At 69.8% G+C, this 114,681-nt stretch carries 99 protein-coding genes, 3 tRNA genes and 1 riboswitch (1 of these 103 only partly in view); of the genes, 54 read left to right on the top strand and 48 right to left on the bottom strand.

The window, feature by feature from the left end; genetic code table 11:
- On the bottom strand, positions 1-1,639 hold the 5' portion of the coding sequence (gene aceB, locus ABD093_RS03575; RefSeq protein ID WP_343922495.1) for a malate synthase A. 56 nt of this gene lie to the left of the window's left edge; 1,639 of the gene's 1,695 nt are visible here — the first part of the coding sequence; the start codon lies at positions 1,637-1,639; its stop codon lies beyond the left edge, outside the window.
- Positions 1,640-1,715: 76 nt separating this feature from the next.
- Positions 1,716-3,032, bottom strand: coding sequence for an isocitrate lyase (aceA, locus tag ABD093_RS03570; RefSeq protein ID WP_343922494.1), 1,317 nt, complete (start codon positions 3,030-3,032; stop codon positions 1,716-1,718).
- A gap of 171 nt (positions 3,033-3,203) precedes the next feature.
- On the opposite strand from aceA, the gene ABD093_RS03565 reads away from it, so the two are divergent.
- A complete protein-coding gene (locus ABD093_RS03565; protein WP_343922492.1) occupies positions 3,204-4,688 on the top strand; it encodes a helix-turn-helix domain-containing protein in 1,485 nt (494 codons plus the stop codon).
- Between the two features lie 27 nt (positions 4,689-4,715).
- Here ABD093_RS03565 and ABD093_RS03560 read toward each other — a convergent pair whose 3' ends face one another.
- Complete coding sequence (locus ABD093_RS03560; protein WP_343922490.1) at positions 4,716-5,210, bottom strand: flavodoxin domain-containing protein; 495 nt, start codon at positions 5,208-5,210, stop codon at positions 4,716-4,718.
- Between the two features lie 226 nt (positions 5,211-5,436).
- On the opposite strand from ABD093_RS03560, the gene ABD093_RS03555 reads away from it, so the two are divergent.
- Complete coding sequence (locus tag ABD093_RS03555) at positions 5,437-5,982, top strand: AMIN-like domain-containing (lipo)protein (protein ID WP_343922488.1); 546 nt, start codon at positions 5,437-5,439, stop codon at positions 5,980-5,982.
- 85 nt (positions 5,983-6,067) lie between these two features.
- Here ABD093_RS03555 and ABD093_RS03550 read toward each other — a convergent pair whose 3' ends face one another.
- The 3 genes from ABD093_RS03550 to soxR form a co-directional block, all read right to left on the bottom strand.
- On the bottom strand, positions 6,068-7,465 hold the full coding sequence (locus tag ABD093_RS03550) for an APC family permease (RefSeq protein WP_343922486.1): 1,398 nt from the start codon (positions 7,463-7,465) through the stop codon (positions 6,068-6,070).
- Positions 7,466-7,867: 402 nt separating this feature from the next.
- Positions 7,868-8,497, bottom strand: coding sequence for a superoxide dismutase (locus ABD093_RS03545; RefSeq protein ID WP_343922484.1), 630 nt, complete (start codon positions 8,495-8,497; stop codon positions 7,868-7,870).
- A gap of 70 nt (positions 8,498-8,567) precedes the next feature.
- Positions 8,568-9,056, bottom strand: coding sequence for a redox-sensitive transcriptional activator SoxR (gene soxR, locus ABD093_RS03540; protein WP_343922482.1), 489 nt, complete (start codon positions 9,054-9,056; stop codon positions 8,568-8,570).
- 78 nt (positions 9,057-9,134) lie between these two features.
- On the opposite strand from soxR, the gene fdxA reads away from it, so the two are divergent.
- From fdxA to ABD093_RS03520, 4 genes are read left to right on the top strand one after another with little or no spacing between them, the layout of a single operon-like run.
- Entirely contained in the window at positions 9,135-9,464 is a 330-nt protein-coding gene (gene fdxA / locus ABD093_RS03535) for a ferredoxin (RefSeq protein ID WP_343922480.1), read from the top strand.
- A 52-nt stretch (positions 9,465-9,516) separates the two neighbouring features.
- A complete protein-coding gene (locus ABD093_RS03530; protein ID WP_343922478.1) occupies positions 9,517-9,957 on the top strand; it encodes a MerR family transcriptional regulator in 441 nt (146 codons plus the stop codon).
- Positions 9,947-10,225 carry a hypothetical protein gene (locus ABD093_RS03525; RefSeq protein WP_343922476.1) on the top strand — a complete coding sequence of 93 codons (279 nt, stop codon included), beginning with the start codon at positions 9,947-9,949 and terminating at the stop codon, positions 10,223-10,225. Before ABD093_RS03530 ends, ABD093_RS03525 begins: the two co-directional genes overlap by 11 nt.
- Before the next feature lie 17 nt (positions 10,226-10,242).
- The gene (locus ABD093_RS03520; protein WP_343922475.1) at positions 10,243-11,151 is read left to right on the top strand and encodes a TolB family protein; all 909 of its coding nucleotides are present in this window, start codon (positions 10,243-10,245) and stop codon (positions 11,149-11,151) included.
- Here the strand turns inward: ABD093_RS03520 and ABD093_RS03515 are convergent.
- On the bottom strand, positions 11,121-11,756 hold the full coding sequence (locus tag ABD093_RS03515) for a TetR/AcrR family transcriptional regulator (protein ID WP_343922473.1): 636 nt from the start codon (positions 11,754-11,756) through the stop codon (positions 11,121-11,123). The genes ABD093_RS03520 and ABD093_RS03515 overlap by 31 nt on opposite strands.
- A gap of 151 nt (positions 11,757-11,907) precedes the next feature.
- Between ABD093_RS03515 and ABD093_RS03510 the strand changes: the two genes are divergently transcribed.
- The 3 genes from ABD093_RS03510 to ABD093_RS03500 all read left to right on the top strand — a co-directional run bounded on the left by ABD093_RS03510 (position 11,908) and on the right by ABD093_RS03500 (position 13,127).
- Positions 11,908-12,198 (top strand): DUF4287 domain-containing protein, encoded by a 291-nt coding sequence (locus ABD093_RS03510; protein ID WP_343922600.1) that lies wholly within the window; start codon positions 11,908-11,910, stop codon positions 12,196-12,198.
- 103 nt (positions 12,199-12,301) lie between these two features.
- A complete protein-coding gene (locus tag ABD093_RS03505; RefSeq protein WP_343922472.1) occupies positions 12,302-12,688 on the top strand; it encodes a YciI family protein in 387 nt (128 codons plus the stop codon).
- Between the two features lie 109 nt (positions 12,689-12,797).
- Entirely contained in the window at positions 12,798-13,127 is a 330-nt protein-coding gene (locus tag ABD093_RS03500; RefSeq protein WP_343922470.1) for a nuclear transport factor 2 family protein, read from the top strand.
- Positions 13,128-13,208: 81 nt separating this feature from the next.
- On the opposite strand, the gene ABD093_RS03495 is transcribed toward ABD093_RS03500, so the two are convergent.
- From ABD093_RS03495 to ABD093_RS03465, 7 genes are all read right to left on the bottom strand, one after another.
- Complete coding sequence (locus tag ABD093_RS03495; RefSeq protein WP_343922468.1) at positions 13,209-13,751, bottom strand: HAD family hydrolase; 543 nt, start codon at positions 13,749-13,751, stop codon at positions 13,209-13,211.
- A 13-nt stretch (positions 13,752-13,764) separates the two neighbouring features.
- Positions 13,765-15,270, bottom strand: a complete 1,506-nt coding sequence (locus ABD093_RS03490; protein ID WP_343922466.1) for a PepSY-associated TM helix domain-containing protein — start codon at positions 15,268-15,270, stop codon at positions 13,765-13,767.
- Between the two features lie 9 nt (positions 15,271-15,279).
- Positions 15,280-16,017 carry a class F sortase gene (locus ABD093_RS03485; protein WP_343922464.1) on the bottom strand — a complete coding sequence of 246 codons (738 nt, stop codon included), beginning with the start codon at positions 16,015-16,017 and terminating at the stop codon, positions 15,280-15,282.
- A gap of 1 nt (position 16,018) precedes the next feature.
- A complete protein-coding gene (locus ABD093_RS03480) occupies positions 16,019-16,792 on the bottom strand; it encodes a CHRD domain-containing protein (protein WP_343922462.1) in 774 nt (257 codons plus the stop codon).
- Positions 16,793-17,240: 448 nt separating this feature from the next.
- Positions 17,241-17,313: transfer RNA gene (locus ABD093_RS03475), tRNA-Ala, on the bottom strand.
- A 34-nt stretch (positions 17,314-17,347) separates the two neighbouring features.
- Positions 17,348-17,497 carry a DLW-39 family protein gene (locus ABD093_RS03470; RefSeq protein ID WP_193117682.1) on the bottom strand — a complete coding sequence of 50 codons (150 nt, stop codon included), beginning with the start codon at positions 17,495-17,497 and terminating at the stop codon, positions 17,348-17,350.
- 21 nt (positions 17,498-17,518) lie between these two features.
- Positions 17,519-17,592: transfer RNA gene (locus ABD093_RS03465), tRNA-Ile, on the bottom strand.
- Between the two features lie 208 nt (positions 17,593-17,800).
- Between ABD093_RS03465 and ABD093_RS03460 the strand changes: the two genes are divergently transcribed.
- From ABD093_RS03460 to ABD093_RS03445, 4 genes are all read left to right on the top strand, one after another.
- On the top strand, positions 17,801-18,505 hold the full coding sequence (locus ABD093_RS03460; RefSeq protein WP_343922459.1) for a fasciclin domain-containing protein: 705 nt from the start codon (positions 17,801-17,803) through the stop codon (positions 18,503-18,505).
- A gap of 88 nt (positions 18,506-18,593) precedes the next feature.
- Entirely contained in the window at positions 18,594-19,232 is a 639-nt protein-coding gene (gene sigK, locus ABD093_RS03455) for an ECF RNA polymerase sigma factor SigK (protein WP_193117683.1), read from the top strand.
- Positions 19,229-20,152, top strand: a complete 924-nt coding sequence (locus tag ABD093_RS03450) for an anti-sigma factor (protein ID WP_343922457.1) — start codon at positions 19,229-19,231, stop codon at positions 20,150-20,152. The genes sigK and ABD093_RS03450 overlap by 4 nt, the downstream gene beginning before the upstream one ends.
- Complete coding sequence (locus tag ABD093_RS03445) at positions 20,152-21,759, top strand: molybdopterin-dependent oxidoreductase (protein WP_343922455.1); 1,608 nt, start codon at positions 20,152-20,154, stop codon at positions 21,757-21,759. Before ABD093_RS03450 ends, ABD093_RS03445 begins: the two co-directional genes overlap by 1 nt.
- 24 nt (positions 21,760-21,783) lie before the next feature.
- On the opposite strand, the gene ABD093_RS03440 is transcribed toward ABD093_RS03445, so the two are convergent.
- Both ABD093_RS03440 and ABD093_RS03435 read right to left on the bottom strand, forming a co-directional pair.
- A complete protein-coding gene (locus ABD093_RS03440; protein WP_343922453.1) occupies positions 21,784-23,160 on the bottom strand; it encodes a cryptochrome/photolyase family protein in 1,377 nt (458 codons plus the stop codon).
- Between the two features lie 91 nt (positions 23,161-23,251).
- Positions 23,252-24,043: a hypothetical protein gene (locus ABD093_RS03435; RefSeq protein WP_343922451.1), complete on the bottom strand. Its 792-nt coding sequence runs from the start codon at positions 24,041-24,043 to the stop codon at positions 23,252-23,254.
- Between the two features lie 155 nt (positions 24,044-24,198).
- Here ABD093_RS03435 and ABD093_RS03430 point away from each other — a divergent pair, with 155 nt between their 5' ends.
- Positions 24,199-24,678 carry an aminoacyl-tRNA deacylase gene (locus tag ABD093_RS03430; protein ID WP_343922449.1) on the top strand — a complete coding sequence of 160 codons (480 nt, stop codon included), beginning with the start codon at positions 24,199-24,201 and terminating at the stop codon, positions 24,676-24,678.
- Between the two features lie 148 nt (positions 24,679-24,826).
- Here the strand turns inward: ABD093_RS03430 and ABD093_RS03425 are convergent, their stop codons facing one another.
- From ABD093_RS03425 to dnaA, 11 genes are all read right to left on the bottom strand, one after another.
- Positions 24,827-25,399 (bottom strand): DUF3566 domain-containing protein, encoded by a 573-nt coding sequence (locus ABD093_RS03425; RefSeq protein WP_343922447.1) that lies wholly within the window; start codon positions 25,397-25,399, stop codon positions 24,827-24,829.
- A gap of 3 nt (positions 25,400-25,402) precedes the next feature.
- Positions 25,403-28,213, bottom strand: a complete 2,811-nt coding sequence (gene gyrA, locus ABD093_RS03420; RefSeq protein ID WP_343922445.1) for a DNA gyrase subunit A — start codon at positions 28,211-28,213, stop codon at positions 25,403-25,405.
- Between the two features lie 87 nt (positions 28,214-28,300).
- Positions 28,301-30,415: a DNA topoisomerase (ATP-hydrolyzing) subunit B gene (gene gyrB, locus ABD093_RS03415; RefSeq protein ID WP_377802418.1), complete on the bottom strand. Its 2,115-nt coding sequence runs from the start codon at positions 30,413-30,415 to the stop codon at positions 28,301-28,303.
- 520 nt (positions 30,416-30,935) lie between these two features.
- On the bottom strand, positions 30,936-31,424 hold the full coding sequence (gene ribH / locus ABD093_RS03410; RefSeq protein WP_193117692.1) for a 6,7-dimethyl-8-ribityllumazine synthase: 489 nt from the start codon (positions 31,422-31,424) through the stop codon (positions 30,936-30,938).
- Positions 31,421-32,785 carry a 3,4-dihydroxy-2-butanone-4-phosphate synthase gene (gene ribB / locus ABD093_RS03405; protein ID WP_377802419.1) on the bottom strand — a complete coding sequence of 455 codons (1,365 nt, stop codon included), beginning with the start codon at positions 32,783-32,785 and terminating at the stop codon, positions 31,421-31,423. Before ribB ends, ribH begins: the two co-directional genes overlap by 4 nt.
- A gap of 35 nt (positions 32,786-32,820) precedes the next feature.
- Positions 32,821-33,513, bottom strand: a complete 693-nt coding sequence (locus ABD093_RS03400) for a riboflavin synthase (RefSeq protein ID WP_343922439.1) — start codon at positions 33,511-33,513, stop codon at positions 32,821-32,823.
- Between the two features lie 15 nt (positions 33,514-33,528).
- Positions 33,529-34,605 (bottom strand): bifunctional diaminohydroxyphosphoribosylaminopyrimidine deaminase/5-amino-6-(5-phosphoribosylamino)uracil reductase RibD, encoded by a 1,077-nt coding sequence (ribD, locus tag ABD093_RS03395; RefSeq protein WP_343922437.1) that lies wholly within the window; start codon positions 34,603-34,605, stop codon positions 33,529-33,531.
- Positions 34,606-34,731: 126 nt separating this feature from the next.
- Positions 34,732-34,861, bottom strand: a riboswitch (FMN riboswitch).
- 168 nt (positions 34,862-35,029) lie between these two features.
- Positions 35,030-35,635 carry a DciA family protein gene (locus ABD093_RS03390; protein ID WP_226850241.1) on the bottom strand — a complete coding sequence of 202 codons (606 nt, stop codon included), beginning with the start codon at positions 35,633-35,635 and terminating at the stop codon, positions 35,030-35,032.
- 239 nt (positions 35,636-35,874) lie between these two features.
- Positions 35,875-37,128 carry a DNA replication/repair protein RecF gene (recF, locus tag ABD093_RS03385; protein WP_193117696.1) on the bottom strand — a complete coding sequence of 418 codons (1,254 nt, stop codon included), beginning with the start codon at positions 37,126-37,128 and terminating at the stop codon, positions 35,875-35,877.
- Positions 37,129-37,147: 19 nt separating this feature from the next.
- Entirely contained in the window at positions 37,148-38,272 is a 1,125-nt protein-coding gene (gene dnaN, locus ABD093_RS03380; protein ID WP_193117697.1) for a DNA polymerase III subunit beta, read from the bottom strand.
- Between the two features lie 596 nt (positions 38,273-38,868).
- Positions 38,869-40,566, bottom strand: a complete 1,698-nt coding sequence (gene dnaA / locus ABD093_RS03375; RefSeq protein ID WP_193117698.1) for a chromosomal replication initiator protein DnaA — start codon at positions 40,564-40,566, stop codon at positions 38,869-38,871.
- Positions 40,567-41,023: 457 nt separating this feature from the next.
- Here dnaA and rpmH point away from each other — a divergent pair, with 457 nt between their 5' ends.
- The 7 genes from rpmH (at position 41,024) to ABD093_RS03340 (ending at position 45,555) form a co-directional block, all read left to right on the top strand.
- Entirely contained in the window at positions 41,024-41,161 is a 138-nt protein-coding gene (gene rpmH / locus ABD093_RS03370) for a 50S ribosomal protein L34 (RefSeq protein ID WP_193117699.1), read from the top strand.
- A 43-nt stretch (positions 41,162-41,204) separates the two neighbouring features.
- Positions 41,205-41,573 carry a ribonuclease P protein component gene (gene rnpA / locus ABD093_RS03365; RefSeq protein ID WP_193117700.1) on the top strand — a complete coding sequence of 123 codons (369 nt, stop codon included), beginning with the start codon at positions 41,205-41,207 and terminating at the stop codon, positions 41,571-41,573.
- On the top strand, positions 41,570-41,929 hold the full coding sequence (yidD, locus tag ABD093_RS03360) for a membrane protein insertion efficiency factor YidD (RefSeq protein ID WP_319021575.1): 360 nt from the start codon (positions 41,570-41,572) through the stop codon (positions 41,927-41,929). The genes rnpA and yidD overlap by 4 nt, the downstream gene beginning before the upstream one ends.
- An 85-nt stretch (positions 41,930-42,014) precedes the next feature.
- Positions 42,015-43,121 (top strand): membrane protein insertase YidC, encoded by a 1,107-nt coding sequence (yidC, locus tag ABD093_RS03355; protein WP_343922430.1) that lies wholly within the window; start codon positions 42,015-42,017, stop codon positions 43,119-43,121.
- A 73-nt stretch (positions 43,122-43,194) separates the two neighbouring features.
- On the top strand, positions 43,195-43,965 hold the full coding sequence (locus ABD093_RS03350; protein WP_343922428.1) for a Jag family protein: 771 nt from the start codon (positions 43,195-43,197) through the stop codon (positions 43,963-43,965).
- Positions 43,966-43,973: 8 nt separating this feature from the next.
- The gene (rsmG, locus tag ABD093_RS03345; protein WP_343922426.1) at positions 43,974-44,639 is read left to right on the top strand and encodes a 16S rRNA (guanine(527)-N(7))-methyltransferase RsmG; all 666 of its coding nucleotides are present in this window, start codon (positions 43,974-43,976) and stop codon (positions 44,637-44,639) included.
- Positions 44,640-44,673: 34 nt separating this feature from the next.
- Positions 44,674-45,555, top strand: a complete 882-nt coding sequence (locus ABD093_RS03340) for a ParA family protein (RefSeq protein WP_343922424.1) — start codon at positions 44,674-44,676, stop codon at positions 45,553-45,555.
- Positions 45,556-45,828: 273 nt separating this feature from the next.
- Here ABD093_RS03340 and ABD093_RS03335 read toward each other — a convergent pair whose 3' ends face one another.
- Positions 45,829-46,266 (bottom strand): hypothetical protein, encoded by a 438-nt coding sequence (locus ABD093_RS03335; protein ID WP_343922422.1) that lies wholly within the window; start codon positions 46,264-46,266, stop codon positions 45,829-45,831.
- Positions 46,267-46,582: 316 nt separating this feature from the next.
- Between ABD093_RS03335 and ABD093_RS03330 the strand changes: the two genes are divergently transcribed.
- The gene (locus ABD093_RS03330) at positions 46,583-47,626 is read left to right on the top strand and encodes a ParB/RepB/Spo0J family partition protein (protein WP_343922420.1); all 1,044 of its coding nucleotides are present in this window, start codon (positions 46,583-46,585) and stop codon (positions 47,624-47,626) included.
- Positions 47,627-51,393: 3,767 nt separating this feature from the next.
- On the opposite strand, the gene trxB is transcribed toward ABD093_RS03330, so the two are convergent.
- From trxB to ABD093_RS03305, 5 genes are all read right to left on the bottom strand, one after another.
- Entirely contained in the window at positions 51,394-52,509 is a 1,116-nt protein-coding gene (gene trxB / locus ABD093_RS03325; RefSeq protein WP_343922418.1) for a thioredoxin-disulfide reductase, read from the bottom strand.
- 109 nt (positions 52,510-52,618) lie between these two features.
- The gene (locus ABD093_RS03320) at positions 52,619-53,119 is read right to left on the bottom strand and encodes a hypothetical protein (RefSeq protein ID WP_193117706.1); all 501 of its coding nucleotides are present in this window, start codon (positions 53,117-53,119) and stop codon (positions 52,619-52,621) included.
- 98 nt (positions 53,120-53,217) lie between these two features.
- Complete coding sequence (locus ABD093_RS03315; RefSeq protein ID WP_343922417.1) at positions 53,218-55,944, bottom strand: hypothetical protein; 2,727 nt, start codon at positions 55,942-55,944, stop codon at positions 53,218-53,220.
- Positions 55,945-55,999: 55 nt separating this feature from the next.
- Positions 56,000-57,739: a murein biosynthesis integral membrane protein MurJ gene (murJ, locus tag ABD093_RS03310; protein WP_343922416.1), complete on the bottom strand. Its 1,740-nt coding sequence runs from the start codon at positions 57,737-57,739 to the stop codon at positions 56,000-56,002.
- The gene (locus ABD093_RS03305; protein ID WP_343922415.1) at positions 57,736-60,132 is read right to left on the bottom strand and encodes a DUF6049 family protein; all 2,397 of its coding nucleotides are present in this window, start codon (positions 60,130-60,132) and stop codon (positions 57,736-57,738) included. Before ABD093_RS03305 ends, murJ begins: the two co-directional genes overlap by 4 nt.
- 249 nt (positions 60,133-60,381) lie before the next feature.
- On the opposite strand from ABD093_RS03305, the gene ABD093_RS03300 reads away from it, so the two are divergent.
- The 6 genes from ABD093_RS03300 to ABD093_RS03275 all read left to right on the top strand — a co-directional run bounded on the left by ABD093_RS03300 (position 60,382) and on the right by ABD093_RS03275 (position 68,725).
- Positions 60,382-61,797 carry a CCA tRNA nucleotidyltransferase gene (locus tag ABD093_RS03300; protein ID WP_193117754.1) on the top strand — a complete coding sequence of 472 codons (1,416 nt, stop codon included), beginning with the start codon at positions 60,382-60,384 and terminating at the stop codon, positions 61,795-61,797.
- A gap of 181 nt (positions 61,798-61,978) precedes the next feature.
- Entirely contained in the window at positions 61,979-64,579 is a 2,601-nt protein-coding gene (locus tag ABD093_RS03295; protein WP_343922414.1) for a transglycosylase domain-containing protein, read from the top strand.
- Positions 64,580-64,724: 145 nt separating this feature from the next.
- Positions 64,725-65,804: an iron-siderophore ABC transporter substrate-binding protein gene (locus tag ABD093_RS03290; RefSeq protein WP_193117710.1), complete on the top strand. Its 1,080-nt coding sequence runs from the start codon at positions 64,725-64,727 to the stop codon at positions 65,802-65,804.
- A 1-nt stretch (position 65,805) separates the two neighbouring features.
- On the top strand, positions 65,806-66,906 hold the full coding sequence (locus ABD093_RS03285; protein ID WP_343922412.1) for a FecCD family ABC transporter permease: 1,101 nt from the start codon (positions 65,806-65,808) through the stop codon (positions 66,904-66,906).
- Positions 66,906-67,889: a FecCD family ABC transporter permease gene (locus ABD093_RS03280; RefSeq protein WP_343922410.1), complete on the top strand. Its 984-nt coding sequence runs from the start codon at positions 66,906-66,908 to the stop codon at positions 67,887-67,889. Before ABD093_RS03285 ends, ABD093_RS03280 begins: the two co-directional genes overlap by 1 nt.
- Positions 67,886-68,725, top strand: coding sequence for an ABC transporter ATP-binding protein (locus ABD093_RS03275; protein ID WP_193117712.1), 840 nt, complete (start codon positions 67,886-67,888; stop codon positions 68,723-68,725). Before ABD093_RS03280 ends, ABD093_RS03275 begins: the two co-directional genes overlap by 4 nt.
- Positions 68,726-69,081: 356 nt before the next feature.
- Here the strand turns inward: ABD093_RS03275 and ABD093_RS03270 are convergent, their stop codons facing one another.
- Positions 69,082-71,190, bottom strand: coding sequence for a S9 family peptidase (locus ABD093_RS03270; RefSeq protein ID WP_193117713.1), 2,109 nt, complete (start codon positions 71,188-71,190; stop codon positions 69,082-69,084).
- 246 nt (positions 71,191-71,436) lie between these two features.
- Between ABD093_RS03270 and rpsF the strand changes: the two genes are divergently transcribed.
- The 4 genes from rpsF (at position 71,437) to rplI (ending at position 73,193) form a co-directional block, all read left to right on the top strand.
- On the top strand, positions 71,437-71,727 hold the full coding sequence (gene rpsF, locus ABD093_RS03265) for a 30S ribosomal protein S6 (RefSeq protein WP_193117714.1): 291 nt from the start codon (positions 71,437-71,439) through the stop codon (positions 71,725-71,727).
- A 56-nt stretch (positions 71,728-71,783) separates the two neighbouring features.
- Positions 71,784-72,353 (top strand): single-stranded DNA-binding protein, encoded by a 570-nt coding sequence (locus ABD093_RS03260; RefSeq protein ID WP_193117715.1) that lies wholly within the window; start codon positions 71,784-71,786, stop codon positions 72,351-72,353.
- A 116-nt stretch (positions 72,354-72,469) separates the two neighbouring features.
- Complete coding sequence (rpsR, locus tag ABD093_RS03255; protein ID WP_193117716.1) at positions 72,470-72,706, top strand: 30S ribosomal protein S18; 237 nt, start codon at positions 72,470-72,472, stop codon at positions 72,704-72,706.
- A gap of 16 nt (positions 72,707-72,722) precedes the next feature.
- Positions 72,723-73,193 carry a 50S ribosomal protein L9 gene (gene rplI, locus ABD093_RS03250; RefSeq protein WP_343922404.1) on the top strand — a complete coding sequence of 157 codons (471 nt, stop codon included), beginning with the start codon at positions 72,723-72,725 and terminating at the stop codon, positions 73,191-73,193.
- A 166-nt stretch (positions 73,194-73,359) separates the two neighbouring features.
- Here the strand turns inward: rplI and ABD093_RS03245 are convergent, their stop codons facing one another.
- Entirely contained in the window at positions 73,360-74,739 is a 1,380-nt protein-coding gene (locus ABD093_RS03245; RefSeq protein WP_343922402.1) for an aminotransferase-like domain-containing protein, read from the bottom strand.
- Positions 74,740-74,799: 60 nt separating this feature from the next.
- Here ABD093_RS03245 and yczE point away from each other — a divergent pair, with 60 nt between their 5' ends.
- From yczE to ABD093_RS03225, 4 genes are all read left to right on the top strand, one after another.
- On the top strand, positions 74,800-75,462 hold the full coding sequence (gene yczE / locus ABD093_RS03240; protein WP_193117719.1) for a membrane protein YczE: 663 nt from the start codon (positions 74,800-74,802) through the stop codon (positions 75,460-75,462).
- A gap of 9 nt (positions 75,463-75,471) precedes the next feature.
- Positions 75,472-75,756, top strand: coding sequence for a hypothetical protein (locus ABD093_RS03235; RefSeq protein WP_193117720.1), 285 nt, complete (start codon positions 75,472-75,474; stop codon positions 75,754-75,756).
- A gap of 47 nt (positions 75,757-75,803) precedes the next feature.
- Complete coding sequence (locus ABD093_RS03230) at positions 75,804-77,246, top strand: amino acid permease (protein ID WP_377802415.1); 1,443 nt, start codon at positions 75,804-75,806, stop codon at positions 77,244-77,246.
- 119 nt (positions 77,247-77,365) lie between these two features.
- Positions 77,366-77,449: transfer RNA gene (locus tag ABD093_RS03225), tRNA-Leu, on the top strand.
- A gap of 133 nt (positions 77,450-77,582) precedes the next feature.
- On the opposite strand, the gene ABD093_RS03220 is transcribed toward ABD093_RS03225, so the two are convergent.
- From ABD093_RS03220 to ABD093_RS03210, 3 genes are all read right to left on the bottom strand, one after another.
- The gene (locus ABD093_RS03220) at positions 77,583-78,614 is read right to left on the bottom strand and encodes an LCP family protein (RefSeq protein ID WP_343922399.1); all 1,032 of its coding nucleotides are present in this window, start codon (positions 78,612-78,614) and stop codon (positions 77,583-77,585) included.
- 140 nt (positions 78,615-78,754) lie between these two features.
- On the bottom strand, positions 78,755-79,444 hold the full coding sequence (locus ABD093_RS03215; RefSeq protein ID WP_343922397.1) for a metallophosphoesterase family protein: 690 nt from the start codon (positions 79,442-79,444) through the stop codon (positions 78,755-78,757).
- Positions 79,360-80,541 (bottom strand): metallophosphoesterase family protein, encoded by a 1,182-nt coding sequence (locus ABD093_RS03210; protein WP_343922395.1) that lies wholly within the window; start codon positions 80,539-80,541, stop codon positions 79,360-79,362. The genes ABD093_RS03215 and ABD093_RS03210 overlap by 85 nt, the downstream gene beginning before the upstream one ends.
- Positions 80,542-80,617: 76 nt before the next feature.
- On the opposite strand from ABD093_RS03210, the gene ABD093_RS03205 reads away from it, so the two are divergent.
- The 3 genes from ABD093_RS03205 to ABD093_RS03195 all read left to right on the top strand — a co-directional run bounded on the left by ABD093_RS03205 (position 80,618) and on the right by ABD093_RS03195 (position 83,800).
- On the top strand, positions 80,618-81,442 hold the full coding sequence (locus tag ABD093_RS03205; protein WP_343922393.1) for an alpha/beta hydrolase: 825 nt from the start codon (positions 80,618-80,620) through the stop codon (positions 81,440-81,442).
- A 23-nt stretch (positions 81,443-81,465) separates the two neighbouring features.
- Positions 81,466-82,581 (top strand): magnesium and cobalt transport protein CorA, encoded by a 1,116-nt coding sequence (locus tag ABD093_RS03200; protein ID WP_343922391.1) that lies wholly within the window; start codon positions 81,466-81,468, stop codon positions 82,579-82,581.
- A gap of 220 nt (positions 82,582-82,801) precedes the next feature.
- Entirely contained in the window at positions 82,802-83,800 is a 999-nt protein-coding gene (locus tag ABD093_RS03195) for a 3-hydroxyacyl-CoA dehydrogenase (RefSeq protein WP_343922389.1), read from the top strand.
- Between the two features lie 96 nt (positions 83,801-83,896).
- Here the strand turns inward: ABD093_RS03195 and ABD093_RS03190 are convergent, their stop codons facing one another.
- Positions 83,897-84,445: an NYN domain-containing protein gene (locus ABD093_RS03190; RefSeq protein WP_343922387.1), complete on the bottom strand. Its 549-nt coding sequence runs from the start codon at positions 84,443-84,445 to the stop codon at positions 83,897-83,899.
- A 776-nt stretch (positions 84,446-85,221) separates the two neighbouring features.
- Here ABD093_RS03190 and ABD093_RS03185 point away from each other — a divergent pair.
- Positions 85,222-86,811 (top strand): HNH endonuclease signature motif containing protein, encoded by a 1,590-nt coding sequence (locus tag ABD093_RS03185; protein WP_343922385.1) that lies wholly within the window; start codon positions 85,222-85,224, stop codon positions 86,809-86,811.
- A 9-nt stretch (positions 86,812-86,820) separates the two neighbouring features.
- Here the strand turns inward: ABD093_RS03185 and fdhA are convergent, their stop codons facing one another.
- The 4 genes from fdhA to ABD093_RS03165 all read right to left on the bottom strand — a co-directional run bounded on the left by fdhA (position 86,821) and on the right by ABD093_RS03165 (position 91,839).
- The gene (gene fdhA / locus ABD093_RS03180; RefSeq protein WP_343922383.1) at positions 86,821-88,047 is read right to left on the bottom strand and encodes a formaldehyde dehydrogenase, glutathione-independent; all 1,227 of its coding nucleotides are present in this window, start codon (positions 88,045-88,047) and stop codon (positions 86,821-86,823) included.
- A 384-nt stretch (positions 88,048-88,431) separates the two neighbouring features.
- The gene (locus ABD093_RS03175; RefSeq protein WP_343922381.1) at positions 88,432-89,493 is read right to left on the bottom strand and encodes a Gfo/Idh/MocA family protein; all 1,062 of its coding nucleotides are present in this window, start codon (positions 89,491-89,493) and stop codon (positions 88,432-88,434) included.
- Between the two features lie 65 nt (positions 89,494-89,558).
- Complete coding sequence (locus ABD093_RS03170) at positions 89,559-90,458, bottom strand: sugar phosphate isomerase/epimerase family protein (RefSeq protein ID WP_193117729.1); 900 nt, start codon at positions 90,456-90,458, stop codon at positions 89,559-89,561.
- Between the two features lie 139 nt (positions 90,459-90,597).
- Positions 90,598-91,839, bottom strand: coding sequence for an ROK family transcriptional regulator (locus ABD093_RS03165; protein ID WP_343922379.1), 1,242 nt, complete (start codon positions 91,837-91,839; stop codon positions 90,598-90,600).
- Positions 91,840-92,034: 195 nt separating this feature from the next.
- On the opposite strand from ABD093_RS03165, the gene ABD093_RS03160 reads away from it, so the two are divergent.
- From ABD093_RS03160 to ABD093_RS03145, 4 genes are all read left to right on the top strand, one after another.
- Positions 92,035-93,582: a protein adenylyltransferase SelO gene (locus tag ABD093_RS03160; protein ID WP_343922377.1), complete on the top strand. Its 1,548-nt coding sequence runs from the start codon at positions 92,035-92,037 to the stop codon at positions 93,580-93,582.
- 300 nt (positions 93,583-93,882) lie between these two features.
- A complete protein-coding gene (locus tag ABD093_RS03155; protein WP_343922375.1) occupies positions 93,883-95,328 on the top strand; it encodes a mechanosensitive ion channel in 1,446 nt (481 codons plus the stop codon).
- Between the two features lie 250 nt (positions 95,329-95,578).
- The gene (locus tag ABD093_RS03150) at positions 95,579-96,139 is read left to right on the top strand and encodes a type 1 glutamine amidotransferase domain-containing protein (RefSeq protein WP_193117732.1); all 561 of its coding nucleotides are present in this window, start codon (positions 95,579-95,581) and stop codon (positions 96,137-96,139) included.
- 33 nt (positions 96,140-96,172) lie between these two features.
- Complete coding sequence (locus ABD093_RS03145; protein WP_343922373.1) at positions 96,173-96,568, top strand: hypothetical protein; 396 nt, start codon at positions 96,173-96,175, stop codon at positions 96,566-96,568.
- 36 nt (positions 96,569-96,604) lie between these two features.
- Here ABD093_RS03145 and ABD093_RS03140 read toward each other — a convergent pair whose 3' ends face one another.
- Positions 96,605-98,311 carry a DUF4091 domain-containing protein gene (locus ABD093_RS03140; protein ID WP_343922371.1) on the bottom strand — a complete coding sequence of 569 codons (1,707 nt, stop codon included), beginning with the start codon at positions 98,309-98,311 and terminating at the stop codon, positions 96,605-96,607.
- Positions 98,312-98,873: 562 nt separating this feature from the next.
- Here ABD093_RS03140 and ABD093_RS03135 point away from each other — a divergent pair.
- The 7 genes from ABD093_RS03135 to ppsA all read left to right on the top strand — a co-directional run bounded on the left by ABD093_RS03135 (position 98,874) and on the right by ppsA (position 109,062).
- Positions 98,874-99,560 (top strand): alpha/beta hydrolase, encoded by a 687-nt coding sequence (locus tag ABD093_RS03135; protein ID WP_193117735.1) that lies wholly within the window; start codon positions 98,874-98,876, stop codon positions 99,558-99,560.
- Positions 99,561-99,876: 316 nt separating this feature from the next.
- Positions 99,877-101,886, top strand: a complete 2,010-nt coding sequence (locus ABD093_RS03130; RefSeq protein ID WP_343922369.1) for a hypothetical protein — start codon at positions 99,877-99,879, stop codon at positions 101,884-101,886.
- 449 nt (positions 101,887-102,335) lie between these two features.
- Positions 102,336-103,829 carry a hemolysin family protein gene (locus ABD093_RS03125; RefSeq protein WP_193117737.1) on the top strand — a complete coding sequence of 498 codons (1,494 nt, stop codon included), beginning with the start codon at positions 102,336-102,338 and terminating at the stop codon, positions 103,827-103,829.
- Positions 103,826-104,866, top strand: a complete 1,041-nt coding sequence (locus ABD093_RS03120; protein WP_193117738.1) for a hemolysin family protein — start codon at positions 103,826-103,828, stop codon at positions 104,864-104,866. The genes ABD093_RS03125 and ABD093_RS03120 overlap by 4 nt, the downstream gene beginning before the upstream one ends.
- Positions 104,867-104,900: 34 nt before the next feature.
- The gene (locus tag ABD093_RS03115) at positions 104,901-105,524 is read left to right on the top strand and encodes a class I SAM-dependent methyltransferase (protein WP_193117739.1); all 624 of its coding nucleotides are present in this window, start codon (positions 104,901-104,903) and stop codon (positions 105,522-105,524) included.
- Between the two features lie 165 nt (positions 105,525-105,689).
- Positions 105,690-106,640 (top strand): pyruvate, water dikinase regulatory protein, encoded by a 951-nt coding sequence (locus ABD093_RS03110; protein WP_193117740.1) that lies wholly within the window; start codon positions 105,690-105,692, stop codon positions 106,638-106,640.
- Between the two features lie 28 nt (positions 106,641-106,668).
- Positions 106,669-109,062 carry a phosphoenolpyruvate synthase gene (ppsA, locus tag ABD093_RS03105; RefSeq protein WP_343922364.1) on the top strand — a complete coding sequence of 798 codons (2,394 nt, stop codon included), beginning with the start codon at positions 106,669-106,671 and terminating at the stop codon, positions 109,060-109,062.
- Between the two features lie 4 nt (positions 109,063-109,066).
- Here the strand turns inward: ppsA and ABD093_RS03100 are convergent, their stop codons facing one another.
- Positions 109,067-109,453 carry a cupin domain-containing protein gene (locus tag ABD093_RS03100; protein WP_193117742.1) on the bottom strand — a complete coding sequence of 129 codons (387 nt, stop codon included), beginning with the start codon at positions 109,451-109,453 and terminating at the stop codon, positions 109,067-109,069.
- 42 nt (positions 109,454-109,495) lie between these two features.
- Complete coding sequence (gene larC, locus ABD093_RS03095) at positions 109,496-111,157, bottom strand: nickel pincer cofactor biosynthesis protein LarC (protein WP_343922361.1); 1,662 nt, start codon at positions 111,155-111,157, stop codon at positions 109,496-109,498.
- Positions 111,158-111,273: 116 nt separating this feature from the next.
- Here larC and ABD093_RS03090 point away from each other — a divergent pair, with 116 nt between their 5' ends.
- Positions 111,274-111,480 carry a hypothetical protein gene (locus tag ABD093_RS03090; protein ID WP_343922359.1) on the top strand — a complete coding sequence of 69 codons (207 nt, stop codon included), beginning with the start codon at positions 111,274-111,276 and terminating at the stop codon, positions 111,478-111,480.
- 34 nt (positions 111,481-111,514) lie between these two features.
- Here ABD093_RS03090 and ABD093_RS03085 read toward each other — a convergent pair whose 3' ends face one another.
- The gene (locus ABD093_RS03085; protein ID WP_343922357.1) at positions 111,515-112,018 is read right to left on the bottom strand and encodes a hypothetical protein; all 504 of its coding nucleotides are present in this window, start codon (positions 112,016-112,018) and stop codon (positions 111,515-111,517) included.
- A gap of 154 nt (positions 112,019-112,172) precedes the next feature.
- Positions 112,173-113,180, bottom strand: a complete 1,008-nt coding sequence (locus ABD093_RS03080) for an HD domain-containing protein (protein ID WP_343922355.1) — start codon at positions 113,178-113,180, stop codon at positions 112,173-112,175.
- A gap of 84 nt (positions 113,181-113,264) precedes the next feature.
- On the opposite strand from ABD093_RS03080, the gene ABD093_RS03075 reads away from it, so the two are divergent.
- Both ABD093_RS03075 and ABD093_RS03070 read left to right on the top strand, forming a co-directional pair.
- A complete protein-coding gene (locus ABD093_RS03075) occupies positions 113,265-113,828 on the top strand; it encodes a GNAT family N-acetyltransferase (RefSeq protein ID WP_343922353.1) in 564 nt (187 codons plus the stop codon).
- A 158-nt stretch (positions 113,829-113,986) separates the two neighbouring features.
- Positions 113,987-114,250 (top strand): hypothetical protein, encoded by a 264-nt coding sequence (locus ABD093_RS03070; protein WP_343922351.1) that lies wholly within the window; start codon positions 113,987-113,989, stop codon positions 114,248-114,250.
- The last annotated feature ends 431 nt before the right edge of the window (positions 114,251-114,681 follow it).

Genomic DNA, 114,681 nt, shown 5'->3' with positions numbered 1-114,681 from the left:
CGAGCACGGCCTCGCTCAGCAGCGCCGCGGCGTCCTGCGCCCGGCTGCCCTCCTCACGGGACATCTCCTCGGCGCACTGCTCGATGAGGTACTCGACCTTCTCGGCCACCACCGGCATGCCCCGCTCGGTGAGCATGCCCTGGTTGATCCACTGCCACAGCTGGGAGCGGGAGATCTCGGCGGTCGCCGCATCCTCCATGAGGTGATCGATCGCCGCGGCGCCCTGCCCGCGCAGCCAGCTGTCGAGGTAGCGCAGCGCCACCCGCACGTTCTGGCGGACCCCGGCCTCGGTGACACGGCCTCCCTCCACGTGCAGGTCCAGCAGGTCCTCGGCGGTCACGGCGACGTCCTCCCGCAGCCGGTCCAGCTGGTGGGGAGCCTCGCCGAGCACCGCGTCGAACTCCGCCTGCGCCGCCGGGACCAGGTCCGGATGGGCCACCCACGTGCCGTCGAAGCCGTCGGTCGCCTCCCGGCGCTTGTCGTCGGAGACCATCTCCAGGGCCTGCCGCGTCACCTCCGGATCCCGGCGGTCGGGGATGAACGCGCTCATCCCGCCGATCGCGTGGGCGCCGCGGCGATGACAGGTGCTCACCAGCAGCTCCGTGTACGCCCGCATGAACGGCACGGTCATCGTCAGCTCCGAGCGGTCCGGCAGCACCCGTCGCCGTCCTCGGTCGCGGAACATCTTGATGATGCTGAACAGGTAGTCCCAGCGGCCGGCGTTCAGCCCGGCGCAGTGGTCGCGCAGCTCGTAGAGGATCTCCTCCATCTCGAAGGCCGCGGGAAGCGTCTCGATGAGCACGGTGGCGCGGATGGTGCCGTGCTCGAGCTCCAGCTGCTGCTCCGTGTGCGTGAAGACCTCGTCCCACAGCCGCGCCTCGAGATGGGACTCGAGCTTGGGCAGGTAGAAGTAGGGGCCCACGCCGCGCTCGACGAGCTCGCGGGCGTTGTGGACGGCGTAGAGCCCGAAGTCCACGAGGGCCGCGATGGCCCGGCCGCTGCGCCCGCGCGGTCCGGTGTACCGCAGATGCGCCTCGTCGAGGTGCCAGCCGCGGGGCCGCAGCACGATGGTCGGGGTCTCCTCGCCCAGGCGGTACTCCTTGCCCTGCTCGGAGACGAAGTCGATCTGCCGACGGATCGCATCGTGCAGGTTCACCTGCCCTCCGATGATGTTCTCCCAGGTGGGGCTGAGGGCGTCCTCGTGATCCGCGAGCCACACCCGGGCCCCGGAGTTCATCGCGTTGACCGTCATCCTGCGGTCGGTGGGGCCGGTGATCTCCACCCGGCGGTCCTCGAGGCCGGGACCTCCGCCGGCGACGGTCCACTCGGGATCCTCGCGGACGGCCGCGGTGGTGGGGAGGAAGTCGAACATGGCCCCGGCGGCGATGGACTCGCGGCGCAGGGTCCTCGCCTGCAGCAGCCGGTGACGCTCGCACTGGAAGAGGTCGTGCAGGCCGGCGACGAAGTCGAGGGCCGCCGGGGTGAGGATCTCCTCGAAGCGCTCGGACATCGGACCGAGCACCTCCAGGGTGCCGCGGCCGGCCGACGGGTCGGGTCCGGTCCGGCCGGAGCGGTCGGCCTGAGTCGCCTGAGTGTTCCGGGTGGTTCGGGTGGGTCGGGTGTCCTGGGTGAGGGTCATCAGATGCTCCTTGCTGGGTGCGTTCGCTGAGTACGGGGTGGTCCGCGCAGTCGTTGCTGTCAGTGCGCGCGACGGCTCAGTGGAACTGGGCGGTCTCGGTGGAGCCGGCGAGGGCGAGGGTGCTGCTGCTCGGGTTCAGCGCGGTGGAGACCCGATCGAAGTACCCCGTGCCCACCTCGGCCTGGTGGCGGTGGGCGGTGAAGCCGGAGGCCGCGGAGGCGAACTCCGCCTCCTGCAGCTCGACGAAGGCGGACATCTGGCTCGTCTCGTATCCGCTGGCCAGCTCGAACATCGCGTGGTTGAGCGAATGGAAGCCGGCCAGGGTGATGAACTGGAAGGCGTACCCCATGGCGGCCAGCTCCCGCTGAAAGCGGGCGATCTGGGCGTCGTCGAGGTGACGCTTCCAGTTGAAGCTCGGCGAGCAGTTGTAGGCGAGCTTCTGGTTCGGGAAGTCGCGGTGGATGCGCTCGGCGAAGGTGCGGGCCAGCTCGAGATCCGGCTCCGCGGATTCGACCCACAGCAGATCCGCGTACTCCGCGTAGGCCAGGCCGCGGGCGATCACCGCATCGATGCCCGGCCGCACCTCGTAGAAGCCCTCCGCGGTGCGCTCCCCGGTGAGGAACTCCCGGTCACGCTCATCGACGTCGCTGGTCAGCAGGGTCGCCGCGAGGGCGTCGGTGCGCGCGATGATCACCGTGGGGGTCCCTGCGACGTCGGCCGCGAGCCGGGCCGCCCCGAGGGTGCGCACGTGCTGCGAGGTGGGGACCAGGACCTTGCCGCCCATGTGACCGCACTTCTTCTCGCTGGCCAGCTGGTCCTCCCAGTGCACGCCGGCGGCTCCCGCCTCGATCATCGAGAGCATGAGCTCGTAGGCGTTCAGCGGACCGCCGAAGCCCGCCTCGGCATCCGCGACGACCGGCGCCGTCCAGTCCCGGCTCGTGGTTCCGGTCTCCGCATGCTCGATCTGGGCCGCGCGCAGCAGGGCGTTGTTGATCCGGCGCACGACGGCGGGGACGGAGTTGACCGGGTAGAGGGACTGGTCCGGGTACGTCTTGCCGGAGAGGTTCGCATCGGCCGCGACCTGCCAGCCGGAGAGGTAGATGGCCTTCAGCCCGGCCCTCACCTGCTGCACGGCCTGGTTCCCGGTGAGGGCGCCCAGGGCGCGCACCCAGCTGCCGGGGTCCTCCGTGTTCTGCTGGACGAGATCCCACAGCGACTCCGCGCCGCGGCGGGCCAGGGTGTGCTCCTCGCGGACCGGGCCGGCGAGGGCCATGACATCCTCCGCGGTGTGATCGCGGCGCACATCGCGCCACCGGGGGTCGAGATCCCACTCGGCGGCGAGCTCGGCGGCGGTGATGCGCTGGTCACCGGTTCGGCGGGTGAACTGCTCCATGGTGGACTCCTCTGCTGCTCCACGTCCGACCGAAGGGGTCGAGCGATCCCGACGAACTTCGTCGGGTCCTCACACTCTGGAGGCGCGATTCCCCGATCCGAAGGGGTACGGACGAAGAACTTCGACCATATTTCTGACGCTGAGAACTTCCGGCGTGGCATCCTGTCCGCCATGGCACACGACGACGTGGATCCCGACGACTCCTCCGACCGCCTCACCATCGGCCGCCGCATCCGCGCCCGGCGGCTCGAGCGGGGCCTGTCCCTGCGCGAGCTCGCCGAGGCGCTCGAGCGGGCCCCCTCGCAGCTCTCCGTCATCGAGAACGGACGGCGCGAGCTGCGGCTCGGGGAGCTGCGGCGCATCGCGCGCGTGCTCGGGGTCGAGGTGGAGGACCTGCTGCGGCAGGAGGCCCCCTCCCGTCGGGCCGCCCTGGAGATCTCGCTCGAGAAGGCGCAGGCCGGCGCGCTGTACCAGGGGCTGGACCTGCCGGACCTCCCCGTGCGCCGCTCGCTGAGCGATGCCGCGATCGAGACGATCCTGCGCCTGCACGACGAGCTCGAGCACCTGCATCGCGAGCGCGCCGCGACCCCCGAGGAGGCACGACGCGTGAACGGGCAGCTGCGCGAGGAGCAGTCGCGCTCGGGCAACTACTACCCCGAGCTCGAGGCGACCGCGCGGGACCTGCTGGCGCGGATCGACCATCGCGGCGGCCCGCTCTCGCACCGCAAGGTCTCGCTGCTGGCTGCGGAGCTGGGCTTCAGCCTGCACTCGGTGGGCGACCTGCCGCACTCCACCCGCAGCATCACCGATGCCGAGAACATGCGCATCTACCTGCCCCTCGAGCGCAGCGCCACCGACCCGCGCACCACGGTGCTGCAGGCGATCGCCGCCCATGTGCTCGGCGAGGAGGAGCCTGCCGACTACGGCGAACTGCTGCGACAACGCGTCGAGGTCAACTACCTGGCCAGCGCCATGCTGCTGCCGGAGGCGGGGGCCGTGGACTTCCTGCGCTCCGCGAAGGCCCAGCGCGAGCTGTCCGTGGAGGACCTGCGCGATGAGTTCTCCGTGAGCTACGAGATCGCGGCCCACCGCTTCACGAACCTCGTCACCCGCCATCTCGAGCTGCCCGTGCACTTCCTGAAGACCCACTTCAGCGGCGCGATCGTCAAGGCCTACCAGAACGACGCGGTGCGCTTCCCGACGGATGCGCTGGGCGCGGTGGAGGGGCAGCTGGTGTGCCGCTGGTGGAGCGCGCGCCAGGTCTTCCAGAGCGAGGACCGCATGAGCCCGTACTGCCAGTACACCGACAAGCCCGGCGGCACCTACTGGTGCACCTCCCACATCGAGCCCGGCCCCGGCGGCGAGTTCTCCATCTCGGTGGGCACCCGCTTCGAGCACACCCGCTGGTTCCGGGGCCGCGAGACCACCCGTCGGTTCGCGTCCTCGTGCCCCGACCAGGAGTGCTGCCGCGAGCCCGAGCCGGCTGCCGAGGATCGTTGGCAGGGCAGCGTGTGGCCGGTGGCGCGCCTGCACGCCTCCCTGCTCGCCGCGATGCCCTCGGGCACCTTCACGGGGGTGGACCGGGTCGCGATGCTCGAGTTCCTGGACCGGCACTCTCCGCAGCCGGATCCGCGGGGAGCCCCGTCCCAGCCCTGAGCCGACGTCGTGCTCGGGACGTCGAGGTCAGCGCGTCAGCTGCGGGGCGATCTCCCGGGCCCAGGCGGCGACGGCCGAGAGGTCGCGGAAATCGCCGGTCGGTGTGCGCAGGGACTTCAGGAGCATCCGCTCGTGCACGGGGATCCTCTCCATCAGCACCCAGCCCGGGAAGTTCTTCACCGCGACGGGGCGGAGCGGCAGGCTCCCCAGAAAGGCGTCGGTCGCCTTCTGCTTGCCGCCCTTGGCGGGATCGGAGGCGGACCCGGAGCAGGAGAACACCGCCAGCGGCCGGGAGACGAGGACGTCCAGATGGGTCTTCGCCCAGTTCACAGCTGTCTTCTCGAAGGATTCGGCACGCACGGCGGAGCCGAGCACCACGGCGTCGTGACCAGCGGGGTCCGGGCCCTCCTGGAGATCGGCGAGCTCGACCGCGACGCCGCGCTCCTCCAGCGTGGCGGCGAGGGTCTCCGCGAGGGTGCGGGTGGCTCCGGAGTGGGTCGCATAGGCGACGAGGACGCTCATGGTGGACATCCTCGCAGGCCCCGGGACATCCGTCCCGACACGGCGCTCATCGGGATCCGATCCGTTCACCATTTTTTCGTCGGGCGCTCATAAAGTGCAGGTCAGAGCCAGATCACGATCCAGTGATCATTACCGTCGGGCAACTGGATCGGCGCTCCGCACAGGCGGACACTGGCGATACGGCCGATGCCGCCGTGGCACCGACCGGGCCACGAAAGAGGTTGCCATGAAACGCGTGCTCTCCGTGCTCGCCAGTCTTGTGCTCTTCGTCGGTCTGGGACTGACCACACCGCTCGCAGCCGAAGCCGCGCCGTACTGCGGCATCGCCTGGGGGTCCCTTCCCGCATCACGGGCCGGAACGTCCTCGGCCCACCTCGATGATCTGCGCACGGGCCGGCATGACTGCTACGACCGGCTCGTCATCGACCTCGACCACTCCGTCACCGGATACTCGGTGGCCTACGTGAACGCGGTCCACCGCCCGGGCTCCGGCTCCACCGTGCACCTCGCCGGCAGTGCCGACCTGGAGATCGTCGTCAACGCCCCGGCGTACGACAACAGCGGCCGGCCCACCTACGACCCCGCCTCCGCGAACACCGCCGTCGACGTCGACGGCTACCGCACCTTCGAGCAGGTCGCCCTCGCCGGCAGCTTCGAAGGATCGACCACCATCGGTATGGGCGTGCGCGCCCGGCTCCCGATGCGGGCCTTCGTGCTCGACGGACCGGGGAACGGCTCCCGGATCGTCGTGGACGTCGCCCATCGCTGGTGACGCGACGACGCGTCCCGAGACCAGCCATCACGCCACCGGCGACGCCCCACGGGGTGCCGCCGGTGCTCGCTGTGGCGACCGGGGATCAGGGGGCCGACGCGATCTCCTGCTCGGGAGCGTCGGCCACCGCCGCGCGCCGCGGGTCCAGGAGACCGGCCACGAAGACGGCCAGCAGGACCACGGCGCAGATGACCGCGGCGACCACCCCGCCCACCAGCAGCGGGAAATTCGCCAGGGAGATCGCGAGCACGACGAGGAGCCCCAGCCCGCCGAGGCCGGCCAGCGCGAGGACCGTCCCCGGGGCTCGTGCCGCCCGGTGCGTGATCCCGAAGCGCACCACGGCGAGGGAGGTCAGCGCCATCATCACGATGACGCCCACGGCGCCGAGGCCGGAATACCAGGTGTAGATCTCCACCACCGGGTCGAGCTGGGCGAGGGCCGAGACCAGCACGATCAGGGCGGTCACGATGCTCACCCACAGGGACGCGCGCGAGGGCGCCCGGTGGCGGGAGTGCGCCGCGCCGAGGGACGTGGGCAGCACGCCGCGCCGGCCGAGCGTGAACAGGTACCGGGTGACGATGTTGTGGAAGCCGAGCATGCACGCGAACATGCTGGTCACGACGAGAACCTGGACGAGATCGGCCATGATCGGCGCGATCACCTCGCCGGTCAGCTCCACGATGATGCTGTCGGGGTTCGCGGTCGCCGCCTCGACCGCGGTGCTCGCGCCGAGGCCCGAGATGACCAGCCACGCCGAGACCGTGTAGAGCACCCCGATGAGCACCACCGCGAGGTAGGTGGCGCGCGGGATGGTGCGCAGCGGGTCCTTGGCCTCGTGGCGGAACACTGCGGTGGCTTCGAAGCCGAAGAACCCCAGGAACGCGAACAGCAGGCTCAAGCCCGGGGCCCCCGAGAGCGCCTCGGCAGGGCTGAACGGGGTGGCGCTCAGCTCCCGACCGGACAGCAGCACCCCGAGGTCGATGGCGAGCACGGCGAGCATCTCGAGCACCAGCACCACGCCGAGGACCTTCGCGGAGAGATCGATCTTGCGGTAGCCGAGGAAGGCGACGACCGCGACCATGACAGCGGAGATCAGCCACCAGGGAACCTCGATCCCCGTTCCCAGAGCGAGCAGGTTGCCGGCCTGGACACCGAGGTAGCAGGTCATGGAGACGGTGAGCAGCACATAGGAGAGCAGGGCGATCGCCGCGGTGCCGAGTCCGGCCCGGCGACCGAGGCCCCGATCGACGTAGGCGTAGAAGGCGCCCGCGTCGGGGACGTGCGGGGTCATCCAGGTGTAGCCCACCGAGAACAGCAGCAGGATCACGGTGGCTGCGAGGATCATCAGCGGGGCGCCGACGGACCCGCCTGAGAGCAGGATGATCGGGAAGTTCGCGACCACCACGGTGATGGGTGCTGCCGCGGCGACGACCATGAGCACGATGCCCGTCACCCCGAGATTGCGTGTCAGATCCGTGTCCACGGCTGTCCTCTCCTGCGTCGGCGGCGCTTCGCGTCGACAGCTCTGCCTCCGCGGCGCGAACGGCCGCTGCCTGCGTGCCCGTCCGCTGACGGGCACAACCACGGGACCCTACGGAAGAACAGGCCGTCCGCGTCGGCGCGTCCACCAGATCGATGCAGGTCAAGTACCCGAACTCGCGCCTATCGCAGCCATGGGCCGCTCGTCGATGTGGGCGCTGAGGTGGGAGCGGCCGGGCCGGCAGGCAGCCTGCCGGTGCGAATCCGCGTGACGTACGCCGAACGGCCGGCCCCCGCGGAGGGGACCGGCCGTTCACACAGCGATGCTGTGGACCAGTTGCTGCAGGTCAGACGCTGCAGATCATGCGCAGCGATGCACTGCTGCTGCTCTGATCACTGCTTCAGATCAGGCGCTGGGGATGACCAGGCCGGAACCCGTCGCGCGCACCGTCTCGAACCGCTTCTGGACATCAGCCCAGTTCACGATGTTCCAGATCGCCTTCACGTAATCAGCCTTCACGTTCTGGTAATCCAGGTAGAAGGCGTGCTCCCACATATCCAGCTGGAACAGCGGGATCGTCGCGACCGGCACACCGTTCTGCTGATCGTAGAACTGCTCGATCACGAGGTTCCCACCGAGCGGCTCGTACGCCAGCACGGCCCAGCCCGAGCCCTGGATGCCCAGCGCCGCGGCCGTGAAGTGCGCACGGAAGCCGTCGAAGGACCCAAAGAACTCATCGATCGCCTGCGCGAGCTCACCGGTGGGCTTGTCGCCACCCTCGGGCGAGAGGTTCTTCCAGAAGATCGAGTGGTTCGTGTGACCACCGAGGTTGAACGCCAGATCCTTCGAGAACTGGTTCACCGTGGCGAAATCACCGGACTCACGAGCCGCCGCCAGCTTCTCCAGCGCCGTGTTCGCGCCCTTGACATAGGTCGCATGGTGCTTGGAGTGGTGCAGCTCCATGATCCTGCCGGAGATCGAAGGATCCAGCGCGCCGTAGTCGTAGTCGAGATCGGGAAGCGTGTAGTCCGCCATGATCAGTCCTTTCGTCGAGATGATGGCTCGACCTTAAGACCTCAAGCGCACTTGAGGGCAATCCTGTCCGTCATAGTTCGTCCCCGGCGGAATCCCCGTTGTCGTGGATGCCCTCCAGGCGTCGTGGTCCGGCGCCGGTCGAGGCCAGAGCGTCGTCGGGGTTCAGCAGCGCGCAGGCCTTCAACGAGAGGCACCCGCAGCCGATGCAGCCGGTGAGCTCGTTCTCGAGCCGCTCGATGCTGCGCCGGCGCTCCTCGAGCTGCAGCTTCCACCGCCGGGAGGCCCGTTGCCAGTCGGCGTGGGACGGCGTGCTGTCCATGGGCACATCACCGAAGGCATCGTGCACATCCGACAGCGGCATCCCCAGGCGCTTGGCCACCGAGATGAGGGAGACCCGCCGCAGCATGTGGCGGGCGTAGCGGCGCTGGTTCCCGGTGGTGCGCACCGAGGTGATGAGGTCGAGATCCTCGTAATAGCGCAGGGCGGACTGTGCCACTCCGGTGCGTCGGCTCATCTCCCCGATCGTCAGCAGCTCATCAGGTTCGTGCAGCGCGTTCATACTCGCTCTCCCTGCTTGACTTCAAGTCCACTTGAGATCTTACGGTTCTCTCAGACCGACTGGGAAGGACCAGCCACCGTGACCTATGTGATTGCTCTGCCCTGCGTGGACGTGAAGGATCGCGCCTGCGTGGACGAGTGCCCCGTGGACTGCATCTATGAGGGCAATCGGATGCTGTACATCCAACCCGACGAATGCGTGGACTGCGGTGCCTGTGAACCGGTGTGCCCGGTCGAGGCGATCTTCTACGAGGACGACACCCCGGATCAGTGGGCCGACTACTACTCGGCCAACGTCGACTTCTTCGACGACCTCGGGGCGCCGGGCGGCGCGGCGAAGATGGGCGTGATCGACAAGGATCACCCGCTCGTCGAGGCCCTGCCCACCCAGCCGAACCCGCTCGCCTGACACGCATGTCAGGTTCCCCGATTCCGCAGTCGCAGCGCCATACACTGCGGTCATGTCGATATCTGACACACATGTGAGGGCCCGGACCGCCGGGCAGACAGATCTTCTCGGCCTGCCTCACCGGCCCGGCCCGCCGGACCTGCTCAGCATCGGCGGGCTCGCCGAGCTGACGCGCGTGAGCCCCCGATCCCTGCGCTACTACGAGGAGCAGGGTCTCCTCGTCGCGCGCCGCACCGAGGCCGGCCACCGGCGCTACGAGTCGGAGGCCGTGGACCGCGTGCTCCTGGTCCAGCGCCTGTTCGCCGCCGGACTGTCCAGCGCGGACATCCGGCCCGTCCTGCCCGGCATGATCGATGACGCGCAGTGCACCGAGGGCCTCGTGGCCGAGCTGCGCGAGCACCGGGACCGGCTGCAGCAGGAGGTCGAGCGTCAGATCGACACGATCGACATCCTGGACGAGGTCATCGAGGAGCACCTCGCGCATGGCGGCTGAGCGACCGCCGGGTCGCAGGCGGTACACCGCCGGGGACTACTCCCTGACCTTCGGCCTCGCCGCCGCAGCCTGCGTCGCGATCCCCGGGATCGGGGACCTCATCTCTGCCCCCGTCGCTCTGGCCGCCGTCGTCTTCGGCCTGATCGGGATATGGCGCTGGGACGACGGCCTCGCGCCGAAGGTGCTGCCTGCCGCAGCGGGTGCCTCCCTCGGTGCGCTCGCGCTCTTCGCAGTGGTCCTGATGCTCATCGTCACCGCGGAGGCCTGACGTGCCAGACTTCGTCCATGAGCGACGCCATCTCGTGGAGAACCCTTCAGCCCGGCCAGCGTGCCCGGATCCGTGTGTGGGACCGAGCGAGCGGGGAGCTGCGCACGGTCCATGAATCCGCGCAGCGGCTCTACGAGGCACCGAACTGGCTGGCCGACGGCCGCCTCCTGATCAACGGGGACGGGAAGCTCTGGTTCCTCGCGGCCGACGGCTCCTCCGAGCCCGAGCTCTTCGATGTCCCGGGCCTGCCGCCGGTGAACAACGATCACGTGCTGCTGCGCGACGGCACCGGCGTGTTCGCCTCGGCGAACGACCACCACATCTGGCACGTCCCCTTCGACGGCTCCGAGATCACCCGGGTGACCAGCGAGGACGGGCCCCTGCACTTCCTGCACGGGGTGAGCCCGGACGGCACGGAGCTGGCGTATGTGCGCGTCGTGCCGCAGGGACAGGACCCCTGGACCGCGGCCGCCCTCCATCTGATCGGCGCCGACGGCACGGGGGACCGGGCGCTGACCACCGATGCCGGCCCGGCCGACGGGCCCGCCTGGAGCCCCGACGGGCAGTGGATCCTCTTCAACACCGAGCAGTTCTCGACCGTGCCGGGCCACGCCCAGCTCGCCCGGATCCGACCCGACGGCGGCGAGCTGGAGCAGCTGACCTCCGACGAGCGCGTGAACTGGTTCCCGCACGTCGCCCCGACCGGGGACGTCGTGGCCTACGTGAGCTTCGAGCCGGGCACGATCGGCCACCCGGAGAACCGCAGCGTCGAGCTGCGGCTCGTGGAGTGGGAGGCCTGGGACCGGCCGACGACGTTCGTCGCGCTGCACGGCGGCCAGGGCACCATGAACGTGCCCAGCTGGGCACCGGACGGCTCGGCCTTCGCCTTCGTCGACTACCCGATCGAGGAGCTCGACGCGGAGTAGGCCCGCAGGAAGGCCGTCGTACCGGACTCGATCACCCGCGCGAGGAACCGGTCGTCGAGCGGCTCCGCTCCGGCCGTGAACATAGTCCGGTTGCTCGGGATCCACAGGAGCATGCCCGCGAAGTGCTGCGCCGCGAGGTCGGGCTCCGGCACGTCCAGAAGTCGCCGTGAGTCCAGGACCTGCAGGCATGCGCTGACGGAGTCGAGCACGCGCACGAAGCCCCGTTCCCAGTAGAGGGTCCCGAGGTGCGGAAAGCGCGTGGCCTCCGCGATGACCAGACGCCGCAGCTGCTGCACCGACGGTGCCATGATCGAGCGTGCGAACTGCTCAGCGAGCAGGGCGATCCCGTCGGCCGCGTCCGCGACCTCGCCCATCCGTCCGATCAAGGGGTCGAACGGGTCATCGATGCGTTCGGCGGCATCCGCGATGAGGGCGCTGAACACTCCCTCCTTGTCCCCGAACTCCTTGTACAGCGTCGCCTTCGAGATCGACGCCGCTGCCGCCAGCTGGTCCGTCGAGGTGCCGACGTATCCGTTCGCGACGAAGACCGCGAGAGCCGCGTCGAGGATGCGGCGTCGTCTCGGCGGGCTGTCCGTCAGATCCATCCTGTCGCCTCCTCATCTCCGGGTCGGTGCAGGTCCCATGCCCTGGGGTTCGCTCGAGCAATGGAAATCCCTTGACCCCTGGGGTACTGAACAGTACTGTATCGCCATCGGGTACTGATTAGTACCGTCCTTCCATGAGGGGATGCCGATCATGTCGTTCCAGGCCTACCTCGACGCCGTCGAGACCAAGAGCGGGCTCACCCCGCGCCAGCTGCTCGAGATCGCCCAGGAGCGGGGATACGACGACCCCTCCGTGAAGGCCGGCGTGATCCTCGACTGGCTGAAGACCGACTACGACCTGGGGCGAGGCCACGGCATGGCGATGGTGCACGTGATCAAGAAGGGCCCGGCGATCGATGCGAAGCACGTCGGCTCCACCGGTTCCCATCGCGACGCCTCCGACACGCTCTGGCTCGATGGAGCGGCCACGAGACCTGCCTGAGGCGCAGCACCGCCGGATTCCGACGGGCGGATACGCTCCTCACGTCTTCCCACGCGGCGCGGAGCGGGCAAGAATGGGCGGACCCTTTCGAAGGAGGCCTCACATGGCCAAGTACGTGATGATCAAGCACTACCGCGGCGCGCCGGCCGGGGTGAACGACGTCCCGATGGATCAGTGGTCGAAGAGCGACGTCGCGCACCACATGCAGTACATGGAGGACTTCGCGGACCGGCTGCGGGACAGCGGCGAGTTCGTCGACTCCCTGGCACTCTCCTCCGAGGGGACGTTCGTGCGCTACGACGGCGAGGGCCGTGCTCCGCTCACCGACTCGGCCGCCCTCGACGCGAAGGACCTGGTCGCGGGCTGGATGATCATCGACGTCGCGAGCCGGGAACGCGCCGAGGAGCTCGCCGCCGAGCTCTCCGCGGAGCCCGGGAAGGACGGGAAGCCGATCCACGAGTGGCTCGAGCTGCGGCCCGCCCTCGGCTGAACGACGTTCCGGTCGAGGAGCCCTGCGTCCCGCCGGAGGGCGGGAACGGGCGCAGACGCGCGACGCGACCTTATGGCATCCTGTCGGCCCACCGACCAGGAGGCCACCCATGGCACAGCCCGCTGTCCCCGAACCCGTCGCGTCCTTCATCGACGCGGTCAACCGGCACGATGACCAGGCATTCCTCGACGCCTTCGGCACCGACGGCTCCGTCGACGACTGGGGGCGCGTGTTCCCCGACCGCGAGGCCATCAAGGCCTGGAGCGACAAGGAGTTCCTCGGGGCCGACGGCGTCCTGACGCCCGAGGAGGTCACCGTCGACGGAGACCGGGTGACCGTCATCGGGGACTGGCGCAGCACCCACGCGAACGGACGCAGCTCCTTCGCGTTCGACGTCGACGGCGAGCGCATCGCCCGGATGACGATCCGCGAGGGCTGACCCATTCCCCGAGGATCCACGTCTCGAGCACCCACGACGTGAGGAGCAGTGGCCTGCGGCCCCGCGGTGTCGGCGCGCTGGTCAGGCCGCGGGCTCCCCGAGCTCGCCGTCGAGCCGGCGCAGCAGGGACAGCAGCTCGGCCGGGGTTGCGATCGTGTGGTCGGGGACCTCGTCCGGTGTCGTCGGCTGCTTCGGATAGCGATCGGTCCAGGCTATGTGGATGCTCGTGATCCCCATCCGGTTCGCGCCGGCGATGTCCCGAGCCAGGTTGTTGCCGACCATCACGCAGCGCGCGGCGTCGGCCGGCTCGAGATCCAGGGCCCCCATGGCCGCCTTGAACATGCGGGGGCTGGGTTTCTCGTGCCGGATCGCATCGGAGCAGGTCAGCGTCTCGAACAGGTCGAAAAGCCCATGCTGGGTCAGCAGGTTCTCGAAGGAGACGTAGCGACCGTCGGCGACCAGGGCGAGGCGGAATCCGGCGGCGACGAGATTCCGGACCATGCGATCGGCCCCCGGGATCACGTCGGCGGAGAGGACCACGCCCGTGTCGTCGTGGACCTGGGTGCCTTCGTCGATGAGGGTGTCGCCGCAGTCCAGCAGCACGATCAGGGATCTCGGGGTCATGCGCTCAGCCTAGTCACCGTCGGAGCCGACCGACGATCGTATCGACGATGACGAAGGCAGCCAGGCTCACGCCCATCAGCGGCAGCATGAGGCCGATACCCGCGGCGGCGAGCAGCACCAGGGCCGCGCCCCACCACGGGGCCCGACGCAGCGCGCCGCGACGGGGCGGCTTCCCGAATCCGCTCCCGCCCTTGGTGGGCCGGCGCTGCCACCACATCAGGTATCCCCAGATGATCATCGCGACCACGGCCGAGGCGATCACGAACAGGACGATCTGGTTGACCAGCCCGAACATCGATCCCATGTGCAGGTCGATGCCCCAGCGGGTGAGTTTGGCGGCGAGGTCCGCCTCGGCGAAGTCGGTGCGGTCCACGACCTCCAGGGTGCTGCCGTCGATCGCGATCGCGTCCACCTTCGTGGGATAGCTGCGCTGGATCTCCTCGACCACCCAGGCGGAGCCGGCGTCGGCCGGAGGGCGGATCTCCACGAGTCCCGTGTCGATGTTCGCGGAGCGACCAGCAGCGAGCACACGGTCGATCTGGCCGAGATCGGCCCTGGGCGCGGCAGCGGCTTCGCCGGGACCGGCTGACTCAGCTGCACCTGCCACAGGTGCCTCGTGATGCGACTCGTGCTCGGCGTGCTCCCCGGAATCCTTGCCCGTCATCCCCTCCATGCTGTCCATGTCGCCCGTGTCCGACGTACCCTCCGCACCGGCGGTCGTCTCCTGCGGCAGCTCGGTGCTGACGGCGGCGGTGGTGAAGCCGAAGGCCTCGCGGATGGTGCCGATGTTCCCTCCCCCGTACTGGGACCAGGTGATCCCGGTGGCCGAGAGGAACAGGGCGCCGAGCAGCACCCACGCCCCGGCCGAGGAGTGCAGGGAGAGCGTGCGTCGATAGCCACGTGCCCGGAGATCCGGGAGGAGCAGGTCCCGCGCCCGTCGGCCGCGTCGAGCCCGTCGGGCCCGCCGGATCCAGAGCCCGAGCCCCGCGAGCGCGATCACCCCGAGCCAGGAGGCGGAGAGCTCGCTGTAGAGCCGGCCCACCTCTCCCAGATGCAGGTTGCGGTGCAGCTGGTCGACCCAGGTGCGCAGCGGCAGGGAGCCGCTGGTGCCGTAGACGGTGAGGTCGCCGCGGATCTCCGCGGTCGCCGGATCCAGCATGATCACCCGCGACTCGCCCTCGCCGAGGGATCCGTCGGCATACATGACGCGGGTGGTGTCCCCGACCTCCGGGGCCGGGCGGACCGCCGTGACGACCGCACCCTCACTCTCGCCCTCGCCCTCGCCGACATAGGCCTGCGCCGCGGCGACCTGCTCGGCGAGCGGGAGCGGCGGGCCCTCGGACGGTGCCGTGAGCTCCTGGGCGTAGACCTGCTGCTCGAGCTGCGGGGTCAGGGCGTAGAGGGCCCCGCTGGCCGCGGAGATCAGGATGAAGGGGGCGACGAGGATCGCGGCGTAGAAGTGCAGCCTGAGGAGCAGAGGGCCGAACCAACGGTCACGCGGGGCAGCCGGAGTGGCCATGGTGGTTCCTCAGTTCTGGACGAGGCGGGCGAAGACGACAGTGTTGTCGAGGTGGTGTCCGTCGGCGTCGAGATCTCCGCCGCAGGTGATGACGCGCAGCTCCGGACCGTCTGTGCGGCCGTAGACCGCGAGCGTGGGGAACTCGTCCTTGGGATAGCGAGCGGAGTCGTAGACCTCGAAGGTCGCGGTGGTCCCGTCCTCCCGTTCGACGTCGATCCGGTCGCCGGGGGCGAGACCGCCGAGCTCGAAGAAGACCGATGGGTCGCCATGCCAGGTCACGTGCCCTTCGATGACCGACGGACCGTTCTCCCCGGGGGTGGGTGACCCGTCGAACCAGGCCGGCTGGTTCGCGCGGTCGCCCTGGGGGGCGAGCAGCTCGCCGTTCTGCCCGAGCCCGATCGGGAAGAGCTCCTCGTCCACGCCGATCGACGGGATCGTCATCGACGTCGGCTCGGATCTATCCAGGGGCGCCACGGGGGTAGCTGCCTCCTCCGTGGGGTCGGGCTCAGCGATCTGCGGCTCCTCGTCGGGCTCCTCGGCCGCGGTGCTGGGGACTGCTGAGGGCTCCGCACTGCCCCCGTCGGAGACCTCGGGCCCCTGAGAGCGCAGCTCGGGCTGCGGTGGGTCGCCGACCTGGCCGGTCAGCGAGATGACGAGCAGCGTCGCGCCGAGGAGCGCGACCACCACCAGGGCGGCGACCATCAGTCGACGGCCGCCGCCCTGGCGGGATGATCCCTGAGGGGTCATGTCACTTCTGGAGCGCACGCTTGCGGAGCGCGACCGCACCGGCGAATGCAGCGGCGATCAGGCCACCGCCAGCGACCATCATGCCGGCGTTCTCGATGCCGGCAGTGGTGCCGTCACCGGTCTCGGCGCCACCCTCGGGCATATCGGCCATCTGGCTCACCTGGAGCGCACCACAGGCGGCGGGGTCAGTGGCCTCGGACGGCAGCGACTCGTCCAGATCGGACATCTGGTCACCGTCGTAGGTGCCGTTGCCGTTGTGGTCCACGCCGTGGAGCACCACGGAGCCCTCGCCCTTGGCCAGGCTCGCGGCGACGTCGTCGCTGACCTCGAAGGTGCGCTCATAGGTGCCGCCCTCACCGGCCGGGAATCGGTCCACCGCCAGGGCGCTGTCGGGGCTGGTGTCACCGTCGTTGGTCAGGGAGACCGCGACCGCGCCATAGGAATCGGCGGCATCGGTGGTGCGGATCGCACCCTCGAACCCGGTGCCCTCCATCCCCGGATCGGGGCACTCGTTCTTGCCACCGATGTGGATGTGCTGAGCATGGGGAGCGCCGGCCAGCAAGCCTGCACTGTCCAGCTTCACCGTGACCTCATTGCCGTCGAGCGTGACCCAGGCGGAGCCCGAGGCGCCGGAATCGTTGAGCTCGGTGAGGTTGGCTTCCAGGGAGGTCGTGTCAGGACCCTCTGCCAGCGCGGCGCCGGATGCTCCGAACATGCCGAGCATGGCCGTGGCCGCGAACAGGGGGAGCACTCGCTTCGTCGTCGTGCGCATCATGACTCCTTCGTGGGCCACCGGACAGCCGTGCGACTGCCGAGGACGGTGACGTGGGAGTGGTTCGGAGCCCGGAGGGGATCGGATTGGACGGATCACAGATCTTTCTGAGATCAGATCGCCGACAGGCCGACGACGCTGGTCGGCGACGGACCGACGGCATGGACCGGCGGCATGGCGCGGCGGCACGGCGCGGCGCATGCGAGACGACACAGCGAGACGGCTCAGCGCGACGACGAGCCCGAGGGCGCCAGGGCCCCCGGGCTCGCGGAACGTGGAGGTCGGTCACGCTCCCGGAGCAATGCCCCGGCCTCCGCGAACCGGCCTGGTCGCCCTGGGACGGCGCCGGAGCTCGCGCCGATGAGGAGCTCGATCGCCTCGCGCCCTCCTGATCCGAGACAGCACAGAGGCCCTCCCCCGACTCGGGAAAGGGCCTCTGACCTGCTATACGTGGAGACTAGGGGGGTCGAACCCCTGACCTGAAGCTTGCAAAGCTACCGCTCTACCAACTGAGCTAAGTCCCCGTATCCATTTGTGTCGATCGTACCTTCCGGCAGATCAGGCGGACGTGTCCTGCTGGGAGGAGACCTTCTCGGCCTCAGTCCAGAGATCGTTGCGAAGACGATCAGACTCGATCTTCCGCCAGGTGAGGAGACCGGCCGCGGACGTGCCGATCAGGACTGCTGCAACCTTGATGAACGTCTTCATCGTGTCCTCCGATCCTCGAAGTGGGCCTAACTGGACTTGAACCAGTGACCTCTGTCTTATCAGGACAGCGCTCTAACCGACTGAGCTATAGGCCCGTAGGGGCTGATCTCGACATCAACTTTCGACGTCAACCACCGACGAACAACATTACAGCCCCCCTCCCCTCTCGTCCAACCGACCTGGGCGGGTGTACGGGAGGTCACAGGAAGACATCCGGGCCGTTCCAATCCGTCGGCCCGGCGGCTCCGAACTCTGTGCATGACGCCGCTGCGGTGTCAGCAACGGATCACCAAGGAGACCGCCATGAATACTCGAACGATGCTTCCCAAGCTCGGAGCCCTCGCCGCCACCGTCGCACTGATGAGCGCGTGCTCTGGTGGTATGAGCGACGACGGCGAGACGGACGACCAGCAGCCCGCGGCCGGCGAGAGCCAGGCCTCCGACGGCGGCGGCATGGGCTCCGACGAGGACATGGACGACATGGACATGGATCCCGCGGCGAATCTCGTCGGCGCCGGGTGCGCCGACTACGCCTCGATGGTCCCGGACGGCGACGGATCGGTCGAGGGCATGTCCCAGGATCCGCTGAGCGTTGCGGCCTCCAACAACCCGTTGCTCACCACCCTCACCTCGGCGGTCTCGGGCGAGCTGAACCCCGACGTGAACCTCGTCGACACCCTCGATGGGGACGAGTTCACCGTGTTCGCCCCGGTCGATGACGCCTTCGGCGCCATCCCCGAGGACGACCTGAACGCCCTCGTGATGGACGCGGACAGCCTGTCCACCGTCCTGACCTACCACGTGGTTCCCGGCCAGATCACTCCTGACGAGATCGCCGACTCGACCCAGACCACGGTGCAGGGCGAAGACGTCGAGATCACCGGCAGCGGTGACGACCTCATGGTCAACGGCTCGACCGTGATCTGCGGCGGCGTCCAGACCCAGAACGCGACCGTGTACCTGGTCGATACCGTTCTGATGCCGCCGTCGATGGCGGACGCCAGCTGAACCGCGCACACTGGATGGACACGTTGAGCGGGCGGGGAACCATCGTCGATCTCCCCGCCCGCTCGCACTGTCCTCCAAGGAGCTGTGAATGGCGCACGATCCTCCCCCGTCGCATGACCCGCCCCGGTCAGCAGCGCAGCCGCTGACTGCTCCGCGAGGAGGCGTACCGGACGATTCCGCCGCCTCCGCTATCGCAGAGCTGCTGCACCGAGTCGGCGAAGGGCAGGAGGATGCCTTCTCCGATCTCTACGACCGCACCTCGTCCTTGTTGTTCGCCCTGGTCAAGCGTGTTGTCAGAGATGTATCGATCAGCGAGGAAGTGCTGCAGGAGGTGTTCGTGGAGATCTGGAAGCAGGCTCCCCGGTTCGATGCCCGACGAGGCTCGGCCCACGGGTGGATCTGCACCATCGCCCACCGCCGTGCCGTCGACACCGTCCGCTCCGTCGACGCCTCCCGGCGCCGCGACTCCGCAGAAGGGCTGCGCGCACTGGACGAGAACGTCGTGGACGTGCAGGAGGAGGGGATCATGAGGGTGGAGTCGCAACGGGTCGCCACGGCGATGCGATCGCTGACACCGCTCCAGTCCGACGCCATCCGACTGGCGTACTTCTCCGGCTACAGCCACAGCGAGGTCGCGAAGATCCTCGATATCCCGCTGGGAACGGCCAAGACCCGAATACGGGACGGAATGATCGTCCTCCGAGACAGTCTGGGGGTGACCTCGTGAACGAGCAGAAGCGTGATATGACCGGCGCCTGGGCCCTGAACGCCCTGGACGCCGACGAGCGCGCCCTGATCGAGGACTTCCTCGCCCAGGATCCCGACGCAGCGTCCGAGGCGCACTCCCTCGAGGAGACCGCCGGTGAGCTCGCCCGCGGTCTCGAGCCGGAGGCCCCTCGCCCCGAGCTGAAGTCCTCGCTGATGGCGCGGATCTCGCAGACTCCCCAGCTGTCCACGGTGGACCAGGACTCCTCCGAGGAGGACCGGTCGGCACCGCGCGCGGCGACCCATCGCCGGGCCGGCGTGCCGCCCACCGACGCGGAAACCGAGACCGCAGCGACATCCGGGAGCACGACCGGCCCCGAGAGCGACGCCGGATCAGATGCGGCAGATGGGGGCCATGACGCCACCGTGATCCCCCTGGATCGCTACCGGTCCAGCGTCCGGCGCTCACGCTGGCTGTCCGTCGCCGCTGCGGCGCTGATGGTCACGAGCGTCGCAGGCGTCGGTCTCTGGAGCTCGGAGCGGGCTGCCCGGGACGATGCGCGGGCGACCATCGAGGCCCTGGAATCGCAGCAGGCCGGCTCGGACGAGGAGCAGGAGATGATCTCCGCACTCATGGCGGCGGACGACACCTCCCAGCTCACCGTGCCCTCCGCCCACGGCGGGGACCTGCACGTCATGTACTCCCGGGACCAGCAGGCCATGATCGTCCAGGCCGCTGGACTCCCGGAGCTGCCGAGCGACAGCACCTATCAGCTCTGGATCGTGGACGGCACCGCGAAGGATGCAGGCTTGATCTCCGAGCCGGACCAGATCGTGATGGCACGAGAAAAGATGTCCCCGACGGCCCAGATCGGTCTCAGCATCGAACCGGCCGGCGGTTCGGAGGAACCCACCGACGTGATCGCGATCCAGGAGTTGTGATGAACACACACACCGACCGCCAGGAGTCCTCCGCCCGCGGCCCCCGCGCTGCACGGCCCGAGGTCCCCTGGTGGTCGGTGCTCGCCGGCGTGATCGGCGGGATCGTGCTGCTGGCCGTCGCGGAGCTGGTCTCCCTCGCCTTCAGCTCCTCCTCGGCGCCGTTCGTGGCCGTCGGCGGCGGGTTCATCGACATCATCCCGCCCTGGGTGAAGGACCTGGCGATCGGCCTGTTCGGCACCAAGGACAAGCTGGTCCTGTTCGCCTCGATGGTCGTGGTGTATCTGGTGCTCACGGCGTTGAACGGGGCCCTCGGATCCCGTCGGCCCCGCACGGCAGCCGCCGTGCTGGCGGGACTCGGCGCCTTCGCCACGATCATCGTGCTGACCCGGGCGCAGAACTCCGTGCCCGACGCGATCCCGACCGTGCTCGGAACAGCGGTCGCGGTCCCGACGCTGCTGCTCCTGCTGCGCGCCGTGCGCGCTCCCTCCGCAGGTGCGAGGGCCGATGTCGTACCGGGGAACGCGGCGGGCTGGTCCCGACGGCGATCCCTGGTGGGCGTCGGGGCGGTCGGCATCCTCGCCGTCATCGTCGCGGCGGGTGCTCGAGGGGTCAACGCGAGCCGCGAGATCGCGAGCAAGGCCGCCGGGTTCGCCCTGCCCACGCCGCGCACCCGCGCCGAGGAGATCCCCGCCGACGCCCAGGTGGACGTCGAGGGCATGCCCGCGTACCTCACGCCGAACGACGACTTCTACCGGATCGACACGGCCCTCGCCGTCCCCCGCGTCGATCCGACGACCTGGGAGCTGCGGATCCACGGACTGGTCGACCGCGAGCTCACGCTGACGTTCGAGCAGCTGCTCGCCGAGCCGATGATCGAGAAGCATGTGACGCTGACCTGCGTCTCCAACACCGTCGGCGGAGATCTCGCCGGGAACGCGACGTGGCTCGGCGTGCCGGTGCGCACGCTGCTGGACCGCGTGGGCGTCAAGGACGGGGCCGACATGGTGCTCTCCCGCTCCATCGACGGCTTCACCGCCTCCACGCCGATCGAGGCCCTGACCGACGACCGCGACTCGTTGATCGCCGTGGGGATGAACGGTGAGCCGCTGCCCCAGGACCACGGGTATCCGGTGCGGATGGTCGTCCCCGGCCTGTACGGGTACGTCTCGGCCACGAAGTGGCTCACCGAGCTGACCGTGACCCGTTTCGCCGACGAGACCGCCTATTGGACCGATCGCGGCTGGTCCGAGCGCGGCCCCATCAAGATCGCCTCCCGCGTGGACGTGCCGCGATCCTTCGGGAAGCTCTCCCCGGATGCCGACGGCGCCGTGATGCTCGGCGGCACCGCCTGGGCGCAGCAGCGCGGGATCTCCGCCGTCGAGGTGAGGATCGACGACGGCGACTGGCGCGAGGCGGAGCTGGGTGCGGAGGTCAGCGCCGACACCTGGGTCCAATGGTCACTGCAGTGGGAGGACGCCACCGCCGGCGATCACAGCGTCTCGGTGCGGGCCACCGGCGGCGATGGTGAGCAGCAGACCGAGGAGCGGGCGAATCCGGTGCCGAACGGTGCGAGCGGATGGCACACGATCGAGTTCACCGTCGAATGAGGCGGAGGATCGGTCGGCGCGGGGTCAGGGAGCCGTGATCGCGTCGTGGGCCGCCAGGGCCTCCTCACGGGAAGCGCGCAGATCGACCACGGGAGCTGCTCGGTGGTCGGTCCCGATCTCAGGAACCCATCGACGCACATAGCGGCCCTCGCCGTCGAACCGGCTCTGCTGCCGGTCGGGGTTGAACACCCGGAAGTACGGGGCGGCGTCATCGCCGGTGCCGGCCACCCACTGCCAGTTGAACGGGTTGGAGGCCTCGTCGGCGTCGACCAGGGTGTCCCAGAACCACTCCTCCCCGCGACGCCAGTGCACGCGCAGGTTCTTGGTGAGGAACGAGGCGACGACCAGGCGCACCCGGTTGTGCATCCACCCGGTCACCCAGAGCTCCCGCATCCCGGCATCGACCAGGTCGATGCCTGTGCTGCCCTGCTGCCAGGCACGAAGGCCCTCCTCGTCGTCCCGCCAGTCGAAGGCGTCGAACCGGGGTCGCACGTTGCGAGTCGCGAGATCGGGCAGGTGGTAGAGGCGGTGCCACGCGAACTCCCGCCACAGCAGCTCCGAGCGGAACGTCTCCGGGCCCGTCGCGCGGCCCGACGTCAGGCTGCGGTGCCAGACCTCGTGCGGGGACACCTCCCCGTAGCGCAGGTGCGGGGACAGTCCCGACGTCCCGTCGATGCCGGGTCGATCCCGATCCTCCGCATACTGGTCGAGCACGTTCTCGAGGGCATCCAGGCGTGCCCGGGCGCCCATCTCCCCCGGGGTCCAGGCCTCGCGCAGCCCACCGGCCCAGTCCGGCGCCGTCGGGAGCCATCCGCGGCCCTCCAGGGCCCGGGCGAACTCGACCTCGTCGAGCCAGCGGCTGCTGTCCTGGGACCCGGTGAGCTCGGGTCCACGCAGCCGCGGCGGCGGCCCCTCGGGGAGGCGGGGCTCTGCGGTCTCGCGGCAGGCCCGTGCGAACGGCGAGTAGACCTTGTAGGGGTCTCCCGCCTGCGTGGAGATCGTCCACGGCTCGTGGAGCAGATAGCCGTCGACGCTCTCGGCCCTCAGCCCGCTCTCCCGCAGTCTCGCCTTCAGGCGGGCATCCACCGCGCGACGGGGCTCGTGATAACGACGGGTCCAGACCACGGCCTGGGCCGCGGTGTCCTCCACGAGCTGTGGGATGAGCTGCTCGGGGTCGCCGCTGAGCAGGACCAGCGGCACCCCGTGCTCGCGCAGCCGAGCTCCGAGCTCGGTCAGCGAATGGTGAAGCCACCACAGCGAGGCGGCCCCGGGTGGACGCACCCCGGCGATCTGCTCGTCCACGTGCACGGCCACCACCTCGCCGTCGGCCGCCCCGGCCCGCAGGGCCGGGTTGTCGTGGATCCGCAGATCGTCCCGCACCCACCAGATCGACGTCGTCATGCTGGCCCTTCTCTCGCACGATTGACTGATCTATATAGCTTAGCTACATATATTCGCACGAGGGCACCACGGTCCCCAGGGGAGCCCGTCCTCAGCGAAGCCCGTCCTCGGCCACCAGGCCGTGCTCACGGACCAGGGTGTTCAGCGCGTCGGGCGCCACGGCCAGGCGGGCGCACACCTCGGCGGCGTGCCCGATCAGCACCGGGGCCCCGGTGATCGCGACCAGCTCGTCGAACATCTCCTGCTGACGGTGACGCAGCGGGATGGGACGCTCGTGGGCGACGACGCCCCAGCTGGAGGCGTACACGTCGTAGTGCGCGGGTGCCTCCCCGGTGGCGAGGGTGAGCGGGAACCGCGAGGCGTCCAGGCGCACCCGCTCGTAGTTCGGTTCGGTCTCGTCGACCACTGCGAGCTGGGCATCGTCGAACCACGTGGCCACGAGCTCCATCCGCTCGCCGTCAGCCCGGTACGGGGCGGCGGGGATGTACCCGCGGGCAGAGGTGTGGGCGCAGTGTCCGACGGCCAGGCCGTGCACGGTGCAGCGCACGAACGGGGTGGCGATCTGCAGGTCACGGCCGGAGCGGGCGTACTTGCGGGCGATCGTCTCCGGGGTCTGGTTCGAGCCGACGGCCACCACCAGGGTGCGCTCGGCGAGCGGCGCAGCCCCCTCGGCGGCGAGGGCCTGATCGATCGTGGCGACATCCACGAGCGCACGGTCCCGGTCCCCGGTCGATGCCTCGGTCGGGGCGTCGTCGGCACCTTCCGGATCCAGATCCACGATCCCGCTGCCCAGCAGGAGCGCCGAGCGCACGGCGGGGCCGGTCCAGGGATAGTCCTCCGGGGCGTCGGGGAGCGTGGGGGCGGAGGTCGTCGAGGAGGACATCCTCCGACCCTAGCGAGATGACGCGCTCATCCCGAGGATCCCGTGGTCGGTCGCACGCTCGCCCCTCGCCCGAGGGCGACCGAGGCGTTGTGCTGACGGCCTGTGAACAGCGCCTGGGTCACACCGGATGCGCGGGCGGTCCCTAGAGTGGGGGCATGAGCGAACAGCGTGCGGTCGATGCCCTGACGGCCTCCGGTCTCGAGTTCGAGATCACCCGCCACGGGAGGGTCGGCTCCCTCGCGGAGGCGGCCGCCGCCCGGGGGGTCGAGCCGCGGGACATCATCAAGACCCTCGTGGTGCGCCGCGCCGAGGGCGAGTACCTGTTCGTGCTGGTCCCGGGTGATCGGGAGATCTCCTGGCCCAAGCTGCGCTCGTTCCTCGGCGTGAACCGCCTGTCCATGCCGGACAAGGACGTCGCACAGCAGGCCACCGGGTACGAGCGCGGCACCATCACCCCGTTCGGCTCCACCACGGCCTGGCCCGTCGTCGCCGACCTCGACCTCAGCGGGGATCTCGAACGACGGATCTCCCTGGGCGCCGGCTCCCACGGCGTCGCCGCGACCGTCAACGCCGAAGCGGCCCTCTCCCGCCTCCACGCCCAGGTCGCCGACGTCACCGACCTGCAGGCCCCGTAACCCTGCCCCCCGGATCCGCAGGACTCCGGCCCGGAAACAGGGCACGGGACGGACTCGGGACAGCACCGCCGAAACACCGAACGGGCGGGCACCGCGAGGGTGCCCGCCCGGTGCCCGGCGAGGTGGTGCGCCTGCTCGGCGCGACCGGTCACTCGTCGGTGAAGGTCAGCTTCAGTCCGCCCAGCAGCGCCGCCACCAGGTTGTAGAGGAAGGCCAGCAGCGTGCCGAGCGCGGTGATGATCACGACGTTCACCACGGCGACGATGGTGCCGTAGCTGACCATCTTCGAGAACTGGAAGAACTCCATGAACGGCAGCGGGCTGCCGCCGTTGAGGTCGCGCCCCAGCTGGTCGATCTTGTCCCACAGGCCGATCGCGTCGACGAGGTTCCAGGTCAGGATCACGGCCACGACGGTCGCGATACCGATCGCGATCGCCACCAGGAAGGACAGCTTCATCACCGAGAACGGGTCGAGTCGCGCCAGCGTGAGGCGCACGCGGCGGGGGCCGCGCTTCTCGGCCTCGGCGGCAGGCGACGACGTCGTCGTCTTCTTCGGGCTGCGGCTGGCGCCCTTGGACGCCGACCCCTTGCCGGAACCGATCGACTGCTCCGAGCTGGCTGTCGTGCCGCCCTCAGCGCCGTCCTCGAACGACGGGAGCTTGGTGGTCGCCTCCGGAGACGTCGTGGTACCGCTCGCGGCCCTCGAGTCACTCGTGCTCACGGATCACTCCTCGATCTGGTCGTCGTCGCCGGCCGGCGATTTCTCGGACGGGTCTGAGCCTAGATCATCGGACGGTGCCTGGTCCTGCTCCGACTCCCCGTCGGACGCGATCTCCACAGCATCCCCATCTGCGACGTCCGCGCTCTCCCCCTCGACATCCGCGAGCACGGGTGCCTCGGCGCCCTCGATCTCCTCGTCGATCTCGGACTCGGGGCTGGTGGTGACCAGCAGGATCCGATCGCCCTTGTCGGGCTTGGCGAAGACCACGCCCATCGTCGTACGGCCCTTCGACGGCACCTCGGCGACGCGGGAGCGGACCACACGGCCCTTCTCCATCACCACGAGCAGCTCGTCGGACTCGTCCACGGCGGCCGCACCCACCAGATGGCCGCGGTCGTCGGGGAGCTTCGCGACCCGGATGCCCAGGCCGCCACGGCCCTGCACGCGGTACTCGTCGAGGCTGGTGCGCTTGGCATAGCCTCCGTCGGTCACGGTGATCACGAACTGGTCGGGGCGCAGCACGTCCATCGCCAGCAGCTCGTCGTCGTGGCGGAACTTCATGCCCGTCACACCGCTGGTGGCACGGCCGGTCGGCCGCAGCACGTCGTCCGCCGCCGGGAACCGCACGGACTGGCCGTTGCGGGAGACCAGGATCAGGTGGTCGTCGGCGTTGACCGCACGGGCCGCGATCACGCGGTCCGGCTGGGCGCCGTCGATCCCGTCGATGTCGCGCAGGTTGATCGCGATGATGCCGCCGCTGCGGTTCGAGTCGAAGGCCGTCAGGGCCGTCTTCTTCACCAGGCCGGAGGCCGTCGCGAGCACCAGGTACTGGGTGTCCTCATAGGTGTCGATCGCGAGCACGGAGGCGATGCTCTCGTCCGGCTGGAACGCCATCAGGTTGGCGACGTGCTGGCCCTTGGCGTCACGCGCCGCCTCCGGCAGCTCGTAGCCCTTGGCGCGATAGACCCGACCCTGGTTGGTGAAGAACAACAGCCAGCGGTGCGTCGTGGTGGTGAAGAAGTGCTCGACGACGTCGTCCGCCCGCAGCGAGGCACCGCGCACTCCCTTGCCGCCGCGCTTCTGGGCGCGGTACTGGTCCTCCCGGGTGCGCTTGACGTACCCGCCGCGGGTGATCGTGACGACCACGTCCTCCTCGGGGATCAGGTCCTCCATGGACATGTCGCCGTCGAAGGGCAGGATCTCGGTGCGGCGGTCGTCGCCGTACTTGTCGACGATCTCCTGCAGCTCCTCGGAGACGATCTCGCGCTGGCGCACCGGCGACTCCAGGATCGCGGTGTACTCCTCGATGAGGGCCTGCAGGCGGTTGTGCTCATCGGTGATCTTCTGACGCTCCAGGGCGGCCAGGCGGCGCAGCTGCATCGCGAGGATCGCATTGGCCTGGATCTCGTCGATCTCGAGCATGTTCATCAGCCCCACGCGCGCCTCGTCGGCGTCCGGGGAGCGACGGATCAGGGCGATGACCTCGTCGAGCGCGTCGAGCGCCTTGAGGTAGCCGCGGTAGATGTGGATCTGCTCCTCGGCCTTGCGCAGGCGGTACCGGGTACGACGCACGATGACGTCGATCTGGTGCTTGGTCCACTCGCGCACGAAGGAGTCGATCGACAGGGTGCGGGGCACCCCGTTCGCGAGCGCCAGCATGTTCGCGGAGAAGTTCTCCTGGAGCTGGGTGTGCTTGAAGAGGTTGTTCAGCACGACCTTCGCGACGGCGTCGCGCTTGAGCGTGATGACCAGGCGCTGACCGGTGCGGCCGGAGGTCTCGTCGGTGATGTCGGCGATGCCCTGGATCTTCCCGAGCTTGACCATCTCCGCGATCTTGCGCGCGAGGTTGTCCGGGTTGACCTGGTACGGCAGCTCGGTGACCACGAGGGACATGCGTCCGTTGATCTCCTCGGTGGAGACCACGGCGCGCTGGGAGATGGAGCCGCGACCGGTGCGGTACGCCTCCTCGATGCCCTTGGTGCCGGCGATGGTGGCGCCGCTGGGGAAATCGGGGCCCTTGATGAAGCGCAGGCACGCGTCCAGCAGCTCGGGCTTCGTGGCCTCGTGGTTCTTCAGCAGCCACTGCACGGCATCGGCGACCTCGCGCAGGTTGTGCGGCGGGATGTTCGTGGCCATGCCCACGGCGATGCCGGAGGAGCCGTTGACCAGCAGGTTCGGGAAACGGGCGGGCAGCACGACGGGCTCGTCGACGGTGTTGTCGTAGTTGCCCTGCATATCGACCGTCTCCTGGTCGATGTCGCGCACGAGCTCGAGGGCCAGCGGGGCCATCTTGCACTCGGTGTATCGCGGGGCGGCCGCGCCGTCGTCGCCCGGGGAGCCGAAGTTCCCCTGGCCCAGGATCAGCGGGTAGCGCATCGCCCAGGGCTGCACGAGGCGCACCATGGCGTCGTAGATCGCGCTGTCGCCGTGGGGATGGTAGTTGCCCATGACCTCGCCGACGACCTTCGCGCACTTCGAGAAGGAGCGGTCGGGGCGGTAGCCGCCGTCGTACATCGCGTAGACGATCCGACGGTGCACGGGCTTGAGGCCGTCGCGCACGTCGGGCAGCGCGCGCGAGACGATCACACTCATCGCGTAGTCGAGGTAGGAGCGCTGCATCTCCTGGTTGAGGTCGACCTGGGTGATGCGGTCGATCTCGTGCTCATCGAGCGGGTCGACGAGGGTGACGGTGCGGTCCGTCGCCTCGGAGGTCGAGACCTCGTGGGCACCCTCGGGGGTGGCCTGTCCGGCCATCCCCGCAGGCAGCTCGGGGTTCTCGTCGGGGTTCGTGGGGTCCTGCGGGGTGTCGCTCATGAGGCGGGAGGCCTTTCAGGTGGGGCCGATGGTCGTGGCGCTCCCAGGGGCGCGGGCTCTCGCCCTGCGCCGCTCCGGGTGCCGAGATCAGATGTCGAGGAAGCGGACGTCCTTGGCGTTCTCCTGGATGAACCGGCGCCGGGACTCGACGTCATCACCCATCAGGACGGAGAAGATGGTGTCGGCGTCGGCGGCCTCATCGACCGTGACCTGCTTCAGCGTGCGCGTGTTGGTGTCCATCGTGGTGGCCTGGAGCTCCTTCCAGTCCATCTCGCCCAGACCCTTGTAGCGCTGGATCCCGTTGTCGCGCGGGATCCGGCGACCGGCGGCGCGGCCGGCCTCGAGGCGCTCGTCGCGCTCCACATCGCTGAACACGTACTCGTGCGGGGCGTTGGTCCACTTCAGGCGGAACAGCGGCGGCATCGCGATGAACACGTGGCCGAGCTCGATGAGCGGGCGCATGTAGCGGAACAGCAGCGTCAGCAGCAGGGTGCAGATGTGCTGGCCGTCGACATCCGCATCGGCCATCAGCACGATCTTGTGATAGCGCAGCTTGGTCGCGTCGAAGTCGTCGCCGATGCCGGTGCCGAAGGCGGTGATCAGCGAGCGGACCTCCTGGTTGTCCAGGGCCCGGTCCAGTCGCGCCTTCTCCACATTCAGGATCTTGCCGCGGATGGGCAGGATGGCCTGGGTGCGCGGGTCGCGGCCCTGCACGGCGGAGCCGCCGGCGGAGTCGCCCTCGACGATGAAGATCTCGGACTCGGCCGGGTTGCGCGAGGAGCAGTCGCGCAGCTTGCCGGGCATGCCGCCGGTCTCCAGCGGGGACTTGCGACGGGTCGCGTCACGGGCCTTGCGGGCCGCCTCGCGGGCGGCCGCCGCGGCCTGTCCCTTCAGGACGATGGACTTGGCCTCCTGGGGATGGGAGACGAACCAGTCCTGCAGCTGATCGGTCATCACCTTGACCATGAAGGTGCGGGCGATGGTGTTGCCCAGCTTGGTCTTGGTCTGGCCCTCGAACTGCGGCTCGCCGAGCTTCACGGAGATGACCGCGGTGAGGCCCTCGCGGATGTCCTCGCCGGTGAGGTTGGCGTCCTTCTCCTTGAGCAGGCCCTGGGCGCGCCCGTAGCGGTTGACGATCGAGGTCAGCGAGGAGCGGAAGCCCTCCTCGTGGGTGCCGCCCTCGTGGGTGTTGATCGTGTTCGCGTAGGTGTGCACGGACTCCGAGTAGGCGCCGGTCCACTGCATCGCGACCTCGACGCTGATGTGCGCCTCGGTGTCCTCGGACTCGAAGGAGATGATGTCGGGGTGGATCACCTCGGCCCGCTTGGAGGTGTTGATGAACTCCACGAAGTCCTGCAGGCCGCGCTTGTACAGGTACGAGATCGTGCGGGGACCCTTGTCCTTCTCCGCGTTCTCGGCCTCGAGCTCGACGTCGATCAGGTCGTCGTCGTCCTCGGACGCCTCCGTGGCCCGCTCGTCGGTCAGCGTGATGCGCAGGCCCTTGTTGAGGAAGGCCATCTGCTGGAACCGCTTGCGCAGCGTCTCGAAGTCGTACTCGGTCTCGTCGAAGATCTCGTCGTCGGCCCAGAACGTGATGGTCGTGCCGGTCTCGTCGGTCTCCTCGCCCTTCTCGAGCTCGACCTGCGGCACGCCCCGGCTGTACCACTGCCGCCACACGTGGCCGTCGCGGCGGATCTCGACCTCCATCCGGATGGACAGGGCATTGACCACGGAGGAGCCCACGCCGTGCAGACCGCCGGAGACGGCGTAGCCGCCGCCGCCGAACTTGCCGCCGGCATGGAGCACGGTCAGCACGAGCTCGACGGCGGGCTTGCCCTCGGTGGGGTGCATCGCGACCGGGATGCCACGGGCGTGGTCGACGACCTTCACCCCGCCGTCGGCCAGCAGCGTCACCTCGATGGTGTCGCCGTGACCGGCCATCGCCTCGTCCACGCAGTTGTCGACGATCTCCTGGACCATGTGGTGCAGGCCGCGCTCACCGGTGGAGCCGATGTACATGCCGGGGCGCTTGCGGACCGCTTCGAGGCCTTCGAGGACCGTGATGTCCGAGGCGTCGTAGTGCTCCGGGGCGTGGGCTGCGCGCTCACCGGCGGATCCCACGACGGGGGCGGGGTCCGGTGCCGCTGCGGCCGCATCGGGCGACGGGTCCGGGGCACCCTGGGGTGCATCCTGGTCGGGCATGGGGCGGTCGCTGTCGCTCACCTGATGTGGCTCCTCGCAGTCCTGGGAACCCTCGGTCCGGGAAGAGCGCCGAGGGTGTGCAGCCGATCCCGAGGACGAGTCCCCGGCCCGGCACGCAGGCGGCCCACGGAGGCGCTCGCGCGCGCACGCGCGGGGAGCACCTCTGTAGGCCACAGCGATCGGGCCGACGGGATCGAAGTCCACGAGGACGTCGGAGGACGTCGGCCGAACTGCTCATATTCTAGCGGAGATCGCGTGCTGAACCTATTAACCTCGCCATTTCTGTGGAGAACACGACCCAGGTCCGCCATCAGACGGGCCGGGACGGCCTCTGGAAGCCTCTCGCGGGCCTCGGGACGGGGTCCCATACGCCTCCCCGGGTGATATCGCGGCAAAGCGGCCCCTGCGCGGCTCCGGTTCCCGCTCGAGGATCACTCGCCGACCCGCACGCCGAGTCACGCCGTGGGCCCTCCCGTCAGACCGAGCCGCGGCCCGACGGGAGGAGCCCACGCTCTGTGGATCAGTCCCCGGCGGGGAGGCCTGCGAGCACCCGCGAGGTCGCGATCGCCGCGGAGGCCGCTTCGTGGCCCTTGTCCTCACGGGACCCCTCGAGCCCCGCGCGATCGAGGGCCTGCTTGTCGTCATCGCAGGTCAGAAGACCGAAGCCGACGGGCACGCCGTGGTCGAGGGCCACCCGGGAGAGGCCGTCCGTCGCCGCCGCGCACACGTACTCGAAGTGCGGGGTGCCTCCGCGGATCACCACGCCGAGCGCCACCACGGCGTCGTGGGTGCGGGCGAGCCGGTCCGCGATCACGGGGAGCTCGAAGGATCCGGGGGCGCGCACCAGCACGGGCTCGGCGATCCCGGCGTCGGCGCAGGCCCGCAGGGCGCCGGCGATGAGGCCGTCCATGACCTGCTCGTGCCAGGAGGAGGCCACGATGGCGATCCGCAGCGCGGGTCCGTCGGCGTGGGAGGCGAGGTCGATCGTGGGGCTTCCGTGTCCGCTCATGCGGGGTCTCCGTTCGGTGAGGTGTTCGGGGAGGGGGTCGGTGCGGTGCTCGATGAGGTCGCGGGGAGGCCGACGAGGGCATGGCCCAGCCGGTCCCGCTTGGTGGTGAGATAGGCGAGGTTCTCGGGGGTGACGTGCGTGCTCAGCGGCACGATCCCGGTGACCTCGATCCCTCCGGCACGCAGAGCGTCGGCCTTGGTGGGGTTGTGGGTGAGCAGGGAGATCGTGCCGACGCCGAGACGGCCCAGTATCGCCGGCACGATCGCGAAGGAGCGGTCGTCGACGGGGAGGCCCAGGTCGAGGTTGGCGTCGACGGTGTCCCGGCCCTGCTCCTGGAGGGCGTAGGCACGCAGCTTCGCCATCAGGCCGATGCCGCGCCCCTCGTGGCCGCGCAGCAGGATCAGCAGGCCCCGCCCGGCGGCGTCGATCCGCGCCAGGGACTCCTCGAGCTGGGGGCCGCAGTCGCAGCGCAGGGAGCCGAAGACGTCCCCGGTCACGCACTCCGAGTGGATCCGGGTGAGCACGGGAGCCGCTGTGGTGAGGTCGCCGCGGGCGAGGACCAGATGTTCGGCGGCACCCTCGCGCACGGCGAGGGCCCGGAAGGTGCCGTGCGGGGTTGGCAGCGAGACCTCGTCGGTGACCTCGAGGTCCGCAGTGTCAGCAGCACCGACAGCACCGGGTGCCGAGCCGTCGCTCCGGAGCGACGCCTCGGCGGCGCGGCGGTGCTCGACCAGAGCCTCGATGGAGACCATCACCAGGTCGTGCTCGTCGGCGAAGGCCCGCAGGGCGGGGCCGCGCATCATGGTGCCGTCGTCGTGGATGAGCTCGACGATCATGCCCACCTCGGTGCGGCCGGCGAGCCGGGTGAGGTCCACGGCGGCCTCGGTGTGGCCGCGCCGTTCGAGCACGCCGCCGTCCCGGGCACGCAGCGGCAGCACGTGACCGGGGCGGATGAGGTCGCCAGGAGCGGCGCCCTCCGTGCCGAGCACCTGCAGGGTGCGGGCGCGGTCGGCGGCGCTGATGCCGGTGGTCACGCCCTGGCTCGCGTCGACGCTGATCGTGTACGCGGTGCGCAGGGGGTCGGTGCTGTGCTCCACCATGAGCGGCAGCTCGAGAGCGTCGGCGCGGGCGGCGGTCATCGGGGCGCAGAGCAGCCCGCTGGAGTGGCGCACCGCGAAGGCGAGCAGCTCCGGGGTCGCGGCGGACGCGGCGAGTATCAGGTCGCCCTCGTTCTCGCGGTCCTCATCGTCGACGACCACCACCGACCGACCGGCGGCGATCGCGGCGACCGCCGCCTCGATGGGGTCCAGTCGCAGCGCAGCGGGCGGGGCGGTCTCCGGGTCGACCGCGGGCGCGGTCATCGGGGCGGCCCCCTGCGTGGGGTTCGAGTTGGTCATCAGTGGGCCTCCGTCGCAGGGGTCTTGGTGGGTGCGGGCTGCTGCGGGTCTGCCTGCAGGGGATCTGCCTGCGCCGGGACGGCCTGCGCGCCGAGGAGCTTCTCGACGTACTTGGCCAGGACGTCGACCTCGAGGTTCACCCGGTCGCCGACCCCCTTCGTGCCCAGCGTCGTGCGCTCGAGCGTCTCGGGGATCAGCCCGATGGTCACCTCGTCGCCGTCGATCGCGGCCACGGTGAGGCTGATCCCGTCCACGGCCAGGGAGCCCTTCGCGACGACGTAGCGGGCCAGGCCCCGCGGCTCGTCGGCACCGGGACCCGGCAGAGCGATGCGCAGCAGGGTCGTGCCGCCGTCCTGGTCGCGGCCCACGATCTCGCCGACGCCGTCGACGTGGCCCTGGACGATGTGTCCGTCCAGGCGGCCGTCGGCCCGCACGCAGCGTTCGAGGTTGAGGCGGTCCCCGACCTGCAGGCCGCCGAGGCTGGTGGCGGCGAGGGTGGTGGAGATGACGTCGGCGCTCCACAGCTCGCCCTCGACGTCGGTGACGGTGAGGCAGCAGCCGTTGACGGCGATCGAGTCGCCGAGGGAGGTGCCGACCAGGACGTGGGGTGAGCGAAGGCGCAGACGGGCCGAGGAGTCGGTCCGTTCGATGCTCTCGACGGTGCCGAGCTCTTCGATGATGCCGGTGAACATGGTGGTCCTTCCGGGTCAGGCGGCGCGGGGCCGCAGGGTGAGGCGGAGGTCGGTGCGGCCATCCGGTGAGGTCAGGGGGGTGGAGTCGAGCAGCTCGAGATCGAGGCGCTCGATCAGCGTGGAGATGCCGAGGTCGCCGGTCGCGGACCGGCCGGCACCGAGCAGGGTGGGGGCGAGATGGACGATGAGCTCATCCACCAGCCCGGCGCGCAGGAAGGCCGCGGCCAGCGTGGGTCCGCCTTCGAGGAGCACGTGGCGCAGGCCGCGGGCGAAGAGGTCCTCCAGGGCGGCCGACGGGTCCCGGGTGGGCAGGAGGATCGCCTCGCCGGCGCCGTCCGGGGTGGGCAGCGGCGGGAAGGCGCCGGTGCCCATGACCGCCCGGACGGGCTGACGGGGATGCAGGGAACCATCGGGCCGGCGCGCGGTGAGGCTCGGTGAGTCAGCTCGGGCAGTACCGGTGCCGACCAGGATCGTGTCGCAGGTGGTGCGCAGGCCGTGGACCTCCTCGCGGGCGGCCTCGCCGGTGATCCAGCGGCTGCTTCCGTCGGCCGCCGCCGCCCGGCCGTCGAGGGTGAGGGCGAGCTTCATGGTGACCAGGGGCCGTGCGTGCCGCAGTCCGTGCCCCCAGCCGCGGTTCAGCGCATCGGCCGCTGCGGCGAGGTCGGCGGGGATGTCGAGCTCGACGTCGATGCCGGCATCGCGCAGCAGCTCGACCCCGCCGGCGGCCACCGGGTTGGGATCGCGATGAGCGACCACCACGCGGCCGACGCCGGCGGCGAGGAGTGCCTGGGCGCAGGGTCCGGTGCGGCCGGTGTGCGTGCAGGGTTCGAGGGTGACGACGGCGGTCGCGCCGTGGAGCGTGGGAGCAGTGCTGGCGTCGGTGCTGTTCAGCGCATGATTCCGGGCGTGATTCAGGGCGTCGGCCTCGGCGTGGGGCGTGCCGGCGCCCCGGTGATGTCCCTCGGCGAGGATCGTGCCCTCGCGGTCCAGGAGCACGCAGCCCACCCGCGGGTTCGGGCCGTAGGGAAGGCCGGGCTGCGCGGCGATCTCCAGGGCGCGCTGCAGCGCGCTGCGCTCGGCAGGGTTCAGCATGGTCTCTCCTCCGGTCCGCTGCTCGCGGTCCCGGTGGAGGGGAAGGGGTACGGGAACGCCGTCCCCCGGGGTGCTCGGTCGCGGCGCACCAGGGGTGCGCGGCGAGAGACCGCTCGAGGACGTCGTTCGCGTGCGCTTCCCATCCGGACTCTAACCGTCGGCCCAGGAGTTCCACCTGGTCAACCGAGGGCCAGAGGCCATCGGGTCGCGGACTATCACCGCCGGCTCGGAATTTCACCGACCCCAGTGCACGCGAGCTCTTCAGCTCGTCGCTCTCCACGGTAGCAGGAGACCGGTCGCGCGCCGAGAGTCGAGGCGGCAGATGAACTCGACCTCACGATCCGACGGCACAGGGCTCAGCCGGTCAGGGGGCTGAGCAGGTCGCAGGGCTCATCCGACCGCGGGGACGAGCCACTCGCAGCGCTCAGCCGTAGGTGTCGCGGGGGCCGCGCCAGGTCACGGTGCGCCGTCCCTTCTTCCAGGTCCGCTCGGCGGCGGCCGGTCCGGTCACCCGCAGCTCGGCGACGACGTGGGAGCCGACGTGCTCCTCGATGGTGGTGATCAGGCGGGGCGTGAGCATCCGCAGCTGCGAGGCCCAGGCGGAGGAGGAGGCGCTGATCACGAGCACCCCGTCCTCGAGGGAGACCGGGCGGCAGTGCGCGCTGACCTTCTCCCCGACGATGTCGTCCCATTCCTCCAGCACCCGGCCGGCGTTCATACCCGCGTTCCACCCGAGGTTGCCGAGCACCTTCCGCAGCACGGTCTCGATGCCCTGCGGATCGCGAGGGTCCGGCCGGGACCCCGAATAGCCGGGAGAGCTGCCGGAACGGTCTCGCACGTCGCGGGCCTGGGTCTTCGCCGAGATCGGGAACAGGCCGCGATCCCGAGCGGCCGCTCGAGACCGGTTCACGGTGCGCCGCGCCAGCTCGAAGGGATCCGGAGGGGTCGGCAGCTCGGGCGGGTCATAGACCTCGCCGGGCTCGTCTCCCTCCCCGCGGATCTCGGCCGACGGCGCTCGTCGAGCTGCCATCGTGGGAGGTCGGGTTCGGCGCCCGGTGGTGCTCCCCGCAGCGTGAGCATCCGGCTGCTCACGCGAGGCGTCGGCGTCCCGGGATAGCTCCTCGCCGTCGGGTCCGGTCCCGTCCTGAGGATTCGGCCCCTGCGGAGGGGTCCGCCAGGTCGAGAGATCGTAGGGATTGGCCAGCTGCGGCCGTGCGGGGATGCCGCCGCTTGATCCTCCGGAACCCTTCCCTGCTCGGGGCGGCGTCATCACAGGCCGCCCTCGCGGGGCACGGCGGATCCCAGGCTCACGTCGACCACATGCATCTCCCCGTCGAGCGAGTCGGGGATGTCGGTGTCGTTGGCCGTGGTCACGAGCACCTGAGAGGCATCGGTGATAATCCGGCCGAGGCGTTCGCGACGATGCACATCGAGCTCGCTGAACACGTCGTCGAGGATCAGGATCGGTTCGCCGTCACCGAGGTCCCCCTCCTCGAGGCGCAGCAGGTCGTAGGAGGCCAGGCGCAGGGCGAGGGCCAGGGACCAGGATTCGCCATGGCTGGCGTAGCCCTTCGCCGGGAAGTCGTGCAGCCGGATCTCGAGGTCATCGCGGTGGGGGCCGGTGAGGCTGACGCCGCGGTCGATCTCCTCGTCGTGCCGGGTCGAGAGCATGGCCAGCATCGCATCGTGGATCTCGCGGGTGCTCGGGAGATCCCCGGGGACGGTGCCGAGCTCATCGAGCACACTCGAGCGATAGCTGACGTCGGCCGGAGAGGAGAGATTGCCGCGCTGGTCAGGAGGCAGGTCCAGGGCCTGCTCGGCACCTTCGTCGGAGGAGACCCGCAGATAGGAGTAGCCCAGATGGGGCCGCAGACGGTTCACCAGGTGCAGGCGGGCACGCAGCAGCTCGGCGCCGAAGCGGGCCAGCTGCTGATCCCACACCTCAAGGGTCGAGCTCGCGGAATCCGCGGGATCCAGCCCGCCGACGCTGCGTCCGCTGCCGCCGCGGCGCATGGACCGCATCTGCTTGAGCAGGTTGCTGCGCTGTTTGAGGACGCGGTCGTAGTCGGCCTTGACCGAGGCGAAACGTGGGGCGATCTCGAACAGGAGCTCATCGAGGAAGCGCCTGCGGCCTTCGGGGTCGGCCTTGATCAGGCCCAGATCCTCAGGGGCGAAGAGCACGGCCCGCACCTCGCCGAGCAGATCCCGCAGCCTCGACACGTTCTGACCCTGCAGCCGTGCCCGGTTGGCCTTTCCCGGCGTGACCTCGAGGTCGATCTGGACAGGGCGGCCGGCCCGCAGGAAGCTCGCCCGGATGATCGCGGTCGCTTCCCCGCGACGCACGAGTGCGGCGTCGTGGGGGACACGATGGCTGGACAGGGTCGCGAGATACCAGACGGCCTCGACGATGTTGGTCTTGCCCTGCCCGTTCTGGCCCACGAGCACCGTGATCCCCGGTTGCACGGAGAGGCTGAGCTGCTCGTACGAGCGGAAGTCGGTGAGGTCGAGAGCGGTCAGCTGCATGGAGGGACCACTCCCTCGCTCAGATCCGCATCGGCATGATCAGGTACTTGTACGACGTGTCAGGGGTTCCTTCGAGGGAATCCTGACCGCTCATGACGGACGGCTTGATCGAGTCGGTGAAGGTGAGCCGCACGAACTCGGCACCCAGAGCGCCGAGACCGTCGAGCAGGAAGCCCGAGTTGAAGCCGACCACGAGGTCCTCGCCGTCCAGATGGGCCTCGAGCACTTCGCTGGCCTGGGCGTCATCTCCGGCGCCGGCCTCGAGCGCGACCTGACCCTCGGTGAAGGACAGACGCACCGGGGTGTTGCGCTCGGCCACGAGGGAGACGCGCTTGACGGCATCGATGAGAGCTCCGGTGGAGACCACGGCGGTGATCGCGGTGGTCTCGGGAAACAGTCGACGCACGGGCGGGTACTCGCCGTCGACCAGGGTCGACGTGGTGCGGCGACCACCGGCCTCGAAGCCGATGAGGTTCGCGGAGGAGTCCTCGGCCAGGGCGATCTCGACGCTGCCGCCGGTGGACAGCGAGCGGGCGACCTCATGGAGGGTCCGTCCGCGCACCAGGGCGGTCTGCTCGGTGCCCGGCGACGCCGGGTTCCACGTGAGCTCGCGCAGTGCGAGGCGGTAGCGGTCGGTCGCCATGAGCGTCATGGTCTCGCCGGAGATCTCGACCTTCACGCCGGTCAGCAGCGGGAGGGTGTCGTCCTTGGAGGCGGCGACGGTGACCTGGCTGATCGCCTCGGCGAAGACATCGGCCGCGACGGAGCCGGCGACCGGAGGCATGCTCGGCAGCTGGGGGTACTCCTCGACCGGGAGCGTCGCCAGGGCGAAGCGGGCCGATCCGCAACGGACCTGCAGCTTCGTGCCTTCGAGAGCGATGGAGACGTCCTTGTTGGGCAGAGCCCGGACGATGTCGGAGAGCATGCGGCCCTGCACGAGCACCTCACCGGGCTGCTCGATCTCCGCGTCGAGCCGGATCTGCGCGCTGACCTCGTAGTCGAAGGTCGACAGCTGCAGCTCACCTCCGGCTTCAGCGACGATTCGCACGCCCTGCAGGATCGGCATCGCCGGTCGCACGGGGAGGGTTCGGGTGGCCCAGGAGACGGCGTCGCCGAGGACGCCGCGATCGAGGTGGAACTTCACCGTTGCCACTCCTTCGCAGTGGTCGAAAGCCAGAACAGGCACGGACGGAGCACAGCGTATCGGTTCTCGCGGCCTCTCGCCGACACACCGGGGCTGATCCTTGACTTCCGTTCTTCGCGCACCAGCCCCTGCGCGGGGATCCGACGCCGATCCGGGGTCGTCACCGTCCTCGTCCCCGGCTCCTCATCGCTCCCCAGCACTCAGGAATCACACGATCTCGTCGCCGTCTTCGGCACCCCGCCTCCTCCACATCCCCGTCGAGCAAAGAACTACAGTCCTCTTCTTCACGGCTGTTAATACAGTGGATAACTACGATCGATGCAGGTCACCACGTATGAGGCTCACGTGGATGGATCGTTGATCGATCTGTGGTCCTCGTGGGTGGGCTGTGCACGTCCGCGCTGTCCCGAGCAGTTCATGTCATTCCTCGGTGCACATCGGCTCGTGCGTGGGAGCTTGTCATTCCACATTGTCCACAGAGTTATCCACATTTGGGGAGAACTGCGCTCTGACCTGCCGTGTTCTTCTCATGATGACGGAAGGCCCAGCGTCGGTCCTTCTGGTGCCCGTCACGACGCCGCGGTTGCGGCGCCGGGTCACTTCCGCGGAGCGGAGTTGTTGCTCTTGATCCGGGCTGTGAGCTCCGTGACCTGGTTGAAGATCGCTCGTCGCTCCTTCATGAGCTCGCTGATCTTCTTGTTCGCGTGCATCACCGTGGTGTGATCGCGGCCGCCGAACTCCTCGCCGATGCGGATCAGGGGCATGTCGGTGAGCTCGCGGCACAGGTACATGCCGATCTGCCTCGCCGAGACCAGCCGACGCGAGCGCCCGGTGCCCACGATCTCCTCGACGGAGAGCCCGAAGTACGTGGCGGTCTGCACGATGATCGTCGAGGCGGTGATCTGGGTGCCGTCGTCGTGGGAGAGCAGATCCTTCAGGACGCTCTCGGCGAGCGTGACGTCCATGGGCTGACGCGACAGCGAGTGCAGCGCCTGCACGCGGATCAGCGCGCCTTCGAGCTCACGGATATTGGTGGCGATGTGCGAGGCGATGTACTCGAGCACGTCATGGGGCACCTCGCCGGTGTCCTCCTGCGCGACCTTCTTGCGCAGGATGGCGATCCGGGTCTCGAGGTCGGGCGGCTGCACGTCCGTCATCAGGCCCATCTCGAAGCGGGACCGCATGCGGTTCTCGAAGCCGCCGAGCTCCTTCGGGGGCAGGTCCGACGTGATGACGATCTGCTTGTCGGTGTTGTACAGCGTGTTGAACGTGTGGAAGAAGGCCTCCATCGTCTCCGGTGCACGCTGCAGGAACTGGATGTCGTCGATGAGCAGGATGTCGATGTCGCGGTACCGGCGCTGGAACTCCTGCGCCTTGCCGAACTGACCGGACTGCACGGAGTTGATGAAGTCGTTGGTGAACTCCTCGGAGTTCACGTACCGCACCACGACGTCCGGGTAAAGGCTCTGGGCGTAGTGGCCGACCGCGTGCAGGAGGTGAGTCTTGCCCAGGCCCGAGCCGCCGTAGATGAACAGCGGGTTGTATGCCTTGGCCGGGGTCTCGGCCACGGCCGAGGCGGCAGCCTGTGCGAACCGGTTCGAGGAACCGATCACGAAGGTGTCGAAGGTGTACTTGGCGTTGAGCCGGGAGTCCTCTCCGAGGGTCGACTGACCGGTACGGGCGGGCCGTCGCGGAGGGAGCGCCGGCGAGGGGGCGGAGGACCCGCTCAGGGCGGAGAACCCGGCGTAGGCGCTGGGGTCGTCGGCCGCAGTGCCGGTGTACGCACCGCCGAGGGAGAAGCGGTCCTCGGTCGCGAAGGGTCCCGCGCTGGCAGAGGAGCTGCTGGAGGGCATCGCGGCCTGTCCGGGCTGGTCGCTCGAGGGCAGCACCGACCCTTCGTCACGGCGGAAGGGCGCGTTGTGGATCTCCTGGGTGGGAGTATCCACATCTCTGTCCACAAGATGTGTACTTCCAGCGTCGGATGCCGAGGTCACGGCGGTGCTGGGGGTCGGTTCCTCATCGTCTTCGCCGAACAGTGCCTCGTCGACCGTCACGGCGAAGCGCATATCGCGGCCGGTGGCCTCGCTCAGAGCAGCGGACAGAGCGCCGGCGATGCGGTGCTCGAAGAGCTCCTTCGCCGAGGTGGAAGGGGCTGCGACCAGGGCGGTGTCTGCGACGACGGCCATCAGGCGGGACAGTGTCAGCAGGGCGATCACGCGCTGGGACACGGTGTCGTCACGGCGCAGGGTCTGCAGGGTGCGCTCCCAGATCGCGGCGACATTCGCGTCAGACATCAGGTTTCTCCGTAGGGGGACGAGAGGCGGTCCGGATAGTTTTCCACAGTAGCGGCTGTATTGTGGATCAACACTGTGGACAACTCCCGGTGAGGCCTCCGTCTCCCTCGTCCCCCCTGTGTCGTCCGACCGTCTCGTCGCACCGCTCCGGCCAGCCGGAGGCGTTCGGAGGCCGTCGCGGGCACGAATCGCCGGGGATAAGTGAGAATCCGGCCACAACGCGCCCTCTACGGGCTCCTGCCGTTGACCCGTCGCGGACTCGCTCCTAAGATCGACCAGTCAGCGCTGCGCGACGTCCCGATACGGTTCCCGGGTCCACTGTGGACCCACTCCGGTGTCGGATCGGTGTCACGGCAGCCGCCCCGTCGAGAGCGGGCGCGCCCGGACGGTCCCGTTCGTGCAGCAGACCACAGACCACCGCGAGGGGCACGTTCGTGCCCACGATCGAGGAGAACCGATGAGCAAGCGCACGTTCCAGCCGAACAACCGTCGTCGCGCGAAGAAGCACGGCTTCCGCGCCCGCATGCGCACCCGCGCCGGCCGCGCCATCCTGAACGCACGTCGCACCAAGGGTCGCGCCGAGCTCTCCGCCTGAGACGGATCTGCCGACGTGACCAGGGGTTTCAGGCACTGGTCCTGTGAACTGGTCTAGTCACCGACTGCATACCGGCGAACAGTTCCGCGCCATCACCCGTGGCGGAGCGCGCAGCGCCCGATCCCACGTGGTCGTGCACCTCTCCCTGCTTCCGCAGGATGGAGATGCACCCCGCGTGGGATTCGTCGTGTCCAAGCGGATCGGCAACGCGGTGGTGCGCAACCGGGTGACCCGTCGTCTGCGGGAGATCGTGCGCCCGCAGTTCGAGGGTCTGCCCCCGGGGTCGGCGATCGTGCTGCGGGCGCTCCCCGGTATCGACGAGCAGCCCTTCGACGAGCTCGAGGCCGAGGTGGCCTCAGCGCTCGGCTCGGCGGTCCGCAAGCTCGAGCGTCGACGCGGCGGCGACCGGTGACCGGCGAAGCCCCCGGTCGTTCGCCCCACGGCGCGGCGGCCGGTGCTGCCGGCGACCCGGGGGATCGTCGTGGTCCGCTGAGACTCATCCTCGAGCTCCCACGCCGCGCGCTCGCCCTCCTGGTGCGCGGTTATCAGGTCGGGATCTCGCCCTATACCCCACCGGCATGCCGGTACGACCCGGTGTGCTCGCAGTACGGCATGGACGCCCTGCGGGTGCACGGAGCGGTGAAGGGAACGATCCTGACCACGGGACGGATCTTCCGCTGCAATCCGCTCAGCCATGGGGGCCCCGACCCGGTCCCCGCCCCGGGCATGTGGAGGAATCCACGCCGACTGCGGCACCCAGCCCACTAGGGCCTACTCTTGTCCAAGATTCCCGACCACAGCCGACACCTCGTATGAACGTCATACGCATCCGTGCGGCAGGAAGACCAGGCCGATGAACCCCCTGTACCCGATCGAATGGGCCGTCTCATGGCTCATGGTGAAGTTCCATGCCGTGCTGTCGGTGTTCATGGAGCCGGATTCCGGCCTGACCTGGGTGCTCTCCATCGTGGGCCTCACCGTCGTGGTGCGAACCCTGATCATCCCGCTGTTCGTGCGCCAGATCCGCGCCTCGCGCGCGATGCAGATGGTCTCGCCCGAGCTGCAGGCCGTCCAGAAGAAGTACAAGGGCAAGACGGACCAGGCCTCGAAGCAGAAGATGGCCGAAGAGACCATGGCGATCTACAAGGACGCCGGCGCCAGCCCGTTCTCCTCGTGCCTGCCGGTCCTGCTGCAGATGCCGATCTTCTTCGGCCTCTTCCGCGTGCTGTACAACAAGCTGCCCGACGCCGCCGAGGGCGCCGGCTTCGGCCCGCTGACCCCTGAGCTCGCCCGCAGCGCCAGCAACTCCACGTTCTTCGGCGACATCACCATCGCTGACAGCTTCCTGAGCCCCGGCGACGGCGGTATCACCACCCGTCTCGTCGCGGGTGTCATCATCGCCTGCATGTGCGCGGTCACCTTCTTCACCCAGAAGTCGCTGACCATGAAGAACATGCCCAAGGCAGCCCTCGAGGGCCCCATGGCCAGCACGCAGAAGATGATGCTGTACATGCTCCCGTTCATCTACGTGATCACGGGCCCGGGCATGCCGATCGGTGTGCTCATCTACTGGCTGACCACCAACGTGTGGACCTTCTGCCAGCAGTACATCGTCATCCAGGCCGCCCCCACGCCGGGATCGGACGCTGCCAAGGCGCGCCAGGAGCGCATCAACGCCAAGCGTGAGAAGAAGGGCCTCGAGCCCCTCGACTTCACCCCGCCGAAGAAGGTCTCCACCGAGCCGGAGCCCGAGCAGCCGCTGCGAGTGCAGCCGCCGTCCAAGAACAAGGGCGGCAAGAAGCTCTCCGATCAGGAGAAGCTCGAGCGAGCACGCGCGGCCCGGGAGAAGGCCGCCGAGGAGCGGCGCGCGGCCCAGGAAGCGGCGGGCGAGACCCCGACCCCGCCCTCGTCGGGCTCGTCCGCGCTGAACAAGGGCGCGAAGAAGAAGCGTAAGAAGTGACCTCGCACCCCGGGAGCATCGATGCTCCCGGGGCGCACCTCTCTCATCCCGAGCATGTCCCCGGAGGATCCTCATGAACGACAGCACGCCTGATGTCCCCACGGCCGCCGAGGCCGACGAGAACCTGAGCGCTGCCCCCGAGCAGGACGCGACCGCACAGCCCGCCGAGCATGCGCCTGCCGTTGTCGAGGAGGACGCCTCCACGGAGGACGCCACCACGGACGCTCCCGCAGAGGGCGCCGCACCGGACAACGGTGCTGCCGAGTCGCCGGATGCCGCCGGCACCACGGGCGACACCGAGGGCGAGCCCACGGACGGCGCGGCGGCGGAGTCCGCTGAGGAGTCCGCGGAGAACACCCCTGCCGAGACGTCGGAGGAGCGGATGCGCCGGCTCGAGGAGGAGGGCGACATCGCAGCCGACTACCTCGAGGAGCTGCTGGACATCGCGGACCTCGACGGTGACATCGACATCGACGTGGACGGCGACCGGGCCTCCGTGGAGATCGCGGGCGCCGATCGACTGGCCACGCTGAACCGGCCCAAGGGCGAGCTGCTGGACGCGCTCCAGGAGCTCACGCGCCTGGCCGTGCAGTCCCGCACCGGCAACCGCTCCCGTCTGATGCTGGACATCGGCGGCTTCCGCGCGGAGCACAAGGGAAGCCTCGAGGAGCTCGCCGAGAAGGCGGTCGCGGAGGCGAAGGAGGGTGAGGCCGCTGTTCCGCTGCGTCCGATGAACCCCTTCGAGCGCAAGGTCGTCCATGACGTCGCCAAGCGCGAGGGTCTGCGGTCCGAGTCCGACGGTGACGGCAAGAACCGCCACGTCGTGATCTACTCGGCCTCCTGAGGCGCCCGGTGCTTCCCCTTCCTGAGTCCCTGCGCCCGTCGGCGGAGCGTCTGTTCGCCGATCGCCTCGGCCTGGCAGAGCGCTTCGCGAGCATGCTCGCCGAGCAGGGTCCTGAGCGTGGTCTCATCGGTCCTCGTGAGGTCGAGCGGCTCTGGGGTCGGCACATCCTCAACTGCGCCCTCATGGCAGACGCCATCGATCCGTCGGCGCGCACTCTCGCCGACATCGGATCCGGCGCCGGCCTCCCCGGGGTGGTCCTGGCGATCGCCCGCCCCGACCTGACGGTGACGCTCGTGGAGACCATGCAGCGACGTGCCACCTGGCTCGAGGAGGTCGACGCCGAACTCGGCCTGGGCCTCGAGGTGGTGCGTGCCCGCGCCGAGGATCTGCACGGCGTGCGGTCGTTCGATGTCGTGACCGCTCGTGCGGTGGCGGCGCTGGACAAGCTCGCCCGCTGGACCTTCCCGCTGGTGGCCGATGGAGGGGAGCTGCTGGCCATGAAGGGTGGATCCGCGGCCGAGGAGGTCGACAAGGCCGGCAAGGCCCTGGCGAAGCTGGGCGGCATCGATCCGCGCATTGAGCAGTACGGGGTCGGCGAGGTCGAGGTTCCCACTACAGTGGTCCAAGTGCGTCGCCGTGCACAGGGGACCAGGAAGGGAGAGACACGTGGCTGAACAGCACGAAGACTCCTCCCCAGGACGAGGTTCGATGGAGGACACTCCGCTGATGCGCGAGCTCGCCAGAGATCACGCACGCCGCAAGAAGCTCGATGGCGTCAGGTTCGGTGCTCCGGAGTCGACCCGGATCATCACCATCGCCAATCAGAAGGGCGGAGTCGGCAAGACGTCGACGACCGTGAACATGGCGGCAGCGCTGTCCATGGGCGGATTGCAGGTGCTGGTGATCGATGCGGACCCGCAGGGGAACACCTCCACTGCTCTGGACATCGAGCATCATGCCGACGTCCCGAGCATGTACGAGGTGCTCGTGGAGTCCGCTCCGCTGGCGGACGTCGTCCAGGATGTCCCGGACATGTCGCGGCTGCAGTGCGCGCCGGCCACGATCAACCTCTCCGGTGCGGAGATCGAGCTGGTCTCCCTGGTGGCGCGCGAGAACCGACTGCGCAATGCGATCCGGGACTACCTCGATCACCGTGAGTCCGAGGGGCTGCCCCGTCTGGACTATGTGCTGATCGACTGCCCGCCGTCGTTGGGCCTGCTGACCGTGAACGCACTGGTCGCGACGCGCGAGGTGCTGATACCGATCCAGGCGGAGTACTACGCGCTCGAGGGACTGAGCCTGCTGCTGAACAACATCGATCTGATCCGCCAGCATCTCAACCCCGAGCTGGTGGTCTCCTCGATCATGCTGACCATGTACGACGCCCGAACCCGGCTCGCCGCACAGGTCGCGCAGGATGTCCGGGAGCATTTCCCGGAGCAGACCCTGGAGACGACGATCCCCCGGTCCGTGCGTATCTCGGAAGCCCCGAGCTACGGGCAGACTGTGCTCACGTACGATCCGGGCTCCAGCGGCGCTCTGGCCTACCGGGCCGCTGCTCACGAACTCACCATCCGACCCGCCCCATGACAGCACCCTCGAGGCATCGTCGCGACGACGCTCCGCATGTTTCAGGAACATCCCCCGCTGAACAACACTTTCCGGAAGGACGACGGCCATGACGCAGAAGCGAGGACTCGGTCGAGGACTCGGCGCCCTGATCCCGGGCGCTGGTTCGAGCCCCGCTCCGGAGCAGGAGCTGCGCACTCGAGCGCAGCGGGCGTCCGCCGCTGACCAGGAACCATCGAGCCCTCGTCCGGTGGATATGTTCTTCTCCGGGGAGAAGGCCTCCGAGGACCAGGATTACCCGCAGCGGGAACGGGGTGCCCGCACCGATCTGGCGGGCGAGATGGCACGCGCCGCCGCACAGCGCCGTGGCCGAGGAGCATCCACGCGGTCGACCACCACCCGCGGTGGTGCGGTGGCTGCGGAGGGCCCGACCGAGACCGCTGAGGCCCCGACGACGGCGAAGCCGAGCCGCACGCGCTCCACGGGCGCGGCAGGCACGTCCTCCTCGACGTCGTCGACCACGAAGTCGTCGACCACGAAGCCCTCCACGGCGAAGTCCTCCACGGTGAAGGCCTCCGGTGCGAAGTCGTCTGCCTCGACGTCCTCCGCCCCGAAATCCTCGGCCTCGAAGCCCACCTCGGGGAAGAAGGACCCGGCGAAGCCCACCACGTCGAAGCGCGCTTCCGCGACGTCGACCCCGTCGAAGGCTGCTTCCGAGAACGTCACTGCCACGACGACGGCTCCTGCGAAGACCGCCCCCACTGCGTCTGCCTCGACAGAGGCGGCGCCCCCGAAGACCGCTGCCCTCACGACCACTCCAGCGAAGACTGCCCCCGAGAAGGCCGCCCCCGACAAGGCCGCCTCCGCGACGGCCGAAGCGGCCGCTGCCGGCGACGCTGCGGAGCAGCCCGCCTCGGTGCCGACCGCTTCCTCAGGGAGCGCGCCCGCACCGGTTGCCGCTGGCGGGACCGACTCCGTCTCGGCCCCGGCGGAATCGACACCGGCAGAGCCGACACCGGCAGGGACGACACCAGCAGAGACGGCACCGGTGGAGCTGGCACCAGCGGAGCCGACGGCGACCGCTCTGTCCTCCGGCGACGACGCCCTCGCTGCGAAGGCCGCGTCGGACGATGTCGTCGCAGGCAGCGCTGCTGCCGCGGTCGAGGCCGACCAGCCGGCGTCGGCCCCTTCAGACGAAGCCCCTTCGGACGAGCTGCCGAGCGATGTTCACGGTCGTCAGGAGCTGGTGAGCGTCCCGGGCGCCGAGTTCGCCGAGATCCCGATCCACGAGATCCGCGAGAACCCGCGGAACCCGCGCACGATGTTCGATGACGACGAGCTCGACGAGCTCGCCTTCTCGCTCCGCGAGGTCGGCGTCCTGCAGCCTGTCGTCGTGCGGCCGATTCCCGTCACAGACGAGGGTGAATCCTTCGAGCTGGTCATGGGTGAGCGGCGCTGGCGGGCAGCCCGCCGTGCCGAGCTGACGGCGATCCCCGCGATCATCCGCGAGACCAGCGACGATGACCTGCTCCGGGATGCTCTGCTCGAGAACCTTCACCGTGCGCAGCTGAATCCGCTGGAAGAGGCCAACGCCTATCAGCAGCTGCTCGAGGACTTCGGCTGCACGCAGGACGAGCTCGGTGAGCGGATCGGTCGTTCACGCCCGCAGATCACCAATACGCTTCGACTGCTCCGACTGCCCGCGCTCGTCCAGCGACGACTCGCCAGCGGCGCTCTGAGTGCAGGCCACGCCCGCGCACTTCTCTCCCTGGACGATCCCGCCTTGATGGAGGAGCTCGCCCAGCGGATCGTGAGCGAAGGCCTGTCTGTGCGCGCGGTCGAGCGACTGGTCGCTCGGGGAGGCCAGCAGGCCCCCGCGCGGACGATCCGCCGTACGACCTACGATCCCCACGTCGTGGATCTGACCAGTCGACTCTCGAACCGGCTGGAGACCCCGGTTCGTATCGACGTGGGCAAGCGTAAGGGCAAGATCACTCTGGAGTTCACGAATCTCGAGGATCTGGACCGTCTGATCGACTCCATGGGTCTGGCCGTTCCGGCGACGGGTACTGACGAGGACGTGGCGGACTGATCCCGCTCGAGGTCGAGTGACGACGACCTGACACAGAGGAGGGGCCGGCGACATCGCCGGCCCCTCCTCTGTGTCAGAGACGGCAGCCGTGTCCGTGAGGTCGACTGCGTCAGAGAGGATATCTGCGCGCGTTGCCGCTGTTGTCGGGCCCTTCTAGCTCTTGAGACAGTTCGAGAGGCGCTGTGCGTCCGACGCCGGGATGTGGGGCCGGGCGGGTTTGCGGTATCGCAGTCGGGCCTGGTTCGTGTGCCGACAAGGGGCCGCACGTGTGTGACGACGATCACACCCTGTGTCAGGGCTACGGAAGTGACATCACCCAGTGGCCTGTCATAACCGAGGTATGCCCTCTCCCCACTGGTTGCGCCTCAAGCCCTTCGTCAACACTTCACATTGGTCCTTGTGGACAACGCCGTGATGCGCTGTTGCAGGTGAGGCACGAGATTGCCGAGTTATCCACCGCTGTGTACACATCTGTGGACCGACTACGCGCAGCCCGCCCCGGAGCAGATCTGACATACTCACCCCATCCCCCATGTGGTCTCGCTCGAGGCGAGGTGCGCTCTCGCGGGAGTGTGTTTGCCGTGAACCTCATCCGGCGGTCCGATCGGTGACTGGCCTGGGCTATAGGCGCAGACGTTCGACGTGAAACGCTGCTGTCGACCGGGCGGGGTACCCAATCCACAACTGTTGCGGTCTTCTGCTGTTGGCACGCGGCGGCGAGCCTCACGCGCGGCGGACCACCCTTTGCGCCTGTCCTTGCCGCACGGTCTGTCCGTTGTAGAGTCTGTGGTTTCGCGTGAAACAGGGGCGCATGGTATGAAGGCGCTTAGAGCGGCGCGGTCGGTATGTCACGCGATGTTTCACGTCGAACGGCACCGGGGGCCAGCCGTGGACCTGCTGGGCTCGATCGGTCGTGACGCGCCCGCGCCTGGCACGGGAGGGATGCCGAGACCGAAGCACCTCCGTCAGGGAATGGATCGGGCCAGCGGTCTGCTGACTTGCGCTCCATCACGCGGAACCCGCTCACATATGGCGTGAGGAGCAGATGTTCGGGGTTCCGCATACAGTTTCACGTGGATCCTAACGTTTGGCAACGATGGAGCACGTCTCGGCACCCGACTTTCTCAGCTTTCCCTGCGATTCCGAGGGCGCCACTAGTCTTCCATCGGCTTCCGGCGGGACCCATGCCGTAGCGCGACGGCTCTCTTGTACTCGATGGATCGCCGCAACTGAATCCGTTTCACGGGAAACATGTGCGGGCAACCTGCAACTTTTGCCAGACAGGTTCGCCCGGCTTTGCCTGCTATTTGACTCCGTCCTCAGGTTTCCCGTGAAACAGCATGCCTAAACCCTTCGTGCGGTTGTGAGGAGTTCGAGCTTTCTGTCTGGAACCTCTGCCCACGGCCGGCACATGCTCGACGTGTACAACGAGGTCACTTCCGTAGCCAGGCGCTTGCGTTACACGTGGAACATGGCCGGTGAGTCCCGGATCGGGGACATGTTGGCGGAGCTGGCAGAGCCAACATGATGGACTGGATCTCTCTCACAGCGATTCGGTCGCGCATGGAACCCCTTCATCGTTGGCGATGCTGGCGAGTCGCCTTCATGGTGGCGTACGGGCTCTCGGATCACGACTGATCATCCGGGAGGCACTAGCGAACAGGGTGCACGTGAAACATCCCGTAGTGGAAGAACGTTGAGAGGTCCGTATGTCTAGTTCGGCACCGGTACCTCGTGTTTCACGGGGAACATCGCGCTGGTTGACCCATCATCGTTCTGGGGTTCGGACCGCGTCTCGCGGAGTCAGTTGCTGGGTGAGACCGACAAGCTGCTACGACGCGCAGCGCAGCGATCTCGTGACGTTTCTCGTGAAACACCGAACTCTGGCAGGACGGTGCATTCTTGGAGCTGTCAGTACTCAGCGTGCAGTGCGTGATCTCTCCCTCGCGCCCCATGCGGGGGACATTGCCCGCCGACCAGTCTCCATGCAGCACGGTTGAGTAGCGACGGGTTCACGTGAAACGCCATGAACTCGGTGAGGCGACCCGGGATGCTCGACAGCGCGGTGCGCACGGCACAAAGTACGTCGACGCCACATCCCGACAGTCCTCCAAGGGTCAACTTTTATGTGGATGGGACGGCGACGTGGCTATGTTTGCCGTGAAACTCTCGTCTAGGCGCAGCGCCTTCGCCGCCACCATGCGATGGGATTCGCGCAACGGGTACCGGGACCGAGATTGTGAGGTTCACAAATTGGCCCATCCACCCACGCCCCGACTGAGCGCGCCCGCAAGAACCCGAGTCCCTGCTCGACCGGATCTGGTTTCACGCGAAACGTGGCGTCCGCCAGAGATCGAACCGGATGTGGTCCGTTGCCCTCTTGTGTATGAACGACACGTTGACAACCAGTGACCGAGAAGGATCCCACGCTCTCCCGAGTCACTGGATTGACCGAGCCACTCGTGACGATGGCCGACGGCTGCCCAGGGCTCTGGGACTGCTCGAGCCGCGTTCGCACGTGAACCGTGCCGCGGCCTAGGCATGGTCCGTCGAGAGCACGACGAGCACCAGAGAAGGGTGCATTCACTGGAGGGCGGTGCACGGGATTCAGCGTTATGCACACTGTGCGAAACCTTGTGGAAAACCGAAAGTCGCCATGTGACTGGCATCACGCCTACGGGCACGTCGACAACAAGCACTCGACCGTGTGTCATCACTCCCTGATGACATCATCGCAGGTCAAGCAGATATTCAGTGAAGCCACCGTGGTGCGATCACTTCACGGTTATCCACATTCTGCTGTGGACAACCCTGTGGATGGAGCCGCTCAACGATGTGGACGTGGGTGTGGATAACCTTGTGGACAATGCTGTCTCTGCACGTCAAGCGCTGCCTGGTTCCGCAACTTGACAGAGGCGTTCGGGCCCGCACCAGCGCTCTGTTCCGGGCGAACACTCTCCCTGGTGGCCTACCCATCCAGCTGCTCCGCGAGCTCGTGCCGAGACGTCGGCGTGCACGTGCGTGGAACGGGGATCCTCGTTCCCTCGATGTGGTGTCGTTGCCAGTCCCATGGCGCTCAACTCAGCGTGGGAGCTTGGGAGCTTGGGAGCTTGGGAGCCCGGGAACTCGGGGACTTGGGCCTGCTGTCCTAGATCGGACGCGCAGTGCGAGTCGGGCCGAACTCGCGAGCGATCTCGTGCTTCGGAAGGGCTCCCGTGCGTCGGTGCATGAGCCGCCAAGTCCCTGCCATCACGGTGTGCTCTCCAGTACTGGACGTGACGGGAAGGTCGCGGAGGACGAGGTGCTCGTCAGGGCGTGACAGGCTCTCAGCCGCCCCTGGGTGTGCCGCCCCTGTCCCTGCGGCCGCGGTCTCCACTGCCGCAGTCTCGACTGCCGCTGCCGCTGCTTCTGGCCCTGCTTCCCGTGTCTCCACTGCCCCCGCAGCGATGCTGGACGCAGTCTCGCCCAAGCCTCCAGGAGAGTCAGTGACCTGGTCCGTGACCTTGATGAACCGCAGCCAGGTGGGTACGACGTCGACGCTCAGGAGATCGAGCATCTCGTCCTGCGAGGCGTCCACCACGACCGCTCGGACAGTGTCGCCCCAGCGCCGTGAGAGTTCGCGCAGTACGGTCTCGGCCGGCCGTGCCGGCCCCGCCCAGTCCGCCGTGACCAGCACGACGGCAACGTCGGGCGCGGACGGAGACTCGATCACGGCCATGGCGTCGATCTCAGGGCTGGAGCCGGCTCGGGAACTGATCAGCGGTCGGTCAGCGTCCGACGGTCGCAGCGTCGATGACGACCGTCTCGGTCTGCTCGGTCTGCTCGGTCTGCTCGGACTTCGCCAGTTCGTCGGCCAGTGCCGCCTGGTCGGTCAGCCAGCGCTCGGCATCCAGAGCCGCCTGGCAGCCGGTTCCCGCTGCGGTGATCGCCTGGCGGTAGGTGTGGTCGACGACGTCGCCCGCTGCGAACACACCGGGCACCGAGGTGTAGGTGGAACGCCCCTCGCAGAGGATGTACCCCTCGTCGTCGAGGTCGACCTTTCCCTTCAGCAGATCGGTGCGCGGCAGGTGTCCGATCGCCTCGAAGACGGCGGAGGTCGGCATCACGCGCTCTTCACCGGTCACGGTGTCACGCAGCGTCACCGAGTCGACCTTCTCGGCGCCGTTGATGCTCACGACCTCGCTGTTCCACGCGAAGGTCAGCTTCGGATCCGCCTGGGCCCGACGGGCCATGATCTTCGAGGCGCGCAGCTCATCGCGGCGATGCACCAGGGTCACGGACTTGCCGAAGCGCGTCAGGAACGTGGCCTCTTCCACGGCGCTGTCGCCACCGCCGATGACCACGATGTCCTGGTCCTTGAAGAAGAAGCCGTCGCAGGTCGCGCACCAGCTGACGCCCTTGCCCGAGAGCTCCTTCTCGCCGTCGACACCGAGCTCGCGGTACGCGGATCCGGTGGACAGGATGATCGACTTGGCGCGGTACACGGTGCCGTCGTCCAGCGTGACCGTCTTGATCTCGCCCTCGAGCTGAAGATCCACGGCATCGTCGTAGATGACCTCCGCTCCGAACCGTTCGGCCTGCTCCTGCATCGTGGCCATGAGCTCGGGCCCCTGGATCCCGTTCGCGAAGCCCGGGAAGTTCTCGACATCGGTCGTCGTCATGAGCGCACCGCCGGCATCGAGCGCACCGGCGATGACGATCGGCTTCATCTCGGCGCGTGCCGTGTAGATCGCGGCGGTGTACCCGGCGGGTCCGGAGCCGACGATGACGACCTCGTGGATGGTCTCGTCACCGGAGATCTCGGGAGCGGTGGCCGGGGCTGCGGCCGGGGCGGACGCCGTGGGGGCGCCGAGGATGTTCAGGGCCTGAATGGGCTGCGACATGTCGGGGATGTCCTTCCGTGGGTTTCGTCGTGGGTCGTCGGCAGTCAGCGGGAGGACCGCGACCAAGTATGGGCTATGGCGATGGGAGTGTCGGAGGACGGAACGAGGCTCACAGGGAGCCGATCATCACCTCGCCGGACCACAGCCTCAGCTGGGCCGGATCGGTGGCGTCGGACTCCTGGTTCCCGCATTCGGGCCGCACCACGGTGGCGGAGACCGTCCCGCCGTTGGCCTGCAACGTCTCGCGATCCATCGGACCGTGGACGAGCAGCCACGACGGTGTCTCGTCGGCGCTCCATGCCACCTCCTCCATGATCAGGATCGAATCCGGGATCCCCTGCTGTCGCAGGCACGCCGAGGGGTCGAAGCTCGTCGGGGGCTGGATCATGCCGGCGTCGACGAGTCTCTGCACCTCGGTCCCGAGGCTTCCCTCATTGACAACGGGAACACCGGACGAATTCTTCCCGGCCCCTGCTGCTGAGTCGACCGATGTGGACACGGTGCGCGCCCGATTGGCGGTCGAGTGCTCGAGAGCGACCGTGAGCTGGACCCCCAGCAGGGCGGAGATCGCGATGGCGATCAGCACCACCGGGATGGGGACGCCGAGCATCGTGGCGAACCGTGAGCGCCGCCCCGCTCTCGCACGGCCGGTGGACGACGGGGCGGGAACCCGTCGTTGCGGCCGTGAGATGCGGGGCACCTTCGGTGTCATTCGGGGGTGATCTCGGCGATCCGGGCGCGGAAGCGGCCCGCCTCGTTGCTGTCCGGCGGAAGCTCGGGGATGTAGAGCGCGACCTTCTCCGCGTCGACGGGCTTGTCGGGCTCCAGACGCACCTCTCCGTCGCCGGCGAACTTGCCGGTGGCGAGGACGTCGCCGAGGGAGCCGTCATCGTTCACGGCTCGCAGCTCGAGGGTGCCGCCGGTGTTGCGGGCTGTGGCCACGGTGAGCGCCGTGACCTTCGACTTCTCGGCGAACGACACCTGGATGGCGACACCCTCCTTGAGGCCGCCGAAGTCCGGGCTGGCGTAGTGCTGTGTGGACCAGAACGTGGCAGGGTCGCCGTCGGTGAGGCGGTCCTGCTGGTCGGTGTGGTCAGGATCCCCGCCACCCTCGGCGGACAGCTCGACCCCGGAGATCTCCGGGGCCGGGAGCTCGGGCTCCTTGGTGGGTTCCTTCGTGGGCTCCACGGGGGCTTCCCCGGACTCGGTCGGCGCAGGTGTGGTCGGCGCGGCCTTGGTCTCCAGCGGGTCCGTGATCCTGTCACGCAGCCCCGAGGTCGCCGTGGTCACAGCGAACACGGCAGCGATGATCGTCAGCAGCACGGCACCGGCGATGATCCACTGGGACTGCCGCGACCGCTCCTCCGGGGCGCGGGGTCCGAGGGCATAGGTGCCCGGATCATCGGAATCCACGGCCACGCTGACCACGTCACGCAGCAGCGAGCTGCGAGCGTACGGCGCGGCGGACTCCTCCGGCTCCGGATCGCTGCCGGTCCGATCTCGCCCCCGCACCACGATCGGGCCCGTGGCGGCAGGTTCGGTGCGGCCGAGAACGGGCACTGCGCTCGGCGACGAGGCAGCCGACGAGGCGGCCGCCGTGTCGGTGTCGTGACCGTCGGGCGCCTGCTGAGGGGTCTGCTCTGCGGCGAACTGCATCGGGTCGTCCCGGTGCTCTGAAGGCTGCTGGGCGGCGGCTGCTCCGTCCGCCCCGGCAGCAGGCGCGAGCGGCTGAGGAGAGCCGGATGTGGAGGACTCAGAGGGCGGGGACCCCGCCTCGGCGGAGCTCGCGCCCGGGGCGGTCGACGAGGCGAGTGCACCTGCTCCCGCAGCAGCGGCCGCGCCGGCGCCGAGGGCAGGAAGAACCGCGGTCCCCTCCTGGGCGGAGTGTGCCGACGGGTCGTCGGTCTCTGATCCCGACGCCGACGTCTTCTGGCGCATCGGTGCGGCAGGTGCTGCAGGCGCCGTCGCCGCGACATCGAGATGGCCCGGGAACGGGCTGGTCCCGCGCTTCTGGTCGAGGTGGAGCTCCTTGACGATCGCCTCGGCATCGGCCGATCGGCGCGCGGACTCCTCGGCGGCCTGTCGGTCAGCTTCCTGAGCAGCGGCCGCGGCACGGTCCTGTTCCGCGGCGTGGTCGGCGGCGGTTCGGTCGACAGTCTCCTGGTCACCGGCGCCCCGCCCCTCGACGGGCTGCCCAGCGGAGGATGCGGTCTCGGCCGCGGAGCCCTCGGCGCGGCCGGCGGACCGGCGGGGTGCCTCTGCGGCGCCATCCGCCGCGTCTGTCGAGGCATCACCGGTATGTGCGGCGACGGCGCCTGCAGCGCCTGCAGCACCTGCCGCCCCGGCTGCTCCGACGACACCGGCGGCGCCGGCGCTCGACGGGGAGGCCTGCGCGGAGGACGCCTGCGTGTCAGCACCAGCACCAGCACCAGCGCCGGACGCAGGGCGCACGACGGTGTCTTCGGTGTCATCCGCGGCAGATCGCACGATGGTGTCCGCAGTGTCCCCGGTGGCAGGCCGCACGACGGTGTCCGCGGTGTCGCCGGTCGCAGCTGTCGTGCTGGTGCTGCTATCGGCAGTGCTGCTGCCGTCGGCGGCGATGGTCCGGGCGTGGCGTGCGGTTCCTGCGTGCGGGTAGGCCTCGAGGGTGACCGGGATCGACTGCCAGGGCTCGAGCGCCGAGATCAGCTCGCGCGTGGTCTCGGGGACGTCGTCGGCCGACTCGTTCAGCACCAGGTCGCACAGCAGATCGAGATCCGCCGGGATCGCGGAGTCGACGAGCGTCGAGGGCAGGGGCACCAGCCCGTCCGGGCCGTGCTTCGGGGCCTTCCCCGTCAGGGCGCGGTAGAGCAGGGCGACCAGGGAGGCGGTGTCCTGGAACGAGGCCACCTCACGAGAGCGGTCCAGGCCGGGGTGCGACGCGGCCTCCACCCCCACGCCGAGCACGACGACCTCACCGGAGCGGGTGTTGACGAACAGGCGGTTGGAGTCGAGGAACTGATGGCGCACCCCGCGACGGCGGGCCGCCTCGAGGCCGGAGGCGGCTTCGCCGATGATCGAGCGCGCGGTCTCGGGATGCAGGCTCGTCGAGCCCAGCAGCGCGGCGAGCGGAGGCGCGGTCGGCACGGGATACTCCACGACCGTCGTCGGACCACCCCCGGAGGGATCTCCGGTCTCGCCGTCCCGGGGGTCGTCGAGCACGACGATCTCGCGGACGGGCAGCAGGTGGGGGTCATCGACCAGATAGGCGCGGCGCACGGCGTCGGCCGCTTCGAGGGCGGTCTCGCCCTGCACGATGAAGAGCACGACGCTCTCCCCGGTGGCCACGGTGCGGGCGCGATGCCACACAGCGCCGTCGGCGACGCCGGCCAGGGGGATCTTCCCCTCGAGCGTCCACCGAGAGCGCAGGGTGTCCTCTAGCGAGATCGTGTTCACGAACCGTCCTTATCCTCGTCGTGCGGGCGTGCGACCGTCACGAGCGTCTTCCATGCTACGAGGTCACGGGCCGGCCGCGACGCGCCAACCGGGTCACGACACGCTGTACCTGCCCGACCAGCATGTGCACCTCGCTCATCTTCAGCAACCATCCGACGGCGGTGAACACCCCCGCCATCACCATTCCGATGACCGCTCCGATCAGCACCGCCACCAGGCGGTGCGACCAGATCACGTCGTCGAGGAGCGCGACCAGGCCCGCGCCGACCGCCCAGCTGAGCACGGTGGCGGCCAGGAGCTTGCCCGCCGCGATCGCTCCGATGCGGATGCTCGGCGGTGTGGTGCCGAGCCGGCTCGCGTGCCGTCGCAGCTGCCACATCCCGAGCAGCCAGGCCACGAGGTTCCCGAGGCTGGTGCAGGCTGCCGCGGTCATCGTCGCCCACATCGGGTCGACCGTGAGCAGGATGACCGGGATCGCCGCGAGGCTGATCACGGTGATCGGGATCTGCGAGAGGAAGGGCGTGCGCGCGTCCTCGTAGGCGTAGAACACCCGCTTGATCAGGTACAGCGAGGCGAAGGGAACCAGGCCCAGCATGTAGGCGATCAGCACGTTGCCGTTGGCGCGGGCACCGATCTCGCCGGTGCCGCCGCCGATCACCCACATGATCGGTCCCGCCAGAGCGATGAACACGGCCACGCACAGCATCATCGGGATCGCGAGCAGACGGTTGGTCTCCGCGTACCGGGCGAGGGCGCCGGCGTGGTCTCCGTCGACCGCGCGCCGGGAGATCGTCGGGAAGACGGCCGTGACCACGGCGACCGCGATGATCCCCTGCGGGATCATGAAGGCCATGTAGGCCCAGTCCAGGCTGAGCAGCCCGGGATAGCGGGCCGCCTGCTCGGGGTGGTCGCGGAGCTTCTCGGTCATGAAACCGGCGCGGGCGGTGGACCAGCGCGTGGCCCACACGCCGAGCTGGCCGAGGCCCAGCATCGCGAGGGTCCACAGACCGATCTTGGAGAGCTTGCCCAGCCCGAGACCGCGGAATCCCCAGCGCGGCCGCAGCCGCAGATCGAGCTTCTTGACGTACCAGAACAGGAACACGACCTGCGCGGCCGAGCCGCCGACATTGATCGCCGCCATCGCGATGATCATCGGCAGGGTCCACTCCGCGGGAGCGCCGACCTTGCCCCACATGCCCAGGAACAGGGCGGCTCCGACGATGCCCACCAGGTTGTTGAGCACCGGGGCCCACTGGTACGGACCGAAGGAGTCCTGGGCGTTGAGCAGCTGCCCGCACATCACGTACAGCGCCGAGAAGAAGACCTGCGGCATCATCCAGTAGCCGAGCTGCACGGCCAGGGCGTAGGTCTCCGGAGGCAGCACACCGCTGGTCAGGGGCAGCAGGAGCGGGACCCCGAGCATGCAGATCACGGTGATGGCCAGGGAGACCGTCGCGACGAGGGTCATGAGGCGGGAGATGTAGTCGCTGCCCCGGTCCGGGCGCTTGACGGCCCGCACGATCGCGGGGACCAGGATGGCGTTCAGGGTGCCGCCGCCCACGAGCAGCCAGACGGTGTTCGGGAGAGTGTTCGCGGCGCTGAACGAGCTGGCGGCGGCGGACGTGGACCCGGCGAGGATCACGCCGAACATGAAGTTGCGGACGAAGCCCAGCAGGCGGGAGACCGTGGACCCGGCGGCCATCAGCACGCTGGCCTGCATGAGCTTCGAACGGCTGGAGGGCACGCCATGACGGCGATGGCGCGGGACGTGCTGCACACGGAGGGCGGAGCTCATGGGCGGTCCTCCTCACGGGGGTCGGTGTCGGGGTCAGAGACGGTCTCGGTGTCGGTGTCGGGCGGGCTGGGTGGTTCCTTGGCGCGTTCGGACCAGATCGCCGCGACCGTGCCGGTGTCGGCCGTGGACAGCCCGGTTCGGGACAGCTCGACCGGGTCCTCCGGACCATGAGCCGCCGGGGCACGGGTCGAGGCGCCGGTGTGCCGGGCACGGGCGACGCCCACGATCACCAGCACGCCCATCGCGATGACCACCACGAGCGTGGTCCAGTTCTCCCAGGCCGGGTTGACCGTCAGGGGCACGGTGACCGGCTCGGTGAGGACCTGGCCGTCCTCCGAGGTGAGCACCGTGGTCAGGGTGACGGTCCCGTTGGCGACCGCGTCGACCGGGACGGTCGCATCGACCTGGCTGCGGGCAGGGACCTCCACGGCCTCGATGTCACCGATCTGCACCAGCGGGCGGTCCGACGTCACGCGGGTGCTCACCGTGATCGGGGTGTCCAGGCCGTTGGAGATCGTGACCGGCACGCCCACGGAGTCCGAGATCAGGTTGTACCCGGAGGCGGGGACCACCTCGATCTTTCCCTGCATCTCCTCGGCGGAGGTCTCCGCGCTCCGGGCGAGCTCCTCGGAGCGTTCCGGGGACCCCCGCCAGAGCCTTGAGGTGCTGGTGAGCAGCTCGAGCCGGGGCACCGCCAATGAGGCGTCGTCCTCCATCACGGAGGCGAGCGTGTCCAGCCGCGTCCACGTGTCCGCGGCGGCGGTGAGCGTCGGGGCGTCCAACAGCTCCGGATCGGAGGCCGCCTCCAGGTGCTCCCAGCGGCCGTTCGTCCCCGGGCCGGAGGGCAGCAGGTCGTCCCCGCTGACCCGGCCCAGGGCGAACGGCGTCCCGGAGTCGTCCTGGGCGTGCGTGGTCCACGCGCGCTGCGAGGCGGCCGTGAGCAGCGAGTCCGTGGACCCGGTCTCGATCCAGGGAGCCTCGGCGAAGGCATCGAGAGCGGCCCCTGCCGCGGTGGGATCGAGCTCCGCGGCGAGATTCGGGGAGATGAGCAGATGGCGAGGAGCGGTCGTGAACTCCGAGGCGATGGTGGCGGTCTCCGCGAGCAGTCGCTGCTGGGTCTGCTCCGTGTCCGAATCCGCCGTGAGCAGGGAGAACTCGTCCGAGAGCACGGGGTCCGGTGCCAGCAGCGGCAGCTCCGAGCCGCTGCCGTCCTCGGACTCGTAGACGCCGAACGAGCTCGGCGTCACCGTTGAGGAGGCATTCTCCTGCAGAGAGGTCGACGGGATGATCGCCGCGCCCGCCCCGGCATCGACCAGCTGCTGGAGGGACGCCGCGTCGACCTCCGATCCCTCGAGCCCCATCACCCTCGCGCGGGGGTTGATCCCGGTGGCGTCCCAGGTGGTCTGCGCGCGGTCGGTGGCGACGCTGCTCATCGTGGTCGCCCCGGCTTCGCCGAGGCTCACGAGATCCGCCTGGGCATAGGGCATCGCGAGCACGGTGCGCTCCCCGACGCCCTCCACGAGCGCCGTGGCGAGCTCGGTGGACCCCGGGTCGGGGGCGTAGGTCGGCACGGGATGCTCCGCGTCCTCCTCGGCGGTGTCGGCCTCCGGGGTGGGGTCGACCAGGAGCTGCGGCGGGTCCAGCAGGGCAGGATCCAGCCACCAGTCGACGTCGTCGCGCAGGGCGAGGGCGCGGGTCGTGGCGAGATGCCCCGACTCCAGGGACTGCTGTGCCGCCTCGGGGTCGGTGATCGCGGCCGCCGGGTCGCGGGAGGCCACGGGCAGCAGGACGGACTGCGTGATCGCGGCGTCGGCGTCCGCCGGGCGCCACACCACGAAGGAGCGGATCGCCCCCAAGGGGTCCCCCTCGGCGACGGCGGTCAGGGAGATCCGCCGGGTGCCCCAGTAGTACGGAGCCTCCGAATAGCCGAGCTCCTCGGCGGAGGCCTCCACGGTGAGCGTCCTCGACTCGCCGGGAGCGAGCGGAGTCGGATCGTCGGAGGAGGCGAGGGCGGCGCCGGAGGTGTCCGCGCTGGTGTCGGCCTGCCACTCGGCGAGCATCGCCCGATCCGTGACCCGGGAGGTGCGGGTGCGCAGCTGCAGGGCGACGTCCGGCAGCGTCTTCGAGGAGTCGTTCGTCACCTCGACCTCGGCGGTGAGCGTGCCGTCGGGGTCCAGGGAGGTGGGGGTGAGGGAGACGAGATCCATGCTCACCGGGGCATCCGCCGCGGGCGGCGGCGGGGCCGACGGGGCAGCGGACTGTGCGGGGGCACCGGCGGCGTGGGCAGCGGGAGCAGGGCTCGACAGGCCGCCCACCAGCACCGATGAGGCAAGGAGCAGTGCCGTCAGCAGTGCCGCGAGCACCAGGCGCACGGGTAGCGGGGACGACGGCATGGTGACACTGTAAGCGGCCGCTACCGTAGAGGGGTTGCGGGCGCACGACACCCTCACATCGCGTCGTCGCCGTGCCGCCCCTCCCTCCGACCCACGACAGGACCTCCTGTGATCGCTCCCGCCGACCCTGCTGGCCCCGCTGACCCCGTCGACCCGATCGGCCCTGCTGACGCTGCTGGCCCTTCCGACTCCGGCGACCCCGCTGCCGCCGCCGATCGACTCGCCACCGCCCGGACCCGGTCCGCCCGCATGTTCCGGGCGCTGCCGGAGGAGATCCACGACCTGGGCCGACGCTTCGAGGCAGCCGGCTTCGAGCTCGCCCTCGTGGGCGGGCCGGTGCGGGACGCAGTGCTGGGACGCTCGAGCGCCGACCTCGACTTCACCACCAGCGCCCGCCCTGACGAGACCGAGGCCATCCTGCGCACGTGGACGCGCGACGGCGGGATCTGGGACATGGGCCGCGACTTCGGCACCCTGGGCGGGGTCCGCAACGGGGTGAAGGTCGAGATCACCACCTATCGCACCGAGTCCTACGACCCCACCAGCCGCAAGCCCCAGGTCGCCTATGGCGACACCCTGGAGGGAGACCTCTCCCGTCGTGACTTCACGGTCAACGCGATGGCGGTGCGGCTTCCCTCCCTCGAGCTGGTGGATCCCTTCGACGGGCTCGCCGACCTCTCGCGGACCGTGCTGCGCACCCCCGTCGGCCCGGAGCAGTCCTTCACCGATGATCCGCTGCGCATGATGCGCGCGGTGCGCTTCGTCTCCCAGCTCGGGTTCCGCATCGAGGACGCCACGGCCGACGCGATCGAGTCCCTCGCGGAGCGGATCACGATCGTCTCGGCCGAGCGTGTGCGCGAGGAGCTGGTGAAGCTCATGCTCGGGGCCCATCCCCGCGGCGGTCTCGAGCTGCTCGTGGAGCTGGGGCTGTCCGCCCATGTGCTGCCGGAGCTGCCGGCCCTGAGCCTGGAGATCGACGAGCATCACCACCACAAGGACGTCTACCAGCACACCCTCACCGTGCTGGATCAGGCCATCGACCTCGAGAGCCCCGCCGGCTCGGGAGGCCCGTGCGAGGCTCCTGACCTGGTGCTGCGGCTGTCCGCGCTGTTCCACGACATCGGCAAGCCGGCGACGCGGCGCTACGAGCCCGGCGGAGCGGTCACCTTCCGCTTCCACGAGACCGTGGGCGCGAAGATGACCGCGAAGCGGATGAAGGCGATGACCTTCGACAAGGACACCACCAAGAAGGTGGCACGCCTGGTCGAGCTGCACCTGCGGTTCCACGGCTACGCCGAGGCGCCGTGGAGCGATTCGGCCGTGCGCCGCTATGTCACGGACGCCGGGGAGCTCCTGCAGCACCTGCACCGGCTGACCCGCGCGGACGTCACCACCCGCAACCGCCGCAAGGCACGAGGGCTGGCGCGCGCCTATGACGAGCTCGAGGCGCGCATCGATCATCTGGCCGAGCAGGAGGAGATCGGGCGGATCCGCCCTGACCTCGACGGGAACCGGATCATGGAGATCCTCGGGATCGGTCCCGGCCGTGAGGTGGGCGACGCCTACAAGCACCTGCTCGAGCTGCGCATGGAGCACGGCCCGCTCGGCGAGGACCGTGCCAGCGAGGAGCTGAAGGCCTGGTGGGAGGCCCGCGACCAGGGCTGAGGCCTGACCGCCAGGTCGATCCGGCCTGGTCGCGGTGTGAGCGAGGCCGCATGAGACGTGCACACCCTGTGTGTTTCTCGGCGGAGACGTTCCGTCGGGCCGGGAGGCGTGTCCATACTGGGAAGCCGTGCGCCCTCCGGCGCATGGACCAGTTCGTCCCCTCGAAGGACCAGGAGCAGTCATGAGCGATTCTCGACGCTCGTCCCGCGGCTCGTCGGACCGATCGAACCGATCGAAGAAGCCGACGGGCGGTGGCGCACGCCGCGCAGCAGGAGTGCGCCGCGCGCCCTCGTCCTCCGGGAAGCCGGCGGAGCCCAAGGGCACCAGCCGCACCGGTCGCCGTGCAGGGGCCTCCTCCGAGGGATCGTCGGCCGCGAAGCGCTCGACGGCCGCTGGCGGCGCGGCGTCGACGGCAGGGAGACCCGCCAGCTCGAAGCCCGCCGCGGCGACGAGCGGCGGCACCGCGTCCTCACGGGGAGCGAGCCGCACCTCGGTCAACGCCCGTCACGCCGGCACGGCGGCGACGGCCGGCGCGGCCGCAGCCTCGGCCGGCAAGGGGCGGAAGAAGAAGGTCGCCGCGACGAACTTCCTGAACTACCCGCGGGCGGGCCGGAAGAACCCCTGGCGCTGGTTCCCCTCGCTGCGCCTGATCGTGGGCGCGATGGCGCTCATGGTCCTCGCCGGGCTCGGCTTCGCCGTCTGGCTCTACAACGACACCTCCGTTCCCGAACCCTCCGACTTCGCCCTCGCCCAGACCAGCCGGGTCTACTACGCCGACGGCGAGACCGAGATGGGCACGTTCAGCGAGATCAACCGCACCGAGCTCGACGCCGACGAGATCCCGCAGAACGTCAAGGATGCTGTCGTCGCGAGCGAGGACGACACCTTCTACGAGAACCGTGGCGTCTCCCCGCGCGGCATCGTGCGGGCCCTGGTCAACAACCTCCAGGGCGGTGCACGCCAGGGCGGCTCCACGATCACCATGCAGTACGTGGAGCGGTACTACACGGGCAGCGAGACGTCCTACGTGGGCAAGGCCAAGGAAGCGATCATGGCCCTGAAGATCGACCAGGAGCTGGACAAGGACGAGATCCTGTCGCGCTACCTGAACACGATCTACTTCGGCCGCGGCGCCTACGGCGTGCAGGAGGCCTCGCAGGCCTACTTCGGCAAGGACGCCGCGGACATGACGGACGCGGAGGCCGCGCTGCTCGTGGCGGTCATCCCCGGCCCCTCCTCCTATGACCCTGCCGTGAACAAGGAGAAGTCCGTCGAGCTGTGGGATCGCGTGATCTCTCGCGAGGTCAACGTCGGGGAGATGTCCCCGGAGGACGCCGAGGCGCTCGAGTTCCCCGACACCGTCGAGCCCAAGAGCGAGAACACCCTGGCCGGGGACAAGGGCTACCTGCTCGACCAGGTGCGCACCGAGCTCGTCGCCGAAGGGTTCACCGAGGACGAGATCAACACCGGCGGCTTCACGATCGTCTCCACGATCGACCCCGGGATCCAGAACAACACCGTCGAGGCCGTCAAGAACCTCCCCGAGGACCGGCCGGAGCAGAACTGCGTCGGCACGGTCACGATGGATCCCTCCACGGGGGCGATCCGAGGCATGTACGGCGGCGAGGACTTCGTGACGCAGCCGCGCAACGACGCCACCCAGTCGCGCATGCAGGCCGGCTCGATCTTCAAGACCTTCACCCTGATCGCGGCGCTCGAGGACGGCTACCCGCTGGACTCCCAGTGGGACGGCAACTCGCCGAAGACCTTCCCGGGCTGGACGGTCAACAACTTCGGGGACTCCGACTACGGCCGGGTGAGCCTGAGGAAGGCCACCGCCAGCTCGATCAACACGGCGTACGCCGAGGCGAACCTCGAGGTCGGTCCCCAGCGCACGATGGACACCGCGATCGCCCTGGGCCTGCCGGAGAAGACCCCGGGGCTCTCGGCCGACGCCTCGAACGTGCTCGGCTCGGCGTCCCCGACGGTCACGGAGATGGGCGAGGTCTACGCGACCATCGCCGCGGGCGGCATGCACCGGGACTCCTACATCGTGCAGGACGTGACCCGGCCCGACGGCTCCTCGCGCTATGAGCACCAGTCCGAGGAGAAGCGGGTGATGGACGAGGACGTCGCCACCAATGCGACGGTCGCGCTCCAGGGCCCGCCCACCACCGGCTCCGCCCGCGACCTGCAGGGCGTCATGGACGGCCGCGAGGTCGCAGGCAAGACGGGCACCTCGGAGAAGTTCCGCTCGGCCTGGTTCGTGGGCTTCACCCCGCAGCTGGTCACCGCGGTGGGCATGTTCCAGCCGTCCGAGGACGGCACCACGGAGGAGCAGCTGACCCCCTTCGGCGGCGAACGGAACATCACCGGCGGCACCTTCCCGACGGCGATCTGGGGCGACATCATGTCGCAGTCCCTGGAAGGTCAGGAGATGCTCGAGTTCCCCGGTGAGGTCACCCTGGACAACGAGACCCGCGAGCGCAACACTCCGCCGCCGACGCAGGCCCCGCCGCCCACGCAGGCGCCGGAGCCGACCGAGGAGCCGACGACGGAGGAGCCGACCGAGGAGCCGACGACGGAGGAGCCGACCGAGGAGCCGACGACCGAGGAGCCGACGGAGGAGCCCTCGGAGGAGCCCTCCGACGAGCCCTCTGAGGAGCCCTCCGACGAGCCGTCCGACAAGCCGTCGGACAAGCCCTCCGACGCGGCGAAGGACAAGCCGAGCAAGAAACCGGAGAAGGACACCCCGGAGTCGAGTGACGGGGGCGGGGACTGACCGAGGGCTGCGAGCGCGGCCCGAGGGTGAGCCGGATCACCGATCTGTTCTCCCCGGCCCCCTGTGAGGACGAATTACGTGAGGCTAGGCTTACCTAAGTAAGGCCGGGGATTCCCGGCCGGCCCCACGTCGTCGCAGGAGTCCCATGAGCCCCGCCGCCAGCCGCCCGACCCGCCGTACCTGGATGGCCGGAGCGCTCGCCGCGCCCTTCGTCCTCGCCGCCTGCAGCGCCGGCGGCGAGGAGGGGAACAACGGCTCGGGCACGAACTCGGGCTCGGGGGCGGATGCCGCCGGCGGGGCCGCGGGCGACTTCTCCCCCGTGACCCTCGACCACGCCCTGGGCACGGCGGAGATCACCGCGAAGCCAGAGCGCGTCGTGACCCTCGGACAGGGGTCCGCGGAGACTGCCATCGCGCTCGGGCTGATCCCCGTCGGCATCGAGGAGTACCCCTGGGGGGCCGACCCCGAGACCGGGTACCTGCCATGGATCCACGACGCCGTCGCAGAGGCTGGCGGTGAGCTTCCTGAGCAGTTCACGGGAGGCTCGGAGCTCGATGTGGAGGCGGTCCTCGCGCTCGAGCCCGACGTGATCCTGGCCCCCTGGTCCGGCCTCACCCAGGAGCAGTTCGACGTGCTCACGGACATCGCCCCCACGGTCGCCTATGCGGAGCAGCCCTGGGTGATCACCTGGGAGGAGCAGATCGCCACGATCGGCAGGGTGCTGGGCGAGGACGAGGCGGCGGCCGGTCTGATCGAGGAGATCCAGAGGACCTTCGAGGAGGCCGCGCAGCCCGGCTACGCCGACGTCAGCTTCTCCTTCATCTACAACTCGGGTCCCGGCACGCTGGGCGTCTTCTACCAGGACGAGCAGCGGGTGGCGATGGTCAGCGCCCTGGGACTGCGCGTCGACCCCGTCAACCAGGAGCTCGGCGAGTGGGATGTCCCCGGCACGGATTCCGCCATGATCGGACTGGAGAACGCGGACAAACTGGCGGACTCCGATCTGATCTTCACGTTCTACTCCGACGAGGCGAACCGCGCCGAGATCGAGACGCAGGACCTCTACGCCTCCATCCCGGCAATCTCGCACGGCGCGATCGTGGCCCCCACGGATCAGTCGTTCGTGACGGGGTCCTCGATCATCACCCCGCTCACCGTCCCCTGGGCGCTGGAGCGGTACGTCCCGATGATCGACGAGGCCATCGCGCAGGTCCCTGCCTCCTGAGATGACCGGGACCTCCACGATGCCCCGCGGCTCGGCCGAACGTGCGTCGGCAGATCCTGTGCCCGCCGACCCTGCGCCGGCCGACCCCGTCCGCACGCCCGGGCGGGACGACGGCCGCCGGCTCCCGCGGTGGACCGCGCTGGTCCTGGCCGCCGGGCTCCTCGTCGTGGCGTGCCTGGCGAGCCTCTTCCTGGGGTCGCGGGAGACGGATCTGGCGGGCGTGTGGTCGGTGCTGCGGGGCGACGGCGAAGAGCATCTGCGGCAGGTGGTCGCCGCCCGCGGGGCGCGCACCGTGCTCGGGGCGGCGGTCGGGGCGGCGCTCGCCGCCTCGGGGCTGATCATCCAGGGCGTCACCCGCAACCCCCTGGGGGAACCCGGCCTGCTGGGAGTGACCTCCGGGGCCTCGGCCGCCGTGGTCACCGCCACCGCCTTCCTCGGCTTCTCCGGTGGTGCGGGGACCGTGTGGATCGCGCTGCCCGGGGCGCTCCTCGCTGTCGTGGTGGTCTACCTGCTGGGACGGCCGGCCGGCACCCATTCGGTGGTGCCGCTGATCCTGGCCGGCGCCGTGATCTCCGCGGTCCTCTATGCCTATATCCAGGCCATGATCCTCACCCGTCCGGAGGTCTTCGAGTCGTACCGGCACTGGGTGGTCGGATCCCTGGCCGGAGCCTCTTACGGCACCCTCGCGGCGGTGGGTCCCGCCCTGCTGCTCGGGCTGCTGCTCGCGGGCCTGGTCGCTCCGGGCCTCAATACCCTCGCCCTCGGGGACGACGTCGCCACCGCGCTCGGCACCCGGGTGGGCCTGGTGCGTGCCGCCTCGATCCTCGCGGCGACCCTGCTCGCGGCCGCCGCGACCGCCGCCGTCGGCCCGATCGCCTTCATCGGGCTCGCGGTGCCGCATCTCGTGCGTGCCCTGGTGGGCACGGACCACCGGTGGCAGCTGCCCGCCTCCCTCCTGCTCGGGGCGGCCCTGCTGCTGGGATCGGACGTGGTGGCCCGGGTGATCGTGCGTCCCCAGGAGCTCATGGTCGGGGTGATCACCGCCTTCCTCGGGGCGCCGTTCCTGCTGTGGGCCGTGCGCCGCGGCATGGTGACCACCTGATGGCCCGCTCCTGGACCCTCGGCCTGCTCCTGCTGGCCGCGATCCTCGGCGCCGGGCTCGCGACCCTCGCCTGGGGTGATCTCGGCGTGGGCCCGCGCGATCTCGTCACCGCAGCCCAGGGCGGAGCCGACACGAAGGTCACGTTCGTCCTCGAGCGACTCCGCGGGCCCCGCCTGCTCGTCGGGATCGGCGCCGGGATCGCGTTCGGGGTGGCCGGTGCCCTGTTCCAGACCGTCACGCGGAATCCGCTCGGGAGCCCCGACGTGATCGGGCTCGGCAACGGAGCGGGTGCCGGGGTGGCCCTGGCGACGCTGCTCGCGCCCGGCATCGTGCCCGCCCCCGTCGGCGCCGTGCTCGGCGCCGCGGTCGCCATCGGCCTGGTCCATGTCTCCACCGGACTCGGCTTCGCCTCCCCGGCCCGGGTGATCATCACCGGGATCGGCGTGGCCGCGATGGCCCTGGCCCTCACGCAGTACGTGGTCGCGGTGTCCCTGCGCGACGCCTCCAGCCAGCTCGCCGGCTACCTCGTGGGCACCCTGAACTCCCGCAGCCTCGGCCAGGCCGCACTGATCGCCGTCGCCCTGGCCGTGCTGATCCCGTTGACAGCGCTCCTCGCCCACGACCTGCGGATGATGGACCTGGGTGATCAGCTGGCGGACGCGCTCGGGGGCAACGCGGTGCGCACCCGGACTGCGGCGATCCTGCTGTCCGTGCTGCTGGCCGCCGCGGCCGTCTCCGTGGCTGGCCCGATCGCCTTCGTGGCCCTGGCCGCGCCGCACATCGCCCGCCGGATGAGCGGGACCCCGGGCCCGCACCTTCCCCTGTCCGCGCTGGTGGGGGCCCTGATCATGGTTCTCGCGGACTTCACCGTCCAGCACGTCGCCCCGGTCGAGGACCTCCCGGTCGGGGTCATCACCGCCGGGGTGGGCGGCCTGTACCTGGGGTACCTGCTCGTCACCGACTGGAAGAAGGCCGACGCATGAGCGCACCGCTCACCGAGCCCATAGGGTCCGCCGATCCCTCGTCCCTGCGCCTCGCCGGGGCCACCGTCGCCTACGCCGAACGGCCCGTGCTCGAGGGCTTCGACCTCGAGGTGAGCCGCGGGATGTTCACGGCGGTGATCGGGCCCAACGGCTGCGGCAAGTCGACGATGCTGAAGGCGCTGGCCCGCACCCTGCGACCCCGGGCCGGCGCCGCGCTGCTCGACGGCCGGCCCCTGGCGCAGTGGCGCTCCAAGGCCATCGCCCGACGGATCGCGCTCCTGCCCCAGGACCCCGTGGTCCCCGAGGGGATCACGGTGAAGGCCCTGGTCGCGCGAGGACGCCACCCGTACCACTCCCCGTGGCGCCAGTGGCTGAGCGGGGATGACGAGGTCGTCGCGGAGGCGCTCCGCGCGACCGGCGTCGAACAGATCGCCGACCGGCCCGTCGCCGGGCTCTCGGGCGGACAGCGCCAACGGGTCTGGATCGCCATGATCCTCGCCCAGGACACCGAGTACGTGCTGCTGGACGAGCCCACGTCGTTCCTCGACATCGCCCACCAGATCGAGGTGCTCCACCTGTGCCAGGACATGCGCGACCAGGGCCGCACCGTGGTCGCCGTGCTCCACGACCTCAACCAGGCCGCGCGCTACGCGGACCATCTGGTGGTCATGGACGCGGGCCGGATCGTGGCGGAGGGCTCGCCCTCGGAGGTGCTGCACGCAGAGCTGGTGGCAGAGGTGTTCGATCTGCAGGCCGAGATCGCCGAGGACCCGCAGAGCGGAACCCCGATGGTGATCCCGGTGCGGCGAGCGGGTGACCAGGTGATCCGCTCCTGATATCCCACTCCTGACATCCCAGCCCGGACATCCGCTTCCCGGCACCGCGTTCCAGGCAGCGCAGCCCTGACGTCCCATTTCTGACATCGATGGAAGGTCTCGAATATCTGACATCGATGTCATGATGCGCGCCAGCTCGACCGGATGGACATCAGGGCAGGGCGACGTGCCATCATCCGGTACGGCTACTCGATGCGAACAGTGCGGCGGCAAGATCCGCGGCAAGATCTACACCTCGGTCACCGGCAGGTACCTGTGCAGTCGGTGCGGGACCCGACTGCAGGGACGCACCGCAGGTGTCGTAGCCGGTGGCGGGATCGCCGGCGGCCGCAGCACCGGCGGCTGGTACGCACGGGTCAGGAAGGCGATGGGCCGCCGGTCGTAGGGTCACGCTCCGCAGATCCACGTGCTGCGGAACCGCGCGGCGTGGGACCGCTCATCACGGAACCGCTCTTCCTGCGGTCGCTCGTCCCTGTGGCGAACACCCGGGCCCACCACTCCAGCACCGCCTCGAACCGTTCCACCCGGTGCCGGGGCCGTCCCGACCTGGTCAGCTCGTGGTTCTCTCCCGGGAAGATCAGCATCTCTGTCTCCACCCCGGCGCGCCGGAGCGCCGTGTAATACCGGGTGCCCTGCTCGAGCGGACAGCGGTGGTCCTCCTCGGAGTGGATCACCAGAGTGGGAGTGCGCACCGAGCCGGCGTGCCCGAAGGCGCTCTGCCGGGCGATGTCCGCGGGCTCGGTGCCGATGTACTCGTCGCCGAAGTAGCTGCCGATGTCGCTCGTGCCCTGGAAGCTGAGCGGATCCAGGAAGCCGCGCTCCACGATCGCGCCGCGGAACCGGTGGTCGTGGGCGATGATCCAGGCGGTGAGGTACCCGCCGTAGGAGCCGCCCAGGATGCCCAGCCGCTGGTCATCGAGGCGGTCGTCGGCCGCGAGAGCCCCGTCGAGCAGGTCGATCACGTCCTCGGCGTCCACGGTCCCGAAGCCGCCGCGCACGGCGCGTCCATGAGCGCGGCCGTAGCCCGCCGAGCCCCGCGGATTCCCGTAGACGACGGCATATCCCGCGGCGACCAGCGTCTGCACCTCGTCGAGCACTCCCACGCCGTAGGCGGCATGCGGCCCGCCGTGGAGGAGGAGCAGGGTCGGGAACGGGCCCCGGCCCTCGGGGACCGCCGACCATCCGTGCACCGGATGGCCGGAGCGTCCCGCGAGCTCCAGCTCCCGGGGCTGGACGAGGCCGGCGTCGCGGAGGCCCGCGCCGGTGTCCACGAGGGTGCTCGGCGCCTCCTCCCCGGTTCGCGCGAGCAGCACGCCCGAGGACTCCGCCGTGGTGGCCGCGGCGAGGACGAGATCACCGGCGGCATTCACGCCGTGCACCTCGAGATCGCCGTCCAGCACCCGGCTCACGGCGCCGGAGCGGTCGATGCGCAGCAGATGGACCCGCCCGCGCTGCGGCGAGGTGACCAGCACCGACTCGCCATCGGGCACGAGGGGTCCGGTGAGCTCGAGGGACTCGGGGTCGGTGATCCGGCGGGGTCCGCCTGCCTCCAGCAGCCAGAGCGCCACGTCGGGGGCGACGGAATCCCGGCCCGCGCCGGGCTGCGAGGCGAGCAGCGCGATCGTGCCGTCTGCGAGAACGGTCAGGTCGTGGATCCGCAGGCCGTCCTCCGGAGCCAGCAGCACCGACTCCTCGCCCTCGTCGACGGGCAGGTGGATCAGGGCGGTGCGGAGATCGCGTCTCGGTGCCTCCGAGCCCTCGTAGGCCTCCCGCACGGCGAGCACCGCGGTGCCGTCGGGCGTGAGGGTGATCGCCGTGTGCTCCGCGAACGCGCTGGTCAGCTGGGCGGCCGCAGCCGGGGCCGTCGGGGTGGTCGCGAGCGGGCCTTCCGGATGCGGCGCCGCGGGATAGGCGGGCTCGCCGCCCACCGGGGAGGCCTCCACCACGAAGACCTGGGTGGGGCGATCCGTCGAGAACCCGACGCCGTTGGTATGCCAGCGCAGCCCCGTGATGCGGCGCGGCGACTCCGCGCCCGGTTCGAGCCCGTCGACGGTGCCGTAGCGCCCGGGCTCGGCGACGCGCGCCGTGAAGGCCAGGCGGGAGCCGTCCGGGGTCCAGGTCGCCGGGCCGGCGCCGAGCAGCTGATCGGTGATCTGGAGGGGCTCCCCGCCCCGGGCGTCGAGCAGATGCACCTGGGGGCGGCCACGGGAGTCCGGCCGCAGGAACGCGATCGTCGTCCCGTCGGGCGAGAGCCGCGGGGCGGTGTCGCTGACCCCGCGGGTGAGCCGACGCGGTGCTGTATCAGCCCCTGACGGACCAGGCGCGAGATCGATCCTCCACAGCTGGCCGACGGCGCGGTTCGCTCGGCAGTCAGGCCGGGATGCGGCGTAGATGGCGAAGGAGCCGTCGGGGGCGAGCGACGGACGGGAGAGCGAGGTCATCAGCTCGATGTCGTAGGGCTGCACTGTGCCGAACCTACCAGTGCCGATGCCTCCGGGCCGGGGCCTGGCAGGACCTCCCGCGGCGGTCGCGACGGGCAGCTCGTTGTGATGCCTGGCGCACGTCCACACACGCCCTGGCCCTCACCGGGAGCGGCAGGTAGTCTTGGCCGGTCCGTGACGTGCATCGCCGATGTACGGACCGGGCGGCATGAACCCTCCTGCCACGGAGAGACCGTGGCCGTAGAGACCACAGGAGGTGGGTACCAGAACATGCGTAAGTACGAAATGGTCGTGATCCTCGACCCGTCCGTCGATGAGCGGACTGTCAGCGCAAACTTCGAGAAGCTCGTCCAGGTCATCCCGACCGAAGGCGGCACCATCGACAACGTCGACCTCTGGGGCAAGCGCAAGTTCGCCTACGAGATCGACAAGAAGACCGAGGGCATCTACATCGTCATGCAGTTCACGGCGAAGTCCTCGACGTCCCAGGAGCTGGATCGTCAGCTCGGGCTCAACGAGTCCGTCATGCGCACCAAGGTCATGCGTCTCGACGCCAAGTGACCTGCGCTCACTGATCCCCACACCACACCACAGCACCCCGGAGCAGAGGAGCACCCATGGCGAATGACACCGTCATCACGGTGATCGGCAACCTCACCGCGGATCCCGAGCTGCGTTTCACGCAGTCCGGCATCGCGGTCGCGTCGTTCACCATCGCGTCCACCCCCCGCACCTTCGACCGTCAGGCGAATGAGTGGAAGGACGGCGAGGCTCTGTTCCTGCGCTGCTCCATCTGGCGCGACGCCGCGGAGAACGTGGCCGAGTCGCTGGAGAAGGGATCCCGCGTCGTCGCGCAGGGTCGCCTGAAGCAGCGTTCCTTCACCGACCGTGAGGGCAACAATCGCACGAGCATCGAGCTCGACGTCGACGAGGTCGGCCCGTCCCTCAAGTACGCCACCGCGAAGGCCAACAAGGTCCAGCGCGGCGGCGGCGGTGGCGGCCGTGGCGGTTTCGGCGGCGGCGCTCCTCAGGGCGGTGCCCCGCAGGGTGGTGGCCAGGGCGGCTTCGGCGGCCAGGGCAACCCGGGTGGTCAGGGCGGTTACAACAATGCGCCGCAGGGCGCCCCCAACGCCGACCCGTGGGCCGGCGGAGGGAACCAGGGCGGATACGACGACCCGCCCTTCTAATCGTGACCGGGGGCGCCTCATCTCGATGAGGCCCCTCGCACCGATCACTGCAGTTCACTGAATTACTCCATCCCGGGTGCATGCCCGGGCTCCCCTCAGAAAGAAGGAGCACCACGATGGCCAAGCCCTCACTTCGTCCCCCGAAGAAGAAGCAGAACCCGTTGAAGGCCGCGGGAGTCGAGACCGTCGACTACAAGGACGCTGCGCTGCTGCGCAAGTTCGTCTCGGACCGAGGAAAGATCCGCGCTCGTCGGGTCACCGGAGTCACCGTCCAGGAGCAGCGCAAGATCGCGAAGGCCGTGAAGAACGCCCGCGAGATCGCCCTCCTGCCGTACTCGACCTCCGGTCGCTGAGCGAGGAAGGGAAAACATGACCACCAAGCTCATCCTCACCCATGAGGTCTCCGGCCTCGGAGCCGCCGGTGACGTCGTCGACGTCAAGGACGGCTACGCCCGGAACTTCCTGATGCCGCGCGGTCTCGCGACCCCGTGGACCAAGGGCGGCCAGCGCCAGCTCGACCAGATCCGCTCTGCCCGTGGCAAGCGCGCGATCGCCAACGTCGAGGACGCGAAGGCGCTCAAGGCGGCTCTCGAGTCGAAGCCCGTCGTCATCGCCGAGCGCGCCGGCCAGAACGGCCGTCTCTTCGGCGCCGTCTCCTCCAAGGAGATCGCCGAGGGCATCAAGGCAGTGTTCGACAAGGACATCGACCGTCGTACCGTCGAGTTCCCCACGCCGATCAAGGCGCTGGGCGAGCACAAGGCGACCGTGCGTCTGCACGAGGAGATCTTCGCGAACCTCTTCGTCCAGGTCGTCGCCGCCAAGGGCGCCGTCAAGGCCTGATCGACGTCTGATCCACGTACCTCACGGTACGCACGGGAGGCGACCGGTCCGTCGACCACGGGCTGATCGACCTGCCGCAAGGGACCCCGCACCGTTCTCGGTGCGGGGTCCCTTGCTCTGTTCCACGGTCCCTCCGCGAGCCCGCCCGTCTCGATGTCTTCCCCGGTCAGCTGTCGATCTCGGCGAGCACCGTCAGGGCGCTGCGCAGCTCCTCGGCCCGGCCGGAGAAGGGGATCCGCACGCTGTGCGGCCAGCCCGTGCCCCCGGGGGAGAACAGGGTGCCCGGGGAGATCGCGACGCCACGATCCAGTGCCCGGGCCGCGAGCTCGTGGGCGTCGAGCCGGGTGCCGTGGGCCCAGATCGAGAGGCCGCCGTCGGGGTCGGACCACTTCCACCCGGGCAGCAGCTCGCGCAGCCCGCTCGAGGCGGCCGCATAGGTGTTCTCCAGGTGGGGGCGGCAGTGCGGCTCGTCCGGCAGCCCGGCCTGCTCGAGCAGGCGCGCCGTGATGCTCTGCTCCAGCCGGGGTGCGCCGAGGTCGACCCCCAGCCGCAGGTGCGAGAGGGCGTCGGCGAGGGGAGCGGGAGCGCGGACCCACCCGATCCTGAGTCCTGCCCAGAGCGACTTCGAGACGGATCCGACCAGCAGGGTTGTGGCGCCGTGGCCGTGCATCGGAGGTGGCTGCGGGGCCCGCCTCCAGTTCATGCCGGCGAGGGTCTCATCGATGATCAGCGGCGTCCCGGCGCGGGCGGCGGCACGGAGCACGCGGCCGCGGTCCGCGGAGCCGATCAGAGTCCCGGTCGGATTGTGGAAGTCCGCCGTCAGGAGGGCGGCGTGGAGCGCTCCGGCCGTGAGCGCCTCGACGATGGCCCCGGAGTGGTCGTGCTCCACGTCGATCGGCACCACCCGTCGGCGGGCCGTGCGGATCGCGCGGGCGGAGTTGGGGTAGCCGGGGTTCTCGGTGCCGATCCGGGCACCCGGTGCGGTGGCGGCCAGCATCGCCAGATGGATCCCGCTGACGGCCCCGGTGGTGATGACCACCTGGGACGGATCGGTGGGCAGGCCCCGGCGCTCGTAGTGCCGGCAGATCTGCTCGATGAGCGCCGGGAGCCCGTCGGCCGGGACGCTGCCCCAGGCGGGGTCCTCGGCGATGTCGGCGACGACCACGGCGGCGATCTCGGCGACGAGCGGGTGCGGCGGGAGCACCGTCGCCCGGAGGTCGATGGTGCCCGCCGGGAGCGCAGGAGTCCGGGAGGTGAGGGACTCGACCGGACCCGAGCCGGGGGCCAGGATGGTGCGGCCCGATCCCCGGCGCGACTCGAGGACGCCCCGATCACGGGCGGCGTCGAGCGCCCGCACGACAGTCCCGCGGGAGAGTCCGAGCTGGTCGGAGAGCTGTCGTTCCGAGGGCAGCCGTGTCCCCGGGACGAGCCGGCCCTCGGCGGCGAGCCCCGCGATGCGGGCGCTCAGCCACTCGGCGCGCCCGACCGTGGGCGGCTCGCCGAGCATGCCCAGCACGGTGGGCAGGGGCACGGGAGGGAGTTCCATGGGGCCAGTGGACCACTATTGGCCCTGTGTTGCTAGTCCAGTTGCTGCCAGAGTTCCAGCATGCCTGCACCTCTGGAGAACCTCAGCCTTCGTCAGCAGCTCACCGTCGACCGCAGAGGACTGCGCCTGCTCAGCCTCGTCGTGGGGCTGACCGGCTTCGGCGCCGGAGTGGGGATGATGATCCGCGCCGGTCTGGGCGCCGCGCCCTGGGACGTCCTCTCCGTCGCGCTCGCGGAGCGCACCGGGCTGAGCATCGGTGTCGTCACGATCATCGTGAGCTTCGTGGTGCTGCTGGCCTGGATCCCGTTGCACCAGCGGCCGGGGATCGGCACCCTCGCCAATGCGCTGTGGATCGGGATCGCCGTGGACCTCACGCTGCACGTCCTTCCTCCGGCGGGGGCCCTGCTGTCCGGCCTGCTCCTGCTGCTGGGCGGGGTGGTCGTGAACGCGGCGTCCTCCGCGCTCTACATCGGAGCCCTGCTCGGGCCGGGCCCGCGCGACGGGCTCATGACCGGGATCCACCACCGGTGGGGACTGCGCATCGGACCCGTCCGACTGGGCATCGAGGTGGCGGTGCTCGCGCTCGGCTGGCTGCTCGGTGGCCCGCTCGGGATCGGGACGATCATCTATGCCCTCGCCGTCGGCCCCATCGTCCATCTCGTGCTGCCCCGGGTGACCATCCCGGTGCGACGGGAGCCGAGCTCCGTGCCGGTTCTCCACTAGGGTCGAGCCATGTTCGGACGCGCCGCCCAGCAGCAGAAGCAGATCGAGACCCTCCAGGCCCACGTGCGCCGGCTGGAGGGCCTCGTGGACGTCCTCGCCGCCCGCGGGGACGTGGGCGAGGAGGAGCTCCGGGACCTGCGTGGCCAGGCCGGAGCCCAGATCCCCGAGCGCTGCCGCGCCCTGGCCGACGAGGGCAGGCACATCGAGGCGATCAAGGCCTACCGCGAGCTCACCGGAGCCGGCCTGGTCGATGCCAAGAACGCCGTCGACCAGTACCGGGCGCACGGCATCTGACCCACGCGGACTCTGACCCGCGCGGCCGGCCGGGCTACCCTCGTGCGGTGACCACTCCTTCTTCGAACCCTGCACCCGCCGTCGAGCGCGGGGCCGACGGGCACCTGGCCCGTTCCCTCGGCCACGGCCAGATGGCGATGATCGCCATGGGCTCGGCGCTCGGCACCGGCCTGTTCCTCGGCTCCGGCGAGGCGATCGGCATCGCCGGCCCCGCCGTGATCATCTCCTTCGCGCTCGGTTCCCTGATCGCCGCGAGCGTGGCGCTGGCGATGGGCGAGATGGCGTCGAGGCACCCCGTGCGGGGCGGCTTCGGCACCCTCGCCGCCCGCTACCTGTCCCCGTTCTGGGGGTATCTCACGCGCTGGCTGTACTGGATCGTCACCGTGTGCGTGACCGGCGCCGAGCTGGTGGCCTGCGCCGCCTATCTCGCGTACTGGGTGCCGGCGATCCCGATCTGGGCAGGGATCCTGCTGTTCGCCGCCGTCATCATCGCGATCAACATGACCTCGGTGGGCTCCTTCGGCGTGGTGGAGTTCTTCCTGTCCTCGATCAAGGTGATCGCCGTGGTCGTTTTCATCCTGATCGGCGCGATCCTGGTGCTCTTCGGGATGCCGGGACAGCCCGCCGCCGGGTTCGTCGAGCTCACGGCCGAGGGCGGCTTCGTGCCCATGGGCTGGAGCTCCGTGTGGGTGGCCCTGTCGGTGGTCATGTTCTCCTTCGGCGGCATCGAGCTGCTGTCCATCACCGCCGCCGAGGCGAAGGATCCCGCGCGATCCATCCGCACCGCGGCCCGCACCACCGTGGTGCGCCTGGCCTTCTTCTACGTGCTGTGCATCGGCATCGTGGTGTGCCTGGTGCCCTGGCAGCAGGCCGCCGGCACTGGTGAGGACGTCGCGACCTCCCCGTTCGTCATGGTCTTCGACCGGATCGGCATCCCCGGCGCCGCCCACGTCACCAACCTGCTGGTGCTCATCGCGGCGCTGTCGGCCGCGAACGCGAACCTCTACGCGGGCAGCCGCATGCTGCACTCCCTGGCCTCGGACGGCCTCGCCCCGCGGATCGCCGCGATCACCACCCGGCGCAAGGTGCCGATCGTGGGCATCGCCTGCAGCTCGCTGGGCATCCTCGGCGCCGGAGTGCTCGCCTTCAGCGAGGTGGGCGGCGTGTTCGGCTACATGATGAGCCTCGTGGTGTTCGCTGTGATCCTGGTGTGGGCGCTCATCCTCGTCACCTACCTCCGCTTCCGCAGCCTGAAGGTCGAGGGAGCCAACTTCCGCATGCCCGGCGGGATGGTCTCGGCCGTGCTGGGGCTGATCGGTCTGGCCGCCGTGCTCGCCACCGTGGCCGTTCGCCCCAGCATGCAGATCGCGGCGATGGTGGGCGTGCCGGCCGTGCTGGTCGCGATCATCCTCTACGTCGCGGTGGCCCGTCGCCGCATCGATCCCGCGGACATCGAGGAGGCCTTCGAGGAAGCCGAGAGCATGCGCTGACACGCCGGGGAAGTGGCGTTCGTTACTGTGCCGGTCCTCAGCTTCTGCTGACAGTGATGCAGGGGTAACCTAGGGGAATCTTCGGTCTCGGTGCCTTGAGACCCGGTGCCGGAGAAAATGCGCAAGTGGCGGAATTGGTAGACGCGCACGGTTCAGGTCCGTGTGCCGGAAACGGCGTGGGGGTTCAAGTCCCCCCTTGCGCACCGCAGGAAGACCCCGGTTCACCCAGGTGAACCGGGGTCTTTCATGTCTCTATGGATCATCGGGGTCGGGTCATCGGGGTCGGGTCATCGAGGCTGGCGTTAGAGGCCGATCATCGACCGTCGCGCGGTCGCCTCACTCGGCGTGGTCGGCGGCGTAGTCGTCCACCGAATCCTCCGCGAGCGCGGTGCGCAGCGAGTCCATCCCCTCCTCGTCGGAGGCCACCACGCTCGCCCCGCCGGAGGTGGTGAAGGGGTCCCCGTGCGGCGCCGCCGGGAACGTCAGATCCGAGCTGCGCAGGTTCCGGTTGTCCAGTCCCAGCCGCACGATCTCCGTCGACTCCAGGCCCTCGTCCGTCGTGAGGTACGGGGAGAGCGCCGCGACGGTGTCCCGCATCTTCCCGGGACTGGAGAGGGTGTTTCCGCTGATCAGCTCCGAGGTGATCCCCTTCAGCAGCTGCTGCTGGTTCTCGTTGCGTGCGAAGTCGCCCCCCTCGAGATGCTTGCGCTCGCGGGCGAAGGTGAGCGCCTCCTCGCCGTCGAGATTCTGCGTGCCCTCGGTGAACTGCATGCCGTCGCGCTCGAAGGATTCGGGCACCTGCACGTCCACGCCGCCGAGGGTGTCGACGAGGCCCTGGATGCCCTCGAAGTCGATGAGGGCGACGTGGTCGATCGGGGTCTGCGTGTAGTCCTCGACCGTGCTCACGGCGAGCGGCACACCGCCATAGGCGAGGGCGGCGTTGAGGCGGTCCTCGCCGTGCCCGGGGATCTCCACCTGGAGATCACGCGGGAAGGAGACGATGTACGCGGCGGAGCCGTCCTCGGGGACGTGCACGAGCATCATCGTGTCGGAGCGCTGACCGCTGACGCCCTGATCGGCGGCATCCTCGCGGGCGCGCTGATCCGATCCCAGCAGCAGGATGTTCTGGCCGTTGCCGTCCTCGCCCTGCGGGCGCTCGCCGTCGGAGGCGCCCCGGTCGAGGCTGACCACGCTGCGCTTCTCATAGGCATCCTCGAGCGAACCCAGGTAGCGACCGGTGAGGATCCCGCCGACAGCGACGAGGCAGCCGATCACGAGCAGAGCGATCAGGGCCTTCCGTCGGCGGGGCCGACGCCGGCGGCTGGTCGTGCGGGGCGAGGCGGTATGCGGTCCGGTGGGGTCGTTCATGTGCCTCTCGGGGTCGAGGTCAGACGGGCCCGGCCCCATGCGACGGCCGGAACGGAACAGTGTGCCCGTGCGACCCCCATGCCATCACGACTCTATGAGCACCCTCACCCGAAGCTCCGGCTCCTGACCCGGGCGTCGCCTCATGCCCCGGGCCTCGTGAGCAGCAGCTCGACGTTGCGATCCGTCGCTTCGCCCTCCTGTGCGTGGTCGGCGTGGATGTCGTTGAACGACAGCTCCCGGTAGAGGCTCGCCAGGGAATCGCCCTGGTACGGCGCCTTCGCCTCGATCAGCGTGCTCAGCAGGGACAGGGTGCCGTCGCGGTTGTCCACGACCTCCACCACCCGGGCCTGCTGCGGGAAGTCGACGTGCGAGGCGGTGGTGATCTTCCAGTAGCGACGCTCGGGCACCCGATGCTGGTGCACCGCGACCGCATTGGTGTGGGTATGGCCGTTCACCCAGGCCAGCACGTGGGGGAAGCGGCCCAGCAGGTCCGCCACGTCCCAGCCGGCGTGGCGCAGCTCGCCGTTGCCCGGCTCGGGCAGCAGGTTGTTCATCGTGCCCGGTGTGTGGTGGCTGAACACGATGAAGTACGTCCCCTCGCCCTCCGCGGTCTGCAGGCGACCCAGGCCGTCGTACCAGCGGCTGGAGCCCTTTTCGAGCAGCTTCTCGAGCCATCGGTACTGGGCATGGCCCAGCGACCCCTCGGTGAAGCCCGCGCGATTCGTGGAGTCCAGGGCCACCCCGGTCACGCCCGGGGCGATCTCGAAGGTGTAGTAGCCCGTGCCCTCCTCGGCGTTGGCCTCGGTGAAGCCGTGCCCCGCGGGCCCCACCCGCGGGGTCTGGGCGAGGTGGGCGCGGATGTAGTCCTCCGGGGTGAACGGCGCCCGGCTCTCGTCGGCCGTGACCTGGTAGTCCTTCGTCGCCGCCGCGGTGCGGTCGATCTCCGGGGCCGCGCTCGCCGTGGTGGCGTCGGCCGCGGAGCGAACCGCTGTTCCAGCCGACGATCGGCGGCGGGATCTGCGAAGCCCGTGAACTTCCAGGAGCCGGTGTACATGTCCACCAGGCCGTGCCAGTCCGACGGCAGGGTCCCGGAGATCGAGTCGTCGTGGTTGCCGAACACGCTGTACCAGCGGCAGTCCAGGCCCGGGCTGCGGTGCTCGGCCATCGCGTCGTGCAGCAGCTCGGGGAGCTGCGGGAAGCCAGCCTCGGCGTACCGATCGGTCTGCTCGCCGGCGGGATTCCAGTAGTGCGAGGAGCCGGAGGTCTGCACGCCCTCCCAGACGTCGCTCGCCCCGGTGTTCGCGGTGATCTCCCCGCCGCTCATCACGGCGAGGAACCAGTCCAGCTCCACCTGTTCGTGGTTGTCGGTGCTGTCGCCGGTGGTGACCACGCAGTCGAGCGCCCGGCCCGTGTGGGGCCCGGCGCCCAGCTCGTTGACCCGTTCCACCAGCGAGACCGCCCCCTGCGTGGTCAGCGACTCCTGGGGCCGGAAGGCGGAGCCGGTGATGTCGTGGAGGAACTCGAAGCGCATCGGGGACTGCGCGTCCAGCACGTGCAGGTCGGTGAACTGGACGAACGAGGCCAGCGGAACGCGGGTATCCGCCCGGGAGGCCTTCGGGGAGGTGTCCAGGGCGTCCTCGCGCACCTGGAAGACGTAGCCGGGGCCCGCCACGAGTCGGCGATAGGCGCCGTCCGCGCCCGGCTCGGCCACGGCGACCTCCTCGAGGGTGGTGCCGGCTGCCACCAGCCCCGCGTCCTCGGCGAAGGCGAGCTGCGCCGGTGCGGTGGCCAGGGCCGTTCCCGCGACGGAGGCCGCCGACCCGGCAAGGAGGGCGCGGCGCGACAGGACGGGGCGCGGGAAGGGCCGGAACGGGGCGCGGTGCGGCTGTTCGGAGTGAGGCTGATCGGAGTGAGGCTGATCGGGCATATCCGCAGTCCAGCATCGGCGGGTGACGACGGCGTGACCGGCAGAAGATTTCGGGATGACGGGGCATCATGGCCCCATGAGTTCTGACGCCCGCTCCACTCCCACCGAGTTCTCCCTCGCCGGCCACGGCGGCACCCTCGCCGGGCGCGCGTGGACCCGCCCCGATCCTCGCTGGATCGCCGTGCTCTCCCACGGCTACGGCGAGCACGTGGGTCGCTACGACTGGGTCGCCGCCCGGTTGAACGACGCCGGCGCCGCGGTCTACGCCGCCGACCATCTCGGCCACGGCCGCAGCGACGGCCAGCGTGTGCTGATCAGCGACTTCGAGCCGGTCGTCGAGGATCTCGACCTGGTGGTCCAGCACGCTGCCTCCCAGCATGCGGGGCTGCCGATCGTGCTGATCGGGCACTCCATGGGCGGTCTCATCGCCGCCCGCTACACCCAGCTGCACGCGAGCTCCCTCGCCGCGACGGTGCTCTCCGGCCCGGTGCTGGGCTCCTGGGCCACCGTGGACGAGCTGCTCCCGCTCGACGAGATCCCGCCGACCCCGATCGACCCCGGCACCCTCTCCCGCGACCCCGCTGTCGGCGAGGCCTACGCCGCCGACCCGCTGGTGTGGCACGGCGACTTCGCCCGCCCCACCCTCGAGGGTCTCCAGCAGGCGATGCGCACGATCGAGGAAGCCGGCGGCGTCGGGGAGCATCCGATGCTCTACCTGCACGGCGAGGCGGACCGCCTGGTGCCGCTCCCCGCCAGCTGGGAAGGGCTGCAGTCGCTGCGCGGTCCGCGGACCTTCGTGAAGACCTACCCGGGAGCGCAGCACGAGATCCTCAACGAGACCAACCGCGACGAGGTGATCGCGGACGTGATCGGCTTCGTGGAGGGCGTGCTCACTGTCTGAGCGGCGAGGAAGGAGACACATCGATGAGCACGCGACGACATGGCCCGTCCCGGAACCGGCGCACCGATCGCGCCCGCGAGCAGGCGGGTGCACGCACCAGGCCTGGCGACGGCGCCCCGTCGACGACTCGCTACGTCGAGCAGGGCGTCCCGAGCCGCCAGCCCGACGGCGACTCGATGGCTGATGCGCTGGAGTTCTCGCGCGCGGCCCCGGACCGGATGGTGATGTTCTTCTATCCGCAGCCCGCTCCCGAGCAGATCACGGAGCTCGGCGAGGCCTGGGACCTGCACCCCCTGCTGCTCGAGGACCTGCTCACCGCCCACCAGCGCCCGAAGCTCGAACGGTACGGCGACGTGCTGTTCCTGGTGGTGCGCTCGGCCCGCTACGTCGATGCGCAGGAGGAGGTCGACTTCGCCGAGTTCCACCTGCTGCTGCGCCCGGGCGCGGTGGCGGTGCTGTGCCAGGACGGGAGCTGGATCGACGGTACTGCCGGCCCTCAGCTCGACGAGGAGCATCCCCTGACCTCGACCCGCCGGGAGCGCTCGGTGTTCGAGGACGTCAACCTCCTCGAACTCGGGCCTGAGGCCGTGCTCTACCGCGTGCTCGACACGATCGTCGACGGCTACGACCCCGTGCTGAAGGGTCTCCGGGTCGACCAGGAGCAGATCGAACGGCAGGTGTTCAGCGGGGATGCCGCGGTCGCCGAGCGGATCTACCGGCTCAGCCAGGAGGTCATCGATATGCAGCAGGTGATCACCTCGTTGCGCGACGTGATCGACGACCTGCAGGCCGGCTTCGGGAAGTACAGGATCCCCGGCGAGCTCCAGGCCTATCTCGACGACGTCGGCGACCACCTGGCGCGGGCCGCCTCGCGCGTGCGGGACCTGCGTGACGCCCTCTCCCAGATCCTCGACGTCAACGGGACCCTGGTCGCGCAGCGCCAGAACGAGGACATGAAGAAGATCTCCGGCTGGGCGGCCATCCTCTTCGCCCCCACGCTCATCGGCGCGATCTACGGCATGAACTTCGACGACATGCCCGAACTGCACTGGGCGTACGGCTACCCCATGGCGATCGGGATGATGATCGCCCTCGGAGTGCTGCTCTACGTGATCTTCAAGCGCAGCAGGTGGATGTAGGACGAGATCGCTCGTGCGCCCCTGGCCTCGTCCGGGACACCACGGGCGCCGCGTTCAGAGTCGTTCGACGGCCGCTCCCGGACGCCACCGCCCGCGGTCGGAGAGCCTCCACGAGGCTGTAGCAGGACGGCACGTGCCTGTGGCAGACTGCGCCGCGGTGAGGCCCTACAGCGGGAGTGTGGAAGCACCTGCTCCCGGCGACCTCGACGGGAGAAGACAGATGGCCACGATCAACAATGTCTCAGTGCTGGGTGCGGGAGTGCTGGGCTCACAGATCATCATGCAGGCCGCCTATCACGGCAAGAACGTCACGGCCCACGATATCTCGGACGAACTGCTGGCGGCATTATCGGGTCGATGGGAGTGGATGCGCGAACACTATCGACGAGATCTTCCGGATTTCGACGAGAGGCGATTCGACGAGGCGATCTCATCGATCCAGCTGACCACCGACCCCGCACGTGCCGTGGCAGATGCCGATCTCGTCATCGAGTCGGTCCCGGAGAACCTCGAGCTGAAGCGAGAGGTGTGGACCCGGGTCGGGGAGAGCGCGCCGAGCGAGGCGATCTTCACCACGAACTCCTCGGCGCTGCGGCCCAGTGACTTCGCGGAGGCGACCGGTCGACCGGACAGGTTCCTCGCTCTGCACTTCGCCAACCTGGTCTGGAGTAACAATACGGGCGAGGTGATGAGGACTCCTGCGACCTCTCAGCACGCCTTCGACGCTGTGCTCGAGTTCGCGGCGGAGATCGGCCTGGAGCCGATCGCCCTGGCGAAGGAGACCCCCGGATATGTGGTCAACAGCCTGCTGATCCCGTGGCTCAACGCCGCGGCCTACCTCTATGTCGACGGGGCCGCGAGCGTGTCCGATATCGACAAGACCTGGCGCATTGCGACCGGTGCCCCGCTCGGTCCGTTCCAGGTATACGACATCGTCGGCTTCAAGGTGGTCGCCAATGTCATCCGGAATACTCCGGACGACGAGAAGCTGCAGCACTTCGGTGATCTTCTCGTGGAGCGCGGCATCGAACAGGGTCGTACCGGCATAGCCGACGGAATCGGATTCTATGTCTACGATTCTGAGGGCACGATCGTCGAGGTCGCCGAGAACTGGTCGGCCGCCGAGAAGCTGCCGGACGTCGAGAACCCGCCGACCGAGGTGAACGCGCCGACCGACGTGAACCCGCCGACCGACGTGAACCCGCCGACCGACGACTGAGCTGCGGGGGACGGGCGTCCCGGGAGAGGGCCCGTCGGCCGGAGCGTTGACGTTCCGACCGACGGAGCGGAGCAGATCCCGCTCCCGGGCCGTGCGTCAGATGAACTCGAGCGGATCGAAGTCGTCGATGTCGATGATCCGCACGCGCGGCAGCTTGCTGGTGAACGCGGCGACGTCATACTCGAGGTCGTGGAACTCGATGCCGGGGATCTCCTGGAGATCCGCGGCCATGAACTCGCGGAAGCCCACGAGGGCCGTGCGACGGTCCGGCGTCGCGGCCAGCTCCGTCATCTGCGGGACGAAGTCCTTGTCGTGGCTGACCAGCATGACGTCGGCCTCGCGGGACTGCAGCGCCTCAGCGGTGCGCTGGATGGCGATGTCGACGACCTTGCCCTCACCGCGCAGCGGGACGGTCTTGTAGCCCAGCGCGATGAGCGCCTGGACGAAGCCCGACGGCAGGCTGTCGCCGACCGCGAGGAAGAACAGGCCCTTGACGGGCTGTGCCCACGAGACCTCCGCGTGGTGGAGCAGCTTGTTCCAGCGCGGGCGCTCCTCAGGCTGCGGCCGACGGCCGAGCACGGAGATGCCGAGCGTGGCGTCGATGTTCTCGCCGTCCACCAGGAGGTACGTGGTGCGTTCTGTCATGCCTCGACCTTACGCGCTCGCGAGGGCCGACGCGCGCGTGCCCGGACGGGACGGGCACGGGGGACGGGAAGGATACGGGGGACGGGACGGTCCCGCCGGGAGGAACGGTGCACCCTGAGTGGCGGGCTCGTGGCGAATTGGGCGGCGGACTCGTGGCGAATTGCCCTCCTCAATAGGGATCCATCCACATTATCGGGTGGGCGCTTGACATTCGCAACGAAAAGGCGTTGCTACGGGTTGGAGAATTCTCGACGTCCCGGTGGAGGCGCTGATGGCGAGGGTCGATGACGAGAGTCGATGACGAGACCGGCCGGCGTTCCGTGACGAGCCGACGGTCCTCGCGCGGGCGCACGGGGAGTCCCTCGTGCGGATTCGTGCGGATTCGTGCGGAGAGGGCGAGGAGGTCGACCTGACATGGGTGTCAGGACTGCGTGACGTCTCGAACCGCGGACGCTTGACCTGCAGAGACGGCTATTCTGCGGGATGTGAGGTCTTCGCGTCCCTTCGCGTCCCTTCGCATCCCGCCGCGCCCGCCTCGACGCCCGCGCGGTGTTTTCGCCCCGCCCATTCGGCCGATCGGTCGCCTCCTCAGGCCCCCGTCGAGCTGTCGAACGTTCCTCCCCACGGGGTGGTTATCCACAATATTGCGGCTTCACGGGGTCATTCCCTGAAATGTCAGTGCAGAGCCATAGAATGAAGGTGTTCGGTCGCGAAGCGGCTATTTGGGGAATCGACGAACGGCCCTCTTCGGGCCGTGGGACGGTGAGGAGGGCGCCATGGGCGAGGAGCTGCAGGGGGACATCCCCGCCTGGCCCGTGCGCGCCCGCACCGAGCTCACCGAAGAGCGGATCGTCGAGAGCGCCGAGACCGGGGAGGACGAGGGGCAGGCTGTCTGCATCCGGGCGATCTTCAGCTCGATGCGGGAGCGCGCGAGGCTCTATGCGCAGCAGATGCTGCTGCTCACGGAGTTCTTCACCCGTGATCCCGACGCGTCAGGCTGCCTGGATGATGCCGACATCTCCGCGATGAAGGTCGCCCTGGGGCTCCGCTGCAGCATCCCGCAGGCGGAGGCGCAGATTCGCGACGCTCACCGCAGCGTCGAGCTCATGCCGCAGACCTTCGACGTGCTCGCCGCTGGGGATCTGCCCGAGGACTTCCACCACTACCTGCTGCGGAGGATGCGTCGGTTGGGCGATGAGCAGGTCGGGATCGTCGATGCCCATGTGGCGGCTTGGGATTTGCGCTCGATCTCCCGCAGCCAGTTCGAGCGCCATGTCCGCCTGCTCGTGGCCCTGGTGAGGGCCGGGACGCTCACCACGCCGCAGTCCCCTGAGCGGGACGTGCGGCTCGACACGACTGATCCCGAGAGCGGCACTGCGACGCTCCTGGTCAGCGGGCCGATCCCGGAGATCACGGCACTCGCCCACCGCCTCGACGTCAGCGCGAGGGACGTGCAGAAGGCGCAACGCCATGCCCTCCAGGATGACGTGGAGGGGCCGCTGCCCTTCGACATCGACGAGAACCTGCGGGAACGAGGCCGGCCGCTCTCCCTGGCGACGCTCCGCTACGCGATCCTCACCCACTCGATGCTCGACATCGACCCGGTCCAGGAGACGTCCACGGCGTACAAGATCCTGGTGACCGTGCCGGCGATGACGCTGATGGGGCTCGAGGACGCGCCCGCCACGCTGAACGGGATCACCCCGATCCCCGCGGAGCAGGCTCGTGACCTCGCTGCAGGCCACAGCACCTGGCAGCGGATCCTCACCGACCCGATCAGCGGCGCGTATCTCCCGGTCGCTGCGGAGACCTACCATCCCACCGCTCAGCTTCGCCTCCAGCTGCGTCTGCGGCACCCGGTCTGTGCGGCACCGGGCTGCGCGAGGCCCACCGTGCTCGCCGCCGAGGACGACCACATCCTCGAATACGACCACGAGCATCCCGAACGGGGTGGCCCCACCAGTCTCTGGAACCTCCATCGGCTGTGCTGGCTGCACCACCAGCAGAAGACCGCCGGGCGCACCGATCCGGTTCGGGACCCCGAGGATCCGGAAGATCATGCGCGGGACGCCGCTGGTCGGAGACCGATCGGGACCACCTGGGACATCGACAGAGAGATCCGTGCCCGCACCCGCGAGGAACGGGATCTCCTGACCCCGATCCTCGCGGAGCTCCTCGCCACGTCCTGGGAGCACTATCGGCGTGCCCACGCCGACGCCGCTCGGCTGCGTGAGGAGCAGGAGCAGACGCCCCCGGCGCAGCGCAGCGCCGAGGAACGACACGTCATCAGGAGGCGGGCGGAGGGCCGCCCGGCCGCCCCGCCGCCGAAGCCCTCGGATGGCCGGAGCGACCCGCCGCCCTTCTGACCGCGTGGGTCAGAGAGCCTCGACCTTCCCGGTGACGCCATGGGGATCGATGACGTACTTCTTCGCGATGCCGGCGTCGAACTGGGCGTAGCCCTTCGGGGCGTCGTCCAGCGAGATGGCGGTGGCGTTCACGGCGTCCGCGATCTGCACCTTGTCATGCAGGATCGCCTCCATGAGCTGACGGTGGTAGCGCATCACGGGGCACTGACCGGTGGTGAACGACAGCGACTTCGCCCAGCCCAGGCCGAGGCGCAGGGACAGCGAGCCCTCCTGGGCGGCCTCGTCGACACCGCCCGGGTCGCCCGTGACGTACAGGCCGGGGATGCCGAGGTCGCCGCCCGCCCGGGTCACGTCCATCAGCGTGTTCAGCACGGTCGCCGGGGCTTCGCCAGCGCCCTTCCCGTGGCCGCGGGCCTCGAAGCCGACGGCGTCCACCCCGGCATCGACCTCCTCGCGACCGAGGATCCGGGCGATGCCCTCGCGCGGATCCTCCTGGGAGACGTCGATGGTCTCGCAGCCGTGCTTCGCGGCATTGGCAAGGCGGTCCGCGTTCATGTCCGCCACGATCACCACCGCGGCACCGAGCAACTGCGCGCCGATCGCGGCGGCGGTGCCGACGGGGCCCGCGCCGGCGATGTACACCGAGGATCCCGGGCCGACCCCGGCGGTGACCGCGCCGTGGAAGCCGGTGGGGAGGATGTCCGAGAGCATCGTCAGGTCGAGGATCTTCTCCATCGCCCGGTCCGCGTCCGGGAACTTCAGCAGGTTCCAGTCCGCATAGGGCACCAGCACGTACTCGGCCTGGCCGCCCACCCAGCCACCCATGTCCACATAGCCGTAGGCGCTGCCGGGGCGGTCGGGGTTCACGTTCAGGCAAATCTCGGTGCGGCCCTTCTTGCACAGGGAGCAGCGGCCGCAGGAGATGTTGAAGGGCACCGAGACCAGGTCGCCCTTCTGGATGAACTCCACGCCGGGGCCGGTCTCGATCACCTCGCCGGTGATCTCATGGCCCAGCACCAGCCCCTCCGGGGCGGTGGTGCGGCCGCGCACCATGTGCTGGTCGGAGCCGCAGATGTTCGTGGTGACGACCTTGAGGATCGCGGCGTGCGGGAGCTTCCGGCCGACGTTGTCCGGGTTCACCCCCGGACCGTCCTTCAGCTCGTACGTCGGGTAGTCGATGTCGACCACGTCGACCTTGCCCGGTCCCTGATAGGCGATGGCGCGATTGCTGGTCATGGGAGGCCTCCTTGCCTGGTGAGCGGCCTGTCCGTGCCCGGTTCCACCGGGGCGCGGCCGCCAGCTCCAGCCTCTGTGACCGGCATCACGTTGTCAATATGTCGGCGAGCGACGCGCACGAGACGACAGGACGCCGCCCAGGGGCGCTCAGCCATCGCGCGTCAATAGCCGACGTCGCCGGCGGGGCCCTGCTGGGAGTCTGACGAGGACGCGCCGGGGAGCGGGAGATTCTGGGTCATGGACCCATGTGACTCCACGTTCCCCGGCGCGCGCGGGACCTTCGTCGGCCGGATCGATCGGATCGATCGGATCGATCGGATCGACAGGATCGACAGGATCGACAGGATCGATCGAGTCGGTCGTGTGCGGGCTCGGCGGTGCCCGTCAGACCAGCGAGATCTCCTGGCCGGACTCGGCGGAGGCGTAGATCGCCTCGAGGATGCGCACGATCTCGACGCCGTGCCAGGCCGGGGCGACCGACTCGGCGCGGCCGAGGCTCGCGTCCACGAAGTTCTGGATCTCGTGGGCGAAGCCGACGCCGAACTCGAAGGTGCGTGAGGCGATCTGCGGCTCGATGTTCACCACGGAGTCGTGCATCTCGGTGGCGATGTGCAGGGCAGGCTCGAGCTCCGCGCCGCCCTTCTCGCCGTAGACGGACACGTCGATCGAGTCCTTCGTGGCGTGCAGCGAGTACGAGCAGTCCAGCAGCAGCGAGGCGCCGTTCTCGAAGCGGATCACGGCGTTGGCGAGGTCCTCGACGGTGTTCTTGCTGGGGTCGTAGTCCGCCGCCTTGTAGCGCGGCATCGTGGTGACGTTCCCGCGGCTGCCCAGCTTGTCGTAGGTGTTGCCGCTGACCGAGACCACCTTGGGGGATCCCATGAGGTACCAGCACAGGTCCAGCACGTGGATGCCGATGTCCAGCAGCGGGCCGCCGCCGGAGATCTCCTTGTCCGCGAACCAGCCGCCGGGGTTGCCCACCCGGCGCATGCAGCTGGCCTTGGCGTAGTAGATCTCGCCCAGCTCGTCCGCGTCGATGAAGGACTTCAGCACCTGGCAGTTGGGGGAGTGGCGCCGCACGAAGCCGACCTGCACCACGCGGTCGTGCTTCTCGGCGATCCGCTGGATCTCCTCGGCCTCGGCGACGGTGCGGGCGATCGGCTTCTCCACCAGCACGTGCTTGCCGGCCTCGATCGCGGCGATGGCCCAGCTGGCGTGGGAGTTGTTCCAGGTGCAGATGCTCACGCCGTCGATCTCGTCGTCCGCGAGCAGCTCGTGCGGATCGGCGTAGGCGCGCTTGGCGCCGAACGTGTCCGCCACGGACTGCGCGCGCTCGAGGTTCATGTCGGCCACGGCGATCAGCTCGACGTCGGCGTTCTCGGAGTAGGCGGTGAGGTGGGACTGGGCGATGCTGCCGGCGCCGATGACGCCGACTCGGAACTTCGTCATGATCTGTGAGTCCTTAGGGGTGGAGAAGTGGTGAGCCGGTGCGGTGGTGGGTAGGACGGGACGGGTCAGGCGTTCTCGAGCAGGCGGCGGGCGTTGGCGATGCCGCGCTCGCAGCCCAGCAGGCAGTCCTCCCAGCCCTCGAACTCGATGGAGGCGTAACCGGTGTAGCCGGAGGCCTTGATGGCGCGGGCCACGGCGGGGAGGTCGATGTCGCCGTTGCCGACGACCGCGCCGCGCAGATGCTTGCCGCCGCGGCTGCGGAACCAGCCCTCGCCGGGGGCGGCGTCGGCCGGACGGATGTAGAAGTCCTTGAAATGCACGACCATCGCGTAGGGCAGGTTCTGGGCGACGGACACCTCGGGCGCCTCATCGACGCAGACGAAGTTGCCCACGTCCAGCGTGGTGCGGAAGTTCGGCTCGTCCACGGCGTGGATGATCCGGCGCACGCGATCCGCGGCCTGCACGAAGAAGCCGTGGTTCTCGAGGCTCGTGGTGATGCCCTTGGGGGCGGCGTACTGGGCGATCTCCTTGCTGGCGGCGACGATCGAGGGCAGCGCCTTCTCGAACTGCGGGGTGTCGTCGCCCTCGAGCCCGGGATGGCCCACCACGTCGTGCCGCATCTGGCGGATGCCGAGCGTCTCGGCCAGGTCCACGTACTTCTTCACGCGCGCCACCTGGGAGGCCAGCTCCTCGGGATCGTCGGTGAAGAAGTTCGCGCCGATCGCGAGGGTGGACAGCGGCACGCCGGCCTTCTGCGAGGCGGCGCGGATCTCCTCGACGTACGCGGGATCAGAGGTGATGTTGGGGATCGCGGAGTCCGCGTCGTCGCCGAGGGAGGCGAGCTCGAGGTGCTCGCCCTCGCTCGCGGCCACCCATTCGATCACCTCGGGCAGGGTCATCTCGCCTGTGGAGAGCTTGGAGTGGAAGCTGTAGGAGCTGAAGCCGAGGCTGATGCCGGTGGTCATGGTGTGTTCCTTCGCGGGAGGGTGCCAGGGGTGCGTTCAGAGGTGCCAGGGGTGTTCTCAGGGGTGACGGCGGTGTCGAATCGGTGCCGGGGCGTGCGGGTTGGTCGGGTTGGTCGGGCCGAGGTGGGCGGGAGTGCTCTCAGGAGGAGGTTGCGACGGACTCCTCGCCGGGGGACTCGTTGCTCGGGGACTCGTCGGCGACCGACAGATCGGCGGCTGACGGCGCGGGGCCGGAGAGCTCGACTCCCGGGGACGCCGACGCCGACAGGAAGGCGCTCCACGGGGCGGGCACGCCGGGCACGCCGGCGATGCGCGCCGAGCCGTGCTCGAACGCCCTGCCCAGCGCCCCGGTGAGAGAGCCGTCGGTGGTCAGGCGCGCGGCGACCACCTCGGGCCGCTCGGGTGTCATGAGCAGGCGGTGCAGGCTCCGGCGCAGCGGACCCAGCAGGGTCTCTCCCTCCCGGGACAGTCCACCGCCCACCACGACCAGCTCAGGGTCGATGGTCAGCAGCACGGTCGCGATCCGGGGTGCGATCTCCTCGCAGAAGGCGGCGATCTCCTGCTGCGCCGCGGAATCCCCGGCCGCCGCCCGCCCGAGCAGCGGGCGGGCCGTGTCCCCGGTCGACCAGGTCAGCCGCCCGCGCCGGGACGTGCTCGTCCAGCGCATGCCGCGCTGGCTGCCGAGCTCCCCGGCCAGCCGGTGGCTGCCCTGCAGGATCGTGCCGCCCACGATCAGCGCCACGGAGATGCGATGGCCGATCTGCACATAGGCGATCGACTCCGCGGGAGGGCCCAGATGCCGCTCCGCGAGAGCGGCGAGCTTGATGTCGTTCTCGACCACCACGTCGGCCTCGAGGAGGTTCTCGAGCTCGTGGGTGAGATCCCGGCCGACGAGGCCGGGCAGCGCGAGGCTCTGGGCGACGCGCCCGTCGGCCCCGACGATGCCCGGCACGGCGACCCCGATCGCCGCAGGGGCGGCACCCGTCTCGCGCAGGGCGTGCTCGATCGCCTGGACGGGCTCCCCGCCCTCCATCGGGACCGTGGCACGGGCGAGCTCCGCGCCGGCGGCATCGGTGACCACGCAGGTCACGGAGCGCTCGCCGAGGTCGACCCCGGCGACGGAGCGGGCCGAGGGGTCGAGCGCGAAGCGCCGGGCGGGACGTCCGGGCTGCCCGGCCCGGGCGACGTTGGTGGCGGCGAGAACCGTGGTGCCGCTCGCCGTGAGATCTTGCAGGACGCTGTCGACGGTGGGGCGCGAGAGCGCGGTGCGTGCGGCCAGCTCGGCGACGCTCAAGGGACCTGCGGCGGCGCGGAGGGCGAGCACGCAGTCGCGGGCATTGGCCTGTCGCACGCCCGAGGAGCTTCCTTCGATCGCGCTCATCGAGCTCCCTCGCTCTCGTCGTCCGGCGGGCGGCCCCGTGTCGCGGCGCGTCGTGTCGGCGTGCTCTGTTCGACGTGCTCTGTTTCGCAACCCGGTTTCACATTGTCCGGGACCAGTCTTCGTTCTGAGGCCGCCCGGTGTCAAGAGAGGGCTTTCCTCCGACGACGGTAGCGTGGCGGACAGGAGGCGATAGCCATGGACGATCCGGTCCTGTCCCAGACCTATGCCGCCGCTGTGCCGGAGCTCTCGATCCCCTGGCAGGCGGAGGCTCCGGTGCATCCCGAGCTGCTCTGGCTGAACGAGGATCTCGCTCGTGAGCTCGGCTATGACCCGGTGCGACTGCGCAGCGTCGAAGGGATCGCCCTGCTGACGGGGCAGGTCGATGCACAGGGGCGCCCGCTGCCTTCGGGTGCCGCCGCCCCGGAGCGCCCTTTCCCCACCGCGCAGGTATACGCCGGCCACCAGTTCGGCAGCCCGAACCCGCAGCTGGGGGACGGCCGTGCCGTGCTCCTCGGCGATCTGCGCGGAGCCACCGGCACGCTCTGCGACCTGCATCTCAAGGGCATCGGGGCCACCCCCTTCGCCCGCGCCGGCGACGGGAAGGCGCCCCTGGGGCCGATGCTGCGGGAGGCCGTGGTCGGCGAATCCCTCCATGCGCTCGGCGTGCCCACCACCCGCGCTCTCGCCGTGCTCGGCACCGGTGAGCAGATCGCCCCGCGCCAGGGGGTCACCCCGGAGCCGGGCGCGATCCTGGTGCGTGCGGCGGCGAGCCATCTGCGCGTGGGCACCTTCGAGTACGCCGCGTGGCATCTCGACCTCGAGGCGCTCCGACGGCTCGTCGACCACGCGATCGAGCGCCACCACCCGGCGGCGGGCGACGCGGAGAATCCGCCGCTGGCTCTGCTCGAGGGTGTCGTGCAGGCACAGGCGGAGCTGCTCGCGCAGTGGATGCTCGTGGGCTTCGTGCACGGCGTGATGAACACCGACAACATGACGATCTCCGGCGAGGGCATCGACTACGGCCCCTGCGCCTTCCTCGACAGGCATCGCCACGACGCCGTGTTCAGTTCGATCGATCGCGGGGGTCGCTATGCCTACGGCAATCAGCCGGGCATCGCGCTGTGGAACCTGTCCCGGTTCGCCGAGACCCTGGTGCGACTGATCGACGAGGAGCCGAACGCCGCCGTGGAGCAGGCGACCGCGGTGCTCGAGCGCTTCGAGCCGGCATATCTCGACGCGTATGCCCGGGGACTGGCGGCGAAGCTCGGGATCTCGACGACGGGTGAGATCGCAGCTGACCGCGAGGGAGGCGGCGCGCGTGATGAGGGCGTGAGCGACCGCCTCGCGGCCGTGCGCTCGATGGGCGCTGAGGTCCTCGCACTCCTCGAGGAGCAGCAGGTCGACCACACGGGCTTCTTCCGCGCCCTGAGCGGCGGGGACCCCGCCGCTCTCTTCGCCGACCAGGCGCCCTTCCGGGCGTGGCACGAGAAGCTGCTCGCGCTGCGGGGCACCGGGCCTGCGGCGGACGTCGCCCAGGCGGCGATGGTCCGGACGAACCCCGTGCACATCCCGCGCAACGTGCACCTGGATGCCGCCCTCCGTGCCGCCCATCTGGGCGATCTCGCCCCGGTGCGCACCCTTCTGGACGCCGTGCGCGAGCCGTTCGATCATCGCGCAGAGCACGCGCACCTCGAGGGCGCCGGGGACGGCGGCGAGGACTTCCTGACCTTCTGCGGGACGTGAGCGCTGGTGCCCCGGGGTACCGACGGGACGCGAGGGCGCTGAAAGCACCTGTCCAACGGAGCGGACGTCGGGCCGGCCTTCGTCGGCTGGCACGACGAATCACCAGTTCTCGGGCAAATACGACATTCGTGCGACGCCCGGCAATCGCGTCTCACCTGCACTTCTGGACGTGACGTAGGTCATAGACCATGCTCGTCATGAAGGAATCGTGATGATTCCTTGGCCGATGACCGACCGGTTTTCCTCAGGGCCGTCGGCCGTGATCGGTGACCATCTTCCCCTCGAGCTCCGGAGGATCCCGTGGATTCCCTATCGAACTTCGACTGGGCGGGGTTGGGACTGAAAGTTCTCGCCGCCGTCGTCATCCTCATCATCACCGCGATCTTGGCCATGCTGGTCAAGAAGGGCGTCGCCAGCCTGACGCAGAAGGTCCCGGCTCTCCGGCGGCCCGGCGTGGACGGAGCCGCTCTGGGCAATTCGATCGGCACGATCGCCTCGATGGTCATCTGGCTGCTGGGCCTGATCATCATCCTGGGGATCTTCGAGCTCTCCCAGGTGCTCTCGCCCGTCATCTCGATGCTCGAGCAGGGCCTCGGATTCATCCCGAACATCATCGGTGCCGTCTTCGTCTTCATCATCGGCCTGACGATCGCGAAGATCGTGAAGGCCCTGATCGTGACCGCGCTGAACGCCGTGGACTTCGGGAAGCTGCTGGGCACCGCCCAGTCCGGCTTCGACAAGGCCACCGGCGGCGTGACCTCCGCCGGCCGCCCGGCCGCCGCCCAGGCCCCGCAGGGCGCTCATGCCCAGACCGCACCTCAGGGGCACGCCGGTCAGCCCGGTCAGCCCGGCCAGCAGGCAGGTCAGCCGGGCCAGGCGCAGCAGGGTCGCCCCACCGCTCCGGCGTCGAAGGTTCCTGACATCCTCGGATCCGTCGTCTTCGCGCTGATCATGATCGTGGTGTCCATCGCGGCGCTGCAGATCCTGGGCATCGCGTCGATCTCCGATCCGGCCTCCGCGATGCTCACCTCGGTGTTCACCGCGATCCCGAACATCATCGCCGCCGTGGTCCTGGTGGGCATCGGCGTGCTCATCGGCCGCTTCGTCTCCGGGCTGTTCCGCCCGATCCTCGAGGGCTCCGGCATCGATGCGTGGCTGACCAAGCAGGACATCCTCCCGGAGGGCTCCTCCGCCACCCCGACCGTGCTGCGCGTGGTCGAGATCGCCGTGGTGCTGTTCTTCGCCGTGATGGGCGCCCAGGCCCTGGGCTTCCCGCAGATCACCGCGATCCTCAGCGAGATCCTCGAGCTGGGCGGCAACGTCCTGTTCGGCGGTGCGATCATCGCCGCCGGCTTCTTCATCGCGATGATCGTCGGCAAGGTGCTCCGCGGCACCGCGGGCACCATCGTGAAGTGGGCCGTGATCATCCTGTTCGTGGCCATGGGCCTGAAGGCCATGGGCGTGGCCGACTCGATCATCGAGATGGCCTTCGGCGCTCTCGTGATCGGTGCCGCCGCCGCCGCGATGCTGGCCTTCGGTCTCGGTGGACGTGACGCCGCGGCCCGTCAGCTCGCCAAGCTGGAGAAGGCGCAGGCCCACAAGCCTGCTCCGGCCGCGGCCTCGGGCCCGGCGACCTCCTCCGCCGGTCCGGCGACCACGGCTGGTCCGACGACCGGCTCGGGTCCGGATTCCTCCGGCCCGGCTCCGTCCGGCGGCCCCGCGGTGCCCCCGCGCCCGCAGGACTGACCAGCCCCTCTCGCTGCACGCTTCCCCGCATCGCAGCGGCCTCGAGGCCGTCATGGTTCCGCCATGGCGGCCTCGAGGTATGTGGAGCAGGTCCCGGGTGGGCTCTGGCCAGGTCCGGAGAGCTTCCGGAGCGGGTCCGCAGAGCCTGCGGAGACCGCAGTGCTACGGTCGGGAACACAGGCGGTCCGGAGGTCGACGTCACCGCACGCCGGGTTCCGCCGCCGTCTCTCTCGACGGAAAGGTGAAGCTCATGACCAACGTCCTCGAAGGCCGTGCAGTCCTCGTGCTGACCAGCAACTTCGGCACGGAGACCGACGAGATCCAGCGCCCCCTCGCCACGCTGCGCGAAGCCGGCGCGACAGTCACCGTCGCGGCGACGGAGACCGGAACCGTGCAGACCCTCGTGGTGGACCATGACCTCGGGCCCGAGGTCCCCGTGGACACCACCTACGACTCCGTGCAGGCAGGCGACTTCGACGCCGTCGTGCTGCCCGGCGGCACCCTGAACGCGGATGCCCTGCGCACCGATGAGACCGTCCGATCGCTCGTGAAGGCCTTCGCCGGGAGCGGCAAGCCCGTCGCCGCCATCTGCCACGCACCCTGGGTGCTCATCGAGGCCGGCCTCGCCGACGGCCGTCGGCTGACCTCCGTGGACACCATCCGCACCGACCTCGTCAACGCCGGGGCGCAGTGGAGCGACCAGGAGGTCGTGCTCGACGACTCCACGGGCTTCCGCCTGATCACCTCACGCAACCCCGGGGACCTCGACGCCTTCGGGGCGGCGATCATCGACGCCCTGAGCCAGGCCTGACCAGACTCCACCCCTGACCGCAGGAGGAAAGCCATGACCAAGTCTCTTGATCCCGAGATCCCCGAGATCCCCGAGAACGCTGCCCTGCAGGATGACCCGATGCAGGACTCCGAGGTGGAGCAGCTCGCCGAGACCAGCGAGGACGAGTACGAGCGCCCCGTCGAGGACGACGCCGACGCAGTCAGCATCGACGACGCGCTGGAGACCGACCGAGTCGCCGCCGAGGGAGCCGAATCCCGCAATGCGGACGGCTACGGCTTCGACGCGGACCGCGAACGCGGAGCCGACGACACGGTGGCTGCGGAGCAGGGCAACCGCGACGAGGACCGCATGGAGAGCGACCTGGAGGACGAGGAGCTCGACCAGATCGCGGGCTCCGACGGGGACGCCGCCGGCACGGACCGGGACCTCGCCGACCCCGAGGTCTGAGCGGACCGAGGTCCGCTCACCCTGCCCGGGGTCACCTCATCCTGCGGCCAGGGCCTCCAGGATCTTCTCGTCGGCCGCGTGGCGGGAGCGCAGGTGGTCGCCCACGTCGTAGGAGAACGACGAATAGGTCAGGGTGCCGCCCTCGTCGATCAGCGCCTTCGCGCTCGGCCGGTCGGTGAGCTCCGCGAGCCAGGTCAGCACCCGATGGTCGGCCATGGCCTGCGCGAACACGCGATGCCGGATCGACAGCCAGGGTGTCCCGTCGGGCCCCGGATAGACGGCGAAGGCGTCGCCGCCGAAGAACGCACCGCCGGCGCAGGTCTCCTGGAACGGGTCGATCGCCTCGAGGGCGAACTGCGACCACCAGAAGTTGTATCCCCAGTGCAGGAAGCCCGGGGCGTCGACAGCGAACAGCTGCCGGCCCAGCACCCGGTTGCGCACCGAGGGCAGGGCGATGAACCGGTTGGCGACCTCGCGGTTCTGGGAGACGCAGTAGTACACCCAGGGTGCCCAGCCGGCCTCGAGGAACGGGCCGACGTGGTCGGTGGCCACGATCGGGGTGGCGACCACGCCCTGCGCGGCGAAGTCGAAGGAGCTCAGCGCGTCGACCACGTGGGCACCCTCGAGCAGGTCGGCGACCTGGCTCTTCGCGGCGCGATACGCCTCGAGGTGGTCCTGGCCCGGCTCGTCGCTGATATGCCAGAGCACCTCGCCGTCCCAGTGGTCCTGGAGGTGCTCACGCAGCGCGGGGACGAGGGCCTCGAGCAGCCGGCGGTAGGCGGGGGCGGTCGCCGGGACGTGCCATCCGAAGCGGTCCTCGAGCCCGTCGACCGTCTCCACCACGATGGCCGGGGTGAAGCGAGCGCCCCACTGGGTGAAGAGATGCGCGACCTCGATGCCGGTGAAGCCCAGGTCGAGGCAGATCCCCAGCCAGCGGTCCACCCGGTGGAAGTCGAAGCTGTAGTGCCCGTCCTGGTCGCGGATGCCCACCAGCTGCACCGTCGGGCGCGTGTGCCCTTCCGCGGTGTCCAGCGGCGGAGTCCACGTCGGGGTGAGCACGGAGTTCACGTCCATCTCGCGCGCCGAGGCGAGGAAGGCCTCGATGAGCTCCCAGTGCCGCTCCGAGAACACCTCGACGTCGTAGTAGGTCGAGAGGCTGTCGGCGTGGAACCAGTGGGTGTTGGTGATCGCGAGAGCGGGCAGGGTCTGCGGATGGATCCTCAGCTGCACGACGTGCTCGGCGAGCACGTTCTCCCCGTCGGCGCTGGTGAGCGTCAGGGTGAGCGCGTGGTCTCCGGCGTCGGCCTCCGAGGCGCCGACCACGTCGATCCACAGGGACTCCCAGGTGCCCGGGGTCAGGCGCACTGACCCGTCGGCCACCGGCTCCAGGAGGTCGGGATACTCGCCCGGCTCGGTGACCAGGTAGTGCTCGTCGGGATCCTGGGGCGCGGGGGAGGAGACCGGGACGCGCCGCACCAGGTGGAGCCGGACGAGCTCGGCGAGATCACCCGTGATCTGCACCTGCACCACCGCGTTACGGCCATCGAGGGCGCGTGAGGCGTGGGCGAACTGGTCCGGGGAGGAGGTATCGGGGGCCTCGTGCTCGTCGAGCAGCAGCGCGACCTGCACGGACAGCACCTCGCCGAGGAACCCCGACGCATGCGCACCCCCGATCAGCTCGGCGGGGCGCGGGGCGGCATCCCCGAGCACCTTCTCCAGGGAATCGGTCAGGACAGACTGCACGGCAGCACTCCTCGTCAGGGACGACATCGATGTCGGCGACCATCCTGGCATGCCTGACCCGGCGTGTCCCGGTCGGTCCGAGGCCTGTCCGCACGCAGTGTCGACCCCGATCGGGAGCCGGCGGCCCCGGCCGGGAGCCGGTAAGAGTTCGGATCCGAGCGACGTGCCCGACGAGGCCCTGTGCGTGCTCATCGAGTGCGACCTCGGGGCCTGTTCGTGCAGGTGAGGACAGCTCCAAAGTCGCACTGGATTATTCCGTTGCCTGCCCGCGGCTGCCGTCGTACGGTGGTCGGACACAGAAGGGAGGTGATCCGAGAAGTGATTTCTTATCGGACAAGTGAGGTGGCTCGCCGCTGAGGCGACCATCGACCTGACCCGCTATCGGCGGGCCATCAGATCGACGGACCTGCAGCGAAATCCCACCGAGCTGCCGGGACCCGCAGGTGGTCGGACATCGTCCATCCGACCAGCGCAGAGGCGCAACCTGCGGGTCCTTCCCTGCCCGGACCCGATGCGGTCCGCACGCCAGGCCCGGGCCGAGCCCGGCGGCTACCCTCGGAGCATGTCGAATGCACCCCAGTACGCCCCGGTCGAGCTCATCTGCCCGGCGATCGACGAGGACGCCGTGGTGCGGGTGGACCCGCAGGGATCCTCGCCGGAGGGCAAGCCCGTCGTGATCCTGCTCCACGGGCTGGGCAGCCACGAGGAGGACCTCACCGGCCTCGTCTCCTTCCTGCCGGCTGACTTCACCTACGCCTCCCTGCGGGGGATCTACCGCTATGTGCAGGGCTACGCCTGGTTCGAGATGCCCGTGGACCCGGCCGGCCCCGAGGCGATCCAGACCTCTGCCGCCGCCGTCGAGGCCTGGATCGCCGGCCAGGCGTCCCAGGGGATCCGCGTGGCCGGCGCTATCGGCTTCTCCCAGGGCGGCGCTCTGGCGCTGCAGCTGCTGCGACGCGACCCTCATGCCCTGGAGTGGATCGTGCAGCTCTCCGGGTTCCCGTTCCCCGCGCCGATGCCGGGTGATGCGGCCCTGGCCGAGGTCGCTCCGCCTGCGCTGTGGGGGCACGGCGGCATGGACCCGCACTTCGACCCCGAGCGGGAGGAGGCGGTGCGCGCCTTCATGCGTGAGCACACGCGGACGGAGGAGGAGAGCAGACCGCATCTCGGGCACGCGGTGGACGAGGTCGAGCTGCGCGCCATCGCCGCCTTCCTGCAGCGCCGGGCGGCGGACTCCCCAGGCTGCTGAGTCGTTGAGTCGCTGATTCGCCTTGTCGCTGTCTCACCGGGTCGCTGAGCCGATGGCGCTCGGGGCAGCCCCGGGTCAAGGGGGCAGGGGTCCGGGGAGCTTGCCGCGGGAGCGGAGGCATCGAGCGGCGTGCAGGTCGCCGCCATATGACGCTGCCTTCGCGCCATCCGCCAGCGGCTGCGCCGAGGCGGGCGAGACCACGTGGATACCCATCAATCGTGGACAATCGTCACGAAAGTGTGTTCGCTACTCTAGGCTTGACGGCGACCGATCTCGCTCGGCGGGGCCAGCCCTTCCGTCGTCCCCAGAGGATGCCATGCACATCACCACCAGCCCGTCCTCCTCTCTTGCAGAACGCGGTCTCTCCCGCTCGAGGCTCCTCCTGCTGCTCTTCGCCGGGATCGCCGCGGTGTTCCTGCTGGCCGCCTGCGGAGAGGTCGACGACAGCACCGAGATCGAAGCCGACGGATCCGGCGTCCAGACCCTCGCGGTCGTGATCGGTGAGACCGATATGGAGGATGTCGAGGGTGGTGCGGCGACCATCGAGTCCGTCATCGAGGCGAACAACCCGGGCCTCGAGTACCAGGGCATGACGAAGAACGGCACCGACACCGTCTTCACCCTCACGCTCTCGTTCAAGGACGCGAAGGACTACGCGGCGAAGGCCCAGCCGGTCCTGGCCGCCGGGGAGCTCACGAAGACCGCCGAGGTCACCTTCACGCCGCCGAGCCCCCCGTTCAGCTCCGGGTACACCCTCACTCGGAACTTCACCGCCAACGACCTCACGCGCTGGGCGGTGAAGGCGCTCGTCGACGACGGCAAGGTCGCCAACGCGACCGACAGCGACATCGACAGCGCCCTCGAGCAGGGCGACGTCACGGTCTCGGTCGACGGATCCGAGCTCGAGCGGGACTCGTATGCGGGCGACGGCTCCGCCACGGTGTGGACCAACGCCGCAGCCGTCGGTTTCGACAGCGTGAAGGTGGTGACCGCGGGGGCCGAGGATCCCGCCGCGGATGCCTACACCCGCACCCTCACCTACGAGCTGACGCGCGCCACGTACCTGGACGCGAAGGATCAGTTCGATGCCTTCTTCGCGGCGGCGACGCCCGAGGGCGGAGAGCTCACGCCGGCCGGTGAGACCGGCACCACCTGGGTGATCGCCTTCCCGCAGGGCACCGCGGAGCAGGTCGGCACCTGGACCGACACCGCTCTCGCCACCACCGGGAGCGTGCTGTCGGTCGAGACCGCGCCCAGCTCCGACGACCCCTTCGCGATCGAGACCCGCGTGGTCGACACCATCGAATGCACCGTGGCCTGCGGGGAGATGGGCACGCTCGAGCAGGCGCTTCTGGTCCCCGCCGGCTTCTCGGGCGGCGACGTGGAGAATCCGGACGCGACCGAGGAGATTCCGCTCGAGGGCGGCACCGAGGCGCAGGTCATCACGAAGAACATCACTTTCAGCAAGGCCGCTTACGACGTCACGATCAATCGTGATGGCGGCGGGACCGTCACCATGGACCTCTCGCTGCCCGCCGCAGACGATGCTGTGGTCACTGAGAAGAACGTGGTCGCCTTCCTGGGGGAGGGCACCGAGCGCTCCGAATCCGAGGGCATCGTCACCTACACCCGGACCGCCGAGGCCGAGACCTCCGCGGAGTTCTCCGGTGCCCTCCAGAAGTTCGGCTTCGACGGGGTGGACGGGGCCCCAGAGGTGTCCGTGGTCGAACGCGATGGCGGGACGTACTCCGTGTCGCTGGCCATGGGCTTGAATGAGAAGCTCTGGGACAAGGCGGGCTCCGAGGCGACCTGGACGATCCGCGGCGATGGGCTCCGCCCCACCTCGCTGACCCAGGACGAACAGGGCACGGCGGTCCTCGGGGAGGAGACCATCACGGTGGAGGATTCGCACGGCGTCATCCTCACTTTCGCGGCAGAGCGCACCGGCCTGGGGATCGGCGCCATCGTCGGCATCCTCGCCGTTCTCGCGGTCCTCGGCCTACTCCTCGCCGCGGGAATCGTGGCCTTCCTGAACCGCGCGAAGCTCAAAGCGCTGTTCGGCGGGTCCACGACCGAGGCAGCCGCAGGGTCCGGCGCTGCGGGACCTGGCGTGCAGGCCGGCTCGGGTGCGCCCCAGCACGGCGGCGTGTCGGATGACGGTGGTGCGGGCTTCGGTGGGGCCACCCCTCAGCAGGGCGATGGGGTTCAGCCGGACGCCGCACCTCAGCCGGGTGGTGGGGTTCAGCCGGGTGGCGCGGCTCCTGAGGTCGGCGGGTCCACGGGCGATGCCGGCACGGGGCCGATGCAGGGACCGCACGGCGGGTGAGAGAAGGCCCGGGTTGACGGAGTCCGTGCCTGCGAGGGCACGTCGCGGCAGCACGCCGCGGGAGCTTGTCGCGGGAGCCTGCCGGGGGAGCGGAGGCATCGAGTGGCGCGTGGTGTGCCGGGAGCGCGTGTATGGCGCTGCCTGCACGCCACCCGCCAGTGGATGCGCTGAGGCCGGGGCAGGCAAGCAGGGTTCAGCTCTGGCTGGCTGACCGCTTGCCCGTCTGCCCGCCTGCCCGTCTGACTGGACGGCTGGTGGTGCGGGAGGTCGCATCCACAACCCCTCCCGCACCCAGGCGCCGGGTTGTAGCATTCCTTCATTCCCCTCCGAACGCCGGGCGGGGACTTTGAGGAGCACCAGGAGATCATGAGCGCCGCCAGCGACGCCCCGAGTGAGAGTCCCAGGCCTTCGGGCCTGACACGACATGCATTCCTCGGGGGGATCCGTCCATGGACCTGATCGGTCCCCTCATATCCCTCGGCGTCGGGCTCCTGCTCGTCGTCGCCTGCGGTGGCTTCGTCGCCGCCGAGTTCTCCCTCATCACCGCCAACCGCAACGACGTCGAGGCCGCCGTCACGAACGGTGACAAACGCGCCCGCGGCGTGCTCGAGGGGATGAAGACCCTCTCCACGCAGCTCTCCGGGGCGCAGCTGGGCATCACCGTCACCAACCTCGGCATCGGCTTCCTCGCCGAGCCCGCGATCGCCGCCCTGATCGGCCCCGCCCTGGTGGATCTGGGCCTGGGAACGGTCGCCGCCCGGTCCGTGTCCGTGACGATCGCCCTCGTGCTCGCCACCGCGATGACCATGATCTTCGGCGAGCTGGTCCCCAAGAACATGGCGATCGCCCAGCCGCTGCGCACCGCGAAGGCGGTCGTCGGCTTCCAGCGCATCTTCACCACGATCTTCGCCCTTCCGATCCGCCTGTTCAACGGCAACGCGAACGCGGTGGTGCGGGCCCTGGGCGTCGAGCCGCAGGAGGAGCTCGGCTCCGCACGCAGCGCCGAGGAGCTCTCCGCCCTGGTCAAGCGTTCGGCCGACGAAGGCGCCCTCGCGGCGGAGACCGCCTCGCTCGTGCAGCGCACCCTCGCCTTCGGCGACCGTCGGGCCCATGACGCGATGGTGCCGCGCGGCCGCATGGACTCCCTCGATGTGGACGACACCGTCGAGGACCTGCTCGAGCTGGCCCGCACCACCGGCCACTCCCGCTTCCCGGTGCTGACCGACGAGAACGAGATCGCCGGCGTCGCCCACATCCGCCACGGTCTCGCCGTGCCCTTCGAGGCACGGCCCACCACCTTGGTCGATACCGTGATGGGCACCGCCACCTTCGTGCCGGACACCGTCCCGCTGGACGACCTGATGGACACCCTGCGCAGCGGGGGTCTGCAGATGGCAGTGGTGGTCGATGAGTTCGGCGACCACGCCGGCCTGATCACTCTCGAGGACCTCGTCGAGGAGATCGTCGGCGAGGTGCGCGACGAGCACGACGAGGAGACCGACGACACCCCGGAACCCGACGGCTCCTGGGACCTCGACGCCCGGATGCGGCCCGACGAGGCCACCGAGCGCCTCGGGGTGACCGTGCCCGAGCACGAGGACTACGACACCCTCGGGGGCCTGGTCACGATGGAGCTGGGCCGGCTCGCGGAGGTCGGGGACGAGATCGTCGTGGCCACGGATCCTGCCCCCGGGGAGGGCCCGGCGCAGCTGCGCATCGAGGTCACCGAGGTCGACGGTCTGCGCATCGAGACCGTCCACGTGAAGGTCGAGCCCCTCGCGGACGAGCACGAGGACGCAGAGGACACGGACGGCCAGGAGGACAGGTCCACCCGCCGCGAGCGGGAGAAGGCCGAGCGGCGCGAACGCTCGGAGCGACGGGACAGCGAGAAGGCCGAGCGGCGCGCCGCGAAGGACCGCGAAGAGAGCGAGGCGGCGCGATGAGCACCACGACGGGCCTCGCCCTCACCCTGATCCTGCTGCTGCTGAACGCTTTCTTCGTGGGCGCGGAGTTCGCGCTGATCTCGGCGCGGCGCTCCGTGATCGAGCCCAAGGCCCTCGAGGGGAAGTGGGCTGCGAAGGTCACGATCAATGCCATGGAGCACGTCTCGCTGATGATGGCGGGCGCGCAGATGGGCATCACCGTGTGCTCGCTCGCGCTCGGCGCGATCAGCGAACCAGCCATCGCCCACCTGCTCGAGGTGCCCTTCGACGCCCTCGGCGTGCCGGGCGCCATGGTCCATCCGATCTCCTTCGTGATCGCTCTGTCGCTGGTCACGTACCTCCACGTCGTGTTCGGCGAGATGGTGCCCAAGAACATCGCCCTGGCCGGACCGGAGCGGATGGCGCTGATCCTCGCGCCGATCCTCATGGGCATCGTGACCGTGCTGCGGCCCGTGCTGTGGCTGCTCAACGGCATCGGCAACCTCGTGCTGCGGATGCTCGGCGTCACCCCCAAGAGCGAGGTGACCAGCGTGTTCAACCGCAACGAGGTGGCCGCCATGGTCAGCGAGTCCCGCGAGGGCGGCCTGCTCGAGGACAACGACGAGGCCCTGCTGCTCGGGGCGCTGCGCTTCGAGGCCCGCAGCGTCGCGAACCTCGTGATCCCGCTGGAGAAGATCGCGAGCCTGCCCGAGGGCGTCACCGCCGCCCAGGCGGAGACCGCGGCCGTCGAGGGCTTCTCCCGATTCCCGGTGAAGGCGGCCGACGGGCGCCTGACCGGCTACGTCCACATCAAGGACCTGCTGGACTCGGTGCAGGCCCACCGCCACGACCCGATCCCCGGGGAGCGCATCCGTGCCCTGCCGGAGATCGGCGCCGACGAACCGCTGCGGCAGGCGCTCACCTCGATGCAGGCCTCCGGGGCGCATCTGGGCGCCGCGACCGACGAGAACGGCGTCGTGGTCGGCATCGTCACCCTGGAGGACATGCTCGAGGAGCTCGTGGGTCAGATCCGCGACGACTCCCGCATCGCCGCCTGAGCCGTGTGAACCGCCGGCAGTGCACCATGGGGGGATGACGCAGAATTCTTCCCCCGGCCCCGTGACGAACCTGTGGACCGAGGCGGTGCGGCGCAATCCCGAGCACGCGCGCGGCTACGCCGAGCGATGGCGACGGATCGAGGCGTCCGGGAAGGACATCTACGGCGAGGCCCGGTTGATCGACGCCATGGCCCCGCGAGCGGCCCGGATCCTCGACGCCGGCTGCGGCACAGGACGACTGGGCGGACATCTCTCCCGCGCAGGCCACCAGGTCGTCGGCGTGGACCTCGACCCGCACCTGATCGACGTGGCCCGCGAGAATCACCCCGACGCCCGTTGGGAGGTCGGGAACCTCGCTGAGCTCGACCTCCGCGACGCCGACGGCCGGCCGGAGCAGTTCGACCTCCAGCTGTGCGCCGGCAACGTGCTCACCTTCCTCGCCGGCGGCGAGCGTCGGCCGGCCCTGGCCAGCCTCGCCGCGCACCTCGCTCCCGAGGGGCGTCTCGTGGTCGGATTCGGGCTGGACCGGGGCTATGACGTCGACGACTTCGAGGCCGACGCCGCCGCGGGCGGACTGCGTCTGGAGCAGAGGTTCGCCACCTGGGATCTGCGCCCTGCGGCCGACGACTTCCTGGTGGGCATCCTGGCCCGCGCCTGACCGCGATCGGCGGCGCCCGACCCGACCCGGACCGGGCCCTGCGCCCGGATGAGACTGCGATCACGACCCAAATACTGCCGTCGCACCCTCGGGCCGCGTTACGTTGGCCGCGAGCACGACGTCGTGTCCCCGGTGTGCGCGCCGGGCCCAGTGGAAGGGGCACCCTTGGGTTCTTCACTGCCGATCCCGCCGCCATTGCCGCCTGCCACGGAACCGTCAGCCACAAAGCCTCCAGTCGCAGAGCCGGGGAGCTCGGAGGCGCTCAGCCCGGCGGCCCTCGCCCCGGGAGCGGCCGCCACCGCCGTCCCGGTCTTCTTCATCTCCGACTCCACCGGCATCAGCGTGGAGACGATGGGCAACGCCCTCCTGATCCAGTTCCCCGGTGCGCCCTTCGAGCGCACGCTGATCCCCTTCGTGCGCAGCGTCGAGGAGGCCCGCCAGGTGCGCGAGCGGCTGGACGCCGCGATGGACGGGACGGTCGCGCCGATCGTGTTCCTCACCGTCGTCGACGAGGCGGTGCGCGAGGAGCTGCTGAGCACGCGTGCCCCCGTCGTCGACTTCGTGAGCGGGCACCTCGCGCAGCTCGAGTCCCAGCTCGGCATGAGCGGCGATCACGCGCCGGCCCGCCTGCACGGGGTGGGCGACTCCCACCGCTACAACCGGCGCATGCAGGCCGTCGAGTTCGCGATCGAGCACGACGACGGCCAGTCCGTGCGGGCGCTCGAGAAGGCCGACGTGGTGCTCATCGCCCCCTCTCGCTGCGGCAAGACCCCCACCAGCATGTATCTCGCGCTCATGCACGGGATCTTCGTGGCGAACTATCCGCTGGTGGACGAGGACCTCGCCGCCGGAGTGCTGCCCGAGTCCATCGCCACGCTCTCAGATCGCTGCTTCGGCCTGCTGATCTCCCCGCAGCGGCTGGCCGCGGTACGCACCGAGCGCATGCCGGACTCGCGGTACTCGTCCCTCGAGCAGGCCCGCTGGGAGCTGTCCCGGGCCCGACGCGTCTATGACGCGTACGGGATCCCCTTCGTCGACTCCTCGACCAGATCGGTCGAGGAGATGTCCACCCTGATCCTCCAATCGCTCGATCGCCGTGGGACGTCGTCCCGTTGAGCAGCACACCCCCAAGAAGGAGCCCGCAATGACGCAGAGCATCCAGTGGTTCTCCGAGCTCGGCATGGCCGACCTCGACCAGGTCGGCGGCAAGAACGCCTCGCTCGGAGAGATGGTCTCGAACCTCAGCGCCCTGGGCGTGCAGGTCCCGGACGGTTTCGCGACCTCGGCGGACGCCTATCGCGAGTTCCTCGGCGCGACCGGTCTCGCCGAGCGCATCGATGCCCAGCTCCAGCGGCTAGACACCGAGGACACCCGGGCGCTCGCCGAGGCGGGCGGCACCATCCGGCAGATGGTGATCGAGCAGCCGTTCCCCGCGCAGCTCGAGGCGGACATCCGCTCCGCCTACGAGCAGCTCGCCGCGGGCAGCGGTGAGGAGGCCTCCTTCGCGGTGCGCTCCTCGGCCACCGCAGAGGACCTCCCCGATGCGTCGTTCGCGGGCCAGCAGGAGACCTTCCTCAACGTGCGCGGCATCGATGCGGTGCTCACCGCGATCCGCGAGGTGTTCGCCTCCCTGTACAACGACCGGGCGATCGCCTACCGCGTCCACCATTCCTTCGAGCACGCCTCGGTGGCGCTCAGCGCCGGCGTGCAGAAGATGGTGCGCTCCGACCTCGGGGCCAGCGGAGTGCTGTTCACCGTCGACACCGAATCCGGCTTCGACCAGGCCGTGTTCATCACGTCGGCCTACGGGCTGGGGGAGGGCGTGGTGCAGGGCGCGGTGAACCCCGATGAGTTCTACGTGTATAAGCCGGGCCTGCGCGAGGGTCGGCCCGCGATCCTCAAGCGCACCGTCGGCGAGAAGGCCACCAAGATGGTCTACACCGACGACGCCGCCGTGGGCCGCACCACCGAGTTCATCCCCGTGGAGGCCGCCGAGCAGGTCAAGCTGTCGCTGACCGACGAGCAGGTCACCGAGCTCGCCCGTCAGGCGCTCATCATCGAGGAGCACTACGGCCGCCCGATGGACGTCGAGTGGGGTCTGGATGGGGCCGACGGGGGCCTGTACATCCTCCAGGCCCGTCCGGAGACGGTGCAGTCCCGCGCCGGCAGCACCGTGGAGAAGTACCACCTGGCCTCCCGCGGGACGGTGCGGGTGGAGGGTCGCGCGATCGGGGCGAAGATCGGCGCGGGCCGGGTGCGGGTGCTCGAGGACATCGACCGCATGCACGACTTCCAGGCCGGCGAGGTGCTGGTGGCGGACATGACCGACCCCGACTGGGAGCCGATCATGAAGCGGGCGAGCGCGATCGTCACCAACCGCGGCGGCCGCACCTGCCACGCCGCGATCATCGCCCGCGAGCTGGGCATCCCTGCCGTGGTGGGCACCGGCGGCGCCACCCGCGAGCTGGCCGACGGCGACGAGGTCACCGTCTCCGCCGCCGAGGGCGACACCGGCTTCGTCTACGAGGGGCAGCTCGAGTTCACCGTCGCGACCAGCGAGGTGGACTCCATGCCCGAGCTGCCGGTGAAGATCATGATGAACGTGGGCACCCCGGCGCAGGCCTTCGCCTTCTCCCGGCTCCCCAACGCCGGTGTGGGCCTCGCGCGGCTCGAGTTCATCGTGAACCGGCAGATCGGCATCCACCCCCGTGCCCTGCTCGAGCTGGACCGCCTGGACACCGACGAGCCCGAGGTGGCTGCGCAGGTCAGGGCCCAGGTCGCCGCTTACGCCTCACCCCGGGACTACTTCGTCCAGCGGGTCGCGGAGGGCGTCGCGACGATCGCCGCGGCGTTCGCGCCGGAGCCGGTGATCGTGCGGATGAGCGACTTCAAGTCCAACGAGTACGCGAACCTGCTGGGCGGCACCCTCTTCGAGCCGCGCGAGGAGAACCCGATGATCGGCTACCGAGGCGCGAGCCGGTACCTCTCGGAGGACTTCGCGGAGTGCTTCGCGATGGAGTGCGAGGCCCTGCGGTACGTGCGCGAGGACATGGGGCTGACGAACGTGAAGCTCATGATCCCCTTCGTGCGCACCCCCGCCGAGGGCAAGGGCGTCATCGACCTGCTCGCCACCCACGGCCTGGTGCGCGGGGAGAACGACCTGCAGGTCATCATGATGTGCGAGATCCCCTCGAACGCCGCCACCCCGGAGCTGTTCCTCGAGCACTTCGACGGCTTCTCCATCGGCTCGAACGACATGACCCAGCTGACGCTGGGCCTGGATCGCGACTCCGGCCTGGTCGCCGATGCCTTCGACGAGCGGGACCCGGCCGTGAAGTTCATGCTCTCCCGGGCCATCGAGGCCTGCCGGGAGGCCGGGAAGTACGTGGGGATCTGCGGGCAGGGCCCGTCGGACCACCCCGATTTCGCGCAGTGGCTGATGGATCAGGGCATCGCCTCGATGTCCCTGAACCCGGACACGGTGGTCGACACGTGGCTGCAGCTCGCACAGCACGGCGGCGGCGAGGTGGGCTGCTGAGGACTCAGTCGTCCTCGCGCACCCGCAGCAGCTCGCTGGTGTGGGTGCCGGGGGTGCTGTGGCTCTCGGCGCCGGGCACGCTGGTCACGGTGGTCAGGAGGAACACGGTGTCATCGAGCGCCTCGACCGAGTGGCGGTGATGGGTGAGCGCCTCGACGTGGCCGGTCTCCAGCACCACGGTCTCCTCGCCGGTCACCTTCACGCTGCCGCGGATCACCTGGATCGAAGCGGCGGGCGGGGAGTTGTGCTCGGCCAGGCGTTCCCCCTGCTTGAGAGCGATGACGGTCTGGCGCAGGGGGCCGTCATGGACCAGGAGCTCCGCGTGCCGGCCATTCTCGGCCTTGCGGGCCTGGTCGATGGCCTTGGTGATCGCGTCGGACAGGGCAGCCATGGGAACCTCCAGGTGAGCATCGGTGGTCCCAGCCAGTATCCGTCAGTCGGAGTGTTCCGTCAGGCTGGTTGCGGATTCCTTCGCGAGGTCCAGCATGGCGCGCTCGCTGATCCCGAGCACCCGGGCCGCTGCGGCGACGTCCCGGAACTCCGGTTCGCGGCGCACGACGGCGCCGCGGGCATCGCGGGCGATCTTCACGGCGATCCGCTGGCCCTGCACCTCGACCTCGGTGAACTCGCGGGTGCGGATGACCCGCTCCACCCGGTGCATCCTCACCCCGAGCGTGCCCGTGCGATCCATCAGCACCGCCGCGATCTCCTGCACGGACCGTTCCCTGACCAGGGCATGGATCGTGATCGCGGGGCGGCCGCGCTTCATGGTGATCGGGGTGTGCCAGGCATCGAGGGCGCCGAGGTCCAGCAGCTCGTCGATGATCCGCGGCCACAGCCGGGGGTCGAGATCGTCGACGTTCGCCTCGAGCTGGACGGCCGACGTCGGGGTGTCATGCGCGTCCGCGGCGCGAGGGCCGACGCTGTCGCCCCCGGGCCCTGCCGGGAGGGGAAGCTCCGAGGCTGCGAGCGCCGACGGGTCGACGGACGGGGCTGACCCGACGGATCCGGACTGGCTGGCAGAGGCGGACTGGCTGGCGGAATGGGCCGGGTCGGGCGACGCTCCGTATCCCCGCCGACCGACGAGGACCCGCACCACGTTCGGCCGGCCGGGGGTCTCCTTGGTGCCCGCGCCGACGCCGACCGCCTCCGTGAGCAGCATCGGCTGCGGCCCCGAGGTGCCGGCCAGACCCCGCATCAGTGCGACGCCGGTGGGGGTGGCGAGCTCGCCGATCCCGGGCGCGACGCCCGCGGGGACCTTCCGGCCGCCGTGCTCGTGGGGGCCTCCGGCCATGTGCGCGGGGATCGTGTGCGCGGGGACGTCGACGTCCGACGTGGGGACCGGCACCGCCGCGTCGTGGTCCGGGGTGCGGTCCGTGGCGTGAGGATTCTCGTGGTCGTGGTCGTGGTCGTGGTCGTGGTCGTGGTCGTGGTCGTGGTGGTGGTGGTCAGGCTGGTGGTCGGACGACGGTCCGTGGGCGTGCTGGTGCCCGCGCGGGGGCAGCAGCTCGCCGGCGACCGTCGGCCAGCCGATCGCGAGACGCACCACGGCCGGGACCGGCACCGGGATGTCGCCATGTGCGGCGCGGATGCGCCCGCTGCCCACCGCGATCACGCTGCCCGCTCCCTCGGTGATGCCCAGCTGGCGCCACGCCTCGCAGGCCCCGATCACGTCGGCCAGGGAGTCCAGCGCGCCCACTTCGTGGAAATGGACCTCGTCGGCCGGGACCCCGTGCGTGGTGCCCTCCGCGTCGGCCAGGCGGCCGAACACCGTCAGCGCGAGGTCGATCGTCCGCTCCGGCACCGAGACGTTCCCGCGGGAACGTTCCAGCAGCTCCCGGATCGACGCCCAGGTGCGATGGGGCGGGTCCGTGACCAGCACGTCCACGTCGATCTTGGTGGCGCGCTGCCCGCCGCGGTCCACCGTGCTGCGCACGAAGCGCACCGAGTCCGGGACCAGGGCGTCGAGCACCTCCTGCACCGCGTCGAGGTCCGCGCCGGCGTCGACCAGAGCCGCCAGGAGCATGTCCCCGGCGATGCCCGCGGTCGCGTCGATGTAGGCGAGGCGGGGGGCAGAGGGCGAGGGGATCTCCATGGGATCGATCGTAGGCCGCTCTCGCGACGGCGGCCGCGCGGTGAGCAGGGGTTGCCGCCTTTCGGCGTTCGCCCAGGGCGTACGGCGACCATGCCCAGAACCCCTAGAGTGGGGTCATGAGCCACGAGCCGATGTCCAGCCTCGTCGCGTCGGAGCGACGCACCTTCTCCGCGCTCGCCCTGATGGGGGCCGCGATCGTCGCCCTGCTGCTCGTCGCCGTGACCGGGACGATCCTGTTGGAGTCGCCCACGATGCACATCCCGGATTCGACCACGCACGGGGCGTTCCTCGATGCCCTGGTCATCCTGATCCTGCAGGTGTGAGCTGATCCTGCAGGGGTGAGCGGCCTGGTCGGGCTCAGTAGTCGCTGCCGCCCTGGCCGGAGAGCGTGATGAGCTCGCCGCCGAGCTCGTCCTTGACGGTCTCGAGCCATTCCTGGACCGCGGGATCGTCCTCGTCCACGAGGATCACCCAGTTCTTGGCCAGCAGGCCGTACCCCTCTTCGTCGTTCTCCTCGGCGAAGGCCTCCATGAAGTCCTTGCCCTTGACGTCGTGAGGGACGACGGTGCTGACGGTGACGCTGTCGTCGTCCTCGAGCTGGCAGTCGCCGTCGACCACGTCGAAGGCGGGGAAGCCGTCGGTCAGCTCGCCCTCCATGAACGAGTTGAAGTCGTCGGAGTCCACGGTGTCGCAGTTGAAGTTCACCCGGAGCTCCTCGTAGAGGTCGCGTGAATCGTCGTACGAACCGCCGCCGCACCCTGCGAGCAGCAGCGCGGCGCCGGCGGTGACCGCCGTCGCTCCGATCCGTCGTCGCGTGGTCCCCGTCGATCCCGCCGTGCTCCTGCGCTCCGTGGTCCTCATGGCATGTCCCCTGTTCGGCGTTCGTCGTCGTGGTGGTCGACGGGCCCCTCGCCCGCCGGGCGCGAGCCACTATACGGGTGTCCGATTTATCGGGACGGCGCAACGAGCGGCGTGGCGCGAGGGGTTCTGCGTCGGCCGGTTCTGCTGTGCGGCGTCACTGCCGGCGCAGCACGAAGACCAGGGGAAGACCGCGACGCAGGTCCTCGGCCTCGCGGGTGTGGAGGAGCTCGCCGTCGACGCTGGGCGGATCGAGGTAGGTGCGGGTGATTTGGTGCTCCACGCGAGCTGCCTGGGACGGGCCGTGCTCCGTCTCGTCGTGCTGGTCGTGCTCGGCGAGCAGGCGCCAGTTGAGCGGATGGTGACGGAACGCCTTGGCCTCCTCAGCGGTCGAGGGGCAGCGTCGCAGGGCGGTGAGCAGCTCGTCGTCAGTCATCTCCGCGAGCTCGGCGACCGTCAGATCGGGGTCCTCGCCCGAGAGCGCTGTGGTGACGAGGTGCCGCAGGACCGCGACGGGCAGGACATCGGCGGGGGAGCGCTGCGCGCGGGCCTCGGCGACCGCCAGCCGCACCAGCTCGGCGCCGGTCCGCGGATCCGTGTCCACCGTGCCGTCGTGCAGCCGCAGGCGCTCGAGCAGGGTGGACGGCAGGTCGCGGGTGCGACCGTGCGCCTGGCCGCTGCGCAGGAAGGAGTCCAGATGGTCCAGCTTCATCCCGCCGCGGCTGCTGGTCAGCGGGGAGGCGAGGCGGCCGTCGTCCACGGCGTTCACGTCGTCCGCATCGATCCCGTGCTGCGCGAGCAGCTCGCCCATCGCCCGGACCCGCGTGTGGCCCAGCTCGTGATGGTCCAGGCCCTCGATGCCCTCGAGCGTGTGGCTGAAGGGCAGGTGCCCCACGTCGTGGAGCAGCGCGCTCGCCCGGGCGAGCTGGTCCTCGGGGGCGAAGTGCGCGACGAGTGCGAGCACGCCGAGGGAGTGCTCGAGCCGGGAGTACGTCTGCGTGGTGGTCAGCGATGCCGCCCCGGCATGCGCGATGGAGCCGAGGCGGCGCACCGGCCACGAGTCCAGCAGTGCCTGCTCGAGCGGGCTCAGCTCGACCGTGATCCGCCACAACGGGTCGAACCACCTGCCGTCGATCCCGAGCGTGTCTGCAGCGTCCGGACTCATCGCACCTCCTGGGGAGATGCCTTACGGTAGCGCGCTCGGGAATCATCGCGACGTGGTGCGCGGAGCCGGGATACCCTCCTGCGCATGAGTGACGCCGCCGTGAGGCACCTGCCCCGAGAGATCCGGACGGATCGCCTGCTCCTGCGTGCGGTGAGGGTCGACGACGCGGCGGCCCAGGCGGAGGCGGTCACCGCCTCGCTGCCCGAGCTGTCGCCGTGGATGCCCTGGGCACAGGCACCGCAGACCCTCGAGCAGGCCACGGATAACCTGGCCGCCGCGGCGCGCAGCTTCGAGGACGGCGCCGAGTTCGCCTGGACGATCTGGGACCCGACGGGGGAGGACCTCATCGGCCGCATCAGCGTCTTCGCGGTGAACTGGACGGTCCCCAAGGGCGAGATCGGGTACTGGCTCACCAGCGCCCGGACCGGTCACGGGTACATGCGCGAAGCCGTCAGCGCAGTCGTCGACGCCGCAGATCAGGAGGGCTTCCGGCGCCTGGAGATCCGCTGCGACCGACGGAACACCCGCAGCGCACGAGTTCCCCTCAGCCTCGGATTCGAGCTGGACGGGGTGCTGCGGAACGACGCCCTCTCCGCCACGGACCCGTCCCAGCTGCGGGACACCCTCGTCCACTCCCGGATCAGGTAGTCGGGGCGGCGGAAGCCATTCTTGGCGGATGGCAGCATCTGAGTGTCGACGGAGCGGGGTGACATGAGCAGACGTCGGTCATCAAAGGGCAGTGCGGTCACCCTTATGGGAGACTGCGGACCCCTGGCGGGTGAGCGCGGGGGAGCGACGCTCACGACATGACGAGTGGCACGACGTGGCGAGCGATGGGTGTGGATGTGGCGAGGAACGGCAAGAAGACCCCGTACTGGAAGCGGATGCGCTCGATGGGGCTTGTGTTCCTGTGTGCCGGCATCCTCTTCTGGGTCCTCGATCGATTGACCGAAGGTCCCTTCATGGCGGGGATGGGCCCCGGCTTCGTGGTGGGTGGCGTCGTCGTCCTTGCCGTCTCCCTGGGGTCGTGGTGGGGCCGACCCGGGAATCCTCCGGAAGCGGGGGAGTGACCGACGGCCATAACGCGTTGGCGATGAGGCGGCGCTGTGGCTCATGGCGTCGGCCGTCGCCGCGTCGTTCGAGCCCCCGCGGGAGTGCTTTCGGACCGGCCTGTGCGGGATAACCGCAGTGGCGCAAGGGCTGGGCCCCGCTCTCATCCCAGACGAGGGCCCCATCAGTCATCACGCGAAGCGTGGCGCTTCTCAGATGGGCGTCCTCTTGATCATCTCGGGGATCACCGCAGCGGCCCCGCGCACCGCCGAGAGACGATCCGGACTCTCACGACGTGACCGGATGGCGCCGGAGTCGCTCGCCCAGTCCGATCATCAGAGCGGCGCCGGCGGCCAGAGCGGCTGCGAGGTGTTATGTCGCAGGACATCGGTGACAGTTCTGTATCAGGACATCGGTGACACTTCCGTGGCTCTTGGTGGTGACACTTCGC

Source organism: Brachybacterium tyrofermentans, assembly GCF_039526165.1.
Lineage (GTDB): Bacteria > Actinomycetota > Actinomycetes > Actinomycetales > Dermabacteraceae > Brachybacterium > Brachybacterium tyrofermentans.
Note: the sequence above shows the minus strand (reverse complement) of the source record. Positions and strands in the feature narration are given on the sequence as shown.

Coding starts and splice junctions, on each gene's coding strand:
- aceA (WP_343922494.1), bottom strand. CDS start 3,032: ATGGAGCAGTTCACCCGCCGAACCGGTGACCAGCGCATCACCGCCGCC.
- ABD093_RS03565 (WP_343922492.1), top strand. CDS start 3,204: ATGGCACACGACGACGTGGATCCCGACGACTCCTCCGACCGCCTCACC.
- ABD093_RS03560 (WP_343922490.1), bottom strand. CDS start 5,210: ATGAGCGTCCTCGTCGCCTATGCGACCCACTCCGGAGCCACCCGCACC.
- ABD093_RS03555 (WP_343922488.1), top strand. CDS start 5,437: ATGAAACGCGTGCTCTCCGTGCTCGCCAGTCTTGTGCTCTTCGTCGGT.
- ABD093_RS03545 (WP_343922484.1), bottom strand. CDS start 8,497: ATGGCGGACTACACGCTTCCCGATCTCGACTACGACTACGGCGCGCTG.
- soxR (WP_343922482.1), bottom strand. CDS start 9,056: ATGAACGCGCTGCACGAACCTGATGAGCTGCTGACGATCGGGGAGATG.
- ABD093_RS03530 (WP_343922478.1), top strand. CDS start 9,517: ATGTCGATATCTGACACACATGTGAGGGCCCGGACCGCCGGGCAGACA.
- ABD093_RS03525 (WP_343922476.1), top strand. CDS start 9,947: ATGGCGGCTGAGCGACCGCCGGGTCGCAGGCGGTACACCGCCGGGGAC.
- ABD093_RS03520 (WP_343922475.1), top strand. CDS start 10,243: ATGAGCGACGCCATCTCGTGGAGAACCCTTCAGCCCGGCCAGCGTGCC.
- ABD093_RS03515 (WP_343922473.1), bottom strand. CDS start 11,756: ATGGATCTGACGGACAGCCCGCCGAGACGACGCCGCATCCTCGACGCG.
- ABD093_RS03510 (WP_343922600.1), top strand. CDS start 11,908: ATGTCGTTCCAGGCCTACCTCGACGCCGTCGAGACCAAGAGCGGGCTC.
- ABD093_RS03505 (WP_343922472.1), top strand. CDS start 12,302: ATGGCCAAGTACGTGATGATCAAGCACTACCGCGGCGCGCCGGCCGGG.
- ABD093_RS03500 (WP_343922470.1), top strand. CDS start 12,798: ATGGCACAGCCCGCTGTCCCCGAACCCGTCGCGTCCTTCATCGACGCG.
- ABD093_RS03495 (WP_343922468.1), bottom strand. CDS start 13,751: ATGACCCCGAGATCCCTGATCGTGCTGCTGGACTGCGGCGACACCCTC.
- ABD093_RS03490 (WP_343922466.1), bottom strand. CDS start 15,270: ATGGCCACTCCGGCTGCCCCGCGTGACCGTTGGTTCGGCCCTCTGCTC.
- ABD093_RS03485 (WP_343922464.1), bottom strand. CDS start 16,017: ATGACCCCTCAGGGATCATCCCGCCAGGGCGGCGGCCGTCGACTGATG.
- ABD093_RS03480 (WP_343922462.1), bottom strand. CDS start 16,792: ATGATGCGCACGACGACGAAGCGAGTGCTCCCCCTGTTCGCGGCCACG.
- ABD093_RS03470 (WP_193117682.1), bottom strand. CDS start 17,497: ATGAAGACGTTCATCAAGGTTGCAGCAGTCCTGATCGGCACGTCCGCG.
- ABD093_RS03460 (WP_343922459.1), top strand. CDS start 17,801: ATGAATACTCGAACGATGCTTCCCAAGCTCGGAGCCCTCGCCGCCACC.
- sigK (WP_193117683.1), top strand. CDS start 18,594: ATGGCGCACGATCCTCCCCCGTCGCATGACCCGCCCCGGTCAGCAGCG.
- ABD093_RS03445 (WP_343922455.1), top strand. CDS start 20,152: ATGAACACACACACCGACCGCCAGGAGTCCTCCGCCCGCGGCCCCCGC.
- ABD093_RS03440 (WP_343922453.1), bottom strand. CDS start 23,160: ATGACGACGTCGATCTGGTGGGTGCGGGACGATCTGCGGATCCACGAC.
- ABD093_RS03435 (WP_343922451.1), bottom strand. CDS start 24,043: ATGTCCTCCTCGACGACCTCCGCCCCCACGCTCCCCGACGCCCCGGAG.
- ABD093_RS03430 (WP_343922449.1), top strand. CDS start 24,199: ATGAGCGAACAGCGTGCGGTCGATGCCCTGACGGCCTCCGGTCTCGAG.
- gyrA (WP_343922445.1), bottom strand. CDS start 28,213: ATGAGCGACACCCCGCAGGACCCCACGAACCCCGACGAGAACCCCGAG.
- gyrB (WP_377802418.1), bottom strand. CDS start 30,415: ATGCCCGACCAGGATGCACCCCAGGGTGCCCCGGACCCGTCGCCCGAT.
- ribH (WP_193117692.1), bottom strand. CDS start 31,424: ATGAGCGGACACGGAAGCCCCACGATCGACCTCGCCTCCCACGCCGAC.
- ribB (WP_377802419.1), bottom strand. CDS start 32,785: ATGACCGCGCCCGCGGTCGACCCGGAGACCGCCCCGCCCGCTGCGCTG.
- ABD093_RS03400 (WP_343922439.1), bottom strand. CDS start 33,513: ATGTTCACCGGCATCATCGAAGAGCTCGGCACCGTCGAGAGCATCGAA.
- ribD (WP_343922437.1), bottom strand. CDS start 34,605: ATGCTGAACCCTGCCGAGCGCAGCGCGCTGCAGCGCGCCCTGGAGATC.
- ABD093_RS03390 (WP_226850241.1), bottom strand. CDS start 35,635: ATGGCAGCTCGACGAGCGCCGTCGGCCGAGATCCGCGGGGAGGGAGAC.
- recF (WP_193117696.1), bottom strand. CDS start 37,128: ATGCAGCTGACCGCTCTCGACCTCACCGACTTCCGCTCGTACGAGCAG.
- dnaA (WP_193117698.1), bottom strand. CDS start 40,566: ATGTCTGACGCGAATGTCGCCGCGATCTGGGAGCGCACCCTGCAGACC.
- rpmH (WP_193117699.1), top strand. CDS start 41,024: ATGAGCAAGCGCACGTTCCAGCCGAACAACCGTCGTCGCGCGAAGAAG.
- yidC (WP_343922430.1), top strand. CDS start 42,015: ATGAACCCCCTGTACCCGATCGAATGGGCCGTCTCATGGCTCATGGTG.
- ABD093_RS03350 (WP_343922428.1), top strand. CDS start 43,195: ATGAACGACAGCACGCCTGATGTCCCCACGGCCGCCGAGGCCGACGAG.
- ABD093_RS03340 (WP_343922424.1), top strand. CDS start 44,674: ATGGAGGACACTCCGCTGATGCGCGAGCTCGCCAGAGATCACGCACGC.
- trxB (WP_343922418.1), bottom strand. CDS start 52,509: ATGTCGCAGCCCATTCAGGCCCTGAACATCCTCGGCGCCCCCACGGCG.
- ABD093_RS03320 (WP_193117706.1), bottom strand. CDS start 53,119: ATGCTCGGCGTCCCCATCCCGGTGGTGCTGATCGCCATCGCGATCTCC.
- murJ (WP_343922416.1), bottom strand. CDS start 57,739: ATGAGCTCCGCCCTCCGTGTGCAGCACGTCCCGCGCCATCGCCGTCAT.
- ABD093_RS03305 (WP_343922415.1), bottom strand. CDS start 60,132: ATGCCGTCGTCCCCGCTACCCGTGCGCCTGGTGCTCGCGGCACTGCTG.
- ABD093_RS03300 (WP_193117754.1), top strand. CDS start 60,382: ATGTTCCGGGCGCTGCCGGAGGAGATCCACGACCTGGGCCGACGCTTC.
- ABD093_RS03295 (WP_343922414.1), top strand. CDS start 61,979: ATGAGCGATTCTCGACGCTCGTCCCGCGGCTCGTCGGACCGATCGAAC.
- ABD093_RS03290 (WP_193117710.1), top strand. CDS start 64,725: ATGAGCCCCGCCGCCAGCCGCCCGACCCGCCGTACCTGGATGGCCGGA.
- ABD093_RS03285 (WP_343922412.1), top strand. CDS start 65,806: ATGACCGGGACCTCCACGATGCCCCGCGGCTCGGCCGAACGTGCGTCG.
- ABD093_RS03280 (WP_343922410.1), top strand. CDS start 66,906: ATGGCCCGCTCCTGGACCCTCGGCCTGCTCCTGCTGGCCGCGATCCTC.
- ABD093_RS03275 (WP_193117712.1), top strand. CDS start 67,886: ATGAGCGCACCGCTCACCGAGCCCATAGGGTCCGCCGATCCCTCGTCC.
- rpsF (WP_193117714.1), top strand. CDS start 71,437: ATGCGTAAGTACGAAATGGTCGTGATCCTCGACCCGTCCGTCGATGAG.
- ABD093_RS03260 (WP_193117715.1), top strand. CDS start 71,784: ATGGCGAATGACACCGTCATCACGGTGATCGGCAACCTCACCGCGGAT.
- rpsR (WP_193117716.1), top strand. CDS start 72,470: ATGGCCAAGCCCTCACTTCGTCCCCCGAAGAAGAAGCAGAACCCGTTG.
- rplI (WP_343922404.1), top strand. CDS start 72,723: ATGACCACCAAGCTCATCCTCACCCATGAGGTCTCCGGCCTCGGAGCC.
- ABD093_RS03245 (WP_343922402.1), bottom strand. CDS start 74,739: ATGGAACTCCCTCCCGTGCCCCTGCCCACCGTGCTGGGCATGCTCGGC.
- yczE (WP_193117719.1), top strand. CDS start 74,800: ATGCCTGCACCTCTGGAGAACCTCAGCCTTCGTCAGCAGCTCACCGTC.
- ABD093_RS03235 (WP_193117720.1), top strand. CDS start 75,472: ATGTTCGGACGCGCCGCCCAGCAGCAGAAGCAGATCGAGACCCTCCAG.
- ABD093_RS03220 (WP_343922399.1), bottom strand. CDS start 78,614: ATGAACGACCCCACCGGACCGCATACCGCCTCGCCCCGCACGACCAGC.
- ABD093_RS03210 (WP_343922395.1), bottom strand. CDS start 80,541: ATGCCCGATCAGCCTCACTCCGATCAGCCTCACTCCGAACAGCCGCAC.
- ABD093_RS03205 (WP_343922393.1), top strand. CDS start 80,618: ATGAGTTCTGACGCCCGCTCCACTCCCACCGAGTTCTCCCTCGCCGGC.
- ABD093_RS03200 (WP_343922391.1), top strand. CDS start 81,466: ATGAGCACGCGACGACATGGCCCGTCCCGGAACCGGCGCACCGATCGC.
- ABD093_RS03195 (WP_343922389.1), top strand. CDS start 82,802: ATGGCCACGATCAACAATGTCTCAGTGCTGGGTGCGGGAGTGCTGGGC.
- ABD093_RS03190 (WP_343922387.1), bottom strand. CDS start 84,445: ATGACAGAACGCACCACGTACCTCCTGGTGGACGGCGAGAACATCGAC.
- ABD093_RS03185 (WP_343922385.1), top strand. CDS start 85,222: ATGGGCGAGGAGCTGCAGGGGGACATCCCCGCCTGGCCCGTGCGCGCC.
- fdhA (WP_343922383.1), bottom strand. CDS start 88,047: ATGACCAGCAATCGCGCCATCGCCTATCAGGGACCGGGCAAGGTCGAC.
- ABD093_RS03175 (WP_343922381.1), bottom strand. CDS start 89,493: ATGACGAAGTTCCGAGTCGGCGTCATCGGCGCCGGCAGCATCGCCCAG.
- ABD093_RS03170 (WP_193117729.1), bottom strand. CDS start 90,458: ATGACCACCGGCATCAGCCTCGGCTTCAGCTCCTACAGCTTCCACTCC.
- ABD093_RS03165 (WP_343922379.1), bottom strand. CDS start 91,839: ATGAGCGCGATCGAAGGAAGCTCCTCGGGCGTGCGACAGGCCAATGCC.
- ABD093_RS03160 (WP_343922377.1), top strand. CDS start 92,035: ATGGACGATCCGGTCCTGTCCCAGACCTATGCCGCCGCTGTGCCGGAG.
- ABD093_RS03150 (WP_193117732.1), top strand. CDS start 95,579: ATGACCAACGTCCTCGAAGGCCGTGCAGTCCTCGTGCTGACCAGCAAC.
- ABD093_RS03145 (WP_343922373.1), top strand. CDS start 96,173: ATGACCAAGTCTCTTGATCCCGAGATCCCCGAGATCCCCGAGAACGCT.
- ABD093_RS03135 (WP_193117735.1), top strand. CDS start 98,874: ATGTCGAATGCACCCCAGTACGCCCCGGTCGAGCTCATCTGCCCGGCG.
- ABD093_RS03130 (WP_343922369.1), top strand. CDS start 99,877: ATGCACATCACCACCAGCCCGTCCTCCTCTCTTGCAGAACGCGGTCTC.
- ABD093_RS03125 (WP_193117737.1), top strand. CDS start 102,336: ATGGACCTGATCGGTCCCCTCATATCCCTCGGCGTCGGGCTCCTGCTC.
- ABD093_RS03120 (WP_193117738.1), top strand. CDS start 103,826: ATGAGCACCACGACGGGCCTCGCCCTCACCCTGATCCTGCTGCTGCTG.
- ABD093_RS03115 (WP_193117739.1), top strand. CDS start 104,901: ATGACGCAGAATTCTTCCCCCGGCCCCGTGACGAACCTGTGGACCGAG.
- ppsA (WP_343922364.1), top strand. CDS start 106,669: ATGACGCAGAGCATCCAGTGGTTCTCCGAGCTCGGCATGGCCGACCTC.
- ABD093_RS03100 (WP_193117742.1), bottom strand. CDS start 109,453: ATGGCTGCCCTGTCCGACGCGATCACCAAGGCCATCGACCAGGCCCGC.
- larC (WP_343922361.1), bottom strand. CDS start 111,157: ATGGAGATCCCCTCGCCCTCTGCCCCCCGCCTCGCCTACATCGACGCG.
- ABD093_RS03090 (WP_343922359.1), top strand. CDS start 111,274: ATGAGCCACGAGCCGATGTCCAGCCTCGTCGCGTCGGAGCGACGCACC.
- ABD093_RS03085 (WP_343922357.1), bottom strand. CDS start 112,018: ATGAGGACCACGGAGCGCAGGAGCACGGCGGGATCGACGGGGACCACG.
- ABD093_RS03080 (WP_343922355.1), bottom strand. CDS start 113,180: ATGAGTCCGGACGCTGCAGACACGCTCGGGATCGACGGCAGGTGGTTC.
- ABD093_RS03075 (WP_343922353.1), top strand. CDS start 113,265: ATGAGTGACGCCGCCGTGAGGCACCTGCCCCGAGAGATCCGGACGGAT.
- ABD093_RS03070 (WP_343922351.1), top strand. CDS start 113,987: ATGACGAGTGGCACGACGTGGCGAGCGATGGGTGTGGATGTGGCGAGG.